The 86,156-nt window shown below is 71.0% G+C and carries 76 protein-coding genes and 2 pseudogenes; 45 read left to right on the forward strand and 33 right to left on the reverse strand.

The genetic code is table 11. The annotated features are described in order from the left end of the window. Window positions 1-544, forward strand: a pseudogene (locus tag AB0C75_RS31210) (hypothetical protein); the annotation flags it as partial. A gap of 26 nt (window positions 545-570) precedes the next feature. Here AB0C75_RS31210 and AB0C75_RS31215 read toward each other — a convergent pair. Then, window positions 571-1,680 carry a citrate synthase 2 gene (locus AB0C75_RS31215; protein ID WP_362895127.1) on the reverse strand — a complete coding sequence of 370 codons (1,110 nt, stop codon included), beginning with the start codon at window positions 1,678-1,680 and terminating at the stop codon, window positions 571-573. A 257-nt stretch (window positions 1,681-1,937) separates the two neighbouring features. Between AB0C75_RS31215 and pdxH the strand changes: the two genes are divergently transcribed. Continuing rightward, on the forward strand, window positions 1,938-2,570 hold the full coding sequence (pdxH, locus tag AB0C75_RS31220) for a pyridoxamine 5'-phosphate oxidase (protein ID WP_362895129.1): 633 nt from the start codon (window positions 1,938-1,940) through the stop codon (window positions 2,568-2,570). 412 nt (window positions 2,571-2,982) lie between these two features. Next, a complete protein-coding gene (locus tag AB0C75_RS31225) occupies window positions 2,983-4,380 on the forward strand; it encodes a PAS domain-containing protein (RefSeq protein ID WP_362895131.1) in 1,398 nt (465 codons plus the stop codon). 63 nt (window positions 4,381-4,443) lie between these two features. On the opposite strand, the gene AB0C75_RS31230 is transcribed toward AB0C75_RS31225, so the two are convergent. Further along, on the reverse strand, window positions 4,444-5,199 hold the full coding sequence (locus AB0C75_RS31230; RefSeq protein WP_362895133.1) for an SIS domain-containing protein: 756 nt from the start codon (window positions 5,197-5,199) through the stop codon (window positions 4,444-4,446). Between the two features lie 208 nt (window positions 5,200-5,407). Here AB0C75_RS31230 and AB0C75_RS31235 point away from each other — a divergent pair, with 208 nt between their 5' ends. Together AB0C75_RS31235 and AB0C75_RS31240 are read left to right on the forward strand one after the other, a co-directional pair. Further along, complete coding sequence (locus tag AB0C75_RS31235) at window positions 5,408-6,100, forward strand: metal-dependent transcriptional regulator (protein WP_362895135.1); 693 nt, start codon at window positions 5,408-5,410, stop codon at window positions 6,098-6,100. Window positions 6,101-6,793: 693 nt separating this feature from the next. After that, window positions 6,794-7,687, forward strand: coding sequence for an alpha/beta hydrolase (locus AB0C75_RS31240; protein ID WP_362895259.1), 894 nt, complete (start codon window positions 6,794-6,796; stop codon window positions 7,685-7,687). Window positions 7,688-7,763: 76 nt separating this feature from the next. On the opposite strand, the gene AB0C75_RS31245 is transcribed toward AB0C75_RS31240, so the two are convergent. From AB0C75_RS31245 to AB0C75_RS31255, 3 genes are read right to left on the reverse strand one after another with little or no spacing between them, the layout of a single operon-like run. Then, window positions 7,764-9,407: a transporter gene (locus tag AB0C75_RS31245; RefSeq protein WP_362895137.1), complete on the reverse strand. Its 1,644-nt coding sequence runs from the start codon at window positions 9,405-9,407 to the stop codon at window positions 7,764-7,766. Beyond that, a complete protein-coding gene (locus tag AB0C75_RS31250; protein WP_362895139.1) occupies window positions 9,404-10,234 on the reverse strand; it encodes an ABC transporter ATP-binding protein in 831 nt (276 codons plus the stop codon). Before AB0C75_RS31250 ends, AB0C75_RS31245 begins: the two co-directional genes overlap by 4 nt. A 38-nt stretch (window positions 10,235-10,272) precedes the next feature. Beyond that, on the reverse strand, window positions 10,273-10,950 hold the full coding sequence (locus tag AB0C75_RS31255) for a bifunctional DNA primase/polymerase (RefSeq protein WP_362895141.1): 678 nt from the start codon (window positions 10,948-10,950) through the stop codon (window positions 10,273-10,275). A gap of 256 nt (window positions 10,951-11,206) precedes the next feature. On the opposite strand from AB0C75_RS31255, the gene AB0C75_RS31260 reads away from it, so the two are divergent. Together AB0C75_RS31260 and AB0C75_RS31265 are read left to right on the forward strand one after the other, a co-directional pair. Then, entirely contained in the window at window positions 11,207-12,589 is a 1,383-nt protein-coding gene (locus tag AB0C75_RS31260) for a transcriptional regulator (protein ID WP_362895143.1), read from the forward strand. Window positions 12,590-12,749: 160 nt separating this feature from the next. Continuing rightward, entirely contained in the window at window positions 12,750-14,273 is a 1,524-nt protein-coding gene (locus AB0C75_RS31265; protein ID WP_362895145.1) for a hypothetical protein, read from the forward strand. Between the two features lie 76 nt (window positions 14,274-14,349). Here AB0C75_RS31265 and AB0C75_RS31270 read toward each other — a convergent pair whose 3' ends face one another. Next, a complete protein-coding gene (locus AB0C75_RS31270; RefSeq protein ID WP_362895147.1) occupies window positions 14,350-15,618 on the reverse strand; it encodes an ABC transporter substrate-binding protein in 1,269 nt (422 codons plus the stop codon). A gap of 174 nt (window positions 15,619-15,792) precedes the next feature. On the opposite strand from AB0C75_RS31270, the gene AB0C75_RS31275 reads away from it, so the two are divergent. Continuing rightward, window positions 15,793-16,239 carry a hypothetical protein gene (locus AB0C75_RS31275; RefSeq protein ID WP_362895260.1) on the forward strand — a complete coding sequence of 149 codons (447 nt, stop codon included), beginning with the start codon at window positions 15,793-15,795 and terminating at the stop codon, window positions 16,237-16,239. Window positions 16,240-16,267: 28 nt separating this feature from the next. Beyond that, window positions 16,268-17,167 (forward strand): formyltetrahydrofolate deformylase, encoded by a 900-nt coding sequence (purU, locus tag AB0C75_RS31280; RefSeq protein ID WP_362895149.1) that lies wholly within the window; start codon window positions 16,268-16,270, stop codon window positions 17,165-17,167. 21 nt (window positions 17,168-17,188) lie between these two features. Here purU and AB0C75_RS31285 read toward each other — a convergent pair whose 3' ends face one another. Together AB0C75_RS31285 and AB0C75_RS31290 are read right to left on the reverse strand one after the other, a co-directional pair. After that, window positions 17,189-18,418, reverse strand: coding sequence for a maleylpyruvate isomerase N-terminal domain-containing protein (locus tag AB0C75_RS31285; RefSeq protein WP_362895151.1), 1,230 nt, complete (start codon window positions 18,416-18,418; stop codon window positions 17,189-17,191). Further along, window positions 18,415-18,996 (reverse strand): sigma-70 family RNA polymerase sigma factor, encoded by a 582-nt coding sequence (locus tag AB0C75_RS31290; RefSeq protein ID WP_362895152.1) that lies wholly within the window; start codon window positions 18,994-18,996, stop codon window positions 18,415-18,417. The genes AB0C75_RS31285 and AB0C75_RS31290 overlap by 4 nt, the downstream gene beginning before the upstream one ends. 289 nt (window positions 18,997-19,285) lie before the next feature. Between AB0C75_RS31290 and AB0C75_RS31295 the strand changes: the two genes are divergently transcribed. After that, entirely contained in the window at window positions 19,286-19,660 is a 375-nt protein-coding gene (locus tag AB0C75_RS31295) for an STAS domain-containing protein (protein ID WP_362895154.1), read from the forward strand. A gap of 82 nt (window positions 19,661-19,742) precedes the next feature. Next, window positions 19,743-20,279: an EF-hand domain-containing protein gene (locus tag AB0C75_RS31300; protein WP_362895156.1), complete on the forward strand. Its 537-nt coding sequence runs from the start codon at window positions 19,743-19,745 to the stop codon at window positions 20,277-20,279. Here AB0C75_RS31300 and AB0C75_RS31305 read toward each other — a convergent pair. Continuing rightward, window positions 20,276-21,229 (reverse strand): IS481 family transposase, encoded by a 954-nt coding sequence (locus AB0C75_RS31305; protein WP_362895158.1) that lies wholly within the window; start codon window positions 21,227-21,229, stop codon window positions 20,276-20,278. The genes AB0C75_RS31300 and AB0C75_RS31305 overlap by 4 nt on opposite strands. Before the next feature lie 609 nt (window positions 21,230-21,838). On the opposite strand from AB0C75_RS31305, the gene AB0C75_RS31310 reads away from it, so the two are divergent. Then, entirely contained in the window at window positions 21,839-22,300 is a 462-nt protein-coding gene (locus tag AB0C75_RS31310) for an ATP-binding protein (protein WP_362895160.1), read from the forward strand. Window positions 22,301-22,309: 9 nt separating this feature from the next. Here AB0C75_RS31310 and AB0C75_RS31315 read toward each other — a convergent pair whose 3' ends face one another. Further along, on the reverse strand, window positions 22,310-23,299 hold the full coding sequence (locus AB0C75_RS31315; RefSeq protein WP_362895162.1) for a helix-turn-helix domain-containing protein: 990 nt from the start codon (window positions 23,297-23,299) through the stop codon (window positions 22,310-22,312). A gap of 66 nt (window positions 23,300-23,365) precedes the next feature. On the opposite strand from AB0C75_RS31315, the gene AB0C75_RS31320 reads away from it, so the two are divergent. Both AB0C75_RS31320 and AB0C75_RS31325 read left to right on the forward strand, forming a co-directional pair. Continuing rightward, window positions 23,366-23,791, forward strand: a complete 426-nt coding sequence (locus AB0C75_RS31320; RefSeq protein WP_362895164.1) for a DUF2809 domain-containing protein — start codon at window positions 23,366-23,368, stop codon at window positions 23,789-23,791. A 78-nt stretch (window positions 23,792-23,869) separates the two neighbouring features. Further along, window positions 23,870-25,261 (forward strand): MFS transporter, encoded by a 1,392-nt coding sequence (locus tag AB0C75_RS31325; RefSeq protein WP_362895166.1) that lies wholly within the window; start codon window positions 23,870-23,872, stop codon window positions 25,259-25,261. Between the two features lie 9 nt (window positions 25,262-25,270). Here AB0C75_RS31325 and AB0C75_RS31330 read toward each other — a convergent pair whose 3' ends face one another. From AB0C75_RS31330 to AB0C75_RS31350, 5 genes are all read right to left on the reverse strand, one after another. Beyond that, the gene (locus AB0C75_RS31330) at window positions 25,271-26,458 is read right to left on the reverse strand and encodes an NAD(P)/FAD-dependent oxidoreductase (protein ID WP_362895168.1); all 1,188 of its coding nucleotides are present in this window, start codon (window positions 26,456-26,458) and stop codon (window positions 25,271-25,273) included. Window positions 26,459-26,604: 146 nt separating this feature from the next. Then, a complete protein-coding gene (locus AB0C75_RS31335; protein ID WP_362895170.1) occupies window positions 26,605-27,195 on the reverse strand; it encodes a hypothetical protein in 591 nt (196 codons plus the stop codon). A gap of 9 nt (window positions 27,196-27,204) precedes the next feature. Then, entirely contained in the window at window positions 27,205-28,116 is a 912-nt protein-coding gene (gene htpX / locus AB0C75_RS31340) for a zinc metalloprotease HtpX (RefSeq protein WP_362895172.1), read from the reverse strand. 90 nt (window positions 28,117-28,206) lie between these two features. Beyond that, window positions 28,207-28,920, reverse strand: coding sequence for a pyridoxal 5'-phosphate synthase (locus tag AB0C75_RS31345; RefSeq protein ID WP_362895174.1), 714 nt, complete (start codon window positions 28,918-28,920; stop codon window positions 28,207-28,209). 140 nt (window positions 28,921-29,060) lie between these two features. Beyond that, window positions 29,061-29,708, reverse strand: a complete 648-nt coding sequence (locus AB0C75_RS31350) for a TetR family transcriptional regulator (RefSeq protein ID WP_362895175.1) — start codon at window positions 29,706-29,708, stop codon at window positions 29,061-29,063. Window positions 29,709-30,054: 346 nt separating this feature from the next. On the opposite strand from AB0C75_RS31350, the gene AB0C75_RS31355 reads away from it, so the two are divergent. Together AB0C75_RS31355 and AB0C75_RS31360 are read left to right on the forward strand one after the other, a co-directional pair. After that, window positions 30,055-30,861: a VOC family protein gene (locus AB0C75_RS31355; protein ID WP_362895177.1), complete on the forward strand. Its 807-nt coding sequence runs from the start codon at window positions 30,055-30,057 to the stop codon at window positions 30,859-30,861. Window positions 30,862-31,065: 204 nt separating this feature from the next. Then, window positions 31,066-33,450: a PQQ-binding-like beta-propeller repeat protein gene (locus AB0C75_RS31360; RefSeq protein ID WP_362895178.1), complete on the forward strand. Its 2,385-nt coding sequence runs from the start codon at window positions 31,066-31,068 to the stop codon at window positions 33,448-33,450. Between the two features lie 8 nt (window positions 33,451-33,458). Here the strand turns inward: AB0C75_RS31360 and AB0C75_RS31365 are convergent, their stop codons facing one another. After that, the gene (locus AB0C75_RS31365) at window positions 33,459-34,223 is read right to left on the reverse strand and encodes a hypothetical protein (protein ID WP_362895180.1); all 765 of its coding nucleotides are present in this window, start codon (window positions 34,221-34,223) and stop codon (window positions 33,459-33,461) included. Between the two features lie 214 nt (window positions 34,224-34,437). On the opposite strand from AB0C75_RS31365, the gene AB0C75_RS31370 reads away from it, so the two are divergent. Beyond that, window positions 34,438-34,986, forward strand: coding sequence for a hypothetical protein (locus AB0C75_RS31370; RefSeq protein WP_362895182.1), 549 nt, complete (start codon window positions 34,438-34,440; stop codon window positions 34,984-34,986). Window positions 34,987-35,131: 145 nt separating this feature from the next. On the opposite strand, the gene AB0C75_RS31375 is transcribed toward AB0C75_RS31370, so the two are convergent. From AB0C75_RS31375 to AB0C75_RS31390, 4 genes are all read right to left on the reverse strand, one after another. Then, window positions 35,132-35,287 (reverse strand): hypothetical protein, encoded by a 156-nt coding sequence (locus AB0C75_RS31375; protein WP_362895184.1) that lies wholly within the window; start codon window positions 35,285-35,287, stop codon window positions 35,132-35,134. 202 nt (window positions 35,288-35,489) lie between these two features. Next, entirely contained in the window at window positions 35,490-38,447 is a 2,958-nt protein-coding gene (locus tag AB0C75_RS31380) for a BTAD domain-containing putative transcriptional regulator (protein ID WP_362895186.1), read from the reverse strand. Between the two features lie 176 nt (window positions 38,448-38,623). After that, the gene (locus tag AB0C75_RS31385) at window positions 38,624-39,448 is read right to left on the reverse strand and encodes a MerR family transcriptional regulator (protein ID WP_362895188.1); all 825 of its coding nucleotides are present in this window, start codon (window positions 39,446-39,448) and stop codon (window positions 38,624-38,626) included. Window positions 39,449-39,719: 271 nt separating this feature from the next. Further along, a complete protein-coding gene (locus tag AB0C75_RS31390) occupies window positions 39,720-39,923 on the reverse strand; it encodes a cold-shock protein (protein WP_003967102.1) in 204 nt (67 codons plus the stop codon). Window positions 39,924-40,208: 285 nt separating this feature from the next. On the opposite strand from AB0C75_RS31390, the gene AB0C75_RS31395 reads away from it, so the two are divergent. From AB0C75_RS31395 to AB0C75_RS31410, 4 genes are all read left to right on the forward strand, one after another. After that, window positions 40,209-41,087, forward strand: a complete 879-nt coding sequence (locus AB0C75_RS31395) for a menaquinone biosynthesis protein (RefSeq protein ID WP_362895189.1) — start codon at window positions 40,209-40,211, stop codon at window positions 41,085-41,087. A 444-nt stretch (window positions 41,088-41,531) separates the two neighbouring features. Then, window positions 41,532-43,193 carry a serine/threonine-protein kinase gene (locus AB0C75_RS31400; protein WP_362895191.1) on the forward strand — a complete coding sequence of 554 codons (1,662 nt, stop codon included), beginning with the start codon at window positions 41,532-41,534 and terminating at the stop codon, window positions 43,191-43,193. 72 nt (window positions 43,194-43,265) lie between these two features. Next, entirely contained in the window at window positions 43,266-44,465 is a 1,200-nt protein-coding gene (mqnC, locus tag AB0C75_RS31405; protein ID WP_362895193.1) for a cyclic dehypoxanthinyl futalosine synthase, read from the forward strand. A 7-nt stretch (window positions 44,466-44,472) separates the two neighbouring features. Continuing rightward, entirely contained in the window at window positions 44,473-45,120 is a 648-nt protein-coding gene (locus tag AB0C75_RS31410; protein WP_362895195.1) for a hypothetical protein, read from the forward strand. Window positions 45,121-45,142: 22 nt separating this feature from the next. Here AB0C75_RS31410 and AB0C75_RS31415 read toward each other — a convergent pair whose 3' ends face one another. Further along, entirely contained in the window at window positions 45,143-45,973 is an 831-nt protein-coding gene (locus tag AB0C75_RS31415; RefSeq protein WP_362895197.1) for a DUF3152 domain-containing protein, read from the reverse strand. A gap of 339 nt (window positions 45,974-46,312) precedes the next feature. Here AB0C75_RS31415 and AB0C75_RS31420 point away from each other — a divergent pair, with 339 nt between their 5' ends. Beyond that, on the forward strand, window positions 46,313-47,005 hold the full coding sequence (locus AB0C75_RS31420) for a demethylmenaquinone methyltransferase (RefSeq protein ID WP_362895199.1): 693 nt from the start codon (window positions 46,313-46,315) through the stop codon (window positions 47,003-47,005). Between the two features lie 45 nt (window positions 47,006-47,050). On the opposite strand, the gene AB0C75_RS31425 is transcribed toward AB0C75_RS31420, so the two are convergent. Next, entirely contained in the window at window positions 47,051-47,569 is a 519-nt protein-coding gene (locus AB0C75_RS31425; RefSeq protein WP_362895201.1) for a GNAT family N-acetyltransferase, read from the reverse strand. A gap of 96 nt (window positions 47,570-47,665) precedes the next feature. Here AB0C75_RS31425 and AB0C75_RS31430 point away from each other — a divergent pair, with 96 nt between their 5' ends. Both AB0C75_RS31430 and mptB read left to right on the forward strand, forming a co-directional pair. After that, window positions 47,666-48,949: a geranylgeranyl reductase family protein gene (locus AB0C75_RS31430; RefSeq protein WP_362895203.1), complete on the forward strand. Its 1,284-nt coding sequence runs from the start codon at window positions 47,666-47,668 to the stop codon at window positions 48,947-48,949. A 55-nt stretch (window positions 48,950-49,004) separates the two neighbouring features. Continuing rightward, window positions 49,005-50,516, forward strand: coding sequence for a polyprenol phosphomannose-dependent alpha 1,6 mannosyltransferase MptB (gene mptB, locus AB0C75_RS31435; RefSeq protein WP_362895205.1), 1,512 nt, complete (start codon window positions 49,005-49,007; stop codon window positions 50,514-50,516). 55 nt (window positions 50,517-50,571) lie between these two features. Here the strand turns inward: mptB and AB0C75_RS31440 are convergent, their stop codons facing one another. Continuing rightward, complete coding sequence (locus AB0C75_RS31440; RefSeq protein WP_362895207.1) at window positions 50,572-51,399, reverse strand: C40 family peptidase; 828 nt, start codon at window positions 51,397-51,399, stop codon at window positions 50,572-50,574. A 776-nt stretch (window positions 51,400-52,175) separates the two neighbouring features. Between AB0C75_RS31440 and AB0C75_RS31445 the strand changes: the two genes are divergently transcribed. The 15 genes from AB0C75_RS31445 (at window position 52,176) to recQ (ending at window position 70,340) form a co-directional block, all read left to right on the forward strand. Continuing rightward, window positions 52,176-52,535, forward strand: coding sequence for an NADH-quinone oxidoreductase subunit A (locus AB0C75_RS31445; protein ID WP_003992243.1), 360 nt, complete (start codon window positions 52,176-52,178; stop codon window positions 52,533-52,535). Between the two features lie 18 nt (window positions 52,536-52,553). Then, on the forward strand, window positions 52,554-53,108 hold the full coding sequence (locus AB0C75_RS31450; RefSeq protein WP_069171248.1) for an NADH-quinone oxidoreductase subunit B: 555 nt from the start codon (window positions 52,554-52,556) through the stop codon (window positions 53,106-53,108). After that, complete coding sequence (locus AB0C75_RS31455) at window positions 53,105-53,839, forward strand: NADH-quinone oxidoreductase subunit C (protein WP_362895209.1); 735 nt, start codon at window positions 53,105-53,107, stop codon at window positions 53,837-53,839. Before AB0C75_RS31450 ends, AB0C75_RS31455 begins: the two co-directional genes overlap by 4 nt. Then, entirely contained in the window at window positions 53,839-55,161 is a 1,323-nt protein-coding gene (locus tag AB0C75_RS31460; RefSeq protein ID WP_362895211.1) for an NADH-quinone oxidoreductase subunit D, read from the forward strand. The genes AB0C75_RS31455 and AB0C75_RS31460 overlap by 1 nt, the downstream gene beginning before the upstream one ends. A 29-nt stretch (window positions 55,162-55,190) precedes the next feature. Continuing rightward, window positions 55,191-56,015 (forward strand): NADH-quinone oxidoreductase subunit NuoE, encoded by an 825-nt coding sequence (gene nuoE, locus AB0C75_RS31465; protein WP_362895262.1) that lies wholly within the window; start codon window positions 55,191-55,193, stop codon window positions 56,013-56,015. Next, a complete protein-coding gene (gene nuoF / locus AB0C75_RS31470; RefSeq protein WP_362895213.1) occupies window positions 56,015-57,388 on the forward strand; it encodes an NADH-quinone oxidoreductase subunit NuoF in 1,374 nt (457 codons plus the stop codon). Before nuoE ends, nuoF begins: the two co-directional genes overlap by 1 nt. After that, window positions 57,385-59,892, forward strand: a complete 2,508-nt coding sequence (locus tag AB0C75_RS31475) for an NADH-quinone oxidoreductase subunit G (protein WP_362895215.1) — start codon at window positions 57,385-57,387, stop codon at window positions 59,890-59,892. The genes nuoF and AB0C75_RS31475 overlap by 4 nt, the downstream gene beginning before the upstream one ends. Beyond that, complete coding sequence (gene nuoH, locus AB0C75_RS31480; protein ID WP_362895217.1) at window positions 59,889-61,322, forward strand: NADH-quinone oxidoreductase subunit NuoH; 1,434 nt, start codon at window positions 59,889-59,891, stop codon at window positions 61,320-61,322. Before AB0C75_RS31475 ends, nuoH begins: the two co-directional genes overlap by 4 nt. Beyond that, a complete protein-coding gene (gene nuoI, locus AB0C75_RS31485; protein ID WP_362895219.1) occupies window positions 61,315-61,911 on the forward strand; it encodes an NADH-quinone oxidoreductase subunit NuoI in 597 nt (198 codons plus the stop codon). Before nuoH ends, nuoI begins: the two co-directional genes overlap by 8 nt. Next, window positions 61,908-62,774: an NADH-quinone oxidoreductase subunit J gene (locus AB0C75_RS31490; RefSeq protein WP_362895221.1), complete on the forward strand. Its 867-nt coding sequence runs from the start codon at window positions 61,908-61,910 to the stop codon at window positions 62,772-62,774. Before nuoI ends, AB0C75_RS31490 begins: the two co-directional genes overlap by 4 nt. After that, window positions 62,771-63,070, forward strand: a complete 300-nt coding sequence (gene nuoK, locus AB0C75_RS31495; RefSeq protein WP_099173920.1) for an NADH-quinone oxidoreductase subunit NuoK — start codon at window positions 62,771-62,773, stop codon at window positions 63,068-63,070. Before AB0C75_RS31490 ends, nuoK begins: the two co-directional genes overlap by 4 nt. Window positions 63,071-63,082: 12 nt before the next feature. Beyond that, complete coding sequence (gene nuoL, locus AB0C75_RS31500; protein ID WP_362895223.1) at window positions 63,083-64,978, forward strand: NADH-quinone oxidoreductase subunit L; 1,896 nt, start codon at window positions 63,083-63,085, stop codon at window positions 64,976-64,978. A gap of 4 nt (window positions 64,979-64,982) precedes the next feature. Further along, window positions 64,983-66,554: an NADH-quinone oxidoreductase subunit M gene (locus AB0C75_RS31505; RefSeq protein WP_362895225.1), complete on the forward strand. Its 1,572-nt coding sequence runs from the start codon at window positions 64,983-64,985 to the stop codon at window positions 66,552-66,554. Then, on the forward strand, window positions 66,551-68,215 hold the full coding sequence (nuoN, locus tag AB0C75_RS31510) for an NADH-quinone oxidoreductase subunit NuoN (RefSeq protein WP_362895227.1): 1,665 nt from the start codon (window positions 66,551-66,553) through the stop codon (window positions 68,213-68,215). Before AB0C75_RS31505 ends, nuoN begins: the two co-directional genes overlap by 4 nt. Window positions 68,216-68,339: 124 nt before the next feature. Beyond that, on the forward strand, window positions 68,340-70,340 hold the full coding sequence (gene recQ, locus AB0C75_RS31515; RefSeq protein WP_362895229.1) for a DNA helicase RecQ: 2,001 nt from the start codon (window positions 68,340-68,342) through the stop codon (window positions 70,338-70,340). A 281-nt stretch (window positions 70,341-70,621) separates the two neighbouring features. Here the strand turns inward: recQ and fahA are convergent, their stop codons facing one another. The 3 genes from fahA to AB0C75_RS31530 form a co-directional block, all read right to left on the reverse strand. Then, window positions 70,622-71,848, reverse strand: a complete 1,227-nt coding sequence (fahA, locus tag AB0C75_RS31520; protein ID WP_362895231.1) for a fumarylacetoacetase — start codon at window positions 71,846-71,848, stop codon at window positions 70,622-70,624. A gap of 109 nt (window positions 71,849-71,957) precedes the next feature. Beyond that, window positions 71,958-73,952 (reverse strand): CocE/NonD family hydrolase, encoded by a 1,995-nt coding sequence (locus AB0C75_RS31525; RefSeq protein WP_362895233.1) that lies wholly within the window; start codon window positions 73,950-73,952, stop codon window positions 71,958-71,960. Window positions 73,953-73,961: 9 nt separating this feature from the next. Beyond that, complete coding sequence (locus AB0C75_RS31530; protein ID WP_362895235.1) at window positions 73,962-75,461, reverse strand: peptide MFS transporter; 1,500 nt, start codon at window positions 75,459-75,461, stop codon at window positions 73,962-73,964. Between the two features lie 156 nt (window positions 75,462-75,617). Between AB0C75_RS31530 and AB0C75_RS31535 the strand changes: the two genes are divergently transcribed. The 5 genes from AB0C75_RS31535 to AB0C75_RS31555 all read left to right on the forward strand — a co-directional run bounded on the left by AB0C75_RS31535 (window position 75,618) and on the right by AB0C75_RS31555 (window position 80,909). Beyond that, entirely contained in the window at window positions 75,618-76,628 is a 1,011-nt protein-coding gene (locus AB0C75_RS31535) for a polyprenyl synthetase family protein (protein WP_362895237.1), read from the forward strand. A gap of 189 nt (window positions 76,629-76,817) precedes the next feature. Next, a complete protein-coding gene (locus tag AB0C75_RS31540) occupies window positions 76,818-78,083 on the forward strand; it encodes a DUF2092 domain-containing protein (RefSeq protein ID WP_362895239.1) in 1,266 nt (421 codons plus the stop codon). 115 nt (window positions 78,084-78,198) lie between these two features. After that, window positions 78,199-79,185, forward strand: a complete 987-nt coding sequence (locus AB0C75_RS31545) for an ABC transporter ATP-binding protein (RefSeq protein ID WP_362895241.1) — start codon at window positions 78,199-78,201, stop codon at window positions 79,183-79,185. Next, window positions 79,172-80,053 (forward strand): ABC transporter permease, encoded by an 882-nt coding sequence (locus AB0C75_RS31550; RefSeq protein ID WP_362895243.1) that lies wholly within the window; start codon window positions 79,172-79,174, stop codon window positions 80,051-80,053. Before AB0C75_RS31545 ends, AB0C75_RS31550 begins: the two co-directional genes overlap by 14 nt. Before the next feature lie 232 nt (window positions 80,054-80,285). Beyond that, window positions 80,286-80,909, forward strand: a complete 624-nt coding sequence (locus tag AB0C75_RS31555; RefSeq protein WP_362895245.1) for a TetR/AcrR family transcriptional regulator — start codon at window positions 80,286-80,288, stop codon at window positions 80,907-80,909. Here the strand turns inward: AB0C75_RS31555 and AB0C75_RS31560 are convergent. The 6 genes from AB0C75_RS31560 to AB0C75_RS31585 form a co-directional block, all read right to left on the reverse strand. Beyond that, a complete protein-coding gene (locus AB0C75_RS31560; RefSeq protein ID WP_362895246.1) occupies window positions 80,902-81,447 on the reverse strand; it encodes an NAD(P)H-dependent oxidoreductase in 546 nt (181 codons plus the stop codon). The two genes, AB0C75_RS31555 and AB0C75_RS31560, sit on opposite strands and share 8 nt — an antisense overlap. A 107-nt stretch (window positions 81,448-81,554) precedes the next feature. Beyond that, the gene (locus tag AB0C75_RS31565; protein WP_362895248.1) at window positions 81,555-82,364 is read right to left on the reverse strand and encodes an HAD family hydrolase; all 810 of its coding nucleotides are present in this window, start codon (window positions 82,362-82,364) and stop codon (window positions 81,555-81,557) included. Window positions 82,365-82,450: 86 nt separating this feature from the next. After that, entirely contained in the window at window positions 82,451-82,900 is a 450-nt protein-coding gene (locus AB0C75_RS31570; RefSeq protein ID WP_362895250.1) for a VOC family protein, read from the reverse strand. A gap of 35 nt (window positions 82,901-82,935) precedes the next feature. Further along, on the reverse strand, window positions 82,936-83,394 hold the full coding sequence (locus AB0C75_RS31575; RefSeq protein ID WP_362895251.1) for a hypothetical protein: 459 nt from the start codon (window positions 83,392-83,394) through the stop codon (window positions 82,936-82,938). Window positions 83,395-83,449: 55 nt separating this feature from the next. Further along, a complete protein-coding gene (gene rarD / locus AB0C75_RS31580) occupies window positions 83,450-84,439 on the reverse strand; it encodes an EamA family transporter RarD (protein WP_362895253.1) in 990 nt (329 codons plus the stop codon). Window positions 84,440-84,569: 130 nt separating this feature from the next. After that, window positions 84,570-85,430 (reverse strand): SDR family oxidoreductase, encoded by an 861-nt coding sequence (locus tag AB0C75_RS31585; protein ID WP_362895255.1) that lies wholly within the window; start codon window positions 85,428-85,430, stop codon window positions 84,570-84,572. A 108-nt stretch (window positions 85,431-85,538) separates the two neighbouring features. On the opposite strand from AB0C75_RS31585, the gene AB0C75_RS31590 reads away from it, so the two are divergent. Continuing rightward, a complete protein-coding gene (locus AB0C75_RS31590) occupies window positions 85,539-85,943 on the forward strand; it encodes a helix-turn-helix domain-containing protein (RefSeq protein WP_362895257.1) in 405 nt (134 codons plus the stop codon). Between the two features lie 46 nt (window positions 85,944-85,989). On the opposite strand, the pseudogene AB0C75_RS31595 reads toward AB0C75_RS31590, so the two are convergent. Continuing rightward, window positions 85,990-86,156 (reverse strand): annotated as a pseudogene (locus AB0C75_RS31595) (2-oxoacid:ferredoxin oxidoreductase subunit beta); the annotation flags it as partial.

Consider the following 86,156-nt stretch of genomic DNA (forward strand, 5'->3'; position numbering starts at 1 on the left):
CGCGGTCGCCTCCATCGACAGCGACGTCACCATCGTCGGGATCGGCGGCGGCCTCCTGCCCGTCGGATTCGGTGTCCTGCCGTTCGCCACCTCGGCGCCTGGGGGGATCAGGCCGGCATCGTGGGGCCGAAGACCTGGAACTGTCCGCACGGCTGACCCGCCCGAGTACGGGCAGTCCGGCGCCGCTTCGGTCATCCGACCGGGGCGGCGCAGCCGGGTTGCGCCCCGGCCGGCTCTCCGGCCGGTGCCCCCGACTGGCAGCATCGGGGGCCACCACAGCGACGGAGGCACCATGGCCACCCACTCACGCCACTCACGCGACACCCCGTCCCCTCCCCGACGCCGGCCCTGGTACCGGTACGCGCCTCAGAGCTCGCGCACGTTCGTGCTCGGGATATGCGCGGCGGTCGGCGGGATCGCCGGCTCGATCCGGGCCGTCGCGGAGGGCGGGGGGCTCCTCGAAGTCGTAGGAACGTTCGCAGTGGGGGTCTTCGGAGTGCTGCTTTCGGTCGCCTGGGTCCTGAACCACGACAGGAAGAGCTGAGACCGACCGGCCTGAGGGCCGCCTCGTCAGTTCCCCAGGTCGGGCAGCTGGTCGTAGCCCTCGATCGAGCGGGGGTCGCGAGTCCCGGGGCCGACGTACGTCGCCGAGGGGCGCACCAGGCGGCCGGTCCGCTTCTGCTCCAGGATGTGCGCCGACCAGCCCGCCGTACGGGCACAGCTGAACATCGACGTGAACATGTGCGCCGGGACCTCAGCGAAGTCCAGCACGATCGCCGCCCAGAACTCGACGTTCGTCGCCAGGACACGGTCGGGGCGGCGGGCGTGGAGCTCCTCCAGGGCGGCCTTCTCCAGGGCCTCCGCCACCTCGAAGCGCGGGGCCGCCAGCTCACGGGCCGTACGGCGCAGGACGCGGGCCCTGGGGTCCTCGGCACGGTAGACCCGGTGGCCGAAGCCCATCAGACGCTCGCCCTTGTCCAGCGCCTGCTTCACATACGCCCGGGCGTCGCCCGTCCGCTCGATCTCCTCGATCATGCCGAGCACCCGCGACGGCGCCCCGCCGTGCAGGGGACCGGACATCGCGCCCACCGCGCCGGACAGCGCCGCCGAGACGTCGGCGCCGGTCGAGGCGATGACACGGGCGGTGAACGTCGAGGCGTTCATCCCGTGCTCCGCCGCCGACGTCCAGTAGGCGTCGACGGCCTTGACGTGCTTGGGGTCCGGTTCACCGCGCCAGCGGATCATGAACCGCTCCACCACGGACTCCGCCTTGTCGATCTCGCTCTGCGGGACCATCGGCATCCCCTGGCCGCGGGCCGACTGGGCGACGTACGACAGGGCCATCACAGCGGCCCGCGCCAGGTCGTCGCGCGCGGTCCGCTCGTCGATGTCGAGCAGCGGCTTCAGACCCCACACCGGCGCCAGCATGGCGAGCGCGGACTGCACGTCGACGCGGATGTCGCCGGAGTGCACGGGGAGCGGGAACGGTTCGGCGGGCGGCAGACCGGGGTTGAACGCCCCGTCCACCAGGAGACCCCAGACGTTGCCGAACGACACATGGCCGACGAGGTCCTCGATGTCGACACCGCGGTAACGGAGCGAGCCGCCTTCCTTGTCAGGTTCGGCGATCTCCGTCTCGAACGCGACGACTCCTTCAAGTCCGGGTACGAAGTCGGACATCGGGCGGCTCCCTCGACTCGGCGGCTGTACGACGGCCACAAAGGCCGGTCCACGCATACTGGCGGGTTACCACGACACGGGGAAGGGTGACATCCGGCACAGCTGCCGCCTCGCGCACCTGCCGAAAGACCCTTCCCTCGGGGATTCCGGCCCGCTGCGGCAGGATGGGCCCCGTGCCCACAGCAGATGCCACTCCGTCTTCCGCTTCCGCCTCCTCTCGTGTCCCGTCATCCGATTGCACCACCGATCCGGCCGCGATGCGCGAGCAGTACCGATCCGAGGACTTCACCGAGAAGGATCTCGCCGCGGACCCCATGGAGCAGTTCGCCCACTGGTTCCGCCAGATCGCCGGGGGCGGCGCGCTCCACGAGCCGAACGCGATGGTGGTCGCCACGGCCGACTCCCGGGGCCGCCCGTCCTCCCGGACCGTGCTGCTGAAGCACTACGACGACCGGGGCTTCGTCTTCTTCACCAATTACGGCTCCCGCAAGGGCCGTGAGCTGACCGCGAACCCGTACGTCTCGCTGCTCTTCCCCTGGCACCCGCTCGCCCGCCAGGTCATCGTCACGGGCACCGCCGCGCGTGTCGGACGCGAGGAGACGGTCGCGTACTTCCGCACCCGGCCCCACGGCTCCCAGCTGGGCGCCTGGGCCAGCGACCAGTCCACGGTGATCGGCTCCCGCCAGGAGCTGGTCGACCGCTACGAGGAGCTCGCCGCCCGCTACCCGGAGGGCGAGAAGGTCCCGGCACCGCCGCAGTGGGGCGGATTCCGCGTCGTACCGGACGCGATCGAGTTCTGGCAGGGCCACGAGAACCGGCTGCACGACCGGCTGCGGTACGTCCGGGAGAGCCCTGCGGCCGACTGGCGTGTCGAGCGCCTCTGCCCCTGAGCCACCGCCTGGTCCCGCCCACCGCCCCCGGACACGCAGAAACCCGCAGGCTCTGGTCCCTCCTCGCGGAGGAGCCGGCCGGACTTACCGGCGAGCCTGCGGGTCGGTGACTGCTTGGGTTTCGGCAGACAGCCTGCCGAGGTGCACAGTGTGCGACGACGGGCTGTCAGCCCGCAGCCACCTCACGAATCCGATAAGACTGCACTTTTCGGATCACCTCCTTTCAACGTGTGCCCACAGCCTACGAACCTCCCCCGGAGCCACACAAGTGAATTGACGGGACCGTCGTGGGACCGCCGATGGACACCGGATTTCCTGGAAGTGGCTGTGTGGTGGCTCACATTCGAGTTCAATGGTCTGACGTGCGGCAATGCGGAACGCGAAGCGGAATACGTCCTGCGGGAGGTACGGAGTGAGTGCGTCCAGGAGCACCGGGACCACCGACGCGCTCGGTCCCGACGAGGACCCCGAGCGGGATCCGTCGGGGGCGGTGATTCCGGGGTCCCGGCTTCTCGCCGCGCTGCTCGACGGCATGGATGCCGCGCTCTGTGCCTTCGACGCGCAGGGCACCATCACCCACTGGAACCGTGAGGCCGAGCGGGTCCTCGGCTGGACCGCCGCCGAGGCTGTCGGGCGCCGGGGTTTCGCGGGGTGGGCCGTGCGGAGCGCGGACGCGGAGGACGTGCAGGAGCGGCTGCTGGCCGTCATGGACGCGCCGGGGCGGCAGGTCCATGAGTTCGCGCTGCTGCGCAAGGACGGTGGACGGGTGCTCGTGCGGACCCAGTCGTCCGGGGTGCGCGGGGAGGACGGGAAGCCCGCCGGGGTGTACTGCGCGTTCAGCGAGGTGCACACGCAGATCGATCTGGAGCGGTCCATCGCGCTCAGCGAGGCACTGTTCGAGGAGGCGTCCTGGGGTGTCGTCGCCGTGGACGTCGACCTGCGGCCGACCGTGGTCAACGCGTACGCCGCGCGGGCGTTGGGGGGCGGGCGTACCGCGCTGCTCGGGCGTCCGCTGGGTGAGCTGATCGTGCGGGGGGTCGAGGACCTGGAGGGCGCGTTGCAGCATGTGCTCGCCGAGGGTGCTCCGTCGGCTCCGGCAGAGTTGTGGGTGACGCTGCGGACCGCGGAGGGTGAGCGGCGGCGCTGCTGGCGCAGCGGGTTTCTGCGGCTGGCGTCGCCGTTGGCGGAGGAGCCTGTTCCGCTGGGGGTCGGCTGGCTGTTCCGGGATGTCACGGCGGCGAAGCTCGCGGAGCAGGACGCGGACCGCGTGCGCTTCCGCTCCAATCAGCTGCACCGGGCGGCCCGCCAGGCGGCGGAGTGCGAGAACCCCATGGAGGCGGCGACCACGTCGCTGGACTTCGCCCTGGCGGGGTTCGCCGATCATGTGGTGGTCGACCTGCTGGAGGATCTGGCGGTGGGGGAGAAGCTCGTACGGGCCGCGTCCACGCCGTCCGACGCGCCGGGCCCGTGTCTGCCGGTCTCCGGTGGTTCGCTCCCCGTGCGGTACGCGCCGGGGCACCCGGCGCTCCAGGCCGTGGAGCGTACGGGTTCGGTCCGTGCCGTGGCGCCGGCGGGTGCGGGCGGGGCATGGGCGGTGGAGCACCAGTGGCCGGGCGACTCGGCGCACGCGCTGTGCGCGGTGCTGCGGAGCCGGGGGCGGACGCTGGGTGTGGTGACGTTCCTGCGCGCGGCGAACCGTGGCGCGTTCGAGCGTCCGGATGTGATGTACGCGGAGAGTGTGGCGGTGCGGGTCGCCTCGGCGGTCGACCTGGCGCGGCTGACGGCGGAGCCCGGGGCGGGCGGCGCCTGAGCCCGCGGTCCGTGGTCCGGATCCGTGGTCCGCGGTCCGTGCGCGCCCGGTGTCGGGGCCCGGTCAGTGCCGGTAGAAGATGCGGTCGCCGTACTCCCGCATCACGCGCCCGTTCCACTCGTGCCCGCCGTCGACGTTGCCCGAGCGCAGCAGGGGCGGTTCGATCCCCCGGGTGATGAGCTCCTCCGTCGCGGTGGCCATCATGGCCTGCATCAGTGCGCTGGTGACGACCGTCGACGCGGGTGCGAACGGTGTCTCGACGCCTTCCGTGCTCAGCTCCGCGTCGCCGATCGCGATCTTGCTGTCGAGCACGATGTCGCAGTGGTCCCGGAGGAAGCCGCCGGACGCGTGCCGGGATCTGGTGCCCGTCGTGTACGCGACCGAGGTGACGCCGATGACCTTCAGCCCCAGTGCTCGCGCGTTCTGCGCCATCTCGACGGGCAGCGCGTTGCGCCCGGAGAGGGAGATGATCACGAGGAGGTCGCCGGCCTGGGCAGGGCTGGAGTCGAGCACCGCGCTCGCGAGGCCGTCCACGCGTTCGAGGGCGGAGCCGAGGGTGGCGGGCATGACATCGACGCCGAGGGTGCCGGGCACGGCGAGCACGTTCATCAGGGCCAGGCCGCCCGCACGGTAGACGACGTCCTGTGCGGCGAGCGAGGAGTGCCCGGCGCCGAAGGCGAAGAGCCGGCCGCCCGCTGCGACGGTGTCGGCGATGGCGGCTCCGGCCGCGGCGATCGCTCCGGACTCCTCGTCGCGCACCCGCTCCAGCAGGCCGATCGCTGCGTCGAAGAACTGACCGGCGAGCTTGCTGTCGCTCATCGAGGAGGCCTTTCCTGCGGGGGTGGGGGCCGTGCGGTGCCCGTGTCGCGGATCACGTTGCGGTCTGGACCAGTGGGCTGTCAATACCGCTGGGGCGGGGCGGTGGGCGCCGACGGCCGACGGCGGGGCACGGTTGTCGGCGGTATGCGTCAGAATTGGTGGAGGGCTATCGCACGACGACTTCATGTCACAGCATCGAGGGGCACGTATGTCCGGACTGATCGACACAACGGAGATGTATCTCCGCACCATCCTCGAGCTCGAAGAGGAAGGCGTGGTCCCCATGCGCGCCCGGATCGCCGAACGGCTGGACCAGAGCGGTCCGACGGTCAGCCAGACGGTGGCGCGTATGGAGAGGGACGGGCTGGTCCGGGTCGCGGGTGACCGCCATCTGGAGCTGACCGAGGAAGGGCGCCGTCTGGCGACACGGGTGATGCGCAAGCACCGGCTGGCGGAGTGCCTGCTCGTCGACGTGATCGGCCTGGAGTGGGAGCAGGTCCACGCCGAGGCGTGTCGCTGGGAACACGTGATGAGTGAGGCCGTGGAGCGCCGGGTGCTGGAGCTGCTGCGGCACCCGACGGAGTCTCCGTACGGCAATCCGATCCCGGGGCTCGAGGAGCTGGGCGAGAAGGCCGAGGCCGATCCGTTCCTCGACGAGGGCATGGTCAGCCTGGCCGACCTCGACCCGGGCGCGGACGGCAAGACCGTGGTGGTGCGGCGGATCGGTGAGCCGATCCAGACCGACGCACAGCTGATGTACTCGCTGCGGCGTGCGGGCGTGCAGCCCGGCTCGGTCGTCAGCGTGACCGAGTCGGCGGGCGGGGTGCTGGTCGGTTCCAGCGGTGAGGCGGCCGAGCTGGACTCCGAGGTCGCTTCGCACGTCTTCGTCGCGAAGCGCTGAGCAGGGCTTTCAAGGGCACCGGCGGCCTGGGTGCACATGCAGGCGCCGGTGCGGATGCACGTGCAGATCTGAGCGGGTAAGCCCGCTTTCGGTTTTCCGTCCGGAATCGCAGCGCCCGGGCGAAACGCGTGCCAGGCTGTGGCCAGGCCTATGACCTGAGGGTGCCGGCAGAGACTGCCGCGCGGCCGGGGAGGGAGCAGGGGAATGCGCCCGTCGCACTGGCACGCGCACCGCGAGGTGGCTGCCGGGCTTTCCGATGCCCTCGTCCGCCGAGGCGTTGTCACGCCTCCCCGCGCCTTCGATGGTGTTCGGGGGGCCAGGGGTGTTCGAATCGCCATGGCCGGTCACCGTGTTGCTCCGGTGGTCGGCCGAAGGCTCCTTGTGGTCCGCGACGCGTGCGGACCCGTGTGTTCCGTAACGGGGGACGGCCCCGGCGCCCGAAGGTGCCGGGGCCGGTCCTCCCCTGCGCTGACCTGGAGCCCCGAGCTCTCGAGGTCAGTCCCCGCGGACCCCTGTCCCCGAGTGGTCCGCTTCCCGGAGAAGGTCTCCCCCTGGGGGCCGTCGTCAATCCTGAACCGCTGTCACTCAAACGTGGGATGTTGCGAGCCGGAAGCGAGTTTTCGAATAAAGGTTCGATAGTCTGGCGTGTAGGCACACACGGTGATCGAGGACCAGAAGGGGGTGCCAGAACCTATGGTGCGGCGCATCGATGTGACCGGATCGGACGGCGTACGCCTCGCGGCCTGGGAGTTCGCCGATCAGCCCAAGGGGCGCCCGGAGGCCGGGCAGGCCCCGGGGATCTTAATGCTCCACGGCCTGATGGGCCGGGCCACACACTGGGCCTCCACCGCCCGCTGGCTCTCCGAGCGGCACCGGCCGGTCGGCCTCGACCAGCGCGGCCACGGACGCAGCGAGAAGCCGGCCGACGGCGCGTACACCCGCGACGCGTACGTCGCGGACGCCGAGGCGGCGATCGAACAGCTCGACCTCGGTCCGGTCACCCTGATCGGGCACTCGATGGGTGCGCTCACGGCATGGCAGCTCGCCGCGAAGCGTCCCGATCTCGTCAAGGCGCTGATCATCTGCGACATGCGGGCCTCCGCCCTCGGGGCGGCCTCGCAGCGCGAGTGGGAGGACTGGTTCAAGACCTGGCCGCTCCCCTTCGCGACGCTCGCCGATGTGCGGAAGTGGTTCGGCGAGGACGACCCCTGGGTGGAACGGCCCAACCCCTCGCGCGGGGAGTTCTTCGCGGAGGTGATGGCCGAGAGCTCCGACGGCTGGCGGCCCGTCTTCTCCCAGGAGCAGATGCTGACGTCCCGCGCCACCTGGGTCCATGACGCGCACTGGGAGGAGCTGGCGCAGGTGCGCTGTCCCACCCTGGTCCTGCGCGGGATCGAAGGAGAGCTGGGCAGGGCGGAGGCCCAGGAGATGGTCCGGGTCCTGCCGCGCGGGCAGTACGCGGAGGTGGAGGACGCCGGCCATCTCGTCCACTACGACCGGCCCGAGGGCTGGCGCAGGGCGGTGGAGCCCTTCCTGGAGCGACTCTCCGACGGCTTCAGGGGCGACCGGGAGTCCGTCAGCCCCTGACCATCCCGGTCGCCGCCCCCCGCGGCCCGGGGCGCCTCTCGGCCCTGGCCGACGGCGCCCCTCAGCCCTGGAGCTCTCAGCCCTTGCTGACGGCGGCCAGGATCTCCGGGAGCCGGTTCGCCATGCGCGGCGCGGCCAGCCGTACGCCCAGCCACCCGACGAACGCGCCGTACACCGCCCCCACCGGCAGCAGCAGCCACAACTGACCCTGATGGTCCGCGACATGCAGCCAGATCGTCAGCCCGATCACGGGCCCGCTGAGCACCGCGGCCGCGATCACTCCGCCGAAGATGGAGATCCAGGCGAGCCCGGCCTGGCCAGGTGCGACGTTCTTGAGCGCCCCCTCCTGGGGGATCGAGTACGGGAACAGGGCCGAGGCCACGGCGCCCGTCGCCAGCATCGAGCCCAGCAGGGCGAACGAAAGCCCCATGACTCCGGGCAGTGCCGTCCAGTTCCCGAGCACCGCCGCGGTCACCACCGTCACCAGGACCGTGAAGGGAAGGGTGATCAGCAGCAGCGCCAGGGCGCGCGCCCGGAGCTCCAGATAGGCGTCGCGGGTCGAGGAGACCGACAGCGCCACCATCCAGAAGGCGGAGGTGTCCTGCCCGAACTGGTTGTACATCTGCATGCCGAGCATCCCGGCCGCGAAGCACGCGAAATAGATCGACCCGGTTCCCTGCATCGCGTTGAGCACGGGCACGATCAAGCCGATCGCCAGTGCCGTCACCCAGGACGCCTTGGTCTTCGGATCGCGTACGACATACCGCAGGCTCCGCTGCATCACCGCGCCCGTACGCCCCTCGGGAAGCAGCGAGGCGAGCCCGGAGCGGTCCGTGCGCGACCGGTCGCGAGAGGGTTCGGCGGCGGCGATCGTGGAGCCGTCCGGCGACGACATCAGCTTCACCAGGCTGCGCTGCCACAGCCACATCAGACCGCCCAGCGCGAGCACCGAGATCAACAGCTGGCCCAGCGCCGTCCCGTACGACCCCTCCGAAGCGGACCCCACCGCTCCGAGAGCCGAGGCGGGCGGCAGCCAGCGCACCACGTCCGCGGCGGGTTCGAGCGAGGACAGCCCGCCCGCCCGGCCCAGACGCTGTGCGCCGAAGTTGACGAACTGGGCGCCCACCGCGATGACCAGTCCGCTGAGCACCGCGAGGTCGCGGCCCTTGCGCGAGGTCAGCAGCCGGATGTTGGCCGTGGCGACGTACCGCGCCAGCGCCACACAGACCAGCAGCGTCAGCGGCACGGCGATCACCCCGAACACGACCGCTGCCGTGCCGTGCGCCACCGCGATCACCGAGCCGAGGGCCAGGGTGAGCGTGAAGAGCGGCCCGATGCCGATCAGCGAGGCCACCAGCAGCGCCCCGATCAGGGTGCGGGGGCGCAGCGGCAGCATCACCAGCCGGCTCGCGTCCAGGGTCTCGTCGCCGCTCGCGAAGAACAGCGGCAGCACCGCCCAGCCCAGCGCCACCACCACGGCGAGCAGCACCACCAGGGTGTCGGCCTGCGCATGACCGCGGAGCGCGACCAGGCCGATCAGCTGGCCCGCCGCGAAGAGCACGGTGACGACGAGGGAGGTGACGTAGGCGGCCCGCCGCCCCGTCGACTGGCGCAGCCCGTTGCGCAGCAGCGCCAGCTTGAGACGTACGAAGACGGGGACGACGCCCCGGCCGGGAACGGCCGGGACCGAGGATCCCGCGGGGGTGTCCAGCACTGTCATCGGGAGGTACCGCCCAGCCAGTCCAGGGAGGCACCGGTGTCCCGGGCCCCCGCGCCGACCAGTTCCAGGAAGGCGTCCTGGAGGGAGGCCGCGTCGCCCCGGACCTCGGCCAGCGTGCCCTGGGCCCGGATCCGCCCGGCCGCCATGACGGCCACCCAGTCGCAGAGGGACTCCACCAGCTCCATCACATGGCTGGAGAAGACCACGGTCGCGCCGGAGCGTGTGTAGCGCTCCAGCACCCCGCGGATGGTCTGCGCGGACACGGGGTCGACGCCCTCGAAGGGTTCGTCGAGGAACAGCACTTCGGGGTTGTGCAGCAGCGCGGACGCCAGTCCGATCTTCTTGCGCATCCCGGTGGAGTAGTCGACGACCAGCTTGTGCTGCGACCCCGCGAGGTCCAGTACGTCGAGCAGCTGGGTGGCGCGCTTGTCCGTCTCGGCGCCCGGGAGTCCACGCAGCCGGCCGGTGTAACCGAGGAGTTCACGCCCGGAGAGCCGCTCGAAGAGCCGAAGTCCCTCGGGGAGCACCCCGATCCGGGACTTCACCTCGACCGGGTCGCGCCATACGTCGTGGCCGCCGATCTCGATCCGGCCCATGTCGGGCCTGAGCAGTCCGGTCACCATCGAGAGCGTGGTCGTCTTGCCCGCGCCGTTCGGGCCGACCAGACCGACGAACTTGCCCGCCGGCAGATCGAGATCGATCCCGGCGACCGCGACCTGCTCCCCGAACCGTTTCCACAGTCCCTCCACCCGCACGGCGGGCGGCGGCGTGCTGGCCGCCCCCGCCACGGTGTCTGTCCCGCCTGCGCTGTCCGCCTGGTCCGGCATGGCACTGCCTTTCGATATCCCCACGTGTGGGGACCACCCTACGAAAGACGTGTGCGGGCGTCGGCCGTCTCCCTGGCGCAGGCGTACGCGAGCGGGCTGATCAGCTCGTCCGCGCCGGGCAGCCTCAGATCGCCGCGTGAGGGGCGGCGGACCCACTGCACGGCGCCGCGCCCCGCCACCCGGGTCGGCGGCCCGGCGACATAGTCACCCTCGCCGCGCCCCACCAGGCCGATCGCCTCGGCGTTCCAGCCGAGCCGGTCCACGAGCCCGGGTGCCTCGGCCGCCGCGCCAGGCAGGGCGAAGAACAGCATCCGGCGGTCCGGGGTGCGGGTCACCGGGCCGAGCGTGTGGCCCATCCGCTCCATCCTGGCCAGCGCCAGGAAACCGGCGGACTCCGGTACGTCCAGGGCGTCGAAGGTCCGGCCGGCGGGCAGCAGGACCGACGCCCCGGGGTGCCTGGACCACATCAGGCGGGCCTCGGCGGCGTTGCCGGTCGCCTGGCCCGCCCAGTCCGGCCGGGTCGGATGGGCTCCTGGGGAGGCGCAGCCGGCGTCACCGCACGAGCAGCGCTCCGTCCCCCCGTCGACATCGAGCCAGACGCCGGGGAACACGTCCCAGTGGCGGGCCTGGGCGTACCAGGCGGCGGCTTCGAGCAGTTGTTCACCTCGCTGTTGGGGGATGCGGGCGGCTTCCGTCACTCCGATGGGCTCTTCCACGCTCCGCTCAACTCCCGGTTTCACCACGGGTTACGGGGGCGCGTGCGCCCCTTCCGGGCGGATCGATCCTGCACGTGGGGCGCACGGATGCATGTATGGGGGCGCGCGGGAGGAAATGCACCGTTGTGCGGGTAACCAGGTGCAGGACCACGCCAACTCGCCATCGCTCGTACCCGATACAGATGAATATGCGCATTTCTTGTGCCGTGCCGGGCAGTGATCCCCTCATCGGATCACTGCGGTCTCAGGGGGAAAAATGGCAGCCAGGCCTCTCGTCGCCCGCCAGCCGAACGAACGGCTCCAGACGCTCATCCAGGAGGCGGCGTGTTCGAACGCCGGCCTTGCCCGCCGGGTCAACATGGTCGGGGCGGAGCGGGGGCTCGATCTGCGTTACGACAAGACCTCCGTGGCCCGCTGGCTGCGCGGCCAGCAACCACGCGGCAGGGCGCCGGGAATCATCGCCGAGGCGATCGGCCGAAAACTCGGCCGCACGGTCACGATCGACGAGATCGGCATGGCCAACGGCAAGAGCCTGGCCTCCGGTGTCGGTCTGCAGTTCGCGCCCACCGTGCTCGGCGCCATCGAGCAGGTCTGCGAGCTCTGGCGCAGCGACGTGGGCCGCCGCGACCTGCTGGCCGGATCGGCGGTGGCCGCGTCCGCCCTGGTCGAGCCCAGCCGTGACTGGCTGATCACGGGCGCCGACCCGCAGGTGGCGCGGACGGCAGGGAGCAAGGTCGGCATGCCGGACGTGACGGCGGTGCGGGCGATGACGGCCGCGCTCGTCGACCTGGACCACCGCTTCGGCAGCGGGCATGTGCGGCCCGTGCTCGTGCATTACCTCAACAGCGTGGTGTCCGGGCTGCTCGCGGGCTCCTACCGTGAATCGGTCGGCCGTGAGCTGTTCGGCGCGGTCGCCACCCTCACGGAGCTCGCCGGTTACATGGCGGTGGACACCGGTCAGCCGGGGCTGGCCCAGCGGTACTACATCCAGGCGCTGCGGCTGGCCCAGGCCGCGGGTGACCGGGCGTACGGCGGCTATGTGCTGGCAGCCTCGATGAGCCATCTCGCGGCCCAGCTGGGCAATCCGCGCGAGATCGCCCAGCTGGCGCGGGCCGCGCAGGAGGGTTCGCGGGGGCGGGTGACTCCGCGGGCCGAGGCGATGTTCCACGCGGCGGAGGCCCGGGGCCACGCGCTGATGGGCGATGCCCGCACCTGCCAGGTCTCGGCGGGCCGCGCGCTGGCCGCCCTGGAGCAGGCCGACCCGGAGAAGGGCGACGACCCGGTCTGGATCGCCCACTTCGACGCGGGCTATCTCGCCGATGAGCTCGCGCACTGCCACCGGGACCTGGGGCAGGCCGAGCCGGCCGCGCGCCGGGCGAAGGAGGCCCTGGCGGCCCTCCCGGAGTCCCGGGCCAGGCGCCGGGGCATCGGGCTCGTGCTGCTGGCATCGGCGCAGGTGCAGCAGCGTGAGGTGGAGCAGGCCTGCCACACCGGGCTGCGCGCGATGGAACTGCTGGGGACGGTGCGCTCCAGCAGGGGTGCCGAATATCTCGACGACCTCCAGCAGCGGTTCGAGCCGTACGCGAACGAGCCGGCGGTCCGGGAGTTCGGCGCCAGGCTGGAGCTCCAGGCCGCCTGACCGGCGTGTTCGGCGAGTTGACCATGAACAGCGCCGTGGGTGCCGCATGTGTTACCCCCTGTGTGAAGGGGTGGTGAGCGCCCTCGGGCGCTTGGCGCGGGGCTCGGGGCACCCGGTAGCGTGAGCCGACGATTCCATAGGTTCACACGTAGGAGTCCCGGTGACGCAGAGCGGACAGGGTGACGAGCCGCAGCTTCCCGCTGTACGGCACGCCCACGAAGGTGTCGTGCTGCCCGCGGAGGGTGGTGCTCCCTGGCGCGTGGGGGGCCCGGAGAGCGGGCAGCCGGACCAGGCCGTCCCGGCGGGCGGGCAGCCGTGGGGCAACGCCTGGGGGCCGCAGGGCGCGCACCAGGACGGTCCGCCACCGGGGCAGCTGCCACCGGAGCAGCCCCAGCAGGGGGCGTACCAGCAGCAGGGGCAGTACCAGCCCCCGCAGCAGTACGCGCCGCAGCAGGGCGCCTATCAGCAGGACCCCTACCAGCAGCCGCAGCAGCCGCCGCCGTACGCCCAGCCCCTGCCGCCCGAAGCCGCTCCGCAGGGGCCGGGCGGCGGGCAGCACGCCGGGCTCGGTATGGGACCCGGCGGGGACGCGGACGCCACGCAGTACATCGCGCCCGTCCCGGGCGGTCAGGGCCCGCCCGGAGGGCTGCCGCCCGCGCACCAGGCGGACTCCACCCGGTATCTGGGGCAGCCCGCCACTCCCGCGCAGTCCGCCGACGCCGACGCGACCCAGTACATACCCCCGGTCCCCGGCGGCGCTCCGTACGGGATCCGGCCGGGAGCCCCGGGTGACCGGCAGCCGCCGGCGGAGTTCGACAGTCTCTTCCGCAGCGAGGAGCCCGCGGGCGCCACGCAGCAGATGCCCCGCTTCGACGAAGCCGGGCAGCAGCCGCCCAGCAGGCCCCAGCAGCCCTACCAGGGCCCTCCGGCCGCCCAGCAGCCCCAGCACCCGCCGCAGGGCGCCCAGCCCTACCAGTCGGGCCTGGAGGGCTTCCACGGCGGTCACGGGGACTACGGCGGCGAGAACCCGGGCCAGGGCGGGGACGCGCCGCGCAAGCGGCCCGCGCACATCCCGCTGATCGCGGCCGTCGTCGTCGGCTGCGCCGTCATCGGGCTGGGTGCCGGGGCCCTGATGAGCGGGGGCGACAAGCCGTCGGACGACAAGCAGCCGGTGGCCGCGCAGAGTTCGCCCGCGGGCGACGGCGCGGGGGAGCAGGCCGAGGATCCCGCGAAACCCCAGGCCCAGGAGCTCGACAAGCTGCTCGCGGACAGCAACAACAGCCGCTCGGCGGTGATCGGCGCCGTGGAGAAGATCAAGGGCTGCAAGGGTCTCGACCAGGCGGCGTCCGATCTGAAGGGTGCGGCCGAGCAGCGCCGGGGCATGGTGACCCAGCTGGAGGCGCTGAGTGTCGACAAGCTCCCCGCCAACGCGGAGCTGACGGCCTCCCTGACCAAGGCGTGGCAGGCGTCGGCGGAGGCGGACGACCACTACGCCACGTGGGCCGGTCAGGCCAAGAACAACAAGAAGGTCTGCAAGGGCGGCAAGGCATCGTCGACCGGCGCGACCGCCAAGGCCAACGCGTCGAGCGGCGAGGCCACCGAGGCCAAGCAGAAGGCCTCGGGGCTGTGGAACGCCATCGCGAAGAAGTACGAACTGACCGAGCGCGCCCCCACGGACCTCTGACGGGGCCTGCGCTTCCGGCCTCCGGCTCTCCGGCTTCCCGCTCCGACCGGGGAGCCGGAGGGCCGGCCGGTGTGCGTCAGCCGCCGGTCGGGGCGTCCACCAGGGTCTCCGTGACGTCCATGAAGCCCTTCTTCTCCGCGGTGAGACGCCCGTCGCGGACCACCTGGAACGTCACCCGCCCGTTGACGATGCGCCCGTAGGCGGCCGTGCCGACCATGTCCTGGAAGCGCCAGCGCAGGACCGGGGTGAGGCCGCCGGTGTCCACCTCGGTGCCGCGGTTGAGGCTGACGGAGACCCCGCCCGCCGAGATCGCCGGCTGGTCCATCGCCTCGACGACCGCCTTGAGGACGGTGTAGGCGATCCAGGTCGTCTGCACGCCCGTGTCCTCGGGAACGATCCGGTCGTCCCCGAAGGCGTACTTCCTGATCACCTCGCGCATCTCGTTCCAGCGGGCGTCCCCGGACACCGGGTACCAACCGGTGACGCGGGCACCCTCGAAGGGGCTGTTCCGGCCGCCCGAGCCGTCGATGAGGCCTTGGCCGACGCTGCCGAGCACGGACGAGATCCGTACATCGCTGCCCTCGGGTTCGAGCCGGCGGAAGGAGTCGAAGAACGTCTCCGTGCCCTGGCCGAGCACCGCGGTCACACAGCCGCCGTCCGCCTGCGCGAGGGCTCTGGCCGCCTCGGCGTCGTACGAGGTGGCTCCTTCGGCCGCACTGATGTCGTGGGACGCGGGCCGGTCGCGCCGGCTGAGGCCCGTGTCGAGGAGGCCCGGCATGGTGTCGCCGACCAGGGTGTCGGGCCGCACGAGCGAGACCCGCTCGCAGTCGGCCGCCAGCTGCTCGCCGTTGCCCGCGACGAGCGCCGGCTGGCCCCCGTTGACCGGGTAGGAGAGATAGCTGGTGAACTCGTCGGCCGAGGCGCCGTACCCGCCGATGTACGGGATCCCTGCCGCCTCCAGCGGGGCCAGGAACGACCGCCCGTATCTGCTGTACGAGCCGACGACCGCCGCGACGCCGGAGTCGACCGCCTGCCGCGCGCACTTCGACGCACCGGCCGAGGTGTCCTGCTCGTTGCAGGTCAGGACCCGCAGCCGGTGGCCGTCGAGCCCGCCGTTCTCGTTGATCCAGCGGGCGTAAGCGGTCGCCATGGCCGTCATCCCCGCCATGTTCACCGCGTCGGCCGCGGTGGTGTCGGGGGCCCACGTCATCACGGTGACGGTCTCCCTGGAGTCGTCCGAGGTTCCCGGGATGACACCGCAGCCGGATATCAGCAGGGCCCCGGCCGCCGCCGATGCGAGGAGTCCGAGGGGGCGGGGAGAGGTGAGACGTCGCCATCCGGTCATGGATACGGACCCTCCCGGCTCACGGGTAACGCCACTGTGTGAGGCGGTCAACGCAGGGTGACGTGGAGGTGAATTACGGGGGGCCGCGCAGGGGCTCGGTAAAGGAACGTACGATCGGCAACCGTGCAGCAAGGTTCGGAGAACACTTCCCGTCGCGGCCGTCGCTCCTCCACCATGGGCGGCATGCCGCTCAATGACATGCCGTGGTGGCGCTGGCGCAGCAACGTGCGCTCGGCGCTGCACATGCTCTCCGACCCCGTCTTCCACCACGAGTGCTGGCTGGCCGGCCGGGAGGGGTACGGCGACGTCACCGACGCCGTGTACCGCCTGGTCGAGGACACCTGGCTGGACAACTGGTCCGCCGAGAAATACGTGGGAACGATCTTCCGCGACTCCGCCGAGGCGGCCCTCGTGGACGTCGCCGCCCTGCGGGTGCTGCGCATCATGCACCAGATCGGCGCAGACGCCCCCGTATCCGCCTATCTGGAACACCCGGGCTGGCAGGAGGCGGTCGTGGCCGCCCGCGAGGCCCATGTGATGCTCGCCACCAATGACGGGGAGGATCCCGACATTCCGCCGCGCTCCCTGGACGTGCTCCGCATCATGACCAGTTCCGCGTGACCCGCGGGCGGTGTGGCACTCTACGGGAATGACCGCGCCGCAGCTCGCCGAATCCGTAACCGCTGCCTCGGACACCGTCGCCGAGCAGTACGTCCTCACGCTCTCCTGTCCCGACAAGCAGGGCATCGTGCACGCCGTGTCGAGCTATCTCTTCATGACCGGCTGCAACATCGAGGACAGCCAGCAGTTCGGCGACCACGACACCGGCCTGTTCTTCATGCGCGTCCACTTCTCGGCGGACGCCACGGTCACCGTGGACAAGCTGCGCGCCAGCTTCGCCGCGATCGGGGAGTCCTTCCGGATGGAGTGGCAGATCCACCGGGCGAGCGACCGGATGCGGATCGTGCTGATGGTCAGCAAGTTCGGGCACTGCCTCAACGACCTGCTGTTCCGCTCCCGCACCGGTGCGCTGCCGGTGGAGATCGTGGCGGTCGTCTCCAACCACACGGACTTCGCCGAGCTCGTCGCCTCGTACGGCATTCCGTTCCGGCACATCCCGGTGAACAGGGAGAACAAGGCGGAGGCCGAGGCGCAGGTGCTGGAGCTCGTCCGTGGGGAGAACGTCGAACTCGTCGTACTCGCGCGCTACATGCAGGTGCTCTCGGACGACATCTGCAAGCAGCTGAGCGGCCGGATCATCAACATCCACCACTCGTTCCTGCCGAGCTTCAAGGGCGCGAAGCCCTACCACCAGGCCCATGCGCGCGGGGTGAAGCTGATCGGTGCGACGGCGCACTACGTGACCGCCGACCTCGACGAGGGGCCGATCATCGAGCAGGAGGTCGAGCGCGTCAGGCACGGCGTCACACCGGACCAGCTCGTCGCCGTCGGACGCGACGTGGAGTGCCGGGCACTGGCCCGCGCCGTGCAGTGGCACGCGGAGCGGCGCATCCTGCTCAACGGCCGCCGTACGGTCGTCTTCGCCTGAGGGACCGCGGGCGCGTCCGGTTCACAGCCCGCTGAGTGAGGCCGCGGCGAACAGGACGTCGCGGATCGCCTCGCGGTCGCCGTTCTGGCCCGCGGCGGCTTCGGCCGGCGGCACATGGCCGGAGATCAGCCGGCAGAGCTCCACCCCGTCGAGCGCGACCTGCGCCACCGTGTGCGCGGGAGAGCCGAGGGCGGCCGGTGAGTCCAGCGCGATGTACCAGTCGCCGCCGCCATGGCCCTCGACCTCCAGATGGAGGGAGCGGCCGGGCGAGCCCGCGGTGACCAGACGGCGGGCCGGTGCGGCCAGCCCGGCCCGGCGGCGTCCGGCCAGGGTGGCGGGCAGCAGCCGGGCCGCCAGGTCGATCATCCGGTGCAGATGGGCGGCGGCGGGCGGCTCGTACGGGTAGTCCACCGCGTCCGCGATGTCACCGCCGTGCACCCAGCACTCGAAGGCCCGCTCCAGGAGCGAGTCCTGCAGCGGGAGGGTGAAGTGCCCGTACGGGACGGAGCGCTCCGCGACGCCGCGGCCGGCGAACGACACCGTACGGATCAGGGAGTGGCTCTGGTCACGCCAGGGCTCGCGTACGACCCGGGTGGGTGGCTGGACCGCACCCGACCAGTACGTCTCGGTGCGCTCGGCCGGTGTGAGGGGCTGGTCGCCCTTGCCCAGCGGGTCGTCGAGTTCGAGTGCCCTCGACACCAGCCCGTCGACGGCCGTCAGATGGCAGATCACCCCGGCGACCGTCGTCCTGCGGTTCACCTGCCGGTCGTCCTCGAACCACTTGAGCCGCACCGGTGCGTGCCATTCGGCGGAGCCGATGTCCCGCAGCAGCGCGTCGAGCCGCGCGGTCTCCGCGTCGTAGGGGGCGGCCCACTCCGGTACGGGGATGCGCGCCGGGCGGCGGCCGAGACAGCCTTCGAGGACGCGGGACCTGAGCATCGGGTCCAGGTCGAGGTTGCCGTCGGTGTGCAGCAGGCCCACCGCGTCCCGCAGCCGCAGCGCCTCGTCGGCGCAGGGTGCGCACGAGGTGAGGTGATCCTCGACGGCCGCGGTCTCCTCGGGGGAGCAGGCGGCCAGCGCCCAGGCGCCGAGGAGGGAGGTGAGCACCTTGTGGGGGAGCGGCGGGGCGGGCCTTTCGGGCTGGATCCGGGGCAGCCTCTCCCGGTCGTCCGCGGCCTGCCTGGGCCCCGGTATGCGCCGTTCCACCGGCTGCTCCTCGTCGCGGCCGTCGCCGCGGTGGCCGCCGGTCACGGGGTGGGTCCGTATCCGGGAGGTGGCGAGTCCGCCGACGGCCGGGTGTTCGCGGTGGAGAGCAGCTGGAGGCCGAGCCGCAGTCTGCGCCTGGCCTCGTCCCCGGTGACGCCCAGGTCGGCTGCGGCCTGCCGGTAGTCCCTGCGCTGCACGTAGGCGAGCTCGAGGGCGGCGCGCAGCGGCGCGGGCATGGAGGCGACGATGTAGTCGGCCCTGGCCGCGGCTGTGGCTTTTTGCACCCGGTGTTCCAGCTCATCGGCCCGCGCCTCGGCGTCGGGCCCCTCGGTCCCGCCGTGTGTGGTGCGGAGCCGCCGCACGGAACTGCGGTGGGTGAGCCGCGCCACCCAGGAGCGCATGGAGCCGTGCTTGGGGTCGTAGGCGTCGGGGTTCTCCCAGACGTAGCCGAAGACCTCGCGTGTCACCTGGTCCGCGGCGTCCTCGTCGTCCAGCATGCGGTGGGCCTGGCTGTGCACGAGGGCGGCGAAACGGTCGTAGAGCTCGCCGATGGCCGCCGCCTCGCCGCGCGCCAGCCGCTGCTGCATCCGGCGGTCCCAGCGCGGTGGTGCGTCCTTCGCCATCCAGCCCCCAGCCCTGTGCCCCTCGTCATGTCGAATGTAGTCGGCGGCATAGTCCGAGCACGTACCTTTGCGGCAAGTACGTCCCTCAAGTGGCGCCGGATGATAGAGAATGCTCAACCCCTTGCCGTTTGCTGATCGCGTAAACGATCCCGAAGTGATCGTTTCTGGATGAATCCTGCACCAGGCCGCTGGGTAGAAGAGTGTTTCACGGGCTGGTGCGCGGGAAGCCGCGAGGAGGAACGGAAACTTCCGGATCCTCCGGAGCCCCCGGAACGAGAGGCCGAGTCGCGTGACGCTGAAGGTGTACGAGACCGAGCAGGACGCGTGGACCGTGCTGCGGATCCACGGCGAGCTCGACCTCGTGAGCTCACCCGTCGTGCGTCAGTCCGTCCACGGGGCGGTGGCCGCCGGCCGCCATGACGTGGTCCTCGACCTCTCCGGCGTCCTGTTCTGCGACTCCAGCGGGGTCGGCGTCCTGATCGCCTCCCGCCGCCTCATGAAGTCCTGCGGCGGCCGGCTGCGGATCGTCCTCCCCGCTCGTGGCGCGGTCGACGGCTCGCACGTCAACAAGGTGCTCGGCGCCCTGGGCGTACGAAGGCTCTTCGAGGTCTATCCCGACTCGGACGCCGCCATCGACGACGAAAGCCGTCCGCTCACCGCCTGACGGGCCGGCCGGACGTGAAGTCGTCACGGCCCTGATGAGGCTCGGTGACACGTGACGCCTCCCGGCGTCGTACGCTCCCCGCATGGACAGCGCAGAGTACGAGCGTAAGATCGCGCACCGCTTCGCCGCCTTCGACCAGGACGGCAACGGTTACATCGACCGCGCCGATTTCAATGCCGCCGCGGCCCGGCTCCTCACCGAGTTCGGCACGAAGGCCCGCTGCGACCGGGGCCAGTCGCTCTACTCGGGTGCCGAGGCCTTCTGGCAGGGCATGGCGGGTATCGCCGACGTCGACGGGAACCAGCGGGTCAACCGGCAGGAGTTCGTGGGCGGCGCCGTGAAGCGGCTGCGGGACAACCCGGAACGCTTCGCGGAGATCGCGCGCCCCTTCCTGCGCGCGGCCCTCGCCGTCGCCGCCGGTACGGACCCCGAGGGCACCGCCCCCGCCTCGGCCCCGGTGGCCGCGGTGGAGCGGGCCCTGCGCGTGCTGGGCGCCGCCGACGACATCGCGAGCGTGGCGGCGCGGAGCCTGGACACCGACCAGGACGGCCGGATCGCGGAGGCGGACGCCGTCGCCGCCTTCTCCGTGTACTTCACGGTGATCGAGCCTGACGCCTAGGTGTATTGCCCTGTGAGGTTGGGGACGCGGCTGGCGGGTGGTTTGCCTGCGAGCGCGGTGTGGCCGCGGTGGTGATTGTAGGAGTGCAGCCAGTGGGGGAAGGCGTTGCGTCGTTCCTGTTCTGAGCGGTAGGGCTTTGCGTAGGCCCATTCGTCGAGCAGGGTGCGGTTGAGGCGTTCGACCTTGCCGTTGGTCTGTGGCCGGTAGGGCCGGGTTCGCTTGTGGGTGATCCCGGCCGCTGTCAGGGTCTCTCGCCAGAGGTAGGACTTGTAGCAGGCGCCGTTGTCGGTCAGGACCCGTTCGACGGTGATCCCGACGCCGGTGAAGTAGGTGTGTGCGCGTGTCCAGAAGGCGGTGGCGGTCTCTTTCCTCTCGTCGCTGTGGATTTCGCTGTAGGCGAGGCGGGAGTGGTCGTCGACGGCGGTGTGGATGTAGCTGTAGCCGGCCCCGGAGCGGGTCTTGCGGCCTGCCTGGCGGCCCAGGGCCTTGTGGCCGCCGCCGTCGGGGATGTTGCCGAGCTTCTTGATGTCCACGTGCACGAGTTCACCGGGCCGGTCGCGTTCGTAGCGGCGTATGACGCGGCCGGTGGCCCGGTCGAGGTGGCTGAGCCGGGCCAGGCCGAAGCGGGTCAGGACGCGATGCACGGTCGAGGGCACCAGGCCCAGCAGGTGGGCGATGCGGGCCGGGCCCCACCGGCGAAGGACACGGACCTTGATGATCCGACGTTCGGTGCGGGTCGGGGTCCTGCGTGGGCAGTGGTGGGGGCGGGAGGAGAGGTCCGTCATCCCGGCCTCGCCCAGGGCCCGATAGCGGCCGGCCCACCGCTGGGCGGTGGTCGGTGAGGCCTGGAAGCGTTCCGCGGCCCGGCGAAGAGGCCAGCCGTCCTCGACAACGCAGCGGGCCAGGCGCAGGCGCCCGGTCTCGGTCAGGGGTGCATTACGGTGGGGCACGAGGGCCTTTCTGGTCGGTGTAGACGTCGCAATCCACACCGAACCCGGAAGGCCCTCACCCGTTCAAGATCCCTCAGTCGAGACCTGCATCACCCGTCCACAACCTCCCGGGACAGAACACCTAGGGCCTTTCGTTTGGATCAGGCCGGATCAGGGCTGTCGTGGCGGGCCGGGGGGCGCACGAATCGCGCACCACGGGTGACGCAGTGCTTCCGGAACGCGTGTGCGCCCCGGGGAGATCTGTCACAGGGCGGAGTCACCGGCCCGCCCTCGGGTACGCTCCGTTGGATGCGAGCAGCGCGGGAGGCGGAGGATCCGGGCGTGGCCCCAGAGGCTGTCCCGGACGGCGCGCGGTGCGCTGCTCGCGGCCCACGGAGCTGCGAGGGACCCGCGGGGGACTCGGTCCCCGGGGCGACGGCACGCTTCTGTTCGACTCTCCGCAACACGCGTCGCACAGTATGGACCACGCGTACTCCTTCGCGCTGGAATATGCCCGAAGCGCTTGTTGCGGTGACTGTACGTCAACCATGCTGTCTCGCAGGGGAGTCACGTTCCGTGACCCTGAGGAGGCGCTAGGCGATGTGTCCGCCGGTTCGGATGGTGTGAGCGGTGCAGGTGCTTCAGGTTCAGCTGGAGGTCGGGCCGGATCCCGCGGAAGTGGGACGGGCCCGCAGATGGGCGCGGTCGCGGCTGATCGGGTCCGGGATGGAGGACGACGAGCCGCTCGCGGAGACTCTGATCCTGCTGATCTCCGAGCTCGTCACCAACGCAGTGGTCCACACGGGCTGTCCGGCCGTGCTGCGGATGCTGTTCGGCTCGGCGAGCCCGGCCGGTTCGGCGGGGACGGTGCGGGTCGAGGTGACCGACACCAGCTGCCGTCCGCCCCAGCCGCGTCACGCGGAGGGCGAGGACACGAACGGCCGTGGTCTTGAGCTGGTGGACGGCCTGGCGGACCGCTGGGGCTGGCAGCCGGAGGGCGCGGGCAAGCGGATCTGGTGCGAGGTCGACCGCGGGGGCCCTGTGATGGTCCCGGTGATCCAGGAGCAGCCCGGCGACCGGGCCACTCTCTGAGCAGGGCGCTCAGCGTCCTGCGGCCGTCGACCGGAACGCACGCCGGTAGGCCGTGGGGGACACCCCGAGCGCAGCCCGCACATGCTGGCGCAGGGAGGTGGCCGTGCCGAAGCCGGCGTCCCGCGCCACCTGGTCGATGGACAGCTCCGTGGACTCCAGCAGATGCCGTGCCCGCTCCACCCTCTGCTGGGCGAGCCACTGACCCGGGCTGATGCCGACCTCCTCGCGGAAGCGGCGGGTGAAGGTGCGCACGCTCATGGACTCCTGCCGCGCCATGTCGCGCAGCAGGACGGGCTGTTCCAGCCGTCCGAGCGCCCAGGTCCGCGCTGCCGTCGTCGTGGCGAGCCCCGCCTCGGGCAGCGGGCGCCGGATGAACTGGGCCTGCCCGCCGTCGCGGTGCGGGGGTACGACGTTGCGGCGGGCGATGTCGTTGGCGACGGCCGTGCCGTGGTCGCGGCGCACGATGTGCAGACAGAGATCGATCCCGGCGGCGACCCCGGCCGAGGTCAGCACGTCGCCGTCGTCGACGAACAGGACGTCCGGATCGACGCGGACCTTCGGGAAGAGCCGCTGGAAGTGGTCGGCCGATGACCAGTGGGTGGTGGCGGGGCGCCCGTCGAGCAGCCCGGCCGCGGCCAGGACGTAACTGCCCGTGCAGATGGAGACCATCCGGGCGCCCGGCGCGATGTACGCGAGCGCGGCGGCCAGTTCGTCGGTGAGCCGGCCCTCCTCGTGGACAGGGCCCAGCTCGTACGAGGCGGGGACGACGACGGTGTCGGCGGTGGCGAGCGCCTCGGGGCCGTGCTCGACCAAGATGCTGAAGTCGGCGTCGGTACGGACCGGGCCTGGCGGGCGCACGGAGCAGGTCACGACGTCGTACAGCTTCTCGTCGGCGGCGGGGGGCTCCAGGATCCGGGCGCGGCCGAAGACCCGCTGGGGGATGCCGAGTTCGAAGGGGATCACCCCGTCCAGGGCGAGCACGGCGACGCGGTGACGCATCTGGACTCCCGCTCTTGTACGGCCGGGCCCCGGCCGGGTGGTGGCCGCCTGATAGACGTACTGGCCATGAAGGCAAAGCCGATCCTCCCCGCATCCATTCCCGGCGCCGTCCCGGTCCGTGCGACGGCTGGCGCGGCGGCGCTCGTGACCGTGGTGGCAGGGCTCGGCGTCCGCTCGGCGGTGCACGGGGACGTGGCGAAGTACGCGGGCGACGCCCTGTACACCGTGCTGATCCACACCCTGGTGGTCCTCATCGCGCCCCGGGTCAGGCCGCTGACGGCGGCGGGCGCCGCGCTGGCATTCAGCTGGGCGGTGGAGCTTGCCCAGCTCACCGGTGTGCCGGCCGAGCTGTCGCACCGGAGCGGGGTGGCACGGCTGGTGCTCGGCTCGACCTTCAACGCCCCGGACCTCCTCTGGTACGCGGCAGGGGCGGGCCTGGGCTGGGTCATCCACAGCCGCCTCCGGTCCGGGCGGGGTCCGGCGCGGCCCTGATCCGGTGGCCCGATCCCTGCGAAGGGTGTCCTCCCAGCCACTCGCCCAGGAGTGGCCGCCGGCCGGAAGCTGAGCGGCGTGACCCCGACAACCGACAGCCCGACAACCGACGGTGTGCCGACCGAGAGCGCCCCGCCGACGGACGGCGTGCCCGACGACGGTACGGCGACCGGAAGCGCGCCCACAGGTGACGCAGCCGCCACCCTCCGGGGCCGCCCCCGTCCGCGGATCCACCGTGCGTGGATCGTCGCCGCCGTCACCTTCGTGACGATCATCGGCGGCGCCGCCTTCAACTCGCTGCCCGGACTGCTCATCGACCCCCTCAACGCGGAGTTCGGCTGGTCGCACGGCGAGATCGGTCTCGCCGTCTCCCTCGACATGGCGCTGTACGGGCTGACCGCGCCGTTCGCCGCCGCGCTGATGGACCGGTTCGGCATCCGCCGTGTCGTGGTCGTCGCGCTCGCCGCCGTCGCGGCCGGGGCGCTGGCGAGCGTCTGGATGACGGCGTCCTGGCAGTTGATGCTCTACTGGGGCCTGCTCGTCGGTCTGGGCACAGGCTCGATGGCGATGGCCTTCTCTGCGACCGTCACCAACCGCTGGTTCGTGGCCAGGCGCGGCCTGGTGACCGGCATCCTGACCGCTGCCGGAGCCTCCGGCCAGCTCATCTTCCTTCCGCTGTGCGCCTGGATCGTCGACCGGCACGGCTGGCGACCGGCCTCCGTGACGGTCGCGCTGGCCGCCCTGGTCGTCGTCCCCTTCGTCTGGCTCCTGATGCGCGACCACCCGGCCGACGTGGGAGTGGCCCCGTACGGCGGCGCGTACGTGGAGAAGCCGGCACCCGCGACGGGCGCCGCGACCCGCACGCTGCGCGTCCTGTTCGACGCGGCCCGCACGGGCCCGTTCTGGTTGCTCGCGGGGTCGTTCGCGATCTGCGGTGCGTCCACCAACGGCCTGATCCGCACCCACTTCGTGCCCTCGGCCCACGACCACGGGATGCCGATCACCGCGGCGGCGTCGCTGCTGGCCGTCATCGGCGTCTTCGACATCATCGGCACGGTCTTCAGCGGCTGGCTCACGGACCGCTTCGAGGCCCGCAGACTGCTGGCGGTCTACTACGCCCTGCGCGGGATCTCGCTGCTGTTCCTGCCGATGCTGATGGCCCCGACGGTGCGTCCGCCGATGATTTTCTTCATCGTCTTCTACGGCCTCGACTGGGTCGCCACGGTCCCGCCGACCCTCGCCCTGTGCAGGGAGCAGTACGGCGACGACAGCGCGATCGTCTTCGGCTGGGTCCTGGCCTCGCACCAGGTGGGGGCGGCCGTGGTGGCGTTCGTCGGCGGGGTGGTCCGGGACCTGACGGGCTCGTACGACCTGGTCTGGTACGCCGCGGGCGCCCTGTGCGCGACGGCGGCCCTGATGGCCCTGGTGATCCGCCGCAGGGCGGTGGAGCCGGTGGCCGCCGTTCGCTGAGGGCCGGCTTCAGCCCGCCTCGGCCAGGCGGGTGGCTATCTTCCGGGCGTCCAGGGCCATCTCGCGGAGCATCCCGCTGATCGGGTTGGTGAAGCCGGTGAAATAGAGGCCAGGGGCGCCGTCAGGGGTGCGGGCGCCGTGGACCACGGGGCGGCCCCGATGGTCCAGTACGCCGAGGTGGCCGACCAGGTCCTCCAGGGCGCGGTCGTAACCGGTGGCCGCGATCACGGTGTCCGGGGTGACGCGGGTCCCGTCGGCCAGGGTCACCGCGTCCGTGTCGAACGACTCGACCGCTGCCACGGGCACCACCCTGCCGGTCTTCACCGCGTCGATCAGTCCGACGTCCTGGACGGGGATCGCGCCCTCCCTGACCCGGGAGTACAGCCCCGTGTCAGGGCGCGGAAGACCCTGTTCCGTGAGGTCGGGGACGGCGATGCGGCACATCAGGCGGCCTGCCCGGTCGACGAGCCTGACCGGCAGCCTGCGGACCAGCACGGCGCTCGCCTGGGCGGGCCAGCCGGCCGTGGAACGGCGCACGATGTGCGGCACGGTGCGGACCGCGATCCGCACCCGGGACGCGCCGCCCTCGACCAGGTCCACGGCGATCTCAGCCCCGGTGTTGCCGATGCCGACGACCAGGACGTCCCTGCCGGCGTACGGGGCGGGGCCGCGGTACTCCGACGCGTGCGTGAGTTCGCCGGTGAAGGCCTCGTGGCCGGGCCACTGCGGGATCCTCGGGGTGTGGTTGAAGCCGGTGGCGACCACGACCGCCCGCCCGGTGAGCACCCGGCCGCCGGTCGCGCTCAGCTGCCAGCCCGTGCCGTCGACGGCCCGCTCGATCCTGGACACCTCGACGCCCGTCACCACCTCGAGCTCGTGGTGCTCGGCGTACTTCTCCAGGTAGCGCACCATGTCGTCGCGCGACACCCAGCGTCCGAAGCGGCGGGGCATCGCCAGCCCGGGCAGCGCGGACCAGCGCCGGGTCGTGTGGAGGTGCAGCCGGTCGTAGTGGCGGCGCCAGGACGACCCGACGCTGCCGGACTTCTCCAGGACCACCGCCCGTACGCCCCGTTCGCGTAGTGCCGCCGCGGCGGCGAGGCCGCCGGGGCCGCCGCCGATCACATAGACCGGCCGACCGTCGGTGCGGTCGATGGAGGAGGGCAGGGCGTCGCCGGCGGTGGGGGTCGATTCGGGCATGCTTCGGAGCGTAAATAGGACATGGACATGATGGGTTCCGGTCCGGGCGGGAATCGATTGCGAAATGATCACGGCCCCGGATCACGACCCCGGATCACGACCCCGGATCACGACCCTGGAATCGCGACCCCGGCTCACGGCGCCCTTCAGAGGCCCGGTGCGCCCCATACCGGGAACCAGCGCCCCAGGTCGTCCTCCACCCGGAGGTCGTCGCCGAGCGTGGCCCGCACCTGGAGCTCCAGCTGGTTGTCGCGCTTCTCCCCGCTGCCGGGGGCCGGGGCGAACGGATAGAAGGTCCCCCGCTTGTAGAGGTAGACCAGCGCCAGCGAACGCCCCTCCGGGTTCCGGAACCCGATCAGAGAGCAGAGCAGATGCGGTCCGAAGCCGCCGTCCTGGAGGAGGGTGTTGACCGCGTGCAGGTCGTTGACCAGGGCGGCTGTGCCATCGGCGCCGGGGTCCTGGCGTGCGAGCAGCCAGGTGTAGCCGTAGCTGTCCCGGCTGAACTCCACCGGGACCCCGCCCCGCCCCGTGTCCGCGTCGAGCAGCTCCCGGACGTCCTGCTGGATACGGGCGAACGTGCCGCCCTCCACCCCCGCGAAGCACACCGACCCCAGCCCGGTGGGCGTGAAACCGGTGCCGGCCTGGAGGGTGAGCGCGGCGGACGGCACGGCGAAGAGCTGGTCCAGATCGGGGCGTACGGGTTTGCTGCGCCCCAGGATGCTGTCGAGCAGGCCCACAGAAGCTCCTTACGGGTGGGAGAGGCCGGCGGAGATGCGGGCCAGCTGGTCCAGCCGCTGTTCGAGGGTCGGGTGGGAGGAGAGCAGCCGCCCCAGGCTCTCCTTGGCGGCGAAGGCGGGCACGAAGTAGAAGGCGTTGTACGGCTCCGCCTTCCGCAGGTCCTCCGTCGGGATCCTCGCCATCTGTCCGCTCACCTTGGTCAGGGCGGAGGCGAGCGCCGACGGCCGGCCGGTGAGCAGGGCGGCCGTACGGTCGGCGGAGAGCTCCCGGTAGCGGGAGAGCAGCCGGGTCAGCAGGAAGCTCAGCGCGTACACCACCGCGCTGATCAGCGGGATCAGCATGATGATGATGCCGGCGGGGTCGTTGCCCCGGCTGTTGCGGGCGAAGCCGCCCCACAGGGCGACCCGGGTGATGATGCCGGCCAGGACCCCGAGGAACGACGCGATCGTCATCACGGCCACGTCGCGGTGCGCGACGTGCGACATCTCGTGGGCGAGCACCCCTTCCAGCTCCTCGGGCTCCAGTCTGCGCATCAGCCCGGTGGTGGCGCACACCAGGGCGCTCTTCTGGCTGCGGCCGGTGGCGAAGGCGTTCGGTACGTCGCTCTGCGCGATGGCCACCCGTGGCTTGGGCATGTCGGCGAGGGCGCAGATCCGGTCGATCGCGCCGTGCAGCTCAGGGGCCTCCTCGGGGGTGACCTCCCGGGCGCCCATGCCGTACGCAGCGATGCGGTCGCTGAACCAGAACTGGGCGATGAACAGACCGCCCGCGATGATCAGGATGATGGGCCAGGAGCCGCGCAGGACAGCCAGCAGGACGCCCACGAGGACCACGTACAGCAGGCCGATGAAGAACATCGTGCTCACCATGCGGGTGGTAAGGCCGCGGTCCGGGGCGTAACGGGAACGGGTTCGTGCCATGGGTGCCTCCATCAGCTCACCTGACTCCCATAGTGCTCCTTTCGCGGGGAAACCGTGTGAAGCGGGGGTAAGAGGGGCCCGGAACCCAGGTCAGGGCCAGAGGAGCTCGCGGGTCCAGGCCGCACCGTCGCGGCGGTAGCGCAGCCGTACGTGCCGGCGCCGGCCGTCGCCCTGGAAGAACTCCACCTCGCGCGGTTCGACCACATAGCGCGTCCAGGTCGCCGCCTCGGCGTCCGGCTCGGCCGCTGCGCGCTCCCAGGCCGCCTCGGAGGCCCGTACGAGGGTGTCGTAGGCGGGCAGCACCTCGCTCTGCGAACCGGTCAGCGCGGCGGCCAGCGCGCCGGTGGACCTGGCCCGCAGATCGGCCCGGCTCTCCTCGCGGCTCGCGGGGGAAGCCGTACCCCGTACGCGCACCTGGCGGCCCTGGGCGGGCCAGTAGAAGCCGAGCGCCGCGTCCGGGCGGGCGGCGAGCTGGTGGCCCTTCGCGCTGGTGGTGTGCGTGGCGAAGTGCCAGCCGCGTTCGTCGGCGTCGTGCAGCATCAGCGTGCGCACATCGGGCCGGCCCTCCGCGTCCGCCGTCGCCAGGGTCATGGTGTGCGGCTCGGTCTGCCCGGCAGCCACCGCCTCGGCGAACCAGCTGTGGAAGAGGGGGAGGGGCGCGGCGGGCGCGGCGGACGGGTCGAAGGAGGGCAGGGGCACGTCCCAGACGCGCTGCGCGTGGAGCAGGTCGCGGAATTCCTTCCGCGGGTCACTCTGCGCGTCACGCTGTGTGCCGTCGGGTGCATCGCTCTGTGCATCGTTCATGGGCTCATTCCACCGCGTCCCGAGCCGCCGCGGAAACGCCGACGGCGGACCACAGTGGGTGGTCCGCCGTCGGTGAGACAGGACGTGGGGAGCCGCGGAGGCGCGGCGCCCGGCGTGTGCGGGGGAGTCCTGGCCGCCGCCTACCTGGCCGGCTTCTTGCCGGTGATGCCCAGATGGACCAACAGGGCGAGGGTCGGCCGGAGTTCGGCCTGCTTCACGCCCCAGGTGGTGAAGCCCTTCTGGTGCGAGGCGACCCCCGCGAGCATGACGACGAGGGATCCCGCCATCGCGGCCGGGTTGACGTCCTTGTCCACCTTGCCCTTGGACTGCAGCTCCTTGACCGCGTCCGTCAGGGAGTTGGTGACGGAGCTGAGGACCTTCATGCGGATCTTGTAGAACCGCTTGTCGCCCTCGGCCGCGCCGAGGTCGACGACGCGGAGGATCGCGTCGTGGCGCCGCCAGAAGTCGAGGAATCCCTCGACGAGTTCTTCGGAGGCCTGCCGGCCGGCCTTGCCGACCCAGGAGCGCCCGCCGACCAGTTCGGTCAGTCCGGCACCTTCCTTGGCCATTTCCTCGGCGAGTTCGAGAACGGCGCCCTCGACGTCGGGGAAATACTGGTAGAAAGTCGCGGGTGAAGTCCCCGCCTTCCGTGCGACGTCGATGACTTTGACGTCCCGGTACGGCGAGGAGCTGAGCATCTCGCTGAGGCAGTCGAGCAGCTTCTGCCGCGTCGCCTGGCCTCGCCGACCAGCCACGCGGCCGTCGACGGTGCGTACTTGTCCTGTCATGCCGTCAGCTTACCGAGGGGTGAACCGAGCGCGATCTGACCGACTGCAAATGGGGAACGGCCCAGTGCGGACGGGGCTGACGCGCAATTCCCGATGCGGTGTGATCCATTTCCGAGCCGGGTGTGCGCGTTTATGGAATTGCCCTTCTCGCGGCACCGGAGCGCGTCCGGTGCGATGTTGTTATCAACAGCCTGTGGATAACTTCGGTGGACAACTCTTGTCCACGCAGGTCGCAGAACCTTCACGATTCGGGCAAAGGTTCTATTCAACCCCTCGGGGCGCGCCGGAAGGCCCTCGACGTTACGTTGAGTGTGACGTGCGTCACCGCGACGGAAGGACCCGGGCCATGGCCGTATTCGCGCAGTCCGCGCCCTGCTGGGTGGATGTGCAGCTCTCCGACCTGGAGGCCGGCAAGCGCTTCTACGGCGGGCTCTTCGGCTGGACCTTCCACGCCGGTGACGGCATGCCCTTCGCGGATGCGTACAGCGACGGCGCCCTTGTCGCCGCGCTCGCCGCCAAGCAGGACGGCCGCATGCCCACGGCCTGGGGCGTCTACTTCTCCACCGACGACATCCGCGCCACCGTCGCCCTCGTCAGGAAGGCGGGCGGACAGGTGATCACCGAACCGGTACGGGCCGGCGGCGCCGGGGTACTCGCCCAGGCGGCCGACCCCGGAGGTGCGGTCTTCGGCCTCTGGCAGGCGGGCGACCGCGCGGGATTCGAGAAGCGATACGCGCCGGGCGCGTTCTGCTGGACCGAGGTCCACACCCGGGAGCCGGAGCGCGTGGACGCCTTCTACGAGGAGGTACTCGGCTTCCGGGGGACCGACGACCCCGCACCGCCGGTCGCCGAGGCCCCCGCCGGGGCCACGCGGCCGTTCCGGACCTGGTCCCCCGCCGGGACCGAGCCCGGCGGGGACACCGCGGTCGGCGGGCGCGCGGTCATCGCGGACGCGGTCCCCGCGATGCTGCCCAGCTACTTCCTCAGCTACTTCGCCGTCGCCGACTGCGACCGGGCCGCCGAGACCGCCGTACGCCTCGGTGGCCGGATCACAGCGCCTCCCCTGGACATCCCGTACGGGCGGGTGGCGGTCCTCCAGGACGACCAGGGTGCGGCTTTCGGTGTGCTCCGGCCGACCGGGCCGCTCACGTAGCCGCAGCGGCGGCTGTCCACGGGTGTCCTGAAAGGGATGGAGTGCCACACAACACTCCGTTCCGCCCCCGGGTTCGCAACCGGGCCCCGAGCCAGGAAGAATCAGGGTGCGCACCGCCAAGTGGTGCCCAGTGGTGAGACGCTGCACAGGGCGGGATTTCGCGGGCTTCTGTTCCTGAGGTCCGTACGGGGAGGTGGCAGGCAAGTGGAGCAGCTGACGCAGCATGACCCGAGGCGGATCGGCCCGTTCGAGGTGCTGGGACGGCTCGGGGCCGGCGGCATGGGGCTGGTCTATCTGGCGCGGTCGGCGTCGGGCCGACGGGTGGCGATCAAGACGGTCCGTACGGAACTGGCCGAGGACCAGCTGTTCCGGGTCCGCTTCACGCGTGAGGTGGAGGCCGCACGCGCGGTCAGCGGTTTCTACACCGCCGCCGTGGTCGACGCGGACCCGAGGGCCGCGGTCCCCTGGCTGGCCACCGCCTATGTCCCCGCCCCCTCCCTCGAGGAGATAGTGAATGAGTGCGGGCCGATGCCGACCCAGGCCGTGCGCTGGCTGGCCGCCGGGATCGCCGAGGCCCTGCAGTCGATCCACGGGGCGGGTCTCGTCCACCGGGACCTGAAGCCGTCCAATGTGCTCGTGGTCGAGGACGGGCCGCGGGTCATCGACTTCGGTATCGCGTCCGGCGTCTCCAACACCCGGCTGACCATGACGAACGTCGCGGTGGGCACGCCCGCGTACATGTCTCCCGAGCAGGCCCGCGACTCGCGCAGCGTGACCGGGGCCAGCGATGTGTTCTCCCTCGGCTCGACCCTCGTCTTCGCGGCGACGGGGCACGCGCCCTTCCACGGGGCGAACCCCGTCGAGACCGTGTTCATGCTGCTGCGGGACGGCCCCGACACCGAAGGGCTGCCCGACGACCTGCGTCCGCTCATCGAGTCCTGTATGCAGATGGACGCGTCCCTGCGGCCCAGCCCGGCGGATCTGCAGTCCCAGCTGGCCCCGCACCTGTTCGCCTCCGGAGGCGACGACAGCGGCACGGCGTCGGCCTGGCTGCCGACCGTCGCGACCGCGATGATCGAGCAGCGCCGCGGGGGTGGGCGCGCGGTCGCCGTCGCGCCGCCCGTGGTCGTGCCCCCGCCCCCGACTCAGCCGCCGCCCGGCCACGACCCTGAGGGGCCCTGGCGCGGCAACGGCCTGCCGTCGACGGCGCCCACCATGGCGCCGCCGCCCGGCCCCGCGCCCGACGGCGGCCCCGTGCGGCTGGCCGGCGCCCAGGTGCCCATCGGCCCGGGGCCGCGCCCCGTGGACGTACGGGGCCCCGCCGCCGCGCACGCCGACCCGGCCACCGGCTGGGTGCGCCCGCCCGGCGGGCAGGCCACGGCCGCACCGACGGCTCCGGTGCCCGCCCCCGCGCAGCCCCCGGACGCGGAGCCGGCCGCGCCTGACCGCTGGCGGCCGTGGCGTTTTCGTATGTCGAACGACGTGTGGGGCACGCCCGTCGTGGTGGGTGACCTGCTGTACGTCACCTCCTTCGAGGTCCACGCCCTGGACGTGGGCAACGGGCGCCGCCAGTTCAAGACCCGTGACGTGGCCTGGTCGATGGCCGTCGACGGCGGCCGGATCCACGCCTCGGACGGCCCGTCCCTGTACGCGCTGGACGCGGCGACCGGCAACGAGTGGTGGCGGCTCCGGACCGATGCCTGGGTGTACGCCCTCAAGGCCGACCGGGGCACCGTCCTGACCGGGACGCGGGGCGGCGGCGTACAGGCGTGGGAGGCGTCGAGCGGCGAGAAGCTGTGGGAGACCAGCGGCGTCCAGACGGACTTCGAGACGCCGGAGGCCGGGCCCGTCATCCACGACGGCACGGTGTACCTGTGGCAGGACGCCCGGCTGCGGGCCGTCGACGCGCGCACCGGCGCGGAGCGCTGGTCGTACCCCATCGGCGACGCAGCCTCCTGCGGTGGGGTCCCGGTCCGGGTCACGCCCGCGCCCGACGGCTTCGTGTACATCGCGGCGGGCACCCGGGTGCTGGCCGTGGACATGGTCTCGGGCCGGGTCCGCTGGCACTTCGAGTCACCGGCCGCGTTCCTCTCCCCGCCCGCCTTCGCGCCGGGACCGGCGGTCACGGGCGGCGGGGTGTACCTCGCCGACTACCTGGGCACCGTGTACGCGCTGGACGCCGCGACGGGCAAGGACCGGTGGCGGATCGCGACGGAGGCCAGGCAGTCCATCGAGCCCGTGCTGGTCACGGCGGGCAATGTGCACGTCGGCAGCGGCAGTGCGCTGTACACGCTGGACGCGGTGACCGGAACGCCGAAGTGGCGCTTCGCGGCGGGCGGCGAGGTCGTCGGCGCACCGGTGGTCGCGGACGGCCGGGTCCACTTCGGCTCGGCGGACCACGTCCTCTACACCCTGGACGCGGCAGGCGGCCAGCTCCGCTGGAAGCTGGCCACGGGCGGCGAGATCACCGGCTCTCCGGTGGCGCAGGCGGGCGTGGTGTACGCGTGCAGCAAGGACCGCTGTGTGTATGCCCTGGACGCGCTCAAGGGCACGGGGACGGGGACGGGCAACAGAGCCGCCCGCGCCTGAGACGCCGCTCAGGGGTGCGGCGGGTGGTACCGGTCCTGGCCCTGTGTCCCGTCCTGCGCCCCGTCCGGCTCTTCCGGGTAGGCGTTCGGGTCCTGCGCGACGGGGTACTGGGCGGTGTCTGCTGTGTCCGCGGTGCCGGCGGTGCCGGCGGTGCCGGCGGTGCCCTCGGTACCGGGGGCGCCCTCGGCGTCGCGGGGCGCCCGGTGCCTGCCGGGCCCGGTGTACGGATCGGCCTCGGGCTCCGGCCCCGGGGATGTCTGCGAGGCGGGCCCGGGCTCCTGGGTCGGCGGCCAGGTGTCGGGACGGTCGTCCGGCGGCACGGGATAGGGCTCGGCGGCAGGCCGCTGCCTCTGCCGTGTGCCCCGGCGCCCTGACATCAGCAGCGCCCCCAGCAGGAGCAGGACACCGCCCGCCAGCGCCTGTGCCACGCCCCACCGCAGCCCGGCTCCGCCCCCGCCGACCGTCAGGCTTCCGGCCTCCTGGCCCTGCCGCACCATCCACAGCACGGTGAAACCGAGGACGACCAGTCCGGCGACGGCGACCACCCAGCGGGAGCGGAGCACGACGCCCACGAGGGTGACCAGGGCGGCGAACAGCATCGGCAGCAGGACCGAGCCCAGGACGGACGACGAGGCCCCGGTGATGCCGGCGAAGAGGTCCTGGATGCGGTAGTCCCGCCCGAGGCGGTCGTCGTACCAGCTGTGGAAGGGGCTCTGCACGGCCGCCGCCGCTCCCAGGAGGGCGACGACGGAACCGAGGACATTGCGGATCATCAACAGCCTCCCGGGCCTTGGCGCACACAGGTGCGCACCGCTTCCCCGCATCGACGCTACGCCCGGCCCCCGTTCCCTGCCATCGGAGACCATGACGAGACTGTGACAGGGTCATGACCTGACCTTGGGTGATCGACCGGAATGCTGTGCGTGACAGTGCCGCGCGACCGTGCGACGGCCAAGGAATCCGACTCAAAGCAGGGGGACTGCATCGATGGTGCGGCGACAGATGAGGTTCGCGGCGGTACTGGTCGTGGTGGTGCTCGCACTCACCGGATTCTCCACGTCCAGCCACGGCGGCAAGAGCGGGAGCGGTAAGAGCCGCAGTGGCAAGAGCAGCAGCTCGGGAGGTGGCTGCTCCAACTCCAAGAAGAGCAACGGCAGCTACCACCACTACGACGACGATGACGACTACGACAGCTCGTCGAGCACGTCCGGCGGGTCGACGTACGAGTCCGCCACCCCGGCGGCGAGCGCGTCCGACGCGCCGGCCGTGCGTGTCATCCGCTGCGCCCAGCCCAAGAAGGGCAAGCGCAGGGCGACGACGTCCTCGTCGGTGGAGATCCGTTCGACCTCGGCGGTCGCGCAGACGTACGAGGTGGACGTGACGTTCGTCGACGCCAAGGGTCTGACCGTCGACACGGGGGACGCGGATGTCGAGGTCGATGCCGGCGGGACGAAGGTCCTCACGGTCGCCATGGACAGCCCCCGCCTGGTCTCCCGGGTGAAGGGCTGCCGGGTCACGGCGGATGTGAGCTACTGACTCCGGCCGGTGCGGTGCCCGTGGAGCACGAGCAGGGCCCGAGCCGGTCGGCTCGGGCCCTGTCTCTGTTCCGGTGCGCGGACGTGCAGCGGCCGCGACGGCTCCCCCTCCGCGCCGCCGCGGCCGCTCCCCGTGCGGGTTTGGACTAGTTGGCCGGCTCGCTCGTGGCGTGCTGGTCCTGCGTCGTCACGTCTCCGCCCGTCGCGTGCTGGTCCTGCGTCGTGACAGGGGTCTCCGGCTCACCGGTGGCGTGCTGGTCCGCGGGCTTGAGGATGGGGTCCTGCTTGCTGGCGTCGGCCATGATGGTCAACTCCCTTTCTGAACTGCACGATGGGGTTTGGGAGACCCGCCCGGCTGTTCCCCCGTGGACTGCCGGACGGGCCTCTCGGGGCCGTTCACCCTATTGGCACGGCCGCTGTCGCCCCCGTCTGCCCCCCGACGCGACGGATCGACAGGCATGAGCATGCCGGGGGGCGATAAACGAACGATGAACGCCCCGTCTTTCAGGCGGCTGCCGCAGGTGACAGCAAGGAGCGGACCGCTTCTGCTTCCGGGGAGGCGAGCTCCTCGTAGATGCCGAGTGCCTCCGACCAGCAGACCTGGGCGCGGCCCGTCTGCCCGATTCCGGCAAGAGCCCGGCCCAGGACGGTCAGCACATTTCCCCGGCGCCACTCGCCGCCGATGCCGCGGAGGACCGTGAGTGCCAGCTCGGCGAACTGGGCGGCCTGGGCGGGACGGCCCGAGGCGAGGTCGACTTCGGCGAGCCGGAACAACGCCATGCCCTCCCACAGCCGCTGCCGGCTGTCGCGGAAGATGGCAAGGGCCTCGTTGAGCTGGTCCGCCGCCGCTGCCGGCTTCCCGCTCTGGGTGAGCGCCAGGCCCAGAGCGTAGCGCCCGTTGGCGCCGCGCAGCGCGTGGCCGAGGGAGTCGTAGATCTCTATGCCCGCCGTCGCCAGGGTGATGGCGCTGTCCGTCCGCCCGGTGGCGAGATGGATGCGCGACAGGTTGCACAGGGCGCTGGCTTCGCCGGGACGGTTCTCGTCGCTCCGGAACGCCTCGATCGCCTGGTTCAGGAATGTCTCGCCGTCCGCGTGACGGTTCTGGTACAGCGCGATGATGCCCCGGGCGTTGGATGCCCAGCAGGCGGGCAGCCGGTCGTCGACGGTGCGGGCGAGCCGCAAGGCCTCCTGGGCTTCACGGTCCGCGTGGTCGAACCGGCCGGCCAACTGGTGCACATTGGCCAGGGACATGACGGCACGACCCTCCGCCCCGGGGTTCCCGCCCGCCCGGGCAGCCTCTCTGACGGCCACCGCCACTGCCTCGTACTGTTTCGAGTTGGCACCCGACTCGCCGAGATCGAGGGCCGCGTAGAGAAGGTCGACCGCACGGGCCAGTGTGGGGGGCCGCACCGACTGACGTACGCAAGCCAGCAGGTTGGTCGCCTCGGTGTACAGCCAGTCCAGCGCCGAATGGCGGTCCCCGAACGACAGCCCCGCGTGCTCCGTCGGTTCGAGGTGGTCCACCAGCCGGTCCCCCGGCCGCTCCAGCGCGTACACCCCCGCCGCCGTCGCCAGATAGAAGTCCAGCAGTCGCGACAGCGCCAGCTCCCTCTCCACCGGGGGCTGTTCGTCACGTTCCGCGCATGCACGCGCGTAGAGGCGCACCAGGTCGTGGTAGCGGTAGCGGCCCGGGGCCGCCGACTCCAGGAGGCTGGTGTCGACCAGGGTCTCCAGGAGGTCCTCCGCCGTGTGGAGGTCCAGATTCAGGACGGCTGCCGCCGCCGCGAGCGAGAGGTCCGGGCCGTCCGCCAGGCCCAGGAGGCGGAAGGCGCGGGCCTGGGCCGGCTCCAGCTGGCCGTAGCCGAGCTCGAAGGTGGCCTTCACCGCGAGGTCGCCGGCCTGGAGTTCGTCGAGACGGCGGCGTTCGTCGGCGAGCTTCTCGGCCAGCACCGAGACCGTCCAGGTGCGGCGGGCGGCCAGCCGGGAGGCGGCGATGCGGATGGCAAGTGGCAGGAAGCCGCACGCGGCGACCACGTCCAGGGCGGCCTGGCGCTCCGAGCGGACGCGTTCGTCGCCGACGATGCGGGTGAAGAGCTGGAGTGCCTCCTCGGGGGACATCACGTCCAGGTCCACGAGGTGCGCGCCGGCCAGGTCGACCATGCGGACACGGCTGGTGACCAGTGCGGCGCAGCCCTCGGTGCCGGGGAGCAGCGGCCGGACCTGGGCCGCGTCGTGGGCGTTGTCGAGCAGGACCAGGATGCGGCGGCCGTCCAGTGTGGAGCGGTAGAGCGCGGCCCGCTCGTCCAGGGTGTCAGGGATGGCGGAGTCGGCGGTGCCCAGCGCGCGCAGGAACGCGCCGAGTACGGTCTCGGGTTCGGCGGCCCGCGCGCCCGCGCCCTGGAGATCGACGTACAGCTGGCCGTCCGGGAAGTGCGGGCGTGCCTGGTGGGCGACGTGCACGGCGAGGGTCGTCTTGCCGACGCCGCCGATGCCGGCCAGCGCGGAGACGGCCATGACGGAGCCCTCGGCGGAGCCGAGCCGCTCACCCAGCTCGCGTACGAAGGCGGCGCGGCCCGTGAAGTCCGGGACGGTGGCCGGGAGCTGGGCCGGCCGGACCGGCGCGGGGGCGGGCGGCCGTTCGTCGGCCGGGCGGGCCAGCTCCTCGTCGGCCTGAAGGATCCGCTGCTGGAGCTGGGCAAGCTCAGGGCGCGGGTCGACGCCGAGCTCCTCCGCGAGCAGCCGGCGGGTGTCTGCGTACACGGCGAGCGCCTCGGCCTGCCGGCCGCTGCGGTACAGGGCGACCATCAGCAGCTCGCGCAGCCGCTCGCGCAGGGGGTGCGCGGCGGTGAGCGCGGTCAGTTCGGAGACCGTCTCCGCGTGGGAGCCGACCTCCAGATCCAGGTCGAGACGGGTCTCGGTGAGCTGGAGGCGCCACTCCTCCAGGCTTGCGCGCCGGTTCTCCGCGTACGGGCCGGGAAGGGAGGCGAGCGCCTCGCCGTCCCAGAGGCCGAGCAGCTTGTTGATCAGGGCGCGGGCCTGGGCGCGGTCGCCGCCGCCTCGGGCCGTCTCGGCCTCAGCCGCCAGGTCCTGGGCGTGCGTCAGGTCGAGGGTCTCGCGCGGGACCCGGACGGCGTAGCCCCCGGACTCGCTGACCAGGGTGTCCTGGCCGAGGATCTTGCGGAGCCGTGACGCGTACGTCCGTACGGTGGCCAGGGCCTGCGACGGAGGGTCTTCGCCCCAGAGGGCGTCGATGAGCTCGGATGCGGTGGCCGTGCGGCCGTCGCGCAGGAGCAGGGCGGCCAGCAGGGCCCGTTGCTGCGGGGACCCGGACGGCAGGAGCTCGCTGCCGCGCCACGCGCGTACCGGGCCGAGCACGGTGAAGCGCAGTTCGGTGCCGGCCGCTCGTTCCCGTGCGGCGCGCTGCTCCGGAACGCGCATGCCGGGTCCGTTGTCGCGGTCCATGATGCCCCCTGTCCTGCCTGCCCGCCGGTCCTGCTGATCCGCTCTGCTCGAAGCAGTTGGTATCGCGGTCAACAGTCTGCCTTGTTATGGGCGGGCTCGTCAGTATCGGGTGGTGCTCTGTACAGGCCCTCGACATGAGCCGGGGGCCGAGGGCCTGTACGGAGCGTGACGTCAGGTCAGCCGACGAGGGGCAGCTGGAGCTCGGTCACCCACTTCTCACGGTCGGCGGGGCACTCCAGGGAGACCTCCCTGGCGTAGCCGGCGGGGCGTCGTCCGTGGTCGTCGAGCCAGCGGGCGAGGATCTGCTCGGTCACCAGGACATGGTCCATGGAGCCCCGGTGGACGATGGTGGCCGCTCGGGAGGCGGGCAGTTCGACGACGGTGAGACCGGTGTCGCCGAGGGGGCCGGCGGGGGCTTCGACGGTGACCCCGGCGTGAACGGTGACCGCGCCGTCGCCGGCCGGGTCGTCCTCGTACCGCGCGACGCCGGGCCCCGAGGGGCTGACGCCCGCGGCGGCCAGCAGCGGGAACAGCCGCTCGTACAGCGGGCCGATGACCGGGGTGATGTCCTGCGGCTGGTAGCTCCCGGCCGTCGCGGTCAGCTCGGCGATCCGTACCGCGGGGACCGTCTTGACGATTACGTCGTTCTCGGGCATGTGTCCCTCACTCTCGATGGACCGGAGCCTCGCCTCGACCTGGGCCAGCCTCGCCGCCGCCGCGGCCATCGCGGCCTCGAGCTCGGCGTGGCGCAGCCGCAGCATCCCGCGCAGCTCGTCCGCGTCCACCTGCTCGTCGAGGACGGCCCGCACCTGCTGGAGCGTGAAGCCGAGGTCCTTGAGCGCGATGACGCGGTTGAGGCGCGCCAACTGCGCGGCGCCGTAGTAGCGGTAGCCGGTGTCCGGGTCGGTGCGGTCCGGGCGCAGGAGGCCGATGGCGTCGTAGTGGCGCAGCATCCGGGCCGACACCCGTCCGTGGCGGGCGAAGTCTCCGATGGTGAACATGACGACTCCCAGTGCAGGCCCTCACGCGGTGTGAAGGTCAAGCGGTCGTTCAGATCCTGCGTTTCGGGTCGAGCAGTTGTTCGCGCAGCGCGGTGAGCTGGTGCGAGGGCGAAGCCCGTCTCGGAGGCGAAGCAGGCCGGCCTCTGAAACACCACGGGGCCGCAGGAAAAGCCTGGACGGGAAAAGGCAGGAGCCCCGTTCCTCCGCCGAAGCGGGGGAGCGGGGCTCCTTGGGTACTGCTCACTCGGCCGCGATCGGCCGACCCGGGCAACTAGGCCGGGGTGACGTTCTCAGCCTGCGGACCCTTGGGTCCCTGAGTGACGTCGAAGTTCACGACCTGGTTCTCCTCGAGGGAGCGGAACCCGGACGCGTTGATCGCGGAGTAGTGGACGAAGACATCCGGGCCGCCGCCGTCCTGGGCGATGAAGCCGAAGCCCTTTTCAGCGTTGAACCACTTGACGGTTCCGGTAGCCATAAGCCCTCCTTGGGCCAAAGGGTTGCCCTGCTCCAGAACCTGCAAACAAGTCTGAAAACTACAAAAGCCTGCGGGTTACATGCTCCGCAGGCTCTGTACTGCAAGGGAAACCAAACTGCAACTTGCGGCGAGCCTAGCACGCACTCTGTGGAGAGCGGTAGAGGGAAAGATCACTTCACTCGGATGTTTGATTGAGCCGTCGGAGAGCTGACGGACAAGGCCCCCGCGGAGGACTCCGGGCGACCCGATGATGCCGGTCGGCGGAGAGAGGTCTAGCCTCGCGATGTGGACAATTCAACCGTCTCTCCCGCAGAAGGCGACGACCGTCGCAGCAGGCCGCGCGTCGGCCACATCCAGTTCCTGAACTGCCTCCCCCTCTACTGGGGTCTGGCACGGACCGGGACCCTGCTCGACCTGGAGCTCTCGAAGGACACCCCGGAAAGACTCAGCGAGCAGCTGGTCAGGGGGGACCTCGACATCGGCCCCGTCACGCTGGTCGAGTTCCTCCGCAACGCCGATGACCTGGTCGCTCTCCCCGACATCGCCGTCGGCTGCGACGGCCCCGTCATGTCGTGCGTGATCGTGTCCCAGCTCCCCCTGGAGCAGCTGGACGGGGCCCGGGTGGCCCTCGGCTCGACCTCGCGCACCTCCGTACGACTGGCCCAGCTGCTGCTGGCCGAGCGGTACGGCGTCGCCCCCGACTACTACACCTGCCCGCCGGACCTCGGCCTGATGATGCAGGACGCCGACGCGGCCGTCCTCATCGGTGACGCCGCGCTGCGCGCCAACCTCCACGACGCCCCCAGGCTGGGCCTGAAGGTCCATGACCTGGGACAGATGTGGAAGGACTGGACGGGGCTGCCGTTCGTCTTCGCCGTCTGGGCGGCCCGCAAGGACTACCTGGCCTCGCACCCCGAGTACGTCGAGAAGGTGCACGAGGCGTTCCTGGCCTCCCGTGACCTCTCCCTTGAAGAGGTCACCAAGGTCGCGGAGCAGGCGGCACGCTGGGAGTCCTTCGACGCCGAGGTGCTGGAGCGCTACTTCACCACCCTGGACTTCCGCTTCGGCCCGGACCAGCTGGCGGGCGTGCGCGAGTTCGCCCGGCGGACCGGCCCGACGTCCGGCTTCCCGGCGGACGTGAAGGTCGAACTCCTCGGCGGCTGACACCGTCGGCGTACGGGAATGGCGCGGCGGACGAGATGAATCCCGCCCGCCTTCCCGTACCTTCCCGCGCCTTCCTTCCCCGGCCGCCCTTTACCCCCTGATGCGTGACTCCGGCATTCCGTTCCCTTGAATGGGGGTGAATGTCCGGAGTTCCGTCGTGGGGCGTCTCTTCATGGACGCACGGGCGAATAGGGGATGGCTCGGGGAACCCCTTCCGGTATCCCTCCGGTGAACCCGGACGGAGAACCCCGACGGAGAACCCTGATGTACCGGGACGACGCACCCTGATCGGTGCGGACGAACGACGTATTCACGCCTTTCGGTGTGGCGAAATCCCTGCTTCGTGCCCATAGGGGCGAAATCGGCGCAAGGGGTCTCCGTGACCGTGCGACGCGGTCCGCCTAGGCTGCCGTCCGAGTCCCGGGGATCACAGGGGGAGACCGTATGCAGCCGCTGGAAGCCGGCGAACCGCGCACCATCGGCGCCTACCGGCTGCTCGGCAGGCTCGGCGCCGGCGGTATGGGCCGCGTCTATCTGGGCCGCAGCGCCGGCGGCCGTACCGTCGCGGTCAAGGTGGTGCACCCGCACTTCGCCCTGGACGAGCAGTTCCGTGCGCGTTTCCGCCGTGAGGTGGAGGCCGCTCGGCGCCTGGGCGCGCGGTGGACGGCCCCGGTCCTGGACGCCGACCCCGACGCGGCCGTGCCGTGGGTGGCGACCGGTTACGTGGCAGGTCCGCCGCTCTCCGACGCGGTCACCCGGCACGGCCCGCTGCCCGAGTACGCCGTACGGACCCTGGGGGCCGGGCTCGGCGAGGCACTCGACGCCGTACACGCGCACGGCCTGATCCACCGGGACGTGAAGCCGTCCAACGTCCTGCTGGCGCTGGAGGGCCCCCGGCTGATCGACTTCGGCATCGCCCGTGCCCTCGGCGCCACCGTCTCCCTCACCTCCACCGGGGTGTCCGTCGGCTCGCCCGGCTACATGGCGCCGGAGCAGATACGCGGTGAGGACATCTCAGGCGCGGCCGACGTCTTCTCGCTCGGTGGGGTCCTCGCCTACGCGGCGACCGGCGCTGCGCCCTTCCTCGGCGACTCATCGGCCGTGCTGCTCTACAAGGTGGTGCACGAGGAACCCGAACTCGGCGACCTGGAGGGCGAACTGCGGGAGCTGGTGGCCGCCTGCCTGGCCAAGGACCCCGCCGGCCGGCCGGCCCCCGCCGAGCTCGCCCGCAGGCTCGCGCCCGGCGGCGCCGCGGCCCTGGTCGCGCCGGGCTGGCTGCCGGGCCCGCTGGTGCGGGAGCTCAGCAGCTCGGCGGTGGCCCTGCTGGACCTGGAGCCGCAGGACGCCCCCGTGCAGTCGGGGCCCGTGCCGTTCAGCAGCGCTTCCCTGGGCAACGCGGCGCCCGGCACCTTCGGACCGCCGCTGCCCCCGATGCCGCCAGGACCGCCCGCCGCCGCGGACACCCCGGGGGACCGGGGCTCCGGCGCCCGTGTCGCCGTCTCCCTGGACACCGGCCCGCAGCCCGGTGCGCGCCGGGGGAGACGGATCAGCTGCACCGTCGCGCTGGCCGTCGCCGGGGCGCTCGCCGTGGTGACCGTGGGCGTGGCGACGCTGGGCGACTTCTTCAGGAGCGACGGCGACCGCCCCGGCGACGCGGCGAAGCCCCCGGCGGCCGACGGCTCGGGGACCCCGACGGGCTCCGCTTCGGAAGCACCCGCTGCCTCAGCCCCGGTGAGCGCGCTGCCCGAGGAGTTCGCCGGCACCTGGAAGGGGTCCGCCACCGAACGCAGCGGGCTGCCGCACGGCACGGTCACCGCCGTGTTCACCGAGGGGGCGAAGGGCGACGACGTGGTCCGGCTGACCCACAGGCTCGACGTGCTGGGCACGAGCGTCGTCTGCAAGAGCATCGGCAAGCTCACCTCAGGCACGGCGAAGGAGGTGAAGATCCGGGAGCGCACCGACCCGGACGACACCGACAACTCCCTGTGCACCGGCGGCGACGCCGACCTCGTCTTCACGCTCACATCGGCCGGCGCACTGCGCTACCAGTCCCACGAGGAGGCGGCGGGCAACCCGAAGGGCACGCTCAGCCGGTCCGGCGACTGACCCCGGCTGGGGCTGGCGTACGCTGGATCGGTCCGTAGAACCGTTGAAAAACCGCCGAAAGGTGACAGCCCGGTGACCGAGAAGGCCGACCTTCAGCCCATCCTCGACCGCGCAGCCGAAGGCGGCCGGATCACTCCGGAAGAGGCCGTCGACCTGTACCGGTCGGCACCGCTGCACGCGCTCGGTTCCGCGGCGGACGCCGTGCGCCGCCGCCGCTACGCCGGTACGGAGCACATCGCGACGTACATCATCGAACGCAACATCAACTACACCAACGTCTGCGTCACGGCCTGCAAGTTCTGCGCGTTCTACGCGCCGCCCAAGGACACCGCCAAGGGCTGGTCCCGCGACCTCGACGACATCCTGCGGCGCTGCGCGGAGACCGTCGAGCTGGGCGGCACCCAGATCATGTTCCAGGGCGGACACCACCCGGACTACGGCGTCGAGTACTACGAGGAGCACTTCTCCGCGATCAAGAAGGCGTTCCCGCAGCTGGTCATCCACTCGCTCGGCGCCTCCGAGATCGAGCACATGGCCCGTATCTCGGGCGTCTCCGCGAAGGAGGCCGTCCAGCGGATCCACGCCGCCGGGCTCGACTCCTTCGCCGGCGCGGGTGCCGAACTCCTGCCCGCCCGGCCGCGCACGGCGATCGCCCCGCTGAAGGAGTCGGGCGAGCGCTGGCTGGAGATCATGGAGATCGCGCACGGCCTCGGCGTCGAGTCCACCTCCACCATGCTGATGGGTACCGGCGAGACCAACGCCGAGCGCATCGAGCACCTGCGGATGATCCGCGACGTCCAGGACCGTACGGGTGGCTTCCGCGCCTTCATCCCGTACACCTACCAGCCGGAGAACAACAAGCTGAAGGGGCAGACGCAGGCCACGCTCTTCGAGTACCTGCGGATGATCGCCATCGCCCGGCTCTTCCTCGACAACGTCGCCCACATCCAGGGCTCCTGGCTGACCACGGGCAAGGAGGTCGGCCAGCTGTCCCTGCACTACGGCGCGGACGACCTCGGCTCGATCATGCTGGAGGAGAACGTCGTCTCCTCGGCCGGCGCCAAGCACCGCTCGAACCGGCTGGAGATCATCGACCTGATCCGCAAGGCGGGCCGCGTCCCCGCCCAGCGCGCCACGACCTACGAGCACCTGGTCGTCCACGACGACCCGGCGAACGACCCGGTCGACGAGCGCGTCGTCTCGCACATCTCCTCCACGGCGATCAGCGGCGGCACGGCGCACCCGGAGCTGAAGCTCCTGGACGCCAACTGAGCCGCTCGTGCTGACCGTTCACGCCGCGCCGCTGGTCCTGGCGGTCGGCGCGGCGGCCGTCGGGGGCGGCGCGGTCGCGGTGGAAGGCGACCGGATCGTGGCCATCGGTCCGTACGACGCCGTGACGGCAGCGCATCCGGCGGCCCGGGTCCGGCGCTGGCCGGGCGTCCTCACACCCGGCCTGCGTCAGTGGGACGGCGTCGCCCTGCTGACCCGCCGCTACCACCCCGACCCGCGCGAGGCGGACGAGCTCGGCGAACAGCCGCTGACCGGGGCCGATTTCGAGGCGCTGGCCGGCCGGATGGACGAGCCCCGCAGGGCAGGCAGCGTACGCCGGGGATTGCAGCGCATGCTGCGCCACGGGACCACCCATGTGGCGGGCCCGTTCGAGGACCAGGCCGTGCGCACCGCCGTGGCCCGCTCGGGCCTCACGGCCGTCGCCGGGGCTCCCGGCGGACCGCCCGCGGAGCCGGACCTCGATCCGTTCGTCCGCGGCCACGGCCTGCCGGGCTCCGTGCACGCCCCGCTCGCCGTCGGCGGACGCGCCGACCTCGCGGTCTTCGACGTACCCGACGAGGCGGCGCTGGTCGCGGCGGGCGCCGGGACCTGCGTCGCCACGGTGCTGGGCGGACGGCTGGTCCACCGGCGGCGGTGAGACTCCTGAGCGGGTCAGTGGTCTACGGCACGGACGGGCCGCCCAGATAGTGGCCGTTCCGGTCGTAGGGCCAGGCGTTGGACTTGCAGCCTTGGAGGCCCTTGATCTGCTGCATCATCGCGGGGGCCGGCTTCCCGGGGCCGGGGCAGGTCTCATGACCGTGCCCGAGCCAGTGGCCCACCTCGTGATTGATGATCAGCGCGCGGTACTCGGTCGCGGGACCGTCGAAGGTCGGTGAACCCAGCTGCCACCGGTCCAGGTTGACCATGACGTTCTTCCCGCCGCGGCAGTTCACCTCGCCCCCGGTGTCCAGCCCGTACTGACCGCAGAGCTTGTCGGTGGTCTGCGCCGTCCCTATCTTGATCACCAGGCCGGCCGAATCGTCGTCGACCAGGGTGAAGGTGCGGGTCCCGCCCTTGCCCCAGCCCCGTGGGTCGGCGAGTATCTCCGCCACGTCCTCGGCGGCGCTGTCCGGATCCACGCCGATGCCGTCCTCCACGTCGACGCGGTAGCGGCTGCCGCCGCCACCGGACGAGACGCCCTTGCGCGCCACGGTGAAGGTGCCGGGACCCGACTTCGGCACGGAGGCCGGATCGACGGACTCATCGGCTTCCGGTGAGGCGGAGGGGGACTTCGATGCCTTGGGGCTCTTCGACGCCTTCGGCGAGGCGGACGCCTTCGGAGTGGGCGTGGCCGGGGCCGAGGCGGTCCGGGACGTCTCCCGGCCGGCCGCGGCGGCGTCCTCGTCGTGCCACGGAGCGTCGAGGTAGAGGAACGCGGCGGCGGCGGTCACCGCGACCACCGCTCCCGCGAAGCCCACCCGCCGTCGCCGTATCCGTCTCCGCCGGGCCAAGCGCTTGCGCGACTGCGCGCGCGAGGGACCCCCGCCCGAAGGGGGACCCCCGGCCGCCCGGTGTGAACCGGCGGCGCCGCGTATTCGATCTCTGCCGTCTCTGTGCATTTCCGACGATCATCCGTGGTTTCGATGTGGCCGTCCAGGGCGGGTCGTTCACCCGTCCTGCACGCTGCCTGTACACAACCCCCGTTCCCCTCAAGGGGAGAGACGTGGATCGGGCCGGTGCTGTTCCCGGATCAGACGACGAGGATGTCCCCGCCCGCTCCGCCGGGCCGCGGCGCGCCCCGGCCGCACGCCGCCGCCGGAGGCCGGGGGCCGGGCTGCTTGAATGGGAGGGTGACCCGAGCTTCCCTGGACAAGCAGCCGCACGAAGTCGCCTCGATGTTCGACGACGTGGCGGCGAACTACGACCTCACCAACGACGTGCTGTCGCTCGGACAGGCGCGGCTCTGGCGCAAGGAGGTCGCCCGTGCCGTGGACGCCCGCCCAGCGCAGAAGATCCTCGACCTGGCGGCAGGCACGGCCACCTCGTCGCAGCCGTTCGCCCGGGCCGGCGCCTACGTGGTGCCCTGCGACTTCTCGATCGGGATGCTCCAGGTCGGCAAGGCGCGCCACCCGTGGATGCCGTTCACCGCCGGCGACGGCACCAGGCTGCCCTTCAAGGACGAGACCTTCGACGCGGTCACGATCTCCTTCGGGCTGCGCAACATCCAGGACACCGGCGCAGCGCTGAGCGAGCTGTACCGGGTCACCAAGCGGGGCGGACGCGTGGTGATCTGCGAGTTCTCCCAGCCGACGTGGACGCCCTTCAGGACCGTCTACACCGAGTACCTGATGCGCGCGCTGCCTCCGGTGGCGCGCGCGGTGTCGTCGAACCCCGACGCCTACGTCTACCTGGCCGAGTCGATCCGCGCCTGGCCCGACCAGGCCGGCCTGGCGACGCTGCTGCGGGAGGCCGGCTGGTCGAAGGTGGCCTGGCGCAACCTCACCGGTGGCGTGGTGGCGCTCCACCGAGGCGTGCGCGACTGAGGCCCCCGCCGGGCTCTCGAAGCTCCGGCGGGGGCCCTCCGGGCCTTAGAGCTCCAACCGGAAGCAGTACGCCTCCTGTTCCGACACCGGGGTCGTGTACGTCTCGGCCTGCCGCATGCCGAGACGTACGGCCACCGCCACCGAGCGGGCGTTCCGTGCGTTGATCATCGCCACGACCTCCCGCACCCCGAGTTCTTTCACCCGCTCCAGCGTGGCGCGCCCGGCGGCGGTCGCGTAACCGTGCCCCCACGCCGGCCGGCCCAGCCGCCAGCCGATCTCGATCTCGCCCACCGGGCCGAACGAGGCGTGCGGCCACGGCTGGGCGCCCGTGAAGCCGATGACCTGGCCGGCGTCGTCCAGCACCGTCCACAGGCAGTGGCCGAGTTCCGCGTCGTGCCGGCGCTGCCTCGCGGTCAACTCCTCGTACACGGAGTACTCCGCCGAGCGGCCGCCGTGGAATTCCATCACCTCCGGGTCGTCGAACACCCGGTACCAGGCCAGGGCGTCCTCGTCGGTCGGGACGCGCAGATGTACGGAGGGAGTCGTATCAGGCACACGCGGCATCGGGGAGCCCTTCGGGAGTCGATCAGCAGGCACCCATAGACTGCACGCGACATGTGCCGCGCGGCACGCGATTTCGAGTCTTCGGGAGATCCGACCGTGACCGAGCCCCTCTCCGAACAGAGCGCGGACGTGATCGTCGTCGGAGCGGGTCCAGCCGGCTCCACGACCGCGTACTACCTCGCCAAGGCCGGACTCGACGTCCTTCTCCTGGAGAAGACGGCCTTTCCCCGCGAGAAGGTCTGCGGCGACGGTCTCACCCCGCGTGCGACCAAGCAGCTCGTCTCCATGGGCATCGACATCTCCGAAGAGGCGGGCTGGCTCCGCAACAAGGGCCTGCGCATCATCGGCGGGGGCGTCCGCCTCCAGCTCGACTGGCCGGACCTCGCCTCCTACCCGGACTACGGTCTCGTCCGCAAGCGCGACGACTTCGACGAGCAGCTGGCCCGGCAGGCACAGAAGGCGGGCGCCCGGCTGTACGAGCGCTGCAACGTCGGCGAGCCGGTCAAGGACGAGCGCACCGGACGCATCACCGGCGTCCACGCCAAGCTCGGCGAGGAGAAGACCCCGGTCACCTTCCACGCCCCGCTCGTCGTCGCCGCCGACGGCAACTCCACCAGGCTCTCCCTCAACATGGGCCTGCACCGCCGCGAGGACCGCCCGATGGGCGTCGCGGTCCGTACGTACTTCACCTCGCCCCGCCACGACGACGACTACCTGGAGTCCTGGCTCGAGCTGTGGGACCGCCGCGGCGCCGAGGACCGTCTGCTGCCCGGCTACGGCTGGATCTTCGGCATGGGCGACGGCACGTCCAACGTCGGCCTCGGCATCCTCAACTCGTCGGCCGCCTTCAAGGAGCTCGACTGGCGCGAGGTGCTCAAGGCGTGGTGCGCCTCCATGCCGGAGGACTGGGGCTACACCCCGGAGAACATGACGATGCCGATCCGCGGCGCCGCGCTCCCGATGGCCTTCAACCGCCAGCCGCACTACACCAAGGGCCTGCTGCTCGTCGGTGACGCGGGCGGGCTCGTCAACCCGTTCAACGGCGAAGGCATCGCGTACGCCATGGAGTCGGGCCAGATCGCCGCGGACGTCATCGTCCAGGCGCACGCCCGCGCCACCCCGGCCCAGCGGGAACTGGCTCTGCAGCACTACCCGAAGGTCCTCAAGGACACCTACGGCGGCTACTACACGCTGGGCCGCGCCTTCGTGAAGATGATCGGGAACCCGAAGGTCATGAAGATCGCGACGCAGCGCGGTCTGACCCACCCCGTCCTGATGAAGTTCACGCTGAAGATGCTCGCCAACCTCACCGACCCGACGGGCGGCGACGCCATGGACCGCATCATCAACGGCCTCTCGAAGGTCGCCCCGAAGGCCTGACCGGGCCGCCCCGGCCCCCACCACGGCGGTACGCCCCCTGCGGTAGGTTCGGCCCATGGGGGCTACAGGGGCATGGACCACCGGCCGGTGCCGACGGCTGGGCGCGGCCGGATCGGGGGCGGTCGCGTTGGGCGGCTGGGCCGTCGGGACGCTGCCTGCCCACGATCCGTGGGGGCTTTGGGTGCCCCACGGGACGGCGGTGAACGCCGTGGGGTACGCCCTGGCGTACGTCGGCCTCACGGTGCTCGTCGTCGCCTGGTGGCTGCACGGCAGGGCGGGAGCGTCCGTACGCGCCACCCTTGTCACCCTCGCCTGGTGGGCGGCTCCGCTGGTTCTGGCGCCGCCGCTGTACAGCGCCGACGTCTACAGCTACATCGCGCAGGGGACGATGGTCCTCGAAGGACACGACGTCTACAGCGTGGGGCCGTCCGTCCTCGATCCCGGGGGACAGGGCGGCGACGCCGCGGCGAGCGTCGGGGGGCACTGGACCGACACCCCCGCACCGTACGGGCCGTTCTTCCTCGTCCTCGCGCGGTGCGTGGCCTGGGCGACGGGCGGCACGCTGGTGCCCGCGGTGCTGGGGATGCGTCTGACAGCCATCGGTGCGCTGGTGCTGATCGTGTGGGCCCTGCGGGGCCTCGCCCGGGAGCACGGCCGCAGCGAGAGTGCCGCGCTGTGGCTCGGGGCGCTGAATCCGCTGCTGCTCATCCATGTGGTCGGCGGCATCCACAACGACGGGCTGATGATCGGCCTGATGCTGGCCGGTGTGCTCCTCGCCCTGCGCGGGAGGTGGATCGCCGGGTCGGCGCTCGTCGGGCTCGCCGTGATGGTGAAGTCGCCCGCGGCGGTGGCGCTGCTGTTCATCGGCGTCGTGGTGGGCCGGGCGGCGCGCGGTCCTGCCGTACGGCGGGTGGCGAAGGGGCTGCTGGCGCCGGGGCTGGTCGCGGGGGCGGTCGCCGTCGGCATGACGTTCGTCGGCGGCACGGGCTTCGGCTGGTTCGGGACCCAGGGCGTCGCAGGGCGGATCCACACCGCCCTGTCCCTCAGCAGCGACCTCGGCCTGGGCCTGGGTGAGCTCCTGCGGCTGCTGGCCGGGACCGACCCGGAGCCGGTCAAGTCCGCTGTGCAGAACCTCGGTCTGCTGGTCGCCCTGGTGCTGATCGCCCGCCTCGCGTGGCAGGCGACGACCGGGCGTACGGAACCGGCGTACGCCCTGGGGCTCGCGCTGCTGGCCCTGGTCGTGCTCTCACCGATGGTGCAGCCGTGGTATCTGCTGTGGCCGACGGCGGTGCTCGCCGCCACCGCGGGCGGCGGCCGGGCGCTCAGCGCCGTGACGGTGCTGTCGGCCGCGCTCGTCTACGAGACCCAGCCGTCGGGGTCGACCCCCGCCTACGGCTTCGTGCTGGCCGCTCTCGCGTGCGCGGCGGGCGTGCTGCTCCTGCGCCGCGACCGTGGCGGACGGGGCCAACAGGGGCAGGGACAGGGGCAGGCGGAGGTGCCGGGTCAGCGACCGGCGCCGGAAGCCGCGGTATCCGCCGAGGAGTCGGACGCGCGCACGGCACGATGACGGGCCGTCATCGTGCCGTGCGGAGTGCGCGGTGCCGAGCTGTGGAGCTTGTGAATCAGAGAACGCGGACGGCACCCGACGGCGGGTCGTAGTCCAGGGACTTCTGCACGACGCCCGTGCTGGAGTTCTGCGCACCGACGAACTGGCCGCCGCCCACGTAGATCCCCACGTGGTACGCGCTGCCGGCACCGCCCCAGTACAGGATGTCGCCGGGCTGGAGGTTGTCGAGCGAGACCTGGGTCCCGGCGGTGGACTGGCTCTGCGACACACGGGGGAGCTCGACGCCCACCGTGCGGAAGGCGGCCTGGACCAGCCCGGAGCAGTCCCACGAGTTCGGGCCCGTGCCACCGGAGACGTACGCGTCGCCGACGTGGGACTGGGCGAACGCGATGACGGACGCGGCGGACCCGGTGGCGTTGGACGACACCGGTGCGGAGGCGGTGGAGGACGAGCCCGAGGATTCGGTGGAGGCGCTGAGCGTGGTGCGCTCGGCGGTGCGCGAGGCACGCTCTGCGGCCTCCGCCTTGGCCTTGGCGGCTGCTTCGGCCTTCTTCTTGGCCTCTGCCTTGCGGACCGCCTCGGCCTTGGCCTTCTTGGCGGTCTTGGCTGCGGTGGCTGCCGCGGCGTCCTCGTTCGCCTGCGTCTCGAGGTCGAGAGCGACCGCCTGGGTTGCCTGCGCGGACGCGGCGACGGAAGTGGAGAGCCCGGCCGTGATGGTGGGCATCTCGACAGTCCGGGTCACGGGCTCGGCCTGAGCCGGGCCCGCGGCACCTGCGACCGCGATGGTGCTGAGGACGCCACCGGCAACTCCTGCCCGCAGCGCCGTCTTCGAGGCGCTTTGGCGGGGCTTCCGGTGGCTGGGTATGTGAGCGGTGTGGGACATGGGTACTAGCGCTATCAGGGCCGCAGGGCTCCCTACAAGAAACGTGTGTTGCGACACAGTTACGTTCGGAATCTACGAATCCGCTTATTAGCGGCCTTTATTGACGCCCTAACGGGCAAATCGGGCAGTCGTATGCACGGCTGTGATCACGGCATTCTTGCAATACGTCCGAATTGCCCGTCGCTTACCATCCGTTCACACGGTTGGCCAAGCCCGCTTGTCTTGAAGCGTGCGTGGAGTGGCGCAGGTCACAGCATGACTCTCCCGTGAGGGGCAACCGCGCGGCCGTGCGTCGCGTGCGGGGCGAGGTCGGCCGGCGGTGCGCCCGCACGCGCCCCCGGGTGCCCGGAAGTTCGTGAATGCGTGCGCATTGTCCACATCGGTACCTTCGGACCCCTCGTCCGGGCGCCTGTCGCCCGCGGTCGCGCTCTATATCACCGGTCCTGTGTCCATCACCAATTTGCTTGTAAGGGCTGTCCATTGATAGAGCCATGCGCCTTTGACCAGCGGTAACGCCGCAAGATGTCACGTCTCGTAGCCGGACGGCCGCTTCGCGTACGAAGATCACCGCTCATCCGACTTCATGATCGTTCGTCAGGTGGTGGAGATCACAAAGACGTTGGTGCACCCCGTGTCGCAGATCACAGGACGGCGGGCATAGGATGCGGGGCAGTCGGGCTTGTGAACTGCCTCACATGGACGCGATCTTGGTGAGGTGGCGAGCCGGTCGCCCGATGCGGTCCAACGGTCAAGGACGACTGGAAGGAGCGAGGAGCGTGAATGCCTACGCGCCCATCCTCGTGCTCGGCGCCCTCGGGGCAGGGTTTGCGATCTTCTCCGTGGTCATGGCCACGCTTATCGGCCCGAAGCGGTACAACCGAGCAAAGCTCGAAGCGTACGAGTGCGGTATCGAACCCACCCCCACGCCAGCCGGAGGCGGCCGTTTCCCCATCAAGTACTACCTGACGGCGATGCTGTTCATCGTCTTCGACATCGAGATCGTCTTCCTCTATCCCTGGGCGGTCACCTTCGACGCCCTGGGGATCTTCGGGCTCGTGGAGATGCTGCTCTTCGTGCTCACCGTCTTCGTCGCCTACGCGTATGTGTGGCGTCGGGGCGGCCTGGAATGGGACTGAGGGGCTGAGGGGCACACCATGGGACTCGAAGAGAAGCTGCCGAGCGGCTTTGTGCTGACCACTGTCGAGCAGGCCGCCGGCTGGGTACGGAAGTCATCCGTCTTCCCGGCCACCTTCGGCCTCGCCTGCTGCGCCATCGAGATGATGACGACCGGCGCCGGGCGGTACGACCTGGCCCGTTTCGGGATGGAGGTCTTCCGCGGATCACCGCGGCAGGCGGATCTGATGATCGTCGCGGGGCGGGTCAGCCAGAAGATGGCGCCCGTCCTGAGGCAGGTCTACGACCAGATGCCGAGCCCCAAGTGGGTGATCTCCATGGGGGTTTGTGCGTCATCGGGTGGAATGTTCAACAATTACGCCATTGTTCAGGGTGTTGACCATATTGTTCCGGTCGACATCTATCTGCCGGGGTGCCCGCCGCGCCCCGAGATGCTGATCGACGCCATCCTCAAGCTCCACCAGAAGATCCAGGGCTCCAAGCTCGGGGTCAACGCGGAGGAGGCCGCCCGCGAGGCGGAGGAGGCAGCGCTCAACGCACTTCCCCTGATCGAGATGAAGGGGCTGCTGCGATGAGCGACGAGCGGAACACCGGCCACACCGGCGACGCCGCCGGCGGCCAGGTGCCCATCCCGCGCGACGACTCCGGTGAGGTCATCCGCGTACGCAAGGGCATGTTCGGCGCCAACAACGGCGGCGACACCTCCGGCTACGGCGGACTCGTCCGCACGGTGACGCGGCCCGGGGCGACCTCCCGGCCGTACGGCGGCTGGTTCGACGAGGTGGCCGACGAGCTGGAAGGCGCCCTGGAGGAACAGGACCTGCTCCCGGACAGCGCCATCGAGAAGACGGTCGTCGACCGGGACGAACTCACCTTCTTCGTCGCACGCGAGCACCTGGTCCAGGTCGCCCGCACCCTGCGCGACGACCCGGCCCTGCGCTTCGAGCTCTGTACGGGCGTCAGCGGTGTCCACTACCTGGAGGACAAGGGACGCGAGCTGCACGCGGTCTACCACCTGCGCTCGCTCACCCACGGGCGGCTGATCCGCCTGGAGGTGTCCGCCCCGGACAGCGACCCGCACATCCCGAGCCTCGTCGAGGTCTACCCGACCAACGACTGGCACGAGCGCGAGACCTACGACTTCTTCGGGCTGATCTTCGACGGGCACCCCGCCCTGACCCGGATCATGATGCCGGACGACTGGCAGGGCTTCCCGCAGCGCAAGGACTACCCGCTCGGCGGCATCTCCGTCGAGTACAAGGGCGCCCAGATCCCGGCTCCGGACCAGCGGAGGTCGTACAGCTGATGACCACTCCCCGAGCAACACCCCGCACCACGACCGAGGGGACTGTATATACAGTCACCGGCGGCGACTGGGACGAGGTCGTCGAGTCCGCCGCCAAGTCGGACGACGAGCGCATCATCGTGAACATGGGTCCCCAGCACCCGTCCACCCACGGCGTGCTGCGGCTGATCCTGGAGATCGACGGTGAGACCGTCACCGAGGCCCGCTGCGGCATCGGCTACCTCCACACCGGCATCGAGAAGAACCTCGAATTCCGCAACTGGACGCAGGGCACCACCTTCGTCACCCGCATGGACTATCTGACCCCGTTCTTCAACGAGGCGGCGTACTGCCTCGGGGTCGAGAAGCTCCTCGGTATCGAGGACCAGATCCCGGACCGGGCCACCGTCCTGCGTGTGCTCCTGATGGAGCTCAACCGGATCTCCTCGCACCTGGTGTGCATCGCCACCGGCGGCATGGAGCTCGGCGCCACGACGATCATGATCTACGGCTTCCGCGATCGTGAACTCGTTCTCGATCTCTTCGAGCTGATCACCGGCCTGCGGATGAACCACGCGTTCATCCGGCCCGGCGGCCTCGCCCAGGACCTGCCCGTGGGCGCGATCGACCGGCTCCGCGAATTCATCAAGACCATGAAGAAGAACCTGCCGGAGTACGACAAGCTCGCGACCGGCAACCCCATCTTCAAGGCCCGTATGCAGGACGTCGGCTATCTCGACCTGTCCGGCTGCATGGCGCTCGGCGCCACAGGGCCGGTCCTCAGGTCCGCCGGACTCCCGCACGACCTGCGCAAGACCGATCCGTACTGCGGCTACGAGACCTACGACTTCGACGTCCCCACCGCGGACACCTGCGACTCCTACGGACGCTTCCTCATCCGTCTGGAAGAGATGCGCCAGTCGCTCAGGATCGTCGAGCAGTGCCTGGAGCGGCTCGAACCGGGCCCGGTCATGGTCGCCGACAAGAAGATCGCCTGGCCCGCGCAGCTCGCGCTCGGGCCCGACGGACTCGGCAACTCCCTCGACCACATCAAGAACATCATGGGCACCTCCATGGAGGCCCTGATCCACCACTTCAAGCTGGTGACCGAGGGCTTCAAGGTCCCGGCCGGGCAGACGTACACGGCCATAGAGTCCCCCAAGGGTGAACTCGGCGTGCACGTCGTCTCGGACGGCGGCACGCGCCCCTTCCGGGTCCACTTCCGCGACCCGTCCTTCACCAATCTGCAGGCCATGGCGGCGATGTGCGAGGGCGGCCAGGTCGCCGACGTCATCGTCGCCGTCGCGTCCATCGACCCCGTGATGGGAGGCGTCGACCGGTGACCGCATCCAACCAAGAAGTCAGCCTGGGGATGCCGCAGCTCCCCGCCCCCGCCTACCCGGCCGAGGTGCTCGCCCGGCTCGAAGCGGACGCGAAGGAGGTGATCGCCCGCTACCCCGGCAGCCGTTCGGCTCTCCTGCCGCTGCTGCACCTGGTGCAGTCCGAGGAGGGATACGTCTCCCGTACGGGCATGGCCTTCTGCGCCGACCAGCTCGGCCTCACCACGGCCGAGGTCACCGCGGTCGCCACCTTCTACACGATGTACAGGCGCAAGCCGAGCGGCGACTACCAGGTCGGCGTCTGCACCAACACGCTCTGCGCCGTCATGGGTGGTGACGCCATCTTCGACCGGCTCAAGGAGCACCTGGGCGTCGGCGACGACGGGTCCGACATGACAACCGAGGACGGCAAGGTCACCCTCGAACACATCGAGTGCAACGCGGCCTGCGACTTCGCGCCCGTCGTGATGGTCAACTGGGAGTTCTTCGACAACCAGACGCCCCGGAGCGCGACACAGCTCGTCGACGACCTGATCGCGGGGCGCACCGTCGAACCCACCCGCGGCGCCCCCCTGTGCTCGTACAAGGAGACGGCCCGGATCCTGGCCGGCTTCCCCGACGAGCGCCCCGGCGCCGTCGAGGCCGGCGGCGGAGCGGGCGCGGCCTCGCTGGCCGGACTGAAGCTCGCCAAGGGCGAGGCGGGACCGGGGGCCCGTGTGGTCGGACAGCGCGGCGAGACACCCCGGGACGCACCGCAGAAGGGCGCCGAGCACCTCAGCTCGCACGACGCACCGCAGCAGACGTCGGCCTCCGACCCGGAGCACCCGGCCGGGCCGGCAGCCGAGGAGGGGGAGTGATGACCTTGGCCGCCGAGATCGACAAGAACGGGACAAGCCCGGAGAAGCTTCTGGCCCCGGTCCTCTCCGCCTTCTGGGACGAGCCCGAGCCCTGGACGCTGGACACCTACCGCCGCCACGACGGATACGAGGGACTGCGCAAGGCCCTCGCCATGGAGCCCGACGACCTCATCGCGTACGTCAAGGACTCCGGTCTGCGCGGACGCGGGGGCGCGGGCTTCCCCACCGGGATGAAGTGGCAGTTCATCCCGCAGGGTGACGGCAAGCCGCACTACCTCGTGGTCAACGCCGACGAGTCGGAGCCGGGGACCTGCAAGGACATCCCGCTCCTCTTCGCGAACCCCCACAGCCTCATCGAGGGCATCGTGATCGCCTGTTACGCGATCCGCTCCTCGCACGCCTTCATCTATCTGCGCGGCGAAGTCGTCCCCGTACTGCGGCGGCTGCACGAGGCGGTGCGTGAGGCGAAGGAGGCGGGCTACCTGGGGACGAACATCCTGGGTTCGGGGCTCGACCTCGAACTCACGGTGCACGCGGGTGCCGGTGCCTACATCTGCGGTGAGGAGACCGCCCTGCTCGACTCGCTCGAAGGACGGCGTGGCCAGCCCCGGCTTCGCCCTCCCTTCCCCGCGGTCGCCGGTCTGTACGCCTGCCCCACCGTGGTGAACAACGTCGAGTCCATCGCCTCGGTTCCCGCGATCCTGAACAGGGGCAAGGACTGGTTCAAATCGATGGGCAGCGAGAAGTCCCCTGGCTTCACGCTGTACTCGCTCAGCGGGCACGTCACCAGCCCCGGCCAGTACGAGGCCCCGCTCGGCATCACCCTGCGCCAGCTGCTCGACATGAGCGGCGGAATCCGGGCCGGGCACCGCCTGAAGTTCTGGACACCGGGCGGTTCCTCCACCCCGATGTTCACCGACGAGCACCTCGACGTCCCCCTGGACTACGAGGGCGTCGGCGCCGCCGGCTCCATGCTCGGTACCAAGGCGCTCCAGTGCTTCGACGAGACCACCTGTGTGGTGCGCGCCGTCACCCGCTGGACCGAGTTCTACGCTCATGAGTCCTGCGGCAAGTGCACGCCCTGCCGCGAAGGGACCTACTGGCTGGTCCAGTTGCTCCGCGACATCGAGGCCGGCAAGGGCGAGATGGCGGACCTCGACAAGCTCAACGACATCGCCGACAACATAAACGGCAAGTCCTTCTGCGCCCTCGGCGACGGCGCGGCCTCGCCGATCTTCTCCTCCCTGAAGTACTTCCGTGAGGAGTACGAGCAGCACATCACCGGCAAGGGCTGCCCCTTCGATCCGGCCAGGTCGACCCTCTGGGCCGACGACGAGGACGACAAGAACGCTCACCGGGGGGTGAACGCATGACAGTCACGACGAGTGCGCCCTCCGGGGGCGGCGAGGCGGCCGTTCCGCCCGAGGACCTGGTCACGCTGACCATCGACGGCATCGAGATCAGCGTCCCCAAGGGGACCCTGGTCATCCGGGCCGCCGAACTCCTCGGCATCGAGATTCCGCGCTTCTGCGACCATCCGCTCCTCGACCCGGCCGGCGCCTGCCGGCAGTGCATCGTCGAGGTCGAGGGCCAGCGCAAGCCGATGGCCTCCTGCACCATCACCTGCACCGACGGCATGGTCGTGAAGTCGCAGATCACCTCGCCCGTCGCGGAGAAGGCCCAGAAGGGGGTGATGGAGCTTCTGCTCATCAACCACCCGCTGGACTGCCCGGTCTGCGACAAGGGCGGTGAGTGCCCCCTGCAGAACCAGGCCATGTCGCACGGCGGCGCCGACTCCCGCTTCGACGGGAAGAAGCGCACCTTCGAGAAGCCCGTGCCCATCTCCACCCAGGTGCTGCTGGACCGTGAGCGGTGCGTGCTCTGCGCACGCTGCACCCGGTTCTCCAACCAGGTGGCGGGCGACCCGATGATCGAGCTGATCGAGCGCGGCGCGCTCCAGCAGGTCGGTACCGGTGAGGGCGACCCCTTCGAGTCGTACTTCTCCGGCAACACCATCCAGATCTGCCCGGTCGGGGCGCTGACCTCGTCGGCGTACCGCTTCCGTTCCCGGCCCTTCGACCTGGTGTCGACGCCCTCGGTGTGCGAGCACTGCGCCGGCGGCTGCGCGACCAGGACCGACCACCGGCGCGGCAAGGTGATGCGGCGGCTCGCCGCCAACGAGCCCGAGGTCAACGAGGAGTGGCTCTGCGACAAGGGTCGCTTCGGCTTCCGCTACGCCCAGCAGCGCGACCGGCTCACCACTCCGCTCGTACGCAACGCGGAGGGTGTGCTGGAGCCGGCGAGCTGGCCGGAGGCGCTGGAAGCCGCGGCGGCCGGTCTCTCGGGGGCGCGCGGCAGGACCGGGGTGCTCACCGGCGGCCGGCTGACCGTCGAGGACGCCTACGCGTACAGCAAGTTCGCCCGGGTCGCCCTCGACACCAACGACATCGACTTCCGGGCCAGGGTCCACAGCGGTGAGGAGGCCGACTTCCTCGCCGCACGGGTGGCCGGGCGCGGCCGTGACCTGGACGGCAGCGGGGTCACCTACAGCGTGCTGGAGAAGGCGCCGGCGGTTCTGCTGGCCGGCTTCGAGTCCGAGGAGGAGGCGCCCGGCGTCTTCCTGCGGCTCCGCAAGGCCTTCCGTAAGCACGGGCAGCGGACGTTCGCGCTCGCCTCGCACACCAGCCGGGGCCTGGAGAAGGCGGGCGGCACCCTGCTCCCCGCCGCACCGGGTACCGAGACCGCGTGGCTGGACGCACTCGCGGGCGGAGTCGGTCTGGAGACCGAAGGCACGGTGGCGGCCGAGGCGCTGCGCGGCGATGGCGCCGTGATCGTGGTGGGCGAGCGGCTCGCCGCGGTGCCGGGCGGACTGACCGCCGCGCTGCGCACCGCCACGGCGACCGGCGCCGCACTGGTGTGGATCCCGCGCAGGGCCGGCGAGCGCGGCGCGCTGGAGGCGGGCGCGATCCCGTCGCTGCTGCCCGGCGGCCGTCCCGCGACGGACCCGCGGGCCCGTCAGGAGGTGGCTTCCCTGTGGGGCGTCGCCGAGCTCCCCGCCCGCTTCGGCCGTGACACCGGCCAGATCGTGGAGGCCGCAGCCACCGGCGAACTGGCCGCGCTGCTGGTCGCGGGGGTCGACCCCGAGGACCTGCCGGACCCGGCGGGGGCGCTGCGGGCGCTGGACGAGGTCGGCTTCCTGGTCTCGCTCGAGCTGCGGCCCGGCGCGGTTACGGACCGCGCCGACGTGGTCCTTCCCGTCGCGGCCGTCGCGGAGAAGTCCGGCACCTTCCTCAACTGGGAGGGCAGGGCGCGGATGTTCGAGGCCGCGCTGAAGCCCGAGCAGCTGCCGAGGACGCTCTGCCCGACCGACGCGCGGGTGCTGCACATGCTGGCCGACGCCCTCGACGTACACCTGGGCCTGCCCGATCTGAAGGCGGCCAGGGGCGAGCTCGACCGCCTCGGTGGCCGGGAGGACGGGTTCGCCGACGACCCGCGGGTGACGTCCAGCCCGGTGCCCAGGGCCGGTGACGGCGAGGCGGTCCTCGCGGGCCACCGGATGCTGCTCGACCGGGGCCGGCTCCAGGAGGGCGACGAGGCGCTGGCCGGGACCCGGCACGCGGCCGTCGCCCGGCTCTCCCCGGCCACCGCGGCCGAGTCCGGAGTGAAGGACGGCGATCTGCTGGCCGTCACCGGCCCCGCCGGCACCACCGAACTCCCGCTGACGGTGACCGAGATGCCGGACCGGGTGGTGTGGGTGCCGCTCAACTCCGTCGGCCGGGGCGTTCCCGCCGACACCGGCGCCCAGCCGGGCGGACTGGTCCGGATCGGCCCGGCCGCGCCGGGCTCGCACGTCGTGACAACGGAGGTAGGAGAGTGACCGGCCTCGCCCAACTCGCCGCGGCACCGCAGGGCACCGTCCTGGCCGCCGAGGACCTCTCGATGTTCGGTACGGACCCGTGGTGGCTCGTCGTCGTCAAGGCGGTGTTCTGCTTCGCGTTCCTGATGGTGACCGTGCTGTTCGCCATCGTGTGGGAACGCAAGGTCGTCGCCTGGATGCAGCTGCGCGTCGGCCCGAACCGGCACGGCCCCTGGGGTCTGCTCCAGTCCCTCGCCGACGGCATCAAGCTGATGCTCAAGGAAGACGTCGTCGTCAAGCGGGCCGACAAGGTCGTGTACATCCTGGCCCCGGTCGTGGCCGCAGCACCGGCGTTCATGGCGATCGCGGTGATCCCGTTCGGCCCTGCGGGCAACGAGGTCTCGATCTTCGGCCACCGTACGACGATGCAGCTGACCGACCTGCCGATCGCGATGCTGTACATCCTCGCGGTCGCCTCCGTCGGGATCTACGGCATCGTGCTGGCCGGCTGGTCCTCCGGGTCGACGTACCCGCTGCTCGGCGGTCTGCGCTCCTGCGCCCAGATGATCAGCTACGAGATCGCGATGGGCGCCGCGTTCGCCTCGGTCTTCCTCTACTCGGGCTCGATGTCGACGTCGGAGATCGTGGCGGCGCAGGAGGACCGCTGGTTCATCCTCCTGCTGCCGGTCTCCTTCATCATCTACGTCATCACGATGGTCGGTGAGACCAACCGTGCACCGTTCGACATGCCGGAGTCCGAGGGCGACCTGGTCGGCGGCTTCAACACCGAGTACTCCTCGATCAAGTTCGCGATGTTCATGCTCGCCGAGTACGTCAACATGGTCACGGTCTCCGCGGTCTCCGCGACCCTCTTCCTGGGCGGCTGGCGGGCTCCGTACCCGATCAGCACCTTCTGGGAGGGCGCGAACCACGGCTGGTGGCCGATGCTCTGGTTCGTCATCAAGGTGCAGCTGCTCCTGTTCTTCTTCATCTGGCTGCGCGGCACCCTGCCCCGCGTCCGCTACGACCAGCTGATGAAGCTCGGCTGGAAGGTCCTGATCCCGGTCTCCGTGGTCTGGCTGATGCTGGTCGCCACCGTCAGGGCGCTGAACAACGAGGGCTACGACTACTCGAAGATCCTTCTGTACGTCGCAGGGGCCGTGATCGCGGTCCTGCTGATCTCCTTCGTCGTCGACATCTTCCGCGACCGGCAGGCCAAGGCAGCGGAGGAGGCGGCCGGTCCTGAGCCGGCGTTCGACCCGATGGCCGGCGGCTATCCCGTGCCACCACTGCCCGGGCAGTCCCTGCCACCGGTGCCGCGACGGCGCCCGCGACGGGAACGGGAGCTCGTTGTCAGTGGCGGGCCGGATACTCAGAGTGACGACCATGTGGGTGCCGGAAGTTCGAGTGCCGGAAGTTCGAGTGACGGAAGGGAGGCTGACGGTGTCTGAGTCATCAGAACCCTCAGGGGAGAAGTTCCAGAATCCTGTGGCCGGCTTCGGCGTGACCTTCAAGGCCATGTTCAAGAAGCGGCTCACCGAGCAGTACCCGGAAACGCAGAAGGTGACAGCGCCGCGCTTCCACGGCCGGCACCAGCTCAACCGCCACCCGGACGGGCTGGAGAAGTGCATCGGCTGCGAGCTGTGCGCCTGGGCGTGTCCCGCGGACGCGATCTATGTGGAGGGCGCGGACAACACCGAGGAGGAGCGCTACTCCCCGGGAGAGCGTTACGGCCGCGTCTACCAGATCAACTACGCGCGCTGCATCCTGTGCGGGCTCTGCATCGAGGCGTGCCCCACCAGGGCACTGACCATGACCAATGAATTCGAGCTCGCCAACACCACCCGCGAGAGCCTCATCTACACCAAGGACGAGCTGCTCGCGGGGCTCGAGGAGGGCATGGTCGACAGCCCGCACGCGATCTTCCCCGGCATGGACGAACAGGACTACTACCGCGGTGTGGTGACCGAGGCGGCACCCGGCGCCGAGCGCCAGGTCGCCGTGTCCAAGGGTGAATCGGACCAGGGGGTGGAGGCGTGAGCGCCACCCTGGCCGCAGCGGCCACCTCGACCGGCGAGGCCGTCCAGTTCTGGATCCTCGGCACCGTCGCGGTCATCGGTGCCCTCTCCACCGTCCTGGTGAAGAGGGCGGTGCACAGCGCGCTGTCGCTCGCCGGCACCATGATCGTGCTGGCGGTCTTCTACCTCGCCAACGGCGCCTACTTCCTGGGCATCGTCCAGATCGTCGTCTACACCGGCGCGATCATGATGCTGTTCCTCTTCGTGGTCATGCTCGTCGGCGTCACGGCGGCGGACTCGCTCAAGGAGACGCTCAAGGGCCAGCGCTGGCTGGCCGCCGCCTGCGGACTCGGGTTCGGCATCCTCCTGATCGCCGGCATCGGGCAGGCGTCGCTGAAGAGCTTCAACGGCCTGGGAGCGGCGAACACCCGGCACGGCGGAAACGTCGAGGGCCTCGCCAACCTCATCTTCACCAAGTACGTCTTCGCGTTCGAGATCACCGGTGCACTGCTGATCACGGCGACCGTCGGCGCGATGCTGCTCACGCACCGCGAGCGCACCGAGCGGCCCAGGACACAGCGGGAGCTCTCCCAGGAGCGGGTGCGCAGCAGCCATGTGCCGCCGCTGCCGGCCCCGGGGGTCTACGCCCGGCACAACGCCGTGGACATCGCGGGACTGCTCCCGGACGGCACCCCGTCCGAGCTCACCGTCATGCAGACGCTGCGCCGGCGCGGCCAGATCCGCGATGTGTCCGACGAGTCGCTCGCCGATCTCAAGGCGCTGGAACAGCGCTCGGGGGAGCGGCTCGGCCGTGACCGCACACCGGCTCCCGACCGCGGACCATCCCGTGACCAGGCGGAAGAAGAGGAGGAGGTCGCCAAGTGAATCCCGTCAACTACCTCTACCTCGCGGCCCTTTTGTTCACGATCGGCGCCTCCGGCGTGCTGATCAGGCGGAACGCGATCGTGGTGTTCATGTGCATCGAGCTGATGCTCAACGCCTGCAACCTCACGCTCGTCGCGTTCTCCCGGATGCACGGCAACCTCGACGGCCAGATCATCGCGTTCTTCACGATGGTCGTCGCCGCCGCCGAGGTCGTCATCGGGCTCGCGATCATCGTGTCGCTCTTCCGCTCCCGCCACTCGGCCTCGGTCGACGACGCCAGCCTGATGAAGCTGTAAGGGGTCGGAATCGTGGAAAACCTGATTGCGCTGCTGGTCGCGGCGCCCCTGCTCGGAGCGGCGGTCCTGCTCTGCGGCGGCCGTCGGCTCGACCGGGCCGGCCACTGGATCGGCACGGCGCTCGCCGCCGCGTCGTTCGTCGTCGGTGTCGTGCTGTTCACCGACATGCTGGGCAAGGGCGCCGAGGACCGCGCCCTGCACCAGAAGCTGTTCAGCTGGATCCCCGTCGAGGGGTTCCAGGCCGATGTGGCCTTCCAGCTCGACCAGTTGTCGATGACGTTCGTCCTGCTGATCACGGGTGTGGGCACGCTGATCCACATCTACTCCATCGGCTACATGGAGCACGACGAGCGCCGACGCCGGTTCTTCGGCTATCTGAATCTGTTCCTCGCGGCGATGCTCATCCTGGTCATCGCCGACAACTACCTCCTGCTGTACGTCGGGTGGGAGGGCGTCGGTCTGGCGTCGTACCTGCTCATCGGCTTCTGGCAGCACAAGCCCAGCGCGGCCACCGCCGCGAAGAAGGCCTTCCTGGTCAACCGGGTCGGCGACATGGGCCTGTCCATCGCGATCATGCTGATGTTCACCACCTTCGGGACGTTCGCCTTCGGGCCGGTCCTCGAAGCGACCGGGGACACCGGCCAGGGCAAGCTCACCGCGATCGGCCTGATGCTGCTCCTCGCCGCCTGCGGCAAGTCGGCCCAGGTGCCGTTGCAGTCCTGGCTCGGTGACGCGATGGAGGGCCCGACCCCGGTCTCGGCCCTCATCCACGCCGCCACGATGGTGACCGCGGGCGTCTATCTGATCGTCCGCTCCGGCGCCATCTTCAACGCGGCGCCGGACGCCCAGCTGGTCGTCGTGGTCGTCGGCGCCGTCACGCTTCTCTTCGGTGCGATCGTCGGTTGCGCGAAGGACGACATCAAGAAGGCCCTCGCCGGGTCGACGATGTCGCAGATCGGCTACATGATCCTCGCCGCGGGCCTCGGCCCCATCGGCTACGTCTTCGCGATCATGCACCTGGTGACGCACGGCTTCTTCAAGGCCGGGCTCTTCCTCGGGGCCGGTTCGGTCATGCACGGCATGAACGACGAGGTGGACATGCGGAAGTACGGCGGTCTGCGGAAGTTCATGCCGGTCACCTTCGTCACCTTCGGCCTCGGCTATCTCGCGATCATCGGCTTCCCGGGTCTGTCCGGCTTCTTCTCCAAGGACAAGATCATCGAGGCGGCCTTCGCCAAGGGCGGCACCGAGGGCTGGATCCTCGGCGCGGTCACCCTGCTGGGCGCCGCGATCACCGCGTTCTACATGACGCGCGTGATGCTGCTGACGTTCTTCGGCGAGAAGCGCTGGCAGCCGGACGCGGAGGGCCACGAACCGCACCCGCACGAGTCACCGAAGTCCATGACGGTCCCGATGATCGTGCTGGCCTTCGGGTCGGTCTTCGCCGGAGGCTTCTTCTCCATCGGCGACCGGTTCATGCACTGGCTGGAGCCCGTCACAGGACACGACCACGGACACGCCCCGGTCAGCGCGACCACCGTCACCGCCGCCACCATGGTGGTGCTGGTCATCGGTGTCGCCATCGCCTGGGCGATGTACGGGCGCAGGCCCGTCCCCGCCGTCGCCCCGCGCGGCTCCCTGCTCACCAGGGCGGCCCGCCGGGATCTCCTCCAGGACGACTTCAACCATGTGGTCCTGGTGCGCGGCGGCGAACACCTCACCCGCTCCCTGGTCTACCTCGACCACACCCTGGTCGACGGTGTCGTCAACGGCACGGCCGCCTCGATGGGCGGGCTCTCCGGCCGGCTGCGCAAGCTGCAGAACGGCTACGCCCGCTCCTACGCGGTCTCGATGTTCGGCGGTGCGGCGGTCCTCATCGCCGCGACCCTGCTGATGAGGGCGGTCTGATCCCATGTCCTTTCCCCTCCTGACAGTGACGGCGGCGCTTCCGGCGGTCGGCGCGATCGCCACCGCCGCCGTCCCGGCCGCCCGGCGCACCGCGGCCAAGTGGCTCGCCCTGGTCGTCTCGCTGGCCACGCTCGTCCTGGCCGGCATCGTGTTCGCCCGCTTCGAACCGGGCGGCGAGCGCTACCAGATCACCGAGTCGCACGCCTGGATCAAGGACTTCGGCGTCCGTTACGAACTGGGCGTCGACGGCATCGGGGTGGCGCTCCTCGCGCTCACCGCGCTGCTGATCCCCTTCGTCATCCTGGCCGGCTGGCACGACGCCGATCCCCTGGAAACACACTCCAGTCGCTGGCGCCCCACCCAGGGCTTCTTCGCCCTGATCCTGATGGTGGAAGCGATGGTGATCCTGTCCTTCGTGGCCACCGACGTCTTCCTCTTCTACATCCTCTTCGAAGCCATGCTCATCCCGATGTACTTCCTCATCGGCGGCTTCGGGGACCGGGCGCACTCGGGGAGCGACGAGAACGCCGCGGCGCAACGCAGCTACGCGGCCGTGAAGTTCCTCCTCTACAACCTGGCCGGCGGCCTCATCATGCTGGCCGCCGTCATCGGGCTCTACGTCGTCGCGGGGAGCTTCTCGCTCTCCGAGATCGCCGAGGCCCGCGCCAACGGATCGCTGAACATGGCGACCTCCACCGAGCGGTGGCTGTTCCTCGGGTTCTTCTTCGCCTTCGCGGTGAAGGCCCCGCTGTGGCCGCTGCACACCTGGCTGCCCAACGCCATGGGGGAGGCGACCACCCCGGTGGCCGTCCTGATCACCGCGGTCGTCGACAAGGTCGGCACCTTCGCGATGCTCCGCTTCTGCCTCCAGCTGTTCCCGGAGGCCAGCAAGTGGGCCACGCCGGTGATCCTCGTCCTGGCGCTGATCTCCATCGTCTACGGCGCCCTGCTCGCCGTGGGCCAGCGGGACATCAAGCGGCTCATCGCCTACGCGTCGATCTCGCACTTCGGCTTCATCGTGCTCGGCATCTTCGCGATGACCAGCCAGGGCCAGTCCGGTGCCACGCTCTACATGGTCAACCACGGGATCTCGACGGCCGCGCTGATGCTCGTCGCCGGATTCCTGATCACCCGGCGGGGGTCGCGGCTCATCTCCGACTACGGCGGGGTGCAGAAGGTGGCTCCCATCCTGGCGGGAACCTTCCTCGTCGGCGGTCTGGCCACCCTGTCGCTGCCCGGACTCGCCCCGTTCGTGAGTGAGTTCCTGGTCCTGGTCGGCGCGTTCAGCGCGTATCCGGTGGTCGGCGTCATCGCCACCGTCGGCATCGTGCTCGCCGCGCTGTACGTCCTCGTCCTCTACCAGCGGACGATGACGGGACCGGTCAGGGAGGGGGTCGGGGGCATGCCCGACCTCAAGGTCCGTGAGCTGGCGGTGGCCCTGCCGCTGATCGCCCTGCTGATCTTCCTGGGTGTCTTCCCGAAGCCGCTCACCGAGGTCGTCAACCCGGCGGTCCAGCACACCATGCACGACGTACAGAAGAAGGACCCCCAGCCCGAGGTGGAGGCCGCCAAGTGAGCGCAACAGCTGTCCACAGCCTGTGGACGACGGCGGGCGGGGTGACTTCGGCTGCCCCGGGCGACAAGATCACCGCACCGACCATCGAGTACGCCCAGCTGGCACCCGTCATGATCGTGGTCGGTGCCGCCGTCATCGGGGTCCTGGTGGAGGCCTTCGTCCCGCGACGGGCGCGCTACACCACCCAGGTGTTCCTGACGATCGTCGCCATCGCCGCCGCGTTCGCCGCGGTGGTGGGGCTCGCGGCCGACGGATACGCCACGAAGAACGCGCACATCGCCGCGATGGGCGCCGTCGCCGTCGACGGACCCGCCCTGTTCCTCCAGGGCACCATCCTGCTGGTCTCGATGGTCTCCGTGTTCACGTTCGCCGAGCGGCGCCTGGACCCGGCAGCCCACGGCAACCGCGTGGACTCCTTCGCCGCCCAGGCCGGTTCGGTGCCCGGCAGCGACGGGGAGAAGGCCGCGGTCAAGGCAGGTTTCACCACGACCGAGGTCTTCCCGCTGGCCCTGTTCGCCGTGGCGGGCATGCTGGTCTTCCCGGCGGCCAACGACCTCCTGACGCTCTTCGTGGCGCTCGAGGTCTTCTCGCTCCCGCTCTACCTCCTGTGTGCCGTCGCCCGCCGGAAGCGGCTCATGTCACAGGAAGCCGCCGTGAAGTACTTCCTGCTCGGCGCCTTCTCCTCGGCCTTCCTGCTCTTCGGGATCGCCCTGCTCTACGGATACGCGGGCACCGTCTCCTACGCGGGCATCGCGAACGTCGTCGACGGCACCGTCCAGAACATCGACCCGGCGCTCGCCGACACCATGGGCAACGACGCGCTGCTGCTGATCGGCGGCGCCATGATCCTCATGGGCCTGCTCTTCAAGGTCGGCGCGGTCCCGTTCCACATGTGGACCCCGGACGTCTACCAAGGGGCCCCGACCCCGGTCACCGGCTTCATGGCCGCCGCCACGAAGGTCGCCGCGTTCGGCGCGCTGCTGCGCCTGCTGTACGTGGTGCTGCCCGGCCTCACCTGGGACCTGCGTCCCGTCATGTGGGCCGTCGCGATCGTCACGATGCTGGGCGGGGCGATCGTCGCGATCACCCAGACCGACATCAAGCGGCTCCTGGCCTACTCCTCGATCGCCCACGCGGGGTTCATCCTCGCCGGTGTCATCGCGGCCAGCCCGGAGGGTGTCTCCTCGGTCCTCTTCTACCTCGGGGTGTACTCCTTCGTGACCGTCGGCGCCTTCGCCGTCGTCACCCTGGTGCGGGACGCGGGCGGCGAGGCGACGCACCTGTCGAAGTGGGCCGGACTCGGCCGGCGCTCACCGCTGACGGCTGCGGTCTTCGCCGTGTTCCTGCTGTCCTTCGCCGGTATCCCGCTCACCTCGGGCTTCTCCGGCAAGTTCGCCGTCTTCAAGGCGGCGGCGGACGGCGGTGCGGGCGGTCTCGTCGTGGTCGGTGTGATCTCGTCGGCCATCGCCGCGTTCTTCTACATCCGGGTCATCGTCCTGATGTTCTTCAGCGAGCCGAAGGCGGACGGCCCCACGGTCGCCGTCCCGTCCCCGCTGACGATGACCACGATCGGCGTCGGGGTCGCCGTGACCCTGGTGCTGGGCCTCGCCCCGCAGTACTTCCTCGACCTGGCGAGCCAGGCTGGTGTGTTCGTGCGGTAGCGGGAAAAGCACGCAGCGACGCCGGACGGGCCTTGGAAAGTCAAGCCCGGCCGGCGTTGTCGTAGGCGGCGCCTATGGTTGCCGGTGACGGGTGAAGCGGGTGAACGGACGGACGGGCGCGACCATGAGTGTGACGACCGAGAGTGCCGCGCAGCAGACGCTGCACCGGGTGTTCGGGTACGAGACCTTCCGCGGCGAGCAGGGCGCGGTGATCGAGCATGTGGTCGAGGGCGGCGACGCCGTCGTGCTCATGCCCACCGGCGGCGGCAAGTCCCTCTGCTACCAGATCCCCGCCCTCGTCAGGCCCGGCACAGGCGTCGTGATCTCCCCGCTGATCGCGCTCATGCAGGACCAGGTGGACGCCCTGCGCGCGCTCGGCGTCCGCGCGGGCTTCATGAACTCCACGCAGGACTTCGACGAGCGCCGCTCGATGGAGGCCCAGTTCGTCGCGGGGGAGCTCGACGTGCTGTATCTGGCCCCCGAGCGGCTGCGCCTCGACTCGACGCTCGCGCTGCTGGCCCGCGGTGAGATCTCCGTCTTCGCCATCGACGAGGCGCACTGCGTCGCCCAGTGGGGCCACGACTTCCGCCCCGACTATCTGGCCCTGTCCGTCCTGGGCGAGCGCTGGCCCGGCGTACCCCGCATCGCGCTGACGGCCACGGCGACCGACGCCACGCACCGGGAGATCACGCAGCGGCTCGGCATGCCCGACGCCAGGCACTTCGTGGCCAGCTTCGACCGGCCCAACATCCAGTACCGCGTGGTGGGGAAGTCCGACCCGAAGAAGCAGCTGCTGACCTTCCTCAAGGAGGAGCACGCGGGGGACGCCGGCATCGTCTACTGCCTCTCGCGCAACTCGACGGAGAAGGTCGCCGAGTACCTCTGCCGCAACGGCGTCGAGGCCGTGCCGTACCACGCGGGTCTTGACGCCGGCACGCGCGCCGCCCACCAGTCGCGCTTCCTGCGGGAGGAGGGCCTGGTCGTCGTCGCGACGATCGCCTTCGGGATGGGCATCGACAAGCCGGACGTGCGCTTCGTCGCCCACCTGGACCTGCCCAAGTCCGTCGAGGGGTACTACCAGGAGACCGGCCGCGCGGGGCGTGACGGCGCACCCTCCACGGCCTGGATGGCATATGGCCTCCAGGACGTCGTCCAGCAGCGCAAGCTGATCCAGGGCGGAGAGGGCGACGAGGCCTTCCGGCGCAGGGCCGCCTCGCACCTCGACTCGATGCTGGCGCTCTGCGAGACCGTCCAGTGCCGGCGGGCCCAGCTCCTGACGTACTTCGGCCAGGAGCCCGGCGAGCAGACCTGTGGGAACTGCGACACCTGCCTCAGCCCGCCCGAGACCTGGGACGGCACGGTCGTCTCCCAGAAGCTGCTGTCCACGGTGGTCAGGCTGAAGCGGGAGCGTAACCAGAAGTTCGGGGCCGGGCAGATCATCGACATCCTGCTGGGCCGCAGGTCCGCCAAGGTCATCCAGTTCGACCATGACCAGCTCTCCGTCTTCGGTATCGGCGAGGAGCTGGCCGAGGCGGAGTGGCGGGGTGTGGTGCGCCAGCTGCTGGCGCAGGGGCTGCTCGCCGTCGAGGGGGAGTACGGCACGCTGGTGCTGACCGAGGAGAGCGCCTCCGTGCTCGGCCGGGAGCGCGAGGTGCTGCTGCGCAAGGAACCGAAGCGGCCGACGACCCGCTCCGGCGGTTCGGGTGAGCGCAAGGCCAAGTCGGCCGCGGCGGTGGCCGACCTCCCGGCGGAGGCGGTCCCGGTCTTCGAGGCGCTGCGCGCCTGGCGCGGCGCCCAGGCCAAGGAGCTGGGCCTCCCGGCGTATGTGATCTTCCACGACGCGACGCTGCGGGAGATCGCCGCGCTGCGCCCCGGATCCCTGGCGGAGCTGGGCGGCGTCAGCGGCCTGGGCGAGAAGAAGCTCGCGACGTACGGCGAGGGGGTGCTGGAGGTGCTGGCCGGGCTGGGAGACGCGGCCCCGGAGGCGGCCCCCGCCCCGGCTGCCCCGGCCCCGGAGGCGGTCCCCGTACCGGCGGCCCGCACCTCGGTGCCACCCGCCAGGACCCCGGCCCAGGACACGAACCCGGAGTTCGGCTGGGACGAGGAGCCGCCGGAGTTCGAGTGAGCGGGGCCGGGCTCCTGCCAGGCCGGATCGGAGAGGGCGCACAGCAGGGGAGCCAGTGATTCCGGGGCCGGGGAGCGGGTGGCTGCCAGGCCCTTCGCGGCGGCCACCCGGACCTCACGGGACGGGTCGGTCACGGCCCCCGCCGGCGGACCGGCCGGGTCCACCGAGACCCCGGCCGCCGTCACCAGCTACGTTCCGCCGGGCGGACGAGGATCTGCCACCGGGATGCCCGATCCCGGCGCCCGCTGCCCGGACACCCGCTGCCCGGGCACCCCGTGGCATCACCGGGCGGTGATCTGCCCGGTGACCTCACCGAGCCCGACCCGCGTGCCGTGCGGTCCGGGTGCCCAGGCGGTCAGTGTGACGGTGTCGCCGTCCTCCAGGAACGTCCGCTTGCCGTCGGGCAGGTCCAGCGGATCGCGGCCGTTCCAGGTCAGTTCGAGCAGGGAGCCGCGCTGGGCGGGCTCAGCGCCGCTGACGGTGCCGGAACCGTAGAGGTCGCCGGTGCGCAGCGAGGCGCCGTTCACCGTCATCTGCGCCAGCTGCTGGGCCGCCGTCCAGTACATGGAGGCGAACGGCGGCTCGGAGACGGCCCGGCCGTTGATCTCCACCGAGATCCGGATGTCGAAGCCGCCCGGCTCCTCGTCGTCCGCGTCCTCAAGATAGGGGAGCAGCTCGGCGTCGCGGGCGGGCGGCGGCGTGCGGGCCGCGTCCAGGGCCTCCAGCGGGGTGACCCACGCCGACACGGAGGTGGCGAAGGACTTGCCGAGGAAGGGGCCCAACGGCACGTACTCCCAGGCCTGGATGTCCCGCGCCGACCAGTCGTTCAGCAGGGAGAGCCCGAAGACGTGCTCGCGGAAGTCGCCGAGCGCCACGGGGGAGCCCTGCTCCGAGGGGACGCCGACGACGAAGCCGACCTCGGCCTCGATGTCCAGCTTCACCGAGGGGCCGAAGACGGGGGCGGGGTCGGCCGGCGCCTTGCGCTGGCCCGAGGGGCGCACCACATCCGTACCCGAGACGACGACCGTGCCGGCCCGCCCGTGGTAACCGATCGGCAGATGCTTCCAGTTGGGGGTGAGGGGCGCGCTGTCGGGGCGGAAGATCCGCCCCACGTTGGTGGCGTGGTGCTCGCTGGCGTAGAAGTCGACGTAGTCCGCGACCTCGTACGGCAGGTGCAGGGTCACCGAGTCCAGCGGATACAGCAGCGGCTCCAGGTCCGGGCGGTGGGACGGGACCGTCACCCACGCCGTCAGCGCGCGCCTCACATCCCGCCACGCGGTGCGCCCCGCCGCCAGGAGTGGCATGAGGCTCGGCTGCGCCAGCAGTCTGGCGTACGGCGAACCGAGTGCGTGGGCCGCCGCTCCTGCGTCCAGCACGTGTGCGCCCACACGGACTCCGACCCTTCGGTCCTCGGGGTGTCCAGGGGTGGAGAACACGCCGTAGGGAAGGTTGTGCGGACCGAAGGGATCGCCCTCGGCCAGGTCGAGCGGGCTGCTCTGCTCGGGCATCTGTCGCTGCCCCTTTCCAGTCGCTTGAGGACACGGTACGTCGGCGCCGCCGGACGGCGGCAGGGCCTCAAGTAGGCGTAATGCCCGGAAAGTTACGCGTTAACCCTGGTCAGCCCGCCGTGCGGGGGATCCGCTTCTCCCAGGTCCGGTGGAAGACGATCTCTTCGCCGTCCCTGCACACGACCTCGTTGGACGTGATGAAGTCGTCCGCGTCGGCGCTGGTCTCCGAATGCGTCTCGATCCGTACGTCCCAGGACATCTCGGGCCGGTGCAGTCTGATCGTCCAGTCCGAACGGGCGCGCGCCGACAGCGGGTCGTCCTCCTGGATCGTGTACGTCTCCAGCGCGTCCTCGGTGAACTCCAGACCGTCCGGGTAGACGCGCGTGCCGCCGTAGCGGGGGTCGACCTCGAGCCGCCACTCGCCCTTGGCGACGTCCCTGACCACCAGACGCTCGGGGCGCTGCTCGTCGAGCGTGGCCGGGTGGACGACACCGAGCGGCTCCGACTGCTCGGGTTCCCCGAAGGTGATGCCCGGGTCCTCGGTGTGCCGGCGCACCGGGAGCTCGACGAGGCTGCCCTCCGCCTGGAGCGTGAAGCCCGCCGAACCGGCCTGGGGCCAGATCCACGGCCAGTACGAGGACGAGAGGGCGACCCTGATCCGATGGCCGGGCGGAAAGGTGTGCCCGATGCCGTTCAGCTCGAAGTTCACGTACTCGGTCTCTCCGACGGGCCAGTCCTCCGCGCGGTCGCGCCCGTGCCGGGTGGCCAGGTTGAGGGCCCCACGGGTCACCAGGGTGGAGGACCCGTCCGGGGCGACGTCGCAGAGCCGGGCGATCACCTGGCCGCGCGGTACGTCCATCCGGACCAGGAGCGTCACCCGTGGACGGCCGAGGATCTCGATCGGGGTGTCCTCGACCGGGAACTCGAAGCACACGGATTTGGCGTCCTCGTCCCGCTGGTCGGGCGGCAGGTCGGCGTCGTTGCCGAACGGGAAGTAGCGGCCCGCGTCGAGTCCGGTCTGCTGCGGCGAGCGGACGAGCTGCTCGCCGCCCCCCAGGGCGTACGTGACCGGGGCGACGTTCTCCGACGGCCAGGCCGCGTCACCGACCCAGCGTCCTGGCAGCGTCTCGTAGACCGTGGCGGGCGGGTGCGAGCCGCTGATCCAGGAGCGCAACAGGGGCTCGTCCATCACCCCGGTGTCCTCGTCCTTGAGGTGCTGGTCCCACCAGCGCAGCGTCTCCTGGAGGAAGCCGATCGCGGGCCCCGGCGGCAGTCCGCGGTCCGGGTACTGGTGCGACCAGGGGCCGATCAGCCCGCGCACCTGCTCCGGGGCCAGATGCTCGACGAGTCTGAGGACGGTGTCGCGGTACGGGTCGTGCCAGCCGCCCACCGCCAGGACCTTCGCCCGGATGGCGCCGTAGTCCTCGCTGACGCTGCCGTGCTTCCAGTAGGCGTCGCGGGTCTGGTGCGCCAGCCACGTATGGATGAACGGCTCCACCTTTTCCAGCCGCCGCAGCCACATGTCCCGCCAGTCGTCGCCGACGTCCGCCGGGTCCGGGGGCCGGGAGACGAAGGCCAGCATGGTGGAGGCCCAGGCGTGCATGTCCACGCCGAGGACGGAGCCGCCCATGTAGTGGACGTCGTTGTCGTAGCGGTCGTCGGACGAGCACACGGTGACGATCGCCTTCAGCGGCTCGGGGGCGAGCGCGGCGATCTGGAGCGAGTTGAAGCCGCCCCAGGAGATGCCGAACATCCCGACCCTCCCCGAGCACCACTCCTGCCGGGCCAGCCAGTGCACGACCGCGACCCCGTCGGCGAGCTCGGTCGCGTCGTACTCGTCGCCCGGCATGCCCTCGCTGTTGCCGTGCCCGCGGACGTCGACCCGTACGGAGGCGTAGCCGTGGCCCGCGTACCAGGGGTGGCGCTGCCAGTCGCGAGGCGCTGTCCAGTCGCTGAGCCGGTAGGGCAGATACTCCAGCAGGGCGGGCACCGGTTCGTCGGTGACCGGCCGCCAGATCCTGGCGTACAGCTGGGTCCCGTCCGGGAGCGGGATGTAGAGGTCCTCATGGGTGGTCTCGTACGGGAAGTCGGTGCGGATCTGCATGGTGGTACCTCAGTGGACGGGGTGCATGGTGCGCTTGAGCCAGGGAGCGGCGGCGATGACGGCCACACCGGCCGCGACCGCGATAGCGCCATTGACACCGAAGTAGGCGGGGTTGGAGACCTCGCCGTAGAGCTTCACGATCTGTGCCTGGATGCCGTTGGCCAGGGCCAGGGACAGGAACCACAGCGCCATCGTCTGGCTGGCGAAGGCCTTGGGGGCGAGCTTCGTGGTGGCGGACATGCCGGAGGTCTCCAGCAGGATGTCGCCGAGGCCGAGCAGGAGATAGGAGCCGACGATCCACCAGGCGGCCATCTTGTACGTCTCGTCGGAGTGCCCCGAGGTGGGGATGACCATCAGGAGGAAGGAGAGCCCGCCGAGGATCACCCCGATCGCGATCTTGTTCGAGGCGTGCGGCTGGCGTGGCCCCATCCGCGCCCAGACCGCGGCCACGACGGGCGCCAGCGCGACCTCGAAGGCGCCCAGCGCGGAGGCGTACCAGCTCGCCGGGAAGCGGAAGCCGAAGATCTCCGTACGCGCGTTCGTCGAGGCGAGCAGCATCATCGTCGAGTACGCCTGGAAGAGGATGAAGTTGAAGACGACGGAGGCCAGGAACAGCACGACGTACGGCCGGAGCCTGCCGCGTTCCTCCGGGGTGACACGGGGGCTCCTGAACATCACGGCGAAGTACACGACGGGTGCGATCACCGAGACGAGGGTGAGCAGGTCGACGAACCGGTCCATGGTGAGCCGGCCGGCCAGCGCCAGGGCCGTCGCCACCAGGGCGGCCACCACGACGCCGGCCACGATCGTCAGCACGGCCCGGCGCATCGGCCCCGGGGCCAGCGCGTACTCCGCCGTGTGCTTTCGCCCGGCCAGGTGACGCCTGCCCGCGACGTACTGGATCAGACCGAACGTCATGCCGATCGCGGCGGCCGAGAAGCCCCAGTGCCAGCCCGCGTGGTCGCCGAGCCATCCGGTGACCAGCGGCCCGGCGAAGGCGCCGATGTTGATGCCCATGTAGTAGAGCGCGAAGCCGGCGTCGCGGCGCTGGTCGTCGGTGCTGTAGAGCTTGCCGACCATCGAGGCGACATTCGGCTTGAGCAGGCCAGTTCCCGCACTGATCAGGCCGAGGCCCACCCAGGTCATCGTGGCCGTCGGCACGGCCATGGAGTAGTGGCCGCAGGCGATGAGGATGCCGCCGTAGAGGACGGCGCGGTACGAACCGAGGATCCGGTCGGCCAGCCAGCCGCCCGCGACCGACACCAGATAGACCAGGGTGCCGTAGGCGGCGGACACGGACGCGGCGGTGCCCGGGTCCATGCCCATGCCGTCGTCGGCCACCGTGTCGGCGAAGAAGAGGACCAGGATCGCCTGCATCCCGAGGAACGAGAAACGCTCCCAGACCTCAAGACCGGACAGGGTCATCAGGCCCCGGGGCTGACCGAAGAAGGCGTGATCGTCTCCGGGCCGTGGCTGGGCCGGTTCCGTATCGGCCGGGGCATGGGACAAAGCGACAACTCCTGATCGTATGAGCTGATGCCGAACATACCGGCGGTGGCGGGAAGGCGCCCACGGTGATCCAAAGGGGACCGGATACGCTGAGTTGAGTGAGGACAGCGACACATCGACAATCCGTGTGATCGTCAGCAGACAGGAGATCCCCTCGTGACCGTCGTCGGGCCGTTCGGACTGAGCGTGCGGGACCAGGCTCTTGAGGCCGATGTCCAGACCGGTTTGGCCGCTGTCGAGGCGGGGCTTCTGGATGCCACCAAAAGCGAGGTCCCGTTCATCACGGAGGCCGCGCAGCACCTCGTCAGCGCGGGGGGCAAGCGCTTCCGGCCGCTGCTGGTGATGCTCGCTTCCCAGTTCGGTGACCCCGACGCCCCGGGCGTCGTCCCCGCGGCCGTGGTCGTCGAACTGACGCACCTGGCGACGCTGTACCACGACGACGTGATGGACGAGGCGGACGTACGCCGAGGGGTGGAGAGCGCCAACAGCCGCTGGGGCAACTCGCTCGCGGTCCTGACGGGCGACTTCCTCTTCGCCCGTGCCTCGCACATCCTGGCCGACCTCGGGCCTGAGGCCGTCCGTATCCAGGCGGAGGCGTTCGAGCGCCTGGTCACCGGTCAGATCCTGGAGACCGCGGGCCCGCGCGACGGACGCGACCCCGTCGACCACTACATGGACGTGCTGGGCGGCAAGACCGGCTCGCTGGTCGCCGTGTCCGGCCGGTTCGGCGCCCTGATGGCGGGGGCAGACGAGTCGGTCGTCGACATCCTCACCCAGTACGGCGAACGCCTCGGCATCGCTTTCCAGCTCGCCGACGACGTCCTGGACATCGCCTCCGACTCCCACGAGTCGGGCAAGACGCCCGGCACCGACCTGCGCGAGGGCATCCCCACCCTGCCGGTCCTCCATCTGCGCGCCAGGGCACTGGCCGAGGGCCGTCCGCAGGACAAGGAGCTCGTGGCGCTGCTGGACGGCGACCTCGCCGACGACACCCGGCTCGCCGAGGCGCTGAGCGCCCTGCGCGCCCACCCGGCCCTCGAACAGGCGCGGCGCGACACCGTCCGCTACGCCGAGGAGGCGCGGGCGACGCTGGCACCGCTGCCCGAGTGCTACGCCAAGGCCGCGCTCGAGGAGCTGTGCGACGCTGTGGTGCACAGGGCGGGCTGACCCCTAGGGTCTTCTGACTCGGGTCATCCCGTAGAGGTACGCACAGTTGCTCCCGGGGGCTGACGCTTGTCCCCGCCCGATTTGGTCAGATGGAGAACAACCACTCCTGACCACATCGGGTGAGAATGGCGGCGGGGAGTGGATACGCGCAACGGGATGACAGCCGCCGACCACGGAGGTAGAGCACACATGGCACCGAACGACAGCGCAGAGACCAACGGCGAGGCCACGGGCACTGTCGTGGGCCGTCGGAAGGCGGCGCGCTACATCGTCCCGCTCGCGGTGGCGGGCGTGGCGGCGGCGACGATCGGACTCGTCCCGGCGCTCGCGGACTCCGGAGACCCGGATCTGCCGGAGATCACCGCACAGGAACTCATCGAGAAGATCGCCGCGTCGGACGAGGAGCAGCTCTCCGGCACGGTGAAGGTCAGCACCGACCTCGGCATCCCGTCGCTCGGCGGGCTCGCGGGCTCCTTCGCCCAGGGCGCCGGAGTGGGATCGGGGTCGGATGGGGCGAGCGCGTCCCCCGACGCCAAGCTGATGGAGCTCGCCTCCGGGACGCATACGCTCCGGGTCGCGGTCGACGGCGAGGACAAGCAGCGCCTCTCGGTCCTCGGCGAAGGCTCCGAGTACAGCCTCGTCCACAACGGGGACGACATCTGGGGCTACGACAGCGAGAGCAACGAGGTCTACCACGCACAGGCCGAAGGGAAGGCCCGTGCGGGCGGCAAGGCCGCGGACCACAAGGCGGCGCCCGGCACCCCGAAGCAGTTCGCCGACGAGGCCCTGGCCGCCGTCGGTGACACCACGTCGGTCACCGTCGACGGCACGGCGCAGGTGGCGGGGCGCGACGCCTACAAGCTCGTGATCAAGCCGAAGCAGTCCGGTTCGACGATCGGCTCCATCACCGTCGCGGTCGACGCCTCCACCGGCGTACCGCTGAAGTTCACGCTCGCCCCGAGCAGCGGCGGCAAGGCCGCTGTCGACGCCGGCTTCACGAAGGTCGACTTCGCGAAGCCCGACGCCTCCTCCTTCTCCTTCACCCCGCCCAAGGGTGCGAAGGTGACCGAGGCCGACGAGGCGAAGGCAGGCGCCGAGAAGAAGGGCGCCGAGAAGAAGGGCGCGGCGGACAAGGGCGCGGCGGACAAGGCGCAGAAGGACCTGGGCGCACTGGAGGGCTTCAAGGGCGCCAACGTCATCGGCGAGGGCTGGACCGCCGTCGCCAAGATCGAGATCCCGGGCGGGGCGGGGCTGCCCACCCAGGGCTCCGATGGCGCACCCGAACAGGCGCTACAGTTCCTGGACGCGTTCGGCGACAAGGTCACCGGCGACTTCGGCTCGGGCACGCTCTTCAAGACGCGCCTGGTCAACGCCCTGATGACGGACGACGGCAAGGTCTATGTCGGCGCGGTCACCAAGGACGCGCTGGTGAAGGCGGCCGACACCGCCAAGTAGGACACCCCCGTACGCCCCGCCCCGCCGTACCCTCCGTACGGCGGGGCGGTTCGTGCGACAGGGGCGGACGCGGGCCGCGGATGCCGGGCACGGCAGGACAGGACCGGGAGTGCGCATGACCGATACAGCGGCCGCGACGGCCGGGCCGGACACGGAGCCGGAGCACGGTGCGGTGATCGGGACGCGCGGGCTCACCAAGCGCTACCGCGGCGGACAGCTCGCCGTCGACGGGCTGGACCTCGCCGTCCCCGCGGGAAGTGTCTTCGGCTTCCTCGGGCCCAACGGCTCAGGCAAGACCACCACGATCCGGATGCTCATGGGGCTCATCGCCCCGACCTCCGGCACCGCACACGTCCTGGGCCACCCCATGCCGGCCGCGGCCCGCACGGTGCTCCCGCAGGTCGGCGCGCTCATCGAAGGACCCGCGCTGTACGGGTTCCTGACCGGCCGCGACAACCTCGTACGACTCGACTCCGCCGACCCGGCCGCCGATCCCCGCACCCGGCGCGCACGGGTGGAGCACGCCCTGGAACGCGTCGGGCTCGCGTCGGCGGCGGGCAAGAAGGCCAAGGCGTACTCACTCGGGATGAAGCAGCGTCTCGGGCTGGCCGCCGCACTCCTCCAGCCGCGCAGACTGCTCGTGCTGGACGAACCGACCAACGGACTCGACCCGCAGGGCATGCGTGAGATCCGCGCCCTGGTCAGGGAGCTGGCGGGCGAGGGCACCACCGTCTTCCTCTCCTCGCACCTGCTCGACGAGATCGAACAGGTCTGCACCCACGCGGCGGTGATGGCCCGCGGCCGGCTCCTCGTCCAGGGCCCGGTCGCCGCGCTCGCCGCAGGCGCCCGTGGCCGGCTCGCCGTGACCACCCCCGACGCCGGTGACGCGGCCGGCGTCCTCGCGGAGTACGGGGCGACGGGCCTGGTGACCGACGGGGACCGGGTGAGCGCCGACGCGCCGCCCGGCGAGGTGGAACTGGCCGACCTGAACGCGGCCCTGGTGCGGGCAGGCGTCCGCGTACGCGCCTTCGGCGTCGAACGCGCCTCGCTGGAGGACGCCTTCGTCGCACTCACCGGAGAGGGATTCGATGTCGCAGGCTGAACTCACGGCGCTCCCGGCACCCCGTGCGGCGCGTCGTGCGCTGTGGACCTTCGGGATCCTGCGCTCAGAACTGGTCACCACACTCCGCCGGGGGCGCACCCTGGCTCTGCTCGGTGTCCTGGCGGCCGTGCCCGTCCTCATCGGGATCGCCGTCCGGATCGAGACGGGCGGCGGCGCGCGGGGCGGGCCGGGCGGCGGCCCCGCCTTCCTCTCGCAGGTCACCAACAACGGCCTGTTCCTGGTCTTCGCGGCCCTCTCCGCGACGCTCCCCGTGTTCCTCCCGATGGCCGTCGGCGTCATCGCGGGGGACTCCGTCGCGGGGGAGGCGAGCGGCGGCACCCTGCGCTATCTGCTGGTCGCGCCCGCCGGCCGTACCCGGCTGCTGCTCGCGAAGTACGCGTCCGTGCTGGTGTTCTGTCTGGTCGCCACGCTGGTCGTGGCGGCGTCCGCGCTCGCGGCCGGGGCGCTGCTCTTCCCCGTCGGCGAGGTCACGACGATCTCGGGGACCCGGATCGGCTTCGGCGAGGGGCTGCTGCGGGCCGCACTGATCGCGGTCGTGGTGGCGGTGTCCCTCACCGGCTTCGCGGCGCTGGGTCTCTTCGTCTCGACGCTCACCAACAGCGGGATCGCCGCGATGGCGGCCACCGTCGGGGTGCTGATCACCGTGCAGATCCTCGACACGATGCCGCAGCTGGACGGGATCCACCCGTATCTCTTCCCGCACTACTGGCTGTCCTTCACCGACCTGCTGCGCGACCCGGTCTACTGGGACGAGCTGGTCAGGAATCTGGGCCTTCAAGCGGTGTACGCGGCGGTGTTCGGCTCCGCGGCCTGGGCGCGCTTCACGACCAAGGACATCACTGTCTGAGACGGCGTGGAGGCGTAGGCGTCGATGCGTCCGGGAGGCCCGGCACGGACCCGTCCGTACCGTCGGCCGGTCGAGCCGTCCCCCGATCGGCTCGTCGCGGCACGAACGGCACGAACGGTGTAACGCACGGAACGTCACGACACGGTACGTTCCGTTTCCAGCTTGGTCATTGTTCGACTTTTGGCGACGACCTGTCAATAAGCGGTGGGGGGAATCCCCCTATGCTCACCGAATGATCACATCGCCGAGTTCTCTCCGCCGCAGCGAGAGGTCACGACGGGCGACGCTGGACGCCGCTCTGGAGCTGTGCACGGAGAAGGGGTACGGCCGGGTCACCGTCGAGGCCATCGCGGCCCGCGCAGGGGTGAGCAAGAAGACGATCTACCGCTGGTGGCCGTCGAAGGTGGCCGTGATGCTGGAGGCCTTCACCCAGGTGCTCGTCGGTGTCACGCCGTTCGCGGAGACGGGCGACATCGCGGCCGACCTCAGGGCGCACATCAACGCTCTGGTGAGACTGATCTCGACGCCGCCGTACGGGCCGGCCTACTCCGGGATCCTCTCGGAGATGCATCACGACGAAGAGCTCGCGCGGGCGGTCCGCGAGCAGTTGGTCGATCCTCGTTTCGAGGCCGCCGTGGGGCGCCTGCGGCGCGCCCAGGAGCAGGGGCAGATACCGGAGGACGCCGATCTGCCGCTCGCGGTGGAGCTGCTCTACGGCCCCGTCTACTACCGCCACGTGCTGCGGAAGCCGCCGCAGGACGAGGCGACGGTCGCCGCGCTGGTGTCCCATGCCCTGCGGTCCCTGTGCGCGGGCAGCGCACCGGAGGATGCCTCCGCCCCGGGGCACGTCAGCTGAAGAAGACCTTCGCCCGCGCCGCGGCGCCGGTGTCGGCCAGTACGTCGCCGGGCTTGCTGCCGTTGCCCAGCAGCACCCCGCCCCATCGCATCCCGAGGAAGCGCGCCGAATTCCGCAGGGTCCCCACGAGGGGCTCGGCGACCTCCGGGTCGGCGTCCGCGAGTGCGGTGACCCCCCACAGGGTCTTCCCGGCCATCCGCTGCCGGAAGTCGGCCTCGGGGGCCCGCAGCCAGCCCGACCAGTGGTCCAGGTAGCGCTTGGTGGAGGTGGAGACCGCGTACCAGTACAGCGGTGAGGCGATGACGACGTCGGTGGCTGCGAGCGTCGCCTCCAGCAGGGTCGCGGCGTTGCCCGTCGGGGCGGCGTGGCCGTCCGTGTGCCGCCGGTCCTCGAAGTCGGGCAGGGGCAGGTCCCGCAGGTCGAGCCACCGCTGCTGCGTACCGGCGGGAAGCTGCTCGGCCGCGAGCCTGGACAGCGTCTCGGTGTTGCCGTCGGCGCGGCTGCTGCCGAGCAGGAAGAGGAAGGTGCGTGTGGTCATGCCATGCCTCCAGTTGAATGCGTACGACTTTTACCGGCGCACGCATCATATGCATGTGCATTAAGTTGTGGGGCGCGTTCAGCCGAAGAGCCGCTCGGTGAACGGGGTCAGGAGAACAGCCGCTCAAGGACCACCGCGACGCCGTCGTCCTCGTTCGAGAGGGTGATCTCGTCGGCGGCTGCCCGCAGCTCCGGATGTGCGCCGGCCATCGCCACCCGGTGACCGACGCGGCGGAACATGGGCAGGTCGTTCGGCATGTCCCCGAACGCCACCGCGCCGGCGAGGTCACGGCCCAGCGCCTCGGCGGCCAGTGCGATCCCGGTGCCCTTGTCCACGCCGAACGGCGCCAGCTCGACCGTCCCCGGGCCCGCCATCGTGACGGACGCCAGATCGCCCACCGCCCCCCGCGCGGCCGCTGCCAGCTCGTCGTCCGTCAGCTCCGGGTGGCGTATCAGCACCTTGATGAGGGGCGCCGCCCACAGCTCCGCGCGGCTCGCGGACCGTTGTGCGGGAAGCGAAGGGTGCGGCATGCGGTAGCCCGGCTCGGTCAGGGTCCGGCCGTCCGGGCCGTCCTGGTCCACCGCTGCGAACAGCTGTCCCACCTCGGCCTCGATCTTGCCGAGCGCGACGTCGGCCAGATCCCGGTCCAGCGTCGCCGAACGCAGCATGCGGGCCGACCCCGCGTCGTACACCTGGGCGCCCTGCCCGCAGACCACGACCCCGTCGTAGCCGAGGTCCGCGAGCAGGGTGCGTATGCCGGGCACCGGCCGGCCCGTGACGATCAGATGCGGTGCGCCGGCCGACGCCGCACGGGCGAGGGCGGCGCGGGAGCGGCCGCTCACGGTGTCGTCGGAACGCAGCAGTGTGCCGTCCAGATCCGTGGCGACGAGGGTGTATGCGGCGGGTGGCGTGAACATGGGGTCAGCCTAGAGAGATCGCCTTTCCGCCGTACGCCGCTGACCTGCGCGGATGGGCGGGGCCTGTCGCGGATGGCCGTGGCCGGTCAGTGGACGCAGAATTCGTTGCCCTCCGGGTCCAGGAGCACCTGCCAGGACCCGCCCTGCTCCTCGACCCGGCGCAGTACGCTCGCGCCGAGGCCCACCAGCCGTTCCGCTTCGGCCTCGCGCTGCCCCGGGGCCGAGTGGACGTCGATGTGGAGGCGGTTCTTCGCCGTCCTGGGCTCGGGTACGCGCTGGAAGAGCAGCCGGCGCCCGAGCCCGGTCCCGCTCTTCTCCTCGTACGGATCGTCCGGATGCCGCACCGCCGCGAGATCACGCCAGGCGCGGCGACCGTGCGACTCGACGGTGGCGGCCTCGGGCGCGGCACCGGCGCCGAGCAGTTCCTCGATCAGGGCGCTGTGGTCCTCGACGACGTAACCGAGCACCTCGGCCCAGAAGCCGGCCTGAGCGTGCGGGTCCTGGGCATCGATGACGAGCTTCCAGTGCAGGGTCATGGAAGGCGTTTATACCGGCCTGACGCCATGGGACGCTACGAGACTCCGCGCGGCGGGCAGGTCGCGCAGACGTGTTCGTCGCAGGCGGTCAGCAGCTTGCCCGCCGCGGTGCTCACCGCCGGATCGCTGTCCGTGACCAGCCGCTCGGCGGTCGCACGGCCGGCCAGGACCGCCAGGTGCGCGTCCCTGGTCCACTCCTGGTGGTGCGCGTGGTCATGGGCGAGGATCGTCCCCAGCAGCCCGATGACCCCCGCGCGGTCCTTCACGGTTTCCATGGCGGCGAGTTCCCACAGGAACGGCACCGTGGCGACCGTCGCGTCGAACACGGCCAGGGCGCCGATCCACTGCTCCAGATCGCTCAGCGCGTCCTCCGCCGACTCGCTGTCGCCCCAGGCGATCCGTGACAGCATCCCGGGGACCTGGGAGGCGGAGCCCTGGGCATGGCGCAGCTCATGCCACTGAACGTGCCTCATGTCCCTCAGGATCGTCCCCATCCGGGCACTCAACCAGCCTTTGAGGGTGCCGTCCACCATGTCTGCGCGAGAGGTCCTACGTGACGGCAGGGGAGTCCGCGTCCGGCGTCGAAGCGGAGGCTGTACCGGTGGGGGCCGAGGCCTGCGCGGCCCGTACGGCCAGGCGCAGGGCCTCGGCCCTCGTACGCCGTGCCGTCCGCAGCGCATCCCAGGTCAGCAGCATCAGAGCCACCCAGACAAGCGCGAAGCCCGCCCATCGCTCGGGCGGCATCTCCTCGTGGAAGTAGAGAATGCCGAGCGCGAACTGGAACACCGGGGCCAGATACTGCAGCAGGCCGAGCACGGAGAGCGGCACCCGGATCGCCGCGGCGCCGAAACAGACGAGCGGGATCGCGGTGACGAGCCCGGTCGCGGCGAGCAGGGCCCCGTGCCCCGCGCCCCCTGCCAGGAAGGTCGCGTCGCCGCTCGCCCCGAGCCACAGAAGGAACCCGAGCGCGGGCACGAACAGCACGGCGGTCTCGGCGGCCAGGGACTCGAGCCCGCCCATGCCGACCTTCTTCTTCGCCAGGCCGTACGTCGCGAACGAGAACGCCAGCACCAGCGAGATCCACGGCGGCTGCCCGTAGCCGATCGCCAGCACGAGCACCGCCGCGAAACCGGTCGCCACCGCGATCCACTGCGCAGGCCGCAGCCGCTCACCGAGCAGCAGGACGCCCATGGCGATGGTGACCAGCGGATTGATGAAGTAGCCGAGTGACGCCTCCACGACATGACCGTTGTTGACGGACCAGATGTAGAGACCCCAGTTCACCGAGATCACGGTCGCGGCTATCGCGATCAGCCCCAGCCGCCGGGGCTGCCGGATCAGCTCGCCGATCCACGCCCAGCGGCGCACGAACAGCAGGGCGACGGCGACGACGCCCAGCGACCACACCATCCGGTGGGCGAGGATCTCCACCGCACCCGACGGCTCCAGCAGCGGCCAGAAGAGGGGCACGATGCCCCACATCCCGTACGCGCCGATTCCGTACAGCAGACCTGCCCGCTGTTCGCTCTTCCCCTTCACGGGCCCTCCCGGCCGTCCTGGGCCGGCGGTCGGCCGACTGCACGACGGTAGCGCCGGAAGAGCCCTCTGTCATTGCCGTCTCAGGGGAACGGTCGTGACACGACGGCCGCGACGGGCGTCCGGGGCCCGCTCAGACGGCGGCGACGGCCTCGGCGACCGTGTCGGCCAGCGGAGTGGTCGGCCGGCCGGTCAGGCGGGCCAGATCGCCGCTCGTCCCGGCGAGCCGGCCGCGTGCGATGGCCTCGTCGACGTCGACGAGGATCGCGGCGAAGGCCTCGGGAAGCCCGGCGCCCACGAGGATCTCCTGGTGCGCGGCGGCCGGCACGTTCTTGTGGACGATCTCCTTGCCGGTGGCGGCGGCGATCACGGCGGCGTACTCGGAAAGCGACCAGGCCACATCGCCGCTCAGCTCGTACGCGGCGCCGAGGTGCCCGTCGCCGGTCAGTACGGCGACGGCCGCCGCCGCGTAGTCCGCCCGCGTGGCGGAGGAGATGCGCCCGTCGCCCGCGTTGGCGACGACGGCGCCGTGCTCCAGGACGGGTGCGAGATTCGCCGTGTAGTTCTCGGTGTACCAGCCGTTGCGCAGGAAGGTGTGGGGGAGACCCGAGTCGAGGATCAGCTGCTCCGTCGCCTTGTGCTCGTCGGCCAGCAGGAAGTCCGCGTCGGGTCCGCCCAGGACGCCGGTGTAGGCGAGCTGTGCGACCCCGGCCGCCTTCGCGGCGTCGATCACCGCGGTGTGCTGGGGGATCCGCTTGCCGACCTCGCTGCCCGAGACCAGCAGGACCCGGTCGCCGGCCCGGAACGCGTCGGAGAGGGTCTCGGGGCGGTCGTAGTCGGCGATGCGGAGCTCGACGCCCCGGGCGGCGAGTGGCGCGGCCTTGTCCTTGTCGCGGACGACGGCGACGACCTGGTCGGCCGGGACCGTGTCGAGCAGCTGCTCGACGACGAGACGGCCGAGGGCTCCGGTGGCCCCGGTGACGACGATGCTCATGAGGGTTCTCTCCTGAAGGTGCGGATCGTGCTGTACGAGTGGAACAACACTCACCCTAGGAGCTGTACTAACTATGGGATAGTACCCACTTTGAAGTAAGGTACTGGTATGCCCGTAAGCACAAGCATTCTGGACGAAGTGGGCGGTCGCCGCCCGAACGTCAACCAGCAGACCTGTCCCTCCCGGCTGGTCCTCGAACACGTCACCAGCCGGTGGGGAGTCCTCGTGCTCGCCGCGCTGCTGGAGCGCTCCTACCGGTTCAGCGAACTGCGCCGCATGGTCGGTGGGGTCAGCGAGAAGATGCTGGCCCAGACCCTCCAGACACTGGAGCGCGACGGATTCGTGCACCGGGACGCGAAGCCGGTGATCCCTCCCCGCGTGGACTACTCGCTGACCCCGCTCGGCCGGCAGGCCGCCGACCAGGTCTGGGCGCTCGCCCGCTGGTCCGAGCAGCGGCTGGACGAGGTCGAGTCGGCGCGCGCCGCATACGACAGGGACAAGGCCCGGAGCTGACCCTTCCGGGCCGACTCCGGGCCTCGTGGGCCGTGAGGGGCTGCGGTCAGCCGACCACGGTCCAGGTGTCCTTGCCCGCCAGCAGGGCGCTCAGATCACCCTTGCCGTTCTGTTCGACGGCGGTGTCGAGTTGGTCGGCCATGAGGGTGTCGTAGACGGGGCGTTGGACGCTGCGCAGGACGCCGATGGGGGTGTGGTGGAGGGTGTCGGCGT

This window comes from Streptomyces sp. NPDC048565, assembly GCF_040650935.1.
Classification (GTDB): Bacteria; Actinomycetota; Actinomycetes; order Streptomycetales; family Streptomycetaceae; genus Streptomyces.

What these genes read in the sequence shown, in the direction of transcription:
- AB0C75_RS31570 (WP_362895250.1), bottom strand. Translation starts at nt 82,900, where the DNA reads ATGACCCTGCACTGGAAGCTCGTCATCGATGCCCAGGACCCGCACGCT.
- htpX (WP_362895172.1), bottom strand. Translation starts at nt 28,116, where the DNA reads ATGGCACGAACCCGTTCCCGTTACGCCCCGGACCGCGGCCTTACCACC.
- AB0C75_RS31240 (WP_362895259.1), top strand. Translation starts at nt 6,794, where the DNA reads ATGGTGCGGCGCATCGATGTGACCGGATCGGACGGCGTACGCCTCGCG.
- AB0C75_RS31505 (WP_362895225.1), top strand. Translation starts at nt 64,983, where the DNA reads ATGTCCTTTCCCCTCCTGACAGTGACGGCGGCGCTTCCGGCGGTCGGC.
- AB0C75_RS31400 (WP_362895191.1), top strand. Translation starts at nt 41,532, where the DNA reads ATGCAGCCGCTGGAAGCCGGCGAACCGCGCACCATCGGCGCCTACCGG.
- AB0C75_RS31290 (WP_362895152.1), bottom strand. Translation starts at nt 18,996, where the DNA reads ATGGCGAAGGACGCACCACCGCGCTGGGACCGCCGGATGCAGCAGCGG.
- AB0C75_RS31475 (WP_362895215.1), top strand. Translation starts at nt 57,385, where the DNA reads ATGACAGTCACGACGAGTGCGCCCTCCGGGGGCGGCGAGGCGGCCGTT.
- AB0C75_RS31575 (WP_362895251.1), bottom strand. Translation starts at nt 83,394, where the DNA reads ATGGGGACGATCCTGAGGGACATGAGGCACGTTCAGTGGCATGAGCTG.
- AB0C75_RS31385 (WP_362895188.1), bottom strand. Translation starts at nt 39,448, where the DNA reads ATGTTCACCATCGGAGACTTCGCCCGCCACGGACGGGTGTCGGCCCGG.
- AB0C75_RS31215 (WP_362895127.1), bottom strand. Translation starts at nt 1,680, where the DNA reads ATGTCCGACTTCGTACCCGGACTTGAAGGAGTCGTCGCGTTCGAGACG.
- AB0C75_RS31365 (WP_362895180.1), bottom strand. Translation starts at nt 34,223, where the DNA reads ATGATCCGCAATGTCCTCGGTTCCGTCGTCGCCCTCCTGGGAGCGGCG.
- AB0C75_RS31425 (WP_362895201.1), bottom strand. Translation starts at nt 47,569, where the DNA reads ATGCCGCGTGTGCCTGATACGACTCCCTCCGTACATCTGCGCGTCCCG.
- AB0C75_RS31590 (WP_362895257.1), top strand. Translation starts at nt 85,539, where the DNA reads ATGCCCGTAAGCACAAGCATTCTGGACGAAGTGGGCGGTCGCCGCCCG.
- AB0C75_RS31540 (WP_362895239.1), top strand. Translation starts at nt 76,818, where the DNA reads ATGGCACCGAACGACAGCGCAGAGACCAACGGCGAGGCCACGGGCACT.
- AB0C75_RS31350 (WP_362895175.1), bottom strand. Translation starts at nt 29,708, where the DNA reads ATGACAGGACAAGTACGCACCGTCGACGGCCGCGTGGCTGGTCGGCGA.
- AB0C75_RS31460 (WP_362895211.1), top strand. Translation starts at nt 53,839, where the DNA reads ATGACCACTCCCCGAGCAACACCCCGCACCACGACCGAGGGGACTGTA.
- AB0C75_RS31525 (WP_362895233.1), bottom strand. Translation starts at nt 73,952, where the DNA reads ATGCAGATCCGCACCGACTTCCCGTACGAGACCACCCATGAGGACCTC.
- mptB (WP_362895205.1), top strand. Translation starts at nt 49,005, where the DNA reads ATGGGGGCTACAGGGGCATGGACCACCGGCCGGTGCCGACGGCTGGGC.
- AB0C75_RS31320 (WP_362895164.1), top strand. Translation starts at nt 23,366, where the DNA reads ATGAAGGCAAAGCCGATCCTCCCCGCATCCATTCCCGGCGCCGTCCCG.
- nuoE (WP_362895262.1), top strand. Translation starts at nt 55,191, where the DNA reads ATGCCGCAGCTCCCCGCCCCCGCCTACCCGGCCGAGGTGCTCGCCCGG.
- AB0C75_RS31275 (WP_362895260.1), top strand. Translation starts at nt 15,793, where the DNA reads ATGGGCGGCATGCCGCTCAATGACATGCCGTGGTGGCGCTGGCGCAGC.
- AB0C75_RS31260 (WP_362895143.1), top strand. Translation starts at nt 11,207, where the DNA reads ATGGCAGCCAGGCCTCTCGTCGCCCGCCAGCCGAACGAACGGCTCCAG.
- AB0C75_RS31455 (WP_362895209.1), top strand. Translation starts at nt 53,105, where the DNA reads ATGAGCGACGAGCGGAACACCGGCCACACCGGCGACGCCGCCGGCGGC.
- AB0C75_RS31345 (WP_362895174.1), bottom strand. Translation starts at nt 28,920, where the DNA reads ATGAACGATGCACAGAGCGATGCACCCGACGGCACACAGCGTGACGCG.
- AB0C75_RS31545 (WP_362895241.1), top strand. Translation starts at nt 78,199, where the DNA reads ATGACCGATACAGCGGCCGCGACGGCCGGGCCGGACACGGAGCCGGAG.
- nuoF (WP_362895213.1), top strand. Translation starts at nt 56,015, where the DNA reads ATGACCTTGGCCGCCGAGATCGACAAGAACGGGACAAGCCCGGAGAAG.
- AB0C75_RS31390 (WP_003967102.1), bottom strand. Translation starts at nt 39,923, where the DNA reads ATGGCTACCGGAACCGTCAAGTGGTTCAACGCTGAAAAGGGCTTCGGC.
- AB0C75_RS31450 (WP_069171248.1), top strand. Translation starts at nt 52,554, where the DNA reads ATGGGACTCGAAGAGAAGCTGCCGAGCGGCTTTGTGCTGACCACTGTC.
- AB0C75_RS31270 (WP_362895147.1), bottom strand. Translation starts at nt 15,618, where the DNA reads ATGACCGGATGGCGACGTCTCACCTCTCCCCGCCCCCTCGGACTCCTC.
- purU (WP_362895149.1), top strand. Translation starts at nt 16,268, where the DNA reads ATGACCGCGCCGCAGCTCGCCGAATCCGTAACCGCTGCCTCGGACACC.
- AB0C75_RS31380 (WP_362895186.1), bottom strand. Translation starts at nt 38,447, where the DNA reads ATGGACCGCGACAACGGACCCGGCATGCGCGTTCCGGAGCAGCGCGCC.
- AB0C75_RS31550 (WP_362895243.1), top strand. Translation starts at nt 79,172, where the DNA reads ATGTCGCAGGCTGAACTCACGGCGCTCCCGGCACCCCGTGCGGCGCGT.
- AB0C75_RS31245 (WP_362895137.1), bottom strand. Translation starts at nt 9,407, where the DNA reads ATGACAGTGCTGGACACCCCCGCGGGATCCTCGGTCCCGGCCGTTCCC.
- AB0C75_RS31555 (WP_362895245.1), top strand. Translation starts at nt 80,286, where the DNA reads ATGATCACATCGCCGAGTTCTCTCCGCCGCAGCGAGAGGTCACGACGG.
- AB0C75_RS31585 (WP_362895255.1), bottom strand. Translation starts at nt 85,430, where the DNA reads ATGAGCATCGTCGTCACCGGGGCCACCGGAGCCCTCGGCCGTCTCGTC.
- AB0C75_RS31230 (WP_362895133.1), bottom strand. Translation starts at nt 5,199, where the DNA reads ATGAGCGACAGCAAGCTCGCCGGTCAGTTCTTCGACGCAGCGATCGGC.
- AB0C75_RS31330 (WP_362895168.1), bottom strand. Translation starts at nt 26,458, where the DNA reads ATGCCCGAATCGACCCCCACCGCCGGCGACGCCCTGCCCTCCTCCATC.
- recQ (WP_362895229.1), top strand. Translation starts at nt 68,340, where the DNA reads ATGAGTGTGACGACCGAGAGTGCCGCGCAGCAGACGCTGCACCGGGTG.
- AB0C75_RS31235 (WP_362895135.1), top strand. Translation starts at nt 5,408, where the DNA reads ATGTCCGGACTGATCGACACAACGGAGATGTATCTCCGCACCATCCTC.
- AB0C75_RS31355 (WP_362895177.1), top strand. Translation starts at nt 30,055, where the DNA reads ATGGCCGTATTCGCGCAGTCCGCGCCCTGCTGGGTGGATGTGCAGCTC.
- pdxH (WP_362895129.1), top strand. Translation starts at nt 1,938, where the DNA reads ATGCGCGAGCAGTACCGATCCGAGGACTTCACCGAGAAGGATCTCGCC.
- AB0C75_RS31250 (WP_362895139.1), bottom strand. Translation starts at nt 10,234, where the DNA reads ATGCCGGACCAGGCGGACAGCGCAGGCGGGACAGACACCGTGGCGGGG.
- AB0C75_RS31565 (WP_362895248.1), bottom strand. Translation starts at nt 82,364, where the DNA reads ATGTTCACGCCACCCGCCGCATACACCCTCGTCGCCACGGATCTGGAC.
- AB0C75_RS31440 (WP_362895207.1), bottom strand. Translation starts at nt 51,399, where the DNA reads ATGTCCCACACCGCTCACATACCCAGCCACCGGAAGCCCCGCCAAAGC.
- AB0C75_RS31300 (WP_362895156.1), top strand. Translation starts at nt 19,743, where the DNA reads ATGGACAGCGCAGAGTACGAGCGTAAGATCGCGCACCGCTTCGCCGCC.
- AB0C75_RS31370 (WP_362895182.1), top strand. Translation starts at nt 34,438, where the DNA reads ATGGTGCGGCGACAGATGAGGTTCGCGGCGGTACTGGTCGTGGTGGTG.
- AB0C75_RS31560 (WP_362895246.1), bottom strand. Translation starts at nt 81,447, where the DNA reads ATGACCACACGCACCTTCCTCTTCCTGCTCGGCAGCAGCCGCGCCGAC.
- AB0C75_RS31375 (WP_362895184.1), bottom strand. Translation starts at nt 35,287, where the DNA reads ATGGCCGACGCCAGCAAGCAGGACCCCATCCTCAAGCCCGCGGACCAG.
- fahA (WP_362895231.1), bottom strand. Translation starts at nt 71,848, where the DNA reads ATGCCCGAGCAGAGCAGCCCGCTCGACCTGGCCGAGGGCGATCCCTTC.
- AB0C75_RS31315 (WP_362895162.1), bottom strand. Translation starts at nt 23,299, where the DNA reads ATGCGTCACCGCGTCGCCGTGCTCGCCCTGGACGGGGTGATCCCCTTC.